Genomic DNA, 115,343 nt, shown 5'->3' with positions numbered 1-115,343 from the left:
CGCGCACGCCCTCGTCGCGCTCGAACAGGACGGGATCGCCCTTCTTCTGGGGGACGAGCACGGGGACCACCTCGGCGGCGAAGCCCCCCGACTCCCAGGCGAGCGTCGCGCGCTCGTGGGAGAGGAGCGCGAACCGATCCTGGTCGTCGCGGCTGATGCCGTGCTTCTTGGCCACGTTCTCGGCCGTCTCCCCCATCGACTGGAGCTCGAACCGCGCGGCCATCCGCGCGTTCGGATAGCGCCAGCCGAGGGTCGTATCGTAGACGGTCGGCGCGCTCCGATCGAAGCGCTCGGCCTGCTTGGGCATCGTGAACGGCGCGCGCGTCATGCTCTCGACGCCCCCCGCGATCGCGCAGTCGGTCTCCCCGGTGGCGATCATCCGCGCGGCGTCGGCCACCGCCTCGAGCCCCGAGCCGCAGAGGCGATTCACCGTGACGCCCGGGACCTCGTAAGGGAGGCCGGCGAGCAGCGCGGCCATGCGCGCGACGTTGCGGTTGTCCTCTCCGGCCTGGTTCGTCGCGCCGAGGACCACGTGATCGAGGCGCGGCGCAAGCGAAGGATTGCGACGCACGAGCGCGTCGAGGACGTGCGCCGCGAGGTCGTCGGGGCGGACCGTCGCCAGGGCGCCGGCGTAACGGGCGATCGGGGTCCGGACAGCGTCGACGACGAAGACAGGGCGCAGGGCAGCAGCCATGACGAGAGCGTAGCGTCGCCTGGTCAGCGCGCAGCGGGAGATCGCGCGCGCCCTGGAATCTCCGCTCGGTTCGACGGCGCCGCGCCGGCGTCGATGTCGCCTGTGCCCGCCCGGTCACGCCAGGGGTGAGCACAACGGTCAATCGAAAGGCCGGCGCGGACGCCGATCGATCGGCCGGATCCGTCCTGCACAGGGTGAAGAGGCGGCGCGCAGCGGCTCAGTAGCTATCGCTGGATCCGCCCCCGCCGGAGCGACCGCCGCCGCCGCCACCGAACCCGGATCCGCCGCCGCCGCGGCCGCCGCCGCCGCCGCCGCCGCCGCCGCCGCCTCGGAAGAGGAGCGCCTGGAGGACGAGCCACAGGAACCAGCGGAAGGAGGGCGAAATCAGCGCGAGCACGAGCGCCGCCACGATGGCGACGACCGTCACGCCGACCTTGATCGGCGAGACCGGAGCGGGCGCCGGCCGGGCGTCGGGCGCCGGGCGCCGTTCCTCCTCGGGTGTCCCGGCGATGAGCGCCCTGGCGATCTCTGCCGTTCCCTGGTCGATGGCGTCGCGGAATCGATCCTGCCTGAGCAGCGGGTTGATGGTCTGCCGGATGATGTCGTTCGACTGGAGATCCGTGAGCGCTCCCCCCACGCCCTTGCCCGTCTCGATCCGGACGCGCCGCTCGTTCGGGGCGATCACGAGGAGAACGCCGTTGTCGGCCCCGCGCTGGCCGAGCTGCCAGGTGTTGAAGGCCTCGTAGGCGACGTCCTCGATCGTCTCGCCTTCGAGGGATCCGGCGACGAAGGCGACGATCTCGAACCCTGTCTCGCGGCGGATGCGATCGAGCTTCGCGTCGAGAGCGCGGAGGTCGGGCGGCTCGATCCGCCCAGCGGTGTCGACGACGTGCCCCGTGAGCGCCGGCGGCGTGAAGTCGGCCAGGGCCGGCCGCGCGACGAGCGCGCAGACCAGCGCGAACGCGGCCGCGACGGCCCTGGCCACGGCCCGCAGCCGCGCCCCGCTCGTGCCGACCCGTCGCATCGCCGCGCACCTCATCAGAACGAGACCTTCGGCGCCGACTGGACCTCGGGAGAGGCGGTGAAATAGACGCGCGGCTTGAACGGCTGGCCCGTCGCCTTGTTCACCACCTGGCCCCGGATCTTCAGGAGCTCCGCGTTGTACTCGCGCGCCGCCTGGTTGTACTCCTGGCGCGCTCGGAGGATCCGGTTCTCGATCCCCTCCAGCTGGACCTGGAGGCTGTGGAAGCCCTGGTTCGCCTTGAGATCAGGGTATTGCTCCTGCACCACGAGGAGCCGCGAGAGCGAGCCGCTGAGCTGCTCCTGCGCCTTCTGGAAGGCCTGCACCTTCTCCGGATCCGTCAGATCGTCGGCCTTGAGCTGGACGCTGGTCGCGCGGGCGCGCGCCTCGGCGACGCTCGCCAGCGTCTCCTCTTCGTGCTTGGCCGACCCCTTCACGACCGCCACCAGGTTCGGCACCAGGTCGTAGCGCCGCTGGAGATCCGCCTCGAGATCGGACCATTTCTGGGCCGCGATCTGATCTTTCTCGACCAGCACGTCGTAGCGCTGGCAGCCGACGACGGACGTCATGACGGCGAGCACCGCCAGGAACAAGAAGGCCACCGCGAGGCGCTTCCGAAATGTCGATTTGTGAACAATCCGCATGACTGGCTCCAGGGTCGCTTGCATTACCCGTCGGGGTTGCGTCGCGAGGCCCCTTGCAAAACCCGGCCCCATGGCGCTCGCGGCGAGCTGGCGTGCTGCGGCGCGCCCGCGACGTGATACCCTTTCCCTGTCGTGCCCTCGGCCGGCGCGCTCCGTGCACCGCGCAGGAGAGCCCCACGGAGGCCACACGCGTGGCACGCCGCCACAGTCGCCCATGACGATGAGCCACCGCCCGCGCATCGCAGCCCATTCGCTCAGCCCCGCAGCTTATGCGCCGTACGGCGACATCCTCATGGCCTCGCCGCACGGCGAGCCCGGCAGGCCTGCCAACCAGGGGACGGCGCGGCGCTTCGATCACCTCGCCGCGATCGAGAACCTCCGCCCCGGGCACGCCTCGCTGAACGTCTCGGTGTTCCGCTGCGCCCCGCGCTCGAGCTTCCCGCTCCCGATCGCCCTGCTCGAGAAGCACCCCGGCTCGACCCAGGCGTTCGTGCCGATGAGCGCGCGGCGCTACCTCGTCGTCGTGGCCCTCGGCGGCGACAGGCCCGAGCTCACGACGCTCGGCGCCTTCATCGCCCACGGCGCCCAGGGCATCACGTATCGCCCCGGCGTGTGGCACCACCCCATGATCGCGCTCGACGCCGAGGCCGACTTCGTCTGCCTGTCCTGGGAGGACGGCTCTCCCGGCGACTGCGCCGTTGTCGAGTACGCAGAGAGCGAGCGGATCGCGGTCGCGATCGACCTGCTATAGAGGCGCCCCTCGCCATGCGCCGCTCGACCCCCAATTGCTCGTTCGTCGCGCAGGAGCAGCGAAGGCTGCTCGCCGCGCTCGACTCCCTCGACGTCGCCGACGTCGCCCGCATCCTCGAGGAGTTCGTGACGAACGAGCGCAGGGCCCGGCTGCGCGGCGTCATCGCGGCGCGGCTCGACGCCGTCACCGTGGCCATGGATGCGCCGCACGATCCGCACAACGGGGCCGCCGTGCTCCGCTCCTGCGACGCGTTCGGCTTGCAGCGGCTGCACATCATCGAGCGGGCCGAGCAGTTCCTCGTCTCGAACACGGTCTCGCGCGGCTCCGAGCGCTGGGTCGACGTGCGCACGCACGCGACCACCGAGGCCGCGATCGCCGCGCTCCGCGCCTCGGGGCACGAGCTCGTTGCGACGCACCCGGAGGGCGAGCTCACCCCGCGCGACCTCTCGAGCATCCCCCGCCTCGCGCTGGTGCTCGGCAACGAGCGCGACGGCATCCGCCCCGACCTGGCCGCCGCCTGCGCCCGCGCCGTGCGCGTCCCCATGCGCGGCTTCGCGGAGAGCCTCAACGTGAGCGTCACCGCGGCGATCCTGCTCGAGCACGCGACGAACGGCCGTCCCGGCGACCTGCCGGAGCCCTACCAGATCACGCTCTACGCGCGCGCGCTCGTGCTCACCGTCCCCCACGCGGCGGAGATCCTGGCCGCGCGGGGCATGCACCTGCCCCTGCCCCTCGGAGGAACGCCGCCCCCTCCCCCGATGCCGCGCGGCCCCAAGCCGCGGAAGCCGCCCGCGCCGCCCGTGCTCGAGGCGCGCAGCGCCGGCGCCCCGCGGGAGCCCGAAGGCGGATAACATGCAGCCCCCCATGCGAAGCCCCGGTCCCCCGCGGCGCTCGCCGCGCGCTCGCCTCGCCGCGCCGCGCCTGCCGGCGTCTCACGGCCTCCGCGCGCGCCTCGCCGGCGCGGCGATCGACGTCACGCGCGCCGCCGCCCTCGCCCTGCTCCTCGCCGGCTGCATCGAGGTGCCGCCGCCCCCACCCAGGCCGCCCCTCCAGCCGAAGGACATCAAGGTCTCCGAGGGCGTCGGGCTCGAGATCGCCTGCACACCGACGGGCGTCGAGCTCTGCTTCGACGCCCGCGACAACAACTGCAACGGCGTGATCGACGAGGGCTGCGGGCTCCACACAGGGATCCTCCAGTTCACGATCGCGTGGGAGGAGCCCGAGGCCGACGTCGATCTCAACGTCTATGACCCGGCGGGAGAGCTCGCGCGCGTCGGAGAGCCCACGGCGAGCGGCCTCATGAAGGACCGCGACTGCCCGCGCGTGAGCGGCGAATGCCAGGAGCAGAACGTGGAGAACGTCTTCCTCACCGAGGGCGAGCCGGCGCGGGGCCGCTACCGCGTCGTCGTGCGGCTCGACAAGCTGAACGACGCGACGGCCCCCATCCGCGTCCGCCTGAGCGCGCGGGTCGGCCAGCGCTCGTACAGCATGGCGCTCGATCTGTCCCCCTCCGCCGCGACCGAAGAGAAGAGCGTCGAGTTCACGCTCTGAGCCGCTCGCGCGGCGCACGCCCGCGCCCGCGCCGCGCGAGGAGCCCCCAGCGCGCACCGACGTATCCGCCCTTGCAAGAATAGAAATCCGGCGAAGAAGCCCCGCGCGTTCCCTCGCCGCCGCGCGGTTGACGTCCGGCAGCCGCCCACCTTAAAAGATATGGCCATTTACCACCTGGAGACGCCCCGCGAATGAATCCCACGTGGATGCTCACATTGCTCGTCGGCCTCTTCGCCGCCTTTGCGTGGAGCGCCAACCGGCGTTGGCAGCTCCTCAAGGTCGGGCGCGGGGAAGACCGGCTCGACCGGATCGCAGAGCGCCTCAAAGGCACCTGGGAGTACGCCTTCCGGCAACGGAAGATGGGTTACTACCCGCTCGCCGGGCTGGCGCATAAGCTCATCTTCTTCGGATTCCTGGTTCTCCTGCTCCGGACGCTGATGCTGTGGGGGCGCGGCATCGACCCGTCGTTCGATCTGTGGATCCTGGGGCACGAGCCGGTGCGGCTTCCGGGCGTCGGCGCGGTGCCGCTCGGCGGAATCTACGAGTTCGTGAAGGACGTCATGGCCACGCTGGTCGTGACCGGCGCGCTCGTGTTCATCTACTACCGGGCGATCAAGCGCGAGCGGCGCATGACCCTGTCCGGCGAGGGGCTCCTCATCCTCGGCATCATCGTCACGATGATGGTGAGCGACATGCTCTATGACGGCGCCGCGCTGGTGCTCCACCACCGCTGGTCCACGGCGGCGTGCGGCCCCGCGGACCCGGCGCTCTGCGAGCGCGTCGCCACCGTGACGGCCCCGTTCGCGGGCGTCCCCGCGGACCCGGCGGCGCTCCGCTGGCACCTGTTCCCGGCCCCGGCGGGCTCGCTGTTCGCCGTCCTCCTGAGCGGCGCCAGCCCGGGGACGCTCGTCGTGCTCGCGCACATCGGGTTCTGGACGCACGTCACGCTGGTGCTCGTGTTCCTGAACCTGCTCCCGCACTCGAAGCACTTCCACATCATCACGTCGATCCCGAACGTCTTCACGCGCAACATCGAGGCGCGCGGCCGGCTGCCGCTCGTCGCGGGCAGCGCCGAGGCGATCGGCGAGATGGTCATGAAGGCGGCCGAGGAGCCGGAGAAGGCCGCCCCGGTCGGCGTCGCGCGCATCGAGGACTTCACCTGGAAGGCGATCCTCGACTTCTACACGTGCACCGAGTGCGGCCGCTGCAGCGACAACTGCCCGGCCCACAAGACGGGCAAGATCCTGAGCCCCAAGCAGCTCACCCTCGACCTGCGCGATCACCTGTACGGCCGAGAGGGGGAGTTCATCAACAGGCCGGGCGGCCCGCGGGGCGACGGCCACGCGGCCCAGGCGAACGGGCAGGCCTCCGACGGGGCGGCGGCGCAGGACGGCCAGGCAGCGGAGGCGGCGGAGACGCAGGAGCACGCGGAGCAGGCGGCCCCGGAGAACCCGGTGCCGGTCCCCGAGGTCGCGTACAAGCCGGTCGACCTCGTGGCGAACGTCGTCCATCCGGACGTGCTCTGGGCCTGCACGACGTGCCGGGCCTGCGAGGAGCAGTGCCCGGTGATGATCAGCTACGTCGACAAGATCGTCTCCATGCGCCGCCACCTGGTCCTCGTGAAGGGCGAGTTCCCGGCGGAGCTCGGGAATCCGTTCAACGCGATGGAGGTCAACGGCAACCCCTGGAACCTCGCGCGCATCGACCGCGGCAACTGGGCCGAGGGGCTCGAGATCCCGACCATGGCCGAGAAGCCGCAGGCCCCGGTGCTCTACTGGGTCGGCTGCGCGGCGAGCTACGACGACCGCGCGAAGAAGATCGCCCGCGCGACCGCCAGGCTCCTGAAGGCCGCCGGCGTCGATTTCGCCATCCTCGGCCAGGAGGAGACCTGCACCGGCGATCCGGCGCGCCGCGCGGGCAACGAGTACCTCTTCGCGATGCTCGCCGAGCAGAACGCGGCGACCCTGAACGGCTACAAGGAGCAGGGCGGCGTCCGGAAGATCGTCACGACCTGCCCCCACTGCTTCAACACGCTCGCGAACGAGTACCCCGACTTCGGCGCGAAGTTCGAGGTCGTGCACCACACCGACTTCCTGCTCGGCCTTGTCGCCGAGAAGAAGCTCGTCCCCAGCAAGCCGGTCGAGGGGAAGGTGGTCTTCCACGACTCCTGCTACCTGGGCCGCTACAACGACGTGTACGAGCAGCCGCGCGACATCCTGAAGCGCATCCCCGGGCTGCAGCTCGTCGAGGCCGAGGGGTGGAACCGGCAGAAGGGGCTCTGCTGCGGCGCCGGCGGCGCGCAGATGTGGATGGAGGAGCAGAACAAGGACCGCGTGAACGTCAAGCGGACACTGCAGCTGCTCCAGACGGAGGCGAAGACCATCGCGACCGCCTGCCCGTTCTGCCAGACGATGATCACCGACGGCCTCAAGGATCAGTCCAAGGAGGAGTCGATCCGCCAGCTCGACGTCGTCGAGCTGCTCGAAGAGAGCTGCGCTCTCGACCGCTCGGCCGGCAGCCGCTCGGCCGCCGCCCAGGACGTCGCCGAGACGGCCGCGTCCGCCAGCGCCTGATCCCGCCAAATTCCGCTGCTATTGCGCACCAAAGCGGCACGTCATGCAGGCCATGACGCGCCGCTCCAGCGTGTTCGCCTACATGCGCGCCCTGGAGCAGGCCTGATGGTGTTCAGGCACAGCCTTCTCGTGCGTCCCGTCTCGGCCTGAGCTAGATTCGGCCCTGCCGCCGGAGGTGGATGTGATTGAAGGCGCTCTGAAGGGGACCGCGAACCTGGACCCCTGCCCTACGCCGGAGGGGACCGCAAATGCGGATTACCGGCTCACAGGGACACTGGCCCATCCGATTTGCGTCTCGGTCGACGCGATCGCCGACCATGCGCTGCGCGCGCGTCAAGCAGCCTCAGGCGCAACCGAGCTCCGCTGCGACGTGTGCAACGTGGCCATCACGGGGGAGCCCCACGGACGCGGCCTCTACGTATGGTCGCGCGGCGACGAGCTCCGCTTCGAGGAGCCTGCCCTCTGCTGCCTCTGCTCGGTCGCCATCGGGATGACCGCGCTGTCCGCCTGGAACGTCGAAGAAGAAGAGGGCTGATCGCCCGCGGCCTGCCCGAAGGCGCGGGCCCTCACCGCCCTCCGGCGCCCGCCGGAGGGATCACCCCACGTCAGAACGCCTCGCCGATCGCCAGGTTCACGGCGATGGGCAGCACATCGAACAGCTTGCCCGGGGGCCGCTCGTCCTCGGGCCAGCCTGCTGCTTTTGTCTCCTTGCAGACGCCGAGCACCTGCAAGCAGGGAATGCGGTAGCCGACGTCGAAGCGCAGCGGTCCGACCGGCGTGACGTAGCGCAGCCCGAAGCCCGCCGAAACGTGCAGGCGCTGCGCTCCCGAGCGGAACAGCCGGTGCTCCCGGGTGACATCGCCGGCGTCGGCGAAGATCACCGTACCGAAGCTCTCGCCGAGCGGTATCCGCAGCTCCAGGCTCGTCTCCCACAGCAGACGGCCTCCGATGGGGACCAGCGGGGCGTTCTCCTCGTGGGCGCTGTCGCCGGCTGTCAGGCTCGGCACGCGGGCGTGCGGGCCGACCTCGTTGTACCCGTATCCGCGGTTGCTGGTCGCGCCGCCGCTGAAGAACCCGCGGAACTGCATCAGCTGAAGGTCGGCCCCCACGTCTCTCCGGCAACGGTCCCTGTCCACGCCCGCGAGGGCGTCGCACTGGGCAAGATCCACGGAGGCGTCGCCGTAGTCGCCCGTGAACAGCCACCCGGTCATCAGGCGGAAACCCAGCGTCCATGTCCTCGAAACAGGGAAGTAGGCGCGAAACTCGGGCTGAAGGCGGATGTCGCGCGCGGAGTGAAACCGCCTGTCCCGCGGGTCCCGCGCCTTCTCGCCGACCAGGGCCTCGGCGATCGCTGTGTCGAACGCCAGGTAGCCGGCCAGCTGCGTGTCCAGCGCGATGTAATAGCCGTGATGGGGGGTGACCCGATCGGGCTTCCCCGCCTCGTTCAGCCGGCGGTCATAGGACACAAGCGCCTGGAGGTAAGGGATGAAGAGGGTCCCGAACCCGGAGGGCAGCGGCGCCGAATTGTAGGTGAACGGGCTGTTCAGCTGGACGTTGTAGAGGAGGGCCGCGTTCAGGTCCGATTTCAGGAAGGGCCGCTCGACTCCGATGGAACCGACGTACTCGCGGTAGCCGACGATCGCGTGCTCCGGAGCCCCCTGGGCAGCATCTGGTGCAGCTCCTGACTCCCCCTCGCCGGCGCCCTGCTTGTCCTGCTTGTCCGGCTTGGTGCAGAACTCACCTGTCTGGGGGCAGTAGAGCTTGAACGAGCCGCGCAGCACCGCGGCCGTGCGCCGCTCGATCGCCCCGGGCTGGCGGAGCTCGGACCGGAGCTGGATCTCGGGCAGGAGGCGGAAGGTGTCCCCGAGCTCCTTGCCGAGCAGGTTCGAGAACTCCACCGGGTAAAAGACGAGCCCCGGCCGGGCCTCGACGCTGAAGCGGCGCAGCCCCCCGAGGAAGTTGCGATCTTCCCAACCGGCGACGAGGTGCGCCTCGACGCGCGAGCCGACCTCGGCGCCTCCGCCGAGCTTCACGGCGCGGAGCGCGGACGGCTGCACGGAGAAGGTCACGGGGACGACCGGGTTCCTGGGCTGTCCGGGCGGCGCGAGCTCGGGCTTCACGGCGACGGAGCCGAACACGCCGAAGTCGGCGAGCGCCTGCTCTGCGTCCGCCAGCTCCGCGGTCGAGAAGCGCTCGCCCTCCTCGATGCCGATCGCCGTCCTGACGGGCCCCTCGGGCAGCTCGCCGAGCCCCTCGAGCTTCACCTTGCCGAACCTGCACTCGGGGCCGAGCTCGATCGTGTAGCGGACCCGCGCCTCGTTCTTCACGAGGTCGACGTCCACGTGCCCCTCCACGTTCGCGTAGGCGAAGCCGCGATCCGTGAGGACCCGGAGCAGGCTCTTCTTGAGCTCCTCGTACCGAGCCTCGTCCAGGCGCTCGCCGACCTTGAGCTCGTCCTTCGCCTCGGTCACCGGCCGGCCGATGTCCCTGCCCTTCTCCAGGGTCCAGTCCCGCCACGCGAGATCCACCGAGGCGATCTTCACCGGCGCGCCCTCGGAGACGACGATGCGCACCCGCACGCGCCCCTCCTTGCCGGGGCCGCCGAAGCGCTGCACCCGCGCCGCCCGCACCCGCGCCCCGTAAAACCCGCGCGCGCGGTAGTACCGCTCGATGCGGGCCAGGTCCCGCTCGAGGACGAACCGGTCGAAGCGCTCGTACTCGACCGTGAGCGCGTCCCAGACGCTCAGGATCGGCACGGGCTCGAACGCGCCGCCGAGGAGGCGCGAGCTCTCGGCCGTCGCGATCCGCGCGGCGAGCTCGTCGCCGCTGATCACGTCGTCGCCATCGAACGAGACGTCCTCGATGGCGCACCCGCTGAGGTCGGGACGCGTACACGCCGGCGGTTGACGCGAAGCGGCACACGCGGAGGCCCCCAGCACGGCGAACATCACGAGCGCTGCGGCGACGGGACGAGGCATCGGGACCCGGACAACTGAAAGAGAACTTTCGGCTGTGCCGGCCGAAGCGCAATCGCCCCGATGTGCGCGATGGCGAGGATTCAACGTTACGCCTGTGTTTTCGATATGCTGCGTCCGCTTCGGCCGCCGGTGGCCCCGCTCCAGTCTGGGCGGCCTTCGGAGAGCGGCGCGAGCGAGGGAGAGCCTACGAGATGGCAGAGCCGACGCAAAAGGAACCTGGTGCCGGTGGGTACCTCGGACATGGATTGCCGCACGAACCTGGGCCTCACGGGGTCCCCGCGAGCGCCGGCGCGCCGTCCGCGGGCCCGGCCCCCGAGGAGCGGCGTGGCGCCCTGAAGGCGCTCGTGGCGATCGGCGGTCTGGCCTGCGCCGGCGCGATCGCCGTACCGGCGGCGAGCTTCATCGCGGCTCCGGCCGCAGGCAGCGCCGGCGCCGCTGGCGGGCGCGAGCGCTGGGTCCGGGTCGGGCGCCTCGCGGACCTCCCGCCGAGCGAGCCGCGGCGGCTCAAGGTGATCGGCGAGGAGCGCGACGCCTTCACGGTCGCGAAGGACCAGATGCTCGGCGCGATCTGGGTCATCCGGGAGGGCGAGAAGATCCGCGCGATGAGCGCCACGTGCCCCCACCTCGGCTGCGGGATCGAGCTCAACGACGACAAGAAGAGCTTCAACTGCCCGTGCCACGCGTCGCGCTTCGGCCTGTCGGGTGCGCCTGAGACGGGGCCGTCCCCTCGCGCCATGGATCCGCTCGCGACGCGGGTCGTCGATGGATGGCTCGAGGTGGACTTCCGGCGCTACCGTGACGGGGTCGCCGAGCTCCAGGAGATCGCAGGATGAGCCTCGGCGACTGGCTGAACGAGCGCATCGGGCACCGCGAGCCGCTGCGCCGGTTCCTCGACGCGCCCATCCCCGGCGGCGCGCGCATCGGTTACGTGTGGGGGGGCGCGCTCGCGCTGCTGCTCCTCGTCGAGGTCGTCACGGGCGCGCTGCTCATGTCGGCGTACGCCCCGAGCGCGACCACGGCGTGGGCGAGCGTCGCGCACATCAATTTCACCCTGCGCGCGGGGTGGCTCATCCGAGGCCTCCACTACTTCGGCGCGCAGGCGCTCGTCATCCTGGTCGCGATCCACGTGGCGCGGATCGCGCTCCACGGGGCGTACCGCGCGCCGCGGGAGATCGGCTGGTTTTTGACCCTCGGCCTGCTCGGCGTGATCCTCGGCTTCACCTTCACGGGCAACCCGCTCCCGTGGGACCAGGACGGCTACTGGGGCGCGCGCGTCGAGACGGGCATCATGGGCTCGGTCCCGGTGGTCGGGTCGTTCACGCAGCAGCTCGTCATCGGCGGGAGCTCGCTCGGCCACCTGACGCTGACGCGGCTCTACAGCCTGCACGTCTTCGTGCTGCCGGCGGTCATGGCCTTGCTGCTCGCCGCGAGCTTCGCGCAGTTCCGCAGGCACGGCTTCGGCACGCCGCACGGCGCCGACCTCGGCAAGGCGGATCGGTTCTACCCGAAGCAGCTCGGCCTGATCCTGCTGGCCGTGGCGCTCGTGCTGGTCGTCGTGTTCGATCTCGCGGCCATGGAGCACGGCGCCCCGCTCGAGGCGCCGGCGGATCCCGTCAGCGACTACAACGCCCGCCCCGCTTGGTACTTCCGCCCGCTCTTCGAGCTGCGCAAGTACTTCCCTGGCTCGCTCGAGCTCATCGCGACCGTCGGCCTGCCGGGGGTGGTCGGGCTGTACCTTGCCCTGCTGCCGTTCATCGACAGGAAGCCCGGCCCGCTCCGGGCGCGGCTGCCGGCGCTCGCGCCGCTGTTCTTGATCGGCCTCGGGGCCGTCGGCCTGCTGGGGAAGTCGTTCGTCAAGGACGCGAAGGACGAGGGCTTCCAGCGCTCGGAGGCGCAGAGCGCCGCGCGGACCGCGCGCGCGATAGCGCTGTTCAAGCAAGGCGTCCCGCCCGAGGGAGCGCTCGCGATGCTCCGGAACGACCCGGAGACGCGCGGCGAGGACCTCTACAAGAAGGAGTGCGCGAGCTGCCACCGGCTCAACGATCTCGGCCCGCCCAAGGACAAGCAGACGGCGCCGGACCTCACCGGGTTCGGGACGAAGGCCTGGGCGCTCGAGGTGCTGAGGGATCCCGACGCCGACCACCTCTTCGGCAAGACGGCGTTCAAGGAGATGATGCCGTCGGCGGTGAAGCCGCCCGCGGATCCCGAGGCGGCGAAGGTGTTCACGCCGATGAGCGCGGCCGACCAGGAGACGATCGCCGCGTTCCTCGAGGGGCAGGCGCGCGGGGAGCCCGGCGCCGGGACGCCCGGAGAGAAGATGGTCCGGCAGCGGTGCACGAGCTGCCACCGGCTCGACGGCAAGACCGACGACGAGGAGTCGGCCGCCCCCGAGCTGCGCGGCTGGGCCTCGATCGCGTGGATCGAGGCGCAGATCACGAACCCCGGCAGCGGCAAGGCCTACCCGCCGGCCGCGATGGCGAAGGACCTGGAAGGCCACATGCCGGCGTTCGAGGAGAAGCTCTCCGCGAACGACCGGAAGGTCCTCGCCGCCTGGGTGTACCGCCGCGGCCGCGGTGAGCCCGGGACGACGGTCGCCGCCAAGGCGCCCGACAAGAAGCCCTGAGCGAGCCGCCCGCCGGCGCTCGCTGCCCCACCCTCTCCTCCTCCCGATCCCCCTCTCGATGAGCGCCGCCGCGGCGCGCGCGGCTCGTGGACGCTCGCGCGGCTCGTGGACGCGCGCCGATCCGTTCGGGTCAAGGCGCGCGCTCTGACAGGCGCTCGCGCGGGCGCTCCGGCGCGACGGGCCGGCACGCGCGGTGCTGCGCGTCCCGAGAGGGAGGTCGGTGGCGACATTGTGCACGGTCGCCTCCACGCCGGCGTGCGCGCGGCGCTCGCCCCGCGCGCGGGCAGCGATCGAGCCCCAGAAAGAGCAGGACCCGTGGACCTGGATGCGGCTGTGAAGCACCACTTCCTGTGGATCGCGGGCACGATGATCGCGTCCGCCGCCTACTTTCAGGCGTCGGGGGTGTCTCACTTGATCGGGAGGACGATCATCCCGGACAGAGCCACGAGGCTCTCTTCCACGCCCCCTGCGTCCCACCGCGCGTTGCGCGACGGCCTCCACGCGACGAGCGCTGAAGTGATCCTCCGGCGCAACCCGTTCGACTCGGCGACGGGGCCGCTCCTCCCGCCCCCGGGCGGCGCTCCCGAGGAGCGCGCGCCCGCGACGCACGGCGATCCGTGGAGCGATCCGACCTGCGACGCCGGACGCGTGGTGCTCATCGCGGCGTCGCAGGACGCCGCGTGGTCGTTCGCGGCCATCGAGGGCCCCGACGGGCAGACGCAGCTCCGCCGGCTCGGCGGCGACGCGGCGGGAGGCACGCTCACGCGCATCGCGTGGGACCGCGTCTGGATCACCGCGGGGGGCGCCCGCTGTCAGATGCAGCTCGGGAAGCTCGGGAAGAGCGCGCGCGAGGAGGCGCCCGCGCCGCAGCCCCGGCCTCAGGCGAGGCCGGTCGGGAGCGACAACAACCTGAACTCGATCCCGCCGGAGATCGCCGCCCGCATCCAGCGGGTGAGCGCCACGGAGTTCAACGTCGACCGCGCGGCGGTCGATCAGATCCTCGAGCAGCAGGCGCTCCTCATGCGCTCCGCCCGGGTGACCCCGGAGCGACGAGGAGACCAGGTCGTCGGGCTGAAGCTCAGGATCAGGCGAGGCTCGCTGCTGGAGACGCTCGGGCTGGAGAGCGGAGACACCCTGAGGTCGATCAACGGCTTCGACGTCACCGATCCCCAGAAGGCGCTGGAGGCCTACGCGCGGCTCCGGACCGCGAACCGCCTGTCCGTCGCGATCGAGCGCGGCGGACAGCTGATGACGGTCGACTTCAACATCCGCTGAGGACCCGGGACGGGCGCGCGCGGAGCTCAGCCGAAGGCGTCGACGGCCGCCCTGGCCGCCTGGCCCGAGAGCGACGGCGGCGCGACCGCCTCCCACCACGCCGCCGCGTGCTGCTCGGTCCAGTCGGCGTCCATGCGGAGCGCGGCGAGCCGCTCGGACAGCTCGCGCGCCGACTGCGGCCGCCGCGCGGGATCCTTCTCGAGGCAGTCGAGCACGAGGCGGTCGAGCGCGGGCGGGATCGCGCGCGCCGCGCGCTTCGAAGGCGCGACGGGCGCCTCCGTCGCGTGGAGCAACATCGTCTTCATCGCCGTCTCGGCGTCGAACACGAGGGCGCCCGTGAGCAGCCAGTAGGCGACGCACCCGAGCGCGTAGATGTCGGTCCGGCCGTCGATCGGGTGGTCGCCCATCACCACCTCCGGAGCCATGAACGCGGGCGTGCCGGTGATCGCGTTGTCCGCCGTCAGCTTGGAGGGATCCGCGTCTTTCCTGCGCTGGGCCACCAGCCCGAAGTCGAGCACCTTCAAGAAGTCGAGATCTGCGCCGTAGCGGCACAGGAAGAGGTTGGCGGGCTTGATGTCGCGGTGCACGAAGAAGGCCTTGTGCGCCTCGTGGAGCGAGTGGCAGGCCTGCCGGAGCAGGTGGACCACGCGCGCGGGCGGCTGCGGGCCGTCCAGCTTGACGAGGGTCTCGAGGTCCATGCCGTCGAGCAGCTCCATCACGTAGTAGAACGAGCCGTCGCGGGCGACGCCGAAGTCGAAGATCCCGATCGTGTGCGGCGATCGGAGCGCGGCGGTCGCCTGCGCCTCGCGCTCGAACCGCGCCTTCGCGTTGCCGTTGCTCGATGGCTCGCCCTGGAACGCCTCGGGCCGGATCAGCTTCACGGCCGCGGGGCGGGCGAGCATCCGGTGCCTCGCCCGCCACACCTCGCCCATGCCGCCGCCGCCGAGCCGCTCGACGAGCCGGTAGCTGCCGAGCTCCCGCGCCGCGTCGAGCTTGCGCCCGAGCCCGAAGACGACGCGCGACACGAGCACGGAGAGCGCGAGCGCGATGACGCTCGGGAAGAAGCGGCGGAGCATCGCCTCGTACGAGGGCGGCTCCATGAAGCCCGAGCGGACGAGCACCCAGAGGCAGGCCGGATCGGTGAGGATCGCCAGCGTCGAGGTGAACAGCGTGCGCACGCTCGGGGCGGGGACGATGATGGGAAACATGAGCACCCAGACGGCCACCGGCGGCCATCCCGGCAACACCGGCCCCTCCGGCCACGGCTGCGCGTTGGAGATGACCGAGAGCAGCGCGGCGCCCAGGATCTTGTAGGCGAACGAGAGATCGACGATCCGCGGCGGCGACAGGAGCCCCTTCCGCGCGATGACGAAGAGCGCGGCCGAGACCAGCATGAACGGCAGGAAGACCGCGACGCGGATCGGGTACGGGCCGAGCTCGAGGCCCGGGAAGATCTCCGACACGAGGAAGCCGAGGGAGCCCGCCACGATCGTGCAGAGCGCCATCCACGCGACGCGCCTCGTCGCCTCCTGCTCGAGGTCCGGGGGGAGGCGCGGCGACAGCCACTCCCAGCGCGGCCTCGCGCAGGTCTTGCTGGCGTCGGGGCCGAGGAAGACGGTCTCGCTCATGGAGTCGCGCGCGCGGCCCACGGCCGCGTCGGTCTGCTCTAGGGGAGGAGGAAGGCGGCGGGAATAGAAGAGTCGCGCGCGAGGCGCGCGCCTCTCGGCACGCGCACGGTCGGGCGTCTTCGCGTGCGGGCGGACTCGGCCAGCCCGCGCGGGGGAGCGATACTCGCGTTACTTGATGAAGACCTGCGCGGCCGCGATCCCCGCGCCCTTCGTCGCCTTGAGGATCACCTTGCCCGGACCGCCGATCGGCAGGGGGTTCTTCCAGCAGCCGGAGGCCTTGCCGCCGAGCGTCGCCGCGGCGCCGGTGGTGCTGTCCTGCGCGAGCACGACGGGCGGCAGCGCGGGCGCGGGCTGCGAGACGAGCTGGATGTCGAGCTCCTGGACCCCGAGGCCGATGCCGACGACCGTGTAGCACTTGCCGGGCGAGATGTTGATCTGCTGCTCGAGCGCCTGGCCCTCCTGGAACTGCCCCGCGAACGGCCCGCCGTCCGGCTTCATCCCCGGGGCCTCCGTCGTGCCCATCCCCTGCAGGATCGGCGTCGCGGCCACCGCGGCGACCGGCGGGATCGGCGTGGCGGCGGAGCCCGCGGGCGCGGCGGTGGTGGTGGGCGTGGGCACCGCCGTCGCCGGCGTGGTCGGCACGGCCGAGGCGCACCACTGGCCCGGAGGGCACGGGTTGTTCGGGTCGATCGTCGGCTCGGGGGTCGACGAGCACGCGAGCGCTCCGAGCGCGGCGAGGGAGAGCGGGAGTACGTGGAAGACACGCATCATGAGAATGCTCCTTCGATGGGCATGAGCTCGCCCGATCGCAGAACGAGTGCCAGCGCTTCTTACACCGGCTGCGGTTCGACGTGTGGGCCGAGCTCACGAAGCAGCGATCTCGACAGCGCGCGGGGTGCAACCCGAGCGCAAACGAGCGCAACCCGAGCGCAAACGAGCGCAAACGAGCGCAAACGAGCGCAACCGGACGCAAGCCGAACGCAAGCCGAACGCAACCGCGCCGCTTTGCGCCCGGCGCGTGGCGTGCTACCGAAGTCGGGCACGCGTGGTCTTGCAATCCCGAGTAGTTAAACTATACACGTGATCCGCGTCATCTGCGTGGGGACGGCAGTGCGCGCCCAGTGGCGGACTCCGCAGCGTGCCTTGCCTCCTGGCCACCTCTGGCCCGGGCGGCGTGCTCACGCCGCACAGGGCCCGAGCCGCTGTATCCTGTGCGCCCGGCGTCGTCGCGCGGACAACGCGCATCGCCGGAGCAGCCATGAGCCAGGATCAAAAGCCCCCTCCCGCCGAAGGCAGCGCCCTCTGGTACAAGGACGCTATCATCTACGAGGTCCATGTCCGCGCGTTCAGCGACTCGAACGCGGACGGCATCGGCGACTTCGAGGGGCTCGTCGACAAGCTCGATTACCTCCAGGATCTCGGCGTCACCGCGATCTGGCTCCTGCCCTTCTACCCCTCGCCGCTGCGCGACGGCGGATACGACATCGCGGACTACGCCAACATCAACCCGTCTTACGGGACCCGGCGCGAGTTCGCCCGCCTCCTGCGCGAGGCGCACCGCCGCGACATCCGCGTCATCACCGAGCTCGTCCTGAACCACACCTCGAACGAGCATGAGTGGTTCCAGCGCGCGCGGACCTCGCCCAAGGGCTCGCGCTGGCGCGATTTCTACGTGTGGAGCGACACGCCGCACCGCTACAAGGACGCCCGGATCATCTTCAAGGACTTCGAGACATCGAACTGGGCCTGGGATCCGGTCGCCAACGCCTATTACTGGCACCGCTTCTACTCCCACCAGCCCGATCTCAACTTCGAGAACCCGGACGTCCACGCCGCCGTCTTCAAGGTGGTCGACTTCTGGCTGGAGATGGGCGTCGACGGGCTCCGGCTCGACGCCGTGCCGTACCTCTACGAGCGCGAGGGGACGAACTGCGAGAACCTGCCGGAGACGCACGAGTTCTTGCGGAAGCTCCGGCGCCACATCGACGCGAATTTCGCCGATCGCATGCTCCTCGCGGAGGCCAATCAGTGGCCCGCCGACGCCGCGGCGTACTTCGGGAGCGGCGACGAGTGCCACATGAACTTCCACTTCCCGCTCATGCCCAGGATGTTCATGGCGGTCGAGCTCGAGGACAGCTTCCCGATCGTCAACATCCTGAAGCAGACGCCCGTGGTCCACGAGACCTGCCAGTGGGCGACGTTCCTCCGGAACCACGACGAGCTGACGCTCGAGATGGTGACCGACGAGGACCGGGACTACATGTACCGCGTCTACGCGCAGGAGCACACGGCGCGGATCAACCTGGGCATCCGCCGGCGGCTCGCCCCGCTCATGAAGACGCGGCGCAGGATCGAGCTGATGAACGCGCTGCTCTTCTCGCTGCCGGGGACCCCCGTCCTCTACTACGGCGACGAGATCGGGATGGGCGACAACATCTATCTCGGCGATCGCGACGGGGTGCGCACGCCGATGCAGTGGAGCGCCGATCGGAACGCCGGATTCTCCAGGGCGAACCCGCAGAAGCTCTATCTGCCGATCATCATCGACCCCGAGTACCACTACGAGGCGATCAACGTCGAGGCGCAGCAGCAGAACCCGGCTTCGCTCCTCTGGTGGATGAAGCGGCTCATCACCCTGCGCAAGCAGAACAAGGTGCTCGGCCGCGGGACGATCGAGTTTTTGCACCCGGACAACAGCAAGGTGCTCGCGTTCATCCGCGCGCACGCGGACGAGCGGCTGCTCATCGTCGCGAACCTCTCTCGGTACGCGCAGCACGTCGAGCTCGATCTCGCGCGCTTCGAGGGCATGGTGCCTGTCGAGCTGTTCGGCAGGAGCCGCTTCCCGGAGATCACGAGCCGCGGTTACTCCCTGTCGCTCGGTCCGCACGACTTCTTCTGGTTCGCGCTCGAGCCGGCGACGCCGGCGATCTCCGCGGGCGACGCCGAGGCGGCGCCCGCGATCGCGACGAAGGGCTCGTGGCGGACGCTCCTCTCCCCCGAGGGGCGCAAGGTGCTCGAGCCCGCGCTCGGCAAGTTCATCGCGGCGCGGCGCTGGTTCCGCGGCAAGGCGCGCACGCGGCGCGCCACGACCCTCGCGGACGTCATCCCGATCCTGCGCGGCGAGCAGACCGCGGCGGAGCACTACCTCCTGCTCGCGCGCGTCGAGTACACGGACGGCTCGCCGGAGACGTATGTCGTGCCGATCGGCTTCGCCACCGGCGACTACGCGCGGACGCTCGCGACGCGCGCGCGCCACGCGGTGATCGCGGACGTCACGATCCGCGATCCCGAGCCGGAGAGCGCGGCGGCGCCGGAGGGCGTCCTCTACGACGCGCTGGCGACCCCGGAGTTCGCCGCGCTCGTCCTCGCCGCGATCCGGGCGCAGGGGGTCGCGACGGGCTCGTTCGGCGAGCTCCACGCGCTGCCGCTCGGGACGACGCTCGAGACGCTCGGCGCCGAGAGAGAGCTCCCGGCGCGCATCTCCGAGAGCGAGCAGAGCAACACGACCATCATCTACGGCGACAAGCTCCTCCTCAAGATCTTCCGGCAGGTCGAGGAGGGCATCAACCCGGAGCTCGAGATCGGCCGGTACCTGACGGAGCACCAGTTCCCTTCCACGGCGCGGCTCGCCGGGGCGATCGAGTACCAGGCCCGCGGTCGCGAGGCGACCACGGTGGCGATGCTCCAGGAGTACGTGCAGAGCCAGAGCGACGCGTGGACGAGCACGCTCGAGGCGCTGAACCGCTTCTTCGAGCGGGTGCTCGCCGACGAGGAGACGGCGAAGGGGGGCGCGCCGCCGATGCCGGCCGGCACGCTGGTCGACGCGTCGCGCGCGACGCCGCCGCCGCTCGTGAACCAGCTCATGGGGACCGAGCTCGTGAGGATGCGGCTGCTCGGCGAGCGCACCGCGCAGCTCCACCTCACGCTCGGCAAGCCCAGCAAGGACCCCGCGTTCGGGCAGCAGTCGTTCTCGACGCTGCACCAGCAGTCGATCTTCCAGTCGGCGCACGGCATGCTCTCGCGCACCTTCGCGCTGCTGAGGAAGCGCGAGCGCTCGCTCCCCGAGAACGTGCGGGAGCAGGTGTCGGCGATGCTGCCGCGTGAGGCCGAGATCAACGCGAAGCTCCAGCAGATCGTGTCGAGGAAGTTCGACATCCCCCGCATCCGGACGCACGGCGACTTCCACCTCGGCCAGGTGCTCTCGACGGGCGACGACTTCATCCTGATCGATTTCGAGGGCGAGCCGGCGAGGCCGCTGAACGAGCGCCGCTACAAGCGCGGCCCGCTCCGGGACGTGGGCGGGATGCTGCGCTCGTTCGACTACGCCGGCGCCTCGGCGCTCCGGGACGCTCGCCTCCGGCCCGAGGACGTCGCCGTCCTCAAGCCGTGGACCGACGCCTGGGTGGCGTGGATCTCCGCGAGCTACCTCGCGGGATACATGGAGACGGTCGCGCGCGCTCAGGCGGCCGCCGAGCCGCGGACCGACGAGACGGCGCCGTACGTGCCCGCGGGCGACGCGGACACGGTGCTCCTGATCGACTTCTACATGCTCGAGAAGTGCATTTACGAGGTCGGCTACGAGCTCAACAACCGGCCTGACTGGCTGGACATCCCGCTGCGCGGGCTGGAGCGTCTGATCACGCCCAGAGCATAGGAGCGCTGGTGGCGCGATGATCCGGCTGGAGCTCGCGGGCATGCATACGCGGTTGCACTCGACGTTGTGCGGCTCGTGCCCGCAGGGCCCGACGGGTTGCTGCGCCAGCCCGCCCGGGGTCGAGTGGTCGGACATCGGGCGGATCGTCTCGCTCGGCGGCGCTGGCTGGCTGCTCGAGCAGATGGCCGCGGGCACCCTGCGCCGGGGCCAGCGCGGCCTGCTCATCCTGCGGGTCGAGCCCCAGGGCAGCGATGGCAGAGCGCTCCCCAAGAGGTGCGCTTTCCACGGTCATGAGGGCTGCACCATCCCCCCCGAGCGGCGCGCGGCGACGTGCAACTACTATGTTTGCGATGACGCCTTCGCGCACGGAGGCGAGCCTCGCGGGGCCCCTGAAGCGCTGGCCGGCCGCAAGGCGCATGACGCGCTCGTGGATCTCTACGGGAGCTGGGATCTCGAGCTCGCCGACCGCATACGCGAGCGCTGGCCCGACGGGCCTCCGTGGAACCTCGATTTCCTCGACTGGCTCGGTCGAGAAGTCCGCCGCCTCGCCGCCAAGGCAGGTTCCTCCATGCGCGTCCTCCGGGCCGGCACCTGAAGTATCCCCTCGAATTTATCGGGGGAATTCACAGGGAGACGGGGAGATCTAATTGGAGGGTATCGTGCTGACGTCCTGACGCCGGAGCGCGACGGTGCGCTCGACGACGTCCGACGCGGAGAGCTGCAGGAAGATCGACACGTCGACCCAACCGGCCCTGGACACAACGACGACCTGCATCCCTTGAGGCAGCTCGACGCTGAGGGGCGTCTTGCCGAGCATGGTCCCGTTCCAGCTCACGTTCGCGTCCGCGGGCTCGCTCTTGATCGTGACCTTGGCCTTCATCAGGCCCGGTTCGAGCGCCGTCGCAGCCGTGGACACCGCAGCAGGCTGCTCCGACGCGACGGGCTCCACCGAGCGGTCGCGGAACATCACGAAGGCCCCCGCGGCGAGCAGCGCGACCACCCCGAGCACAGAGGCGAGATACCCACGCTGCCGCCAGGACGAGGCGCGCCCCACCGTCGCGCCCAGGCTGCCGGGATCCACAGCCGGGGGCTCGTGATGATGGTGGGCGGGGAAGCTGTGGCTTTGATCGCTGAGGAGGGGTAGACCGGCCGCGGTCGCGGAGGGCCACATCGAGCGGTTCATCCCCATGACCATCGAGGCGCGGGGGAACTCTCCGACCATCGAGGCGCGCTGGATGTCGCCCGCGACATCCAGCGAGCTCAGGTACTCGAACTGCGCGGTGACCTGCTGGCGCACGAGCGCTCGGCTCTCCGCGAACATCTCGAGCACGTGCGCGCCGAGCTGCTCCGTGCGGACGTCCTCACCCGAGCCCCGCAGGTAACTCTCCAGCGCGTCGCCCATCTCCTGCGCGGTGGCGAACCGTCGATCGGGATCCCGCTGGAGGGCCCTCGCCACGATCTCATCGAGCGCCGGGTCGATGTCCGGCACGACGGTGGAGAGCCGCGGGATGTCCCGCGTGAGCAGCTGGTGCATCACGGCGACGTGGTCGCCATCGAACAGCCGCCGCATCGCCAGGAGCTCCCAGAGCACGATGCCGATGGCGAAGAGATCGGCCCGCCGATCGACGTCGGCGCTCGCCATCGCCTGCTCGGGCGCGGCGTAGGCCATCTTGCCCTTGAAGGTTCCGCTCTCGGTGTGCGCATCGTTGAGGGCCGCCTTCGCGACGCCGAAATCAACGATCTTCACAGCTCCGTCGTACGTGATGAAGATGTTGTGCGGCGAGACGTCGCGGTGTACGACGCCGAGCAGACCGCCATCGAAGTCCGCGAGCTCATGCGCGTAGTGCAACCCGCGCAGCGCCTCGACGATCGTCCTGACCCACGCCCCCCGCGTGAAGCTCGCGGCGCCAGGACAGCCGCTCACCACCGCCCTCACGACGTCCTTGAGCGGCTGGCCCTCGAGGTACTCCATCACGATGAAGTACCCGCCGCTCTCGCCCCCGATCTCGTAGGTCTGAACGACGTTGGGGTGATTGAGCCGGGCCGAGAGCTTGGCCTCGTCCAGGAACATCAGGACGTAGCGCGGGTCATCCGCCATCCCGACGCGGAGACACTTCACAACAACGAGCTTGTTGAACGACCCGGGCCCCCGGGAGACGGCCAGAAATACATCGGCCATCCCACCACGACCCAATTTTGCAATCAGGCGGTATCGACCAAGCAAGCTGTTGCTCGCTTGCTGGGTCGAAGAGATGGTTTGGCCGCCTGAATTCACGACATCCCCCGCTATAAGAGCTTAATTAGCCCGTTGACCTGGAGTTTGCAAAGACTTTTACGCCTGGAAACAATCCGCGCCCCCTGTAGACGCATGCCGCGTTGCTCCATCGCCTGACCATCCATCGTGATGTCTTGGCGCAGCGCTCCATCGCTGGATTGCTGCGCAAGGACACCCCTCCCGCGCCGCAGATGTCATGGTCCTAACGAAATGGCCCCGCTCGAAGCGGTACGCACGTGACCACACACACCGGGTGCTCCTGTCGGCACACCCGGTGTTCCACCACCGCTCCATTGTACACCAGGTGCTTCAGGAGCGGTGGAACTGGATGCGTGTCGCAGGTCGATCCCTGAGACCCCCCTCGGGGTCGCACGAGACCGGCGGACACAGGCCCCGCTGGCACGAGAAGGGGCCAATCAGTAATGGCGCATACATGATCGGCGTCGAGGGCGACGGCTCCTGAGCGGACCGGACGACCTCGGCTTCCCTGCGGAGCCTGGGGGCTCCGCAGGAAATCGACGTCCGCCCTGCGCGGAGCTCCCTACCAGGCTGTCCTGGTCGTTCTGTGGAGGAGAGCTACCAAGGGTCCTGCGCCCAGAACCTGCGCACCACATCGAGCGTGGCGTCGAGCTGCTCGAAGTGCGGGAGACCCAGCGTCGGCGCGACGCGGGCGGCCTCCACGCGCGGGTTCTGCTGCGTGAGCTCGGCGAGGCGGTCGAAGCGCGAATACGGGTCACGGTCGTGGAGGATCAGCGTGGCGACGGGCAGACGCGCATAGATGCGCTGGAGAGCGTCGTCCGTGAACAGGGCACCGGCGATGAACGCGAGGGGGGCCCGGTGGGCAAAAGGCTCCTTCGACGCGCGGATGGCATAGTCGACGAGCCCTGGATCCGGCGCGCCGACGAAGCTCTTCTGCAGGAACCAGCGAATGCTGGGCGGCGCGGCCAGCACGCGATAGAGCGCCTCCGCGGCGTAGGGGACACGCGAGACAGCCCGGAGGAGGGCGCTCGCGCCGGGAGGCTCACGGCCGAGCCCCGTCGGGGAGATGAGCACGAGGCTGTGAACAATGCTCATCTCCTCGCAGGCGACGGCGGCGGCGAACTCCGAGGAGAGGGAGAGCGCGATGACGTCGGCGCCGCCCGGCGCGCGGACCACGTCCGTGAGGAAGCGGCGCAGCGCGGCGCGGTAGAGCTCGCGATCGTACACGCGGTCCGCCCGCTCCGAGAGGCCGAAGCCGGGAAGATCGAGCGCGTAGACCGGCCGCTCGCCGCGGAGCGCATCGAACAGGGGCGCCATCTCCCTGGACGACGCGGCCGCGTCGACTCCGTGCACGAGCACCACGGGGCGCCCCGCCGCGCGGGCGTCCACGTAATAGGCGAGGCGCCCCGCGCTCCACGTGTCGACGTGCCGCACCTCCGCGTCGAGCGCGGGGGCGAGGGGAGCGCGCTCCGCGGGGCGGAGCGCGCTCGGCACGAGCCGATCGACGAGCCCATCGAGGCTCATCGCGCGTGCGCTCATCACGTCTCCCCCGGCGGCAGCATCCCCTCGTTGTCCGCGCGCTCGAGGTCGGCGATGCTCGGGTTCCTCGGCGCCGGACGCGACTTGACGCCGCCGTCGCCGGGCCTCGCCTCCTGGCCCGCGTCGCTGCGCTGCTCGCGCTCTCGACGCTCTGCTTGACCAGCGATCTCCTGCGCTGCGCGCACCAGTCGGTCCAGACGATCCACCTCCAGCTGATGGCGAGATCCGTGGGGACCACCGTGCCGATCCTCGAAACGGTGGTGCCCAGCGTCAGCGCGGCCATGAGACACCGTGCGATCAGGTCGAACTGTCATGCTCAGCTCCTTCCGCACGAGGTCAAAGCACGGACCGTGCCCCCGCGGGCCGCGGCCCCAGCAGCGCTCGTCGAGCCGACACCGGGCTGAACAGGGGCCAAGACGCCTCGAATGTGACCATTTGCCTCGGTCACGCTCGTCGATCCCGGTGACGGAAGCAGGGAAAGCTGGTGTCGAGCCGTATCACGAACGGATGGAACCGGGTCCTCGACGCCGATCCGGAGGGGACATCGTCGCCAGTCAACCTCGCTGTCGCTCCGCCACCGACGCGGAGTTTGCGCAGGTCCTGGAAGGTCTGGCACGGATGGAGAGGGCGGCCGGCGCCGCCGCGCCGGCGCCGGAGGCAGAGGGGGAGCTGCCCGGCCGCGATTCCCGGGCTCCGGACGTCAGCCGGCGACTTCGAGCTTCCGGCCGGCCGGCTTGTTGATGTCGGCGAAGAAGTCGTTGCCCTTGTCGTCCACCACGATGAAGGCGGGGAAATCCTCGACCTCGATCTTCCAGACCGCTTCCATGCCGAGCTCGGGGTACTCGAGCACCTCGACCTTCTTGATGCAGTCCTTCGCGAGGCGCGCGGCCGGACCGCCGATCGAGCCCAGGTAGAAGCCGCCGTGCTTCTTGCACGCCGCGGTGACGGCGGGCGAGCGGTTGCCCTTCGCGAGCATGACATAGCTGCCGCCGTTCGCCTGGAAGAGGTCGACGTACGCGTCCATCCGGCCAGCCGTGGTGGGGCCGAACGAGCCGGAGGCGTAGCCCGCGGGCGTCTTGGCGGGCCCGGCGTAGTAGACCATGAACTCCTGCAGGTAGCTCGGCATGCCGTCGCCGCGATCGAGGCGCTCCTTGATCTTCGCGTGCGCGATGTCTCGCGCGACGATCATCGGGCCGCTCAGCGAGAGCCGCGTGCGGATGGGGTACTTCGAGAGCTCCGCGCGGATCTCGCTCATGGGACGGCGGAGGTCGAGCTTCACGACCTCGCCCTCGAGATCCGCGTCCGTGGTGTCGGGCAGGTACTTCGCGGGATCGGCCTCGAGCTGCTCGAGGAAGATGCCCTCGCGCGTGATCTTGCCGAGCGCCTGACGATCCGCAGAGCACGAGACGGCGATGCCGACAGGGCACGAGGCGCCGTGGCGCGGCAGGCGGATGACCCGGACGTCGTGGCAGAAGTACTTGCCCCCGAACTGCGCGCCGATCCCCGTCCGCTGCGCGAGCTCGAGCACCTTCTGCTCGAGCTCGCGGTCGCGGAAGCCGCGCCCGCGCGCGTTGCCGTCGGCCGGGAGCGTGTCGAGGTAGCGCGCGGAGGCGAGCTTCGCGACCTTGAGCGTGTACTCGGCCGACGTGCCGCCGACGACGATGGCGAGGTGGTACGGCGGGCACGCCGCGGTGCCGAGCGCGCGGATCTTCGCCTCGACGAAGGAGAGCAGGCTCTCCGGGTTCAGGAGCGCCTTGGTCTCCTGGTAAAGATAGCTCTTGTTCGCGGAGCCGCCGCCCTTCGCCATGAACAGGAGCTTGTAGGCGTCGCCGTCCGTCGCGAAGATCTCGATCTGCGCAGGGAGGTTGTCGTTCGTGTTGACCTCCCGGTACATGTCGAGCGGCGCGAGCTGCGAATAGCGCAGGTTCTGCGCGCGGTAGGTCTCGAAGACGCCGCGCGCGATCGCCGCCTCGTCGCCGCCGCCCGTGAAGACGAGCTGGCCCTTCTTGCCCATGACGACGGCCGTGCCGGTGTCCTGGCACGACGGGAGCACGCCCCCCGCGGCGATGCTCGCGTTCTTGAGGAGCTCGAGGGCGACGAAGCGATCGTTCGAGGAGGCCTCGGGATCGCCGAGGATCCGCGCGAGCTGCGCGAGGTGACCGGGCCGGAGGAGGTGGGCGATGTCGCGCATCGCCTCGCGCGCGAGCAGGGTGAGCCCCTCCGGCTCGACCTTGAGGAACGTCGAGCCGGCGGCCTCGAAGGTCGAGACATGGTCGCGGCTGACGAGGCGGTACGGGGTCTCGTCATGGCCGAGGGGGAGCATGTCCTGGTACTGGAAATCGGTCATCGTTCGGGTCTCCGGGGAAGCAGAGAAGCAGAGAAGCAGAGGAGCAGAGAGGAAGAGGGGCAGAGGGGCTGCGGGTCCCTCCTTCTTTGCATGGCTCCCGCCCCGGGCTCAACACCCACCCAGCGCCGGCCGTCACGCGGGGAGCGCGCGCTCGACGTCGCCGAGGACGGCCGAGATCTGCCGCAGGAGCGGCTCCCGGGCGCTCCGCAGGAAGAAGTGTCCGCCGGGGAACATCTCGACCCGGAAGGCCCCGCGCGTGTGATGGCGCCAGCCTTCGAGATCGGCGCGGTCCGCGCGCTCGTCGTCGAGGCCCCCGAACGCGGAGATCGGACAATCGAGCGGGGTCCCCGGGACGAACGGCTCGGCCTCGTTGACCGCGAAATCTGCGCGCAGGACAGGCAGGAAGAGCGCCAGGAGCTCCGGGTCGCGCAGCACCTCGTCGGGCGTGCCCCCCATGCGGCGGATCCGCTCCAGAAACTCGGGCTCGGGCAGGCCGTGGAGCGGATCCGAGCCGCGAACGTGAGGCGGGCGCCGGCCCGACACGAAGAGGTGGCGCGGCAGCGGTGCTCCCCGGCGGCGGAGCTCGCGCGCGAGCTCGAAGCAGACGAGCGCGCCGAGGCTGTGGCCATACAGCGCGAACGGCTTCGTGAGCCACGGCTCGAGCGCGGTGGCGAGGGCCTGGACGAGCGGCGTGAGGCGCTCGAACGGCGGCTCGCTCATGCGCGCCTCCCGGCCGGGGAGCCTGAGCGCGCAGAGCTCCGTGTGCGCGGGGAGCGCGCGCCACCAGGCGCTGTAGATCGACGAGCCGCCGCCCGCATAGGGCGCACAGAAGAGTCGAAGCCGGGCAGCAGGGTTCGGCCTCGGCACGCCGACCCAGGGGTCGCGGCTCGGGCTGGGGGTCGTCATCACGGAGCGCTCAGCGTAGCTCGCCCCCGCGGCGCTCGCTCCCTACCATTTGCTGCCCAGGGCGACGCGGATGGTGGCGACCTTCCCCTGATCGAGGCCGAAGCCAAGGTCGTCGTCGAGCGCGACGAGCGCGCCGACGCGGGTGAAAGAGCCCTTCACGAGCGGCTCCCAGCCGACGAACGGCTCCGCCGCGAGCTGGGCCGAGTTGCTCGAGGAGAGAGGGAACGCCGCCTGAAGGCGCATGCCGATGCCAAAGTTCCCGAACGGGCGGAACTCGATCTCGTTTCCCTGCTCGATCACGGTCTTCGTCTCCTCCCCGTCGCGGGTCGGAAAGAAGACCTGACTCGCGAGATCGTGGGTGAAGAACAGGACCTTGCCGACGTTGATCTCGGTCCCGACGCGCGCCCGGAAGGCCCAGTGCGCGAGCAGCACGCGCTGCGCATCGAAGTAAGCCCGCGCAGGGAAGTTCGCCACCGACGCGACCTGGAGCTCCGTCCCCGGGTGCGGGTGGAGCGGGATCGTCAAGCTCATGCCGCCGAAGAGCGCGAGGATGGGCAGGGCATTGGCGGCGTAGTGGAGGCCGAACGTGGGATTGCCGATGAAGAACTGGCTGTATCCTGCGTTGCTCGTGAACCGCCTGCCGAACAGGTCTGTCGACTGGGGGCCCGAGACGTCGCCGTAGACGAACGGGATCTCCGCGTCGAGGTGGAGACCCGCGAACAGCTTGTACTGGGTGGCGGCGGTGATGGTGACGCCGAGCCGCGACGACTCCTCGACGGAGGCCTCTTCGCCGGCAGCCGCCGCGATCTCCCGCTGGTAAGACGAGCTGAGGACGTCGATCTCGAAGCCGAACCGGCCTCCCTGGCTCTTCGCCCAACGCTCCTTCGTCTTGTCGGTGACGGGCTGCCGCGGCGCCGCCTCTTGCGCGAGCGCAGGCGCGGCCAGGGAGAGCATGAGGAACAGGGTCCCAAGAGACGCTTTGGTCGTGCTCACCTGGTGTCTCCCATCTCGTTCTCAACTCGCGGGCAGCGCGGGCGATTGACCACCTTGTCGCACCGTCGCCGCGGCGTCGTACGGGAGAGGCCCCCATGACCGCGGCGATCGCCCGGATCAATGCAGCTCCAGCGCGCTGGATGCAAGCGTTTTGACCGTCGCGACCCTGCGACGCTCTGCGTCGGTCCTAGAAAGAGCCCGCGATCTCGAGAGACGCCGGCGCGATCGTGAGCCTCACGGGAGGAGATGACGCGCGCTCTCCGTCGGCGCGCTCCGGGCCTGCGCCAGCGACAGTGAGGTAGATCGAGATGCCGCCGGCGAGCACGGCGGCGCCCGCGAGCAGGTCGGTGGTGAGCGCGAGCGCCTCGCTCCTCGCCCGCGCTCGCTCGACGGCGCGGGCGTCGCCTGGATACCGATCGAGCTCCGCGTCGAGATCCCCGGAAGCGCCGAGCGCCAGGAGCCCGGTGGCGGCCGCGCCCACGGCGAGCGCGCCGGTCGCGAGCCAGGGCAACACGGGCACGCTCCGCTGCTGGCGAGGCGCGCGGTCCATCCGCAGCGCGCCCGGCGGCGCCGGCGGCGGAGCCGGCGCGCCGCCCGCGCCCTCGCCGGGGCCGTGCAGGGCTCGCGCCTCGGGGAGCTGGATCTTGAGCCGAACGTGATCGCCGCCGGCCACGTCGACGACCCTCAACACGGCCGGGCGGCCCGGCGCCTCGGCGACGATGCGGCGGCGCCCGGCGCTCATCAGAAGGGGCTCAGCGAGCGGCGTCTTGCCCGCCGGCACGCCGTCCACGGAGATCTCGACGTCCGGCGCCGAGGTCGAGATCTCCACCGTCGCGACGCGGCTCCGCAGGACGGCGATGTCCCGCTCCACCTCGGCCCGCCGGCCGCCCGGGAGCTGCTCGCCACCGTCGGCGAGGTACCTCTCGAAGGCGCGCAGCGCGCAGGCGTAGTCCTTGAGCTGATAACACGTACCCGCGATGTTGTAGAGCACCTGATATGCGGGCGCGAGGTCGTAGGCGCGGCGAAACTCGGTGAGCGCAGCGCCATAATCCACCTCGTTGTAGAGCTCGACGCCTCGCCGGAAGCGGGCGTCGGCCTCCTCGGTCTTGTTACCGGCAGGCTGAGCGGACGCGCCGAGCGGGGCGCTGAGCGCGATCGCGGCGCAGAGGGCGAGCGCTCTCGGGGTGTTCATCGGGCGTACGGGCTCTCCAGATCGATCCCCCGCTTCGGCTTCTGCTCGGCAGGCGGCGTCGCGGGCGCGCTCGACGGCGGCGCGGCGGACGCAGGCGGCGCCGTGGCGACGCTCGCCGGGGCGCTCCGACCGATGGCGGCGAGCCTCCCCGGCTGCGCTTCCGGTGCGCTCTTCAACGCGAGGCTCAAGAAGAGATCGTTGCTCGCCGTGACCTCCTCTTCCTGCGCGAGGAAACCCGGCGCCTCCGCGCGGATGACGTGCGCGCGGCCATCCCTGGCGAGGCGGCCCTCGTAGGCGCCGGTCGACATCGGCGAGCCGTCGATGGAGACCTTCGCGTCGGCCGGCGAGACGCGGACGACGAGGCGGATGGCCTCTTCCTGCTTCGGAGAGGGCTCCGCCGCAGGCTGCGCGGCGACCTGCGCCTCTTGGTGATCGCTCGCGGCGATCCGCCATGGCTGCGCGCGCAAGACCCCGACGCTCACGGCTCCGCCGATGGCGACGAAGGTGACCGCGATCACGACTATCGTGCGGTTCGGGCGCGCGGGGCGCTCCTTCGCGCCGGTCATGCTGACCGAGGGCAGCATCGAGCTCCCGTCCGAGGAGGCGCTGACCGCCGCGGGCGCGGTCAAGGTCGGCGTCATCGACATCGGACCGGCGCTCAGCTTCGGCAGGTCGGGCGCCGGCGTGACCCTCGGATAGCTCCCGGTCCAGCGCACGCCGCGCAGCTGCTCCTCCACGACTTGCTTAATCCGCGCCCGGTCGTCGGCAAACTGGCCGGCCACGATCTCGCCGACCTCCCGCGCGGACATGCCCCGGTGGCGCTCGCCGAGCCAGCGCTCGAGATCCGCCTGCAGCTCGGCCGCGGAGGCATGACGGTCCTCGAGCGCGGGCGCGAGCGCCTTCTGGCAGATCCGCTCGATCTCGGGGTCGAGCTCGACCCTGGACGCCTCTTCCGCGAGCCGCGGGACCTCGCCGATGGCGAGCCGCCCGAGGATCGCGAGGTTGTTGAAGCCCTTCCACATGCGCCTCCGGGCGATCGCCTCCCAGAGGATCACCCCCACCGAGAAGACGTCGGAGCGCCGGTCGACGCGCTCTCCGCGCGCTTGCTCCGGCGACATGTACGAGACCTTGCCCTTGAGCGTCCCAGTGCGCGTCTCCGTCAGCGAGTCGGCCGCCTTGGCGATACCGAAGTCGACAACCTTGATCACGCCATCATAGGTGACGAAGATGTTCTGGGGGCTCACGTCGCGGTGGACGACGTGGATCGGTGTTCCGTCGAAATCGCGCAGGTTGTGCGCGTAATGGAGCCCGGCCAGCGCGTCGCACAGGACGCGAACCTGGAGCGGGAGCGGCACCTTGTCGTGCCCCATGCGGGAGCGAATGCTGCCGAGCGGCTGGCCGTCGAGGTACTCCATGGCGATGAAGAAGCGCGCTCCCTCGTCGCCGACCTCGTACGTCTGAACGACGTTCGGATGATTCAATCGGGCCGCGAGCCGCGCCTCGTCGAGGAACATGGCAAGGATATCGGCGTCCTCCACGAGCTCGGGCCGCACGCGCTTCAGCACGACGAGCTTGTTGAATCCCACGGGGCCCTGGGCGACCGCGAGGCAGACGTCGGCCATACCTCCCCTGCCGATCTCGGCGATCGGGCGATATTTCCGCCAACCATTGGGATCGCTGGGAGCGCTCATTCGACCTGTGCCGGATCGATCCCCAGAGGGAGGCCAGCCCGGCCCGGAGAATGCCCGCGACCTGTTACCTCGAAGCGGCCGTCATGTGACGTTCTCGCGAATGCGATGGCCTGTCAGCGACGGTGTCGCCACGTCCCGGTCGGCCGGACAGCGCGGTCCTGCCTGACAGAGACGTTTCCCTTGCCATCGGGTGATTGCAATGAACCACGAGCGCAGCCCCGTCGATTCACCACTTGCCGCCGCCCTCGCGCTGGCCATGGGCGCGCTCGCCACGAGCGCCCTCGCGTGCTCGCTCATCATCGAGCAGCGGGATGTGCAATGCACTTCCGACGCGGACTGCGCGCAGTTCGACGGCGCCATCTGCGATCGCACGGACAGCACCTGCGTCCCCTCGTCGAGCGGCTCAGCCGGCGGCGAGGGCGACGACCCGACAGGCGGGTGCGCGGCGGCCGACAAGCCGACCGTCGAGATCACCGGGGATATCACGGAGGATTTCACGCTCAGATGTGACAAGAAGTACATCCTCAAGGGCCAGGTGAACGTCTCGGCCGGGGCGACGCTGACCATCGAGAAGGGCACGACCGTGCTCGGCGAGACGAACCCGCAGGTCCCCGCGACGCTCGTCGTGCACCCCGGATCCAAGCTCATCGCCGTGGGCACCCGGGATGAGCCCATCGTGTTCACGAGCAGCAAGGCCCCGGAGGATCGCAGGGCCGGCGACTGGGGCGGCGTCATCCTCCTCGGCAACGCGCCGACCAACCACGTGGACGCGAACGGCGCACGCACCCCGGGCCAGATCGAGGGGTTGACGAACAACGGGCGATACGGGGGCATCGACGAGAACGACTCGAGCGGCACGCTCAAATACGTGCGCATCGAGTACTCCGGCGTGAAGCTCGCGCCGAACAACGAGATCAACGGGCTCACCCTCGGCGGGGTCGGCAGGGGGACGATCATCGATTTCGTCCAGGTGAGGCACGTGTCCGACGACTGCTTCGAGTTCTTCGGGGGCACGGTGAACGCAAAGCACCTCGCCTGCCAGTACAGCGGCGACGACGCCTTCGACTGGGACCAGGGGTATCGCGGAAAGCTCCAGTTCCTCGTGGCGCAGCAGGACCCGAACGTCGCGGAGGAGACGAACGGGTTCGAGGGGGACAACGACCCGCTCGCGCTCACGCCGGCGCTCGAGCCCCGGAGCGAGCCGACGATCTACAACGCGACGCTCTGCGGGAAAGGCGTGGACGTGGGCAAGGAGCAGTACGGCATCCTGCTCCGCCGGTCGACGAAGGCGAACATCGCCAACACGATCGTCACGGGCTTCGAGTCGGGCCTCGACGTGCGCGACCCGGATCCCGAGCAGAACATAGCGAGCTCGATCTTCTTCAATCTGGTGAATGACCTCGCCTACGCCGAGACGACCGACGGGACAGGCATCCTCCAGGACGACGACGGCGGCTTCGATGAGATCGCGTTCCTGAGCGAGCCCGATCGGAAGAATCGGCAGGAGGACCCGGGTATCCAGGGCTGCTTCGACCCGTCCGCGCCGGTGTTCGGCCCCGCGGCGTCCCTGACCAAAGACGCGGTCGCGCCGCCGGACGGGTTCTTCGACGCGAGCGCCGCGTTCATCGGGGCGTTCAAGGATGCGAGCGACACATGGGCCACCTCGGGGAAGTGGGCCGTGTGGAGCCCGAACTGAAGTACCTCCCCGGATTTTTCGGGGGAATTCTCAGTACGAGCGTCGCAGAGCGGCGGTCACCCGCACAGGAGACGGGTCCAGATCGGCGTTTTCGGCGCGGAAGCGCACTCCAGTGCGCTGAGCACCGAAAACGTCGAGATGGGCCCGTCTCCTGTGCGGGTGACCGCCGCTCTAGCGCGGGCAGCGCTCCAGCCGCCGGGCGAGATTCCCGCGCTCCGCCGACTCCGCGCCTCCCCGCGCGCGCAGCGCGAGCGCGAGCGCGCGCGGGAGATCGAGGGCCGCGCCGCGCGCGCGCATCTCCAGATAGGACCGCTCGTAATCGCGAGGGACCCGCAGCGACCAGTTGTGGTCGCCCACCGTCCCGGGCGTGTTGTAGATCTCCTTCATCCCGAGCAGATCGGCGAAGAAGACCATCACGTTCGACGCCGGGCTGGCGAACAGGTCGGCGAGCTTGGCCAGCGCCAGCGCGCGAGGGTCGGACGCGAGCGCGCGCGCCATCGCGCCCTCCTCGGCCGGCGAGGGCGCGAGGCGCGTCGCCAGGTACGCCGCCTGCCGCCCCAGCGCGGAGGCGCGCTCCCAGGTGTCGAGGAGCCTCCAGAGCGGCGGCGTGTCGTGGGTCCCCACCATGATCCAGTCGGCGGGCGCGGCGTTCTCGCTGCGATAGACGTCCTTCGGGTTGTCGAGATCGGCCTTCTGCGTGACCCGGAAGCGCCCCAGCCCGTGCCGTTCAAGGACGGCCCCGAGCGGGTACGGGAGCGTGCTCAGGACCTCGCACACGACGTCGGAGATGGCGCGCCCGCGGGCCTCCGCGCAGCGCGCGATCGTGTCGAAGATGACGCTGTAGCGCCCGACCTGCTCCGGAGACAGCGAGGTGACCCAGTCGTCGGCATACCGGGGCACGGCGCGGTTCAGCTGCCCGGGAGAGACGATGGCGTACCGCGCGAGCAACGGGTGCTCCGGCAGGTCGGGCGACGAGAAGAGCCGCGCCCCGCCCTGGACGGCGCGGAGCGGATCGGGGGCGTCGGCCGCATAGACCCAGGGGCAGACGAGCCCGTGCGGGTGATCGAGGCGCACCCCGTCGAACTCGTCGAACATCTTGTCCATCCGCGCCCGAACGAGCGCGAGGCCGCCGGACGACGCATCCGCGTACTGCGCGGGATCCAGGACAGGGTAGCTCCACACCTGGCCCTCCGGGTTGGTCCGGCTCGGCGGGGCCCCCATCAGATACCCCCTGAGGAAGACCGATTGATAGGCCCAGGCATCCTGAGGCGAGTAACCTATCTGCAGATCGCCGTAGAGCTTGAGCCCGAGATCGGCCGTCACCGTCCGGAGCGCCGCGTGCTGCTCGTGCGCGAGGAGCTGGCAGAAGGCGTAGAAGCGGAGCTCGTCGCGGTACCTGTCGAGGAGCGCTCTCCTGCGCTCCCCGCACGCGACCACCTCGCCAGGGCCAGGCGCGTAGAGGCGCCGGTCGAGATCGGGCTCGCCACACCAGCCGTGAAACCAGCCGCTCCGGTGCTCGGCGCAGAGCGGGCCGTAGAGCCCGTCCCTCTCGAGCCACACGGCGTTCCGCCGCGTAAAGGCGTCGAGGCGGCGCTCGAGATCGCCGAGATCGCCGCGCCTCCGCCGGCCCTCGAACGACGCGTACGCGTCGCGGAGCGCGGCGCGCTGCGCGCGGTAGGCATGGCCGTGCTGCGCGCGCGCCTCGCTGCCAGGAGGCCGCCCGGCGACGATCTCCCGGAGCGACTCGGGGCGGAGGAGCGCGCCAGAGGGGCCGTCCTCGACCAGCCCGGCGAGCGCGATCGACAGCGTGCTCCGCGAGAAGATGGTGCCGTCATACGGAGACGCGTTGTCGGCAGAGGTCTCCCCCTGCGGCCCCAGCTGGACGCCGTTGAAGCCGAGATCCCGCGCGAACCGGAGGAATCGGCGCCCCCCCTCGGTGTTCGGGGACCCGCGCCCGATGTCCTCCGCGTCGTCCGAGGGAAAGCTCGGATCGTGGATCGCGAGCACGAGGTTGCGGATGCCCAGCAGCCCGAGCGCGGCCTCGACGAGCCCCCGCTCGTCATCGCCCCATCGAGCCTCGGCCGGCGCCGTTTCGCCCCTGTCGTTCCCGACGTCCTTCATCGAGGCAAGGTATAGCGATGAACGGATCGGACCGCCAACGCGCAAGGCGAAGAGACCCTCCTGCCTCGGAGATGTGATTACACCGCTGTACGGCAAACCCCGAATGCGGCTGTCAGGCCCCGAGGCGCGTGCCTGCCGCGACTCCCGAGGTCGCGCTCGTGGCCTCCACCATCGGCAGCGTGAAGAAGAACGTGCTGCCCTCGCCCACCTTGCTCTCGACCCAGATCCGCCCGCCGTGCACCTCGACGAGCGCCTTCGCGATCGAGAGGCCGAGCCCGGTGCCCTTGTGGGCCGTCTCCTTCGCCTGCCAGTAGCGCTCGAAGATCCGCGCCCGCTGGTCCTCCGGGATGCCCGGGCCGGTGTCCCGCACCGAGAGGCGCACCTCCCGGCCCCACGGCTCGGCCCGGATCGCGACCTCGCCGCCGGCCGACGTGAACTTGATCGCATTGCCGACGAGGTTGGCGATCACCTGCAGGATCCGCTCGCGATCGCAGAGCGCCCGATCGACGCCGAGCTCGACGCTCTGCTCGAGGCGCAGCGACTTCTCCGCCGCCTCCTCCCGCAAGAGCTCGATGGCGTCTCCGAGCAGGCCAGCGACGTCGTGGGGCACCGGCTGGATCGAGATGTGGCCGCCGTCGAGCTTCGCCAGGTCGAGCAGATCGCGGATGAGGCGGTTCATGCGATCGGCCGCCTTCTGGATGCGCTCGACAGGGCGCCGCACGTCGACCGCCTCGTCCGCGCCCGGCAGCTTCCGGCGCAGGAGGCTCGTGTTCATGACGATGGTGGCGAGCGGGCTCTTGAGATCGTGCGACACCACCGCGACGAGCTCCTCCCGGGCCCGGATCGCCCGCTGCGCGCTCTCGTACAGCCGCGCGTTGTCGATCGCCAGCGCGGCCCTGCGCCCGAGATCCTCGGCGAGCGCCCGGTCCTCCACGCCGTACATCAGATCGTCGCGGCCGGACGCGATGGTGAGCACGCCGAGCATCGTGCCGCGCGTGACGAGCGGCACGGAGATGTAACGCCGGAGGCCGAGCTCCATGAGGAGCGCCTCGCTCGCCGACACCGGCGGCTCGCTGTCGTACGAGCCGCGCTCGCTCGCCGGGGCGAGGGGCGCGCCGGCGACCTCGCAGAGCGCCGCCTCGCCCGTCTCCAGCACGCTGGCGACGCCGGACGGGAGGACCGAGTCCATCGGCGTCTGGCCCTGCAGGAGGCGCGCGAGCTCGCTCTTCTGCGGATCGGCGTGGACGACGACCGCGCGCCGGAGCATCGCCTCGCGCTCGATGATGTCGACCATGCACCAGTCCGCGACGAACGGGACCGGCAGGCGCGCGACGCGCACCAGCGTCGCCTCGTAATTGAGCGAGCTCGAGAGCAGCCGGCTCGCCTCCGAGAGGAAGGCCGCGCGCCGCTGCGCCGCCTCCGCCGCCGCGCGCCCCGCCTCCGCGGCGGCGAGGTTCCGCGCCCGCTCGCGCTCGTTCTCGATCATGCGGGCGTAGAGCAGGCGGTGCACGAGCGCCGTGCGGAAGGTCGCCGTGAGCCGGCGCATCATGCCCCGGTACCGGGGCGCGAACGGGGGCTCGCTCTCGAAGCAGAGGAGGAGGCTGGACGCGCCGCTGTCGCCCTGCCCCTCCAGCGAGAAGTGCCACGTCACGAGCCCGGGCCGCGCGAGCTCGGGGTACGGCAAGGAGAGGCCCGCGCCCCCGCCGTTGGGCTCGCCCGACGCGGCGGGCGAGCGCGGCGGGATGGGCAGCGCGCGCGAGCTCGCCGACAGGCCGGCGGCGTCGAGGAGCCGCGGGGCCCGCGGGGCCGGCTCGACGAGCACGAGCACGGCGATGCAGCTCAGGCGCTCGGCGAGCCGCTCCAGGAAGACCGCCATCGACTGGTGCGGATCGAAGAGGTCGAGCGCCGCGACCGTGAGCTCCTGGAGGACGCTGAGGAGCGCCAGCCGTTCCTCCTGGATCTCGTGCTCTTCGCCGCTCGCCATGACAGGGCTCCAACCGCTCCCGCGCTCAGGCCCCCAGGGCGAGCACGACAGCGGTCTTGTTGTGAAACTGCGGTACTCCTCGGCCCAGCGTACCGACTTCTCCAAACGTCAGACATCCCATCACCGGGACGCTCTCGCCGAGCTCGCTCTCGAAGGTGGTCAGCTCGTCGCGCACCGTGTCGCCGAGCATCATGCACCGCGAGATGCAGTCGAACACGAACGCGCCGGCGATGGGCCCGGCCACCGCCTCGCGCGCCGTGGTCGCGGCCTCGCGCGCGGCGCCGACGAGGCCGATGGGGTCGCCCTCCATGACGCGGATGAGGCACCCGTCCGGGACCTCGCCGACGCAGTAGAGCCCCCCCGGCGAGACGACGCGCAGCGGATCGCGGATGACGTGCTCGCCGTCGGCCTGCGGGATGCCGAGCGGGTGGGTCATGGCGAACGTGGCGAAGCCGTCGATGTTCACCTGATCCCCCCTCGCCCGCGCGGTGCGCTGGTAGACCGAGAAGGCGCCCTCGTACTCGAGCTCGGCGAGGACCGTGCCCTCGGCGCGGGTGACCATCGTGGGCGGGCCATACGGCCGGAAGCCGTGGCGGATGCCGGTCGCCATGCGCGCCGGCGAGTCGATCGCGACGACGACCACGCTGTCCGAGTAGGCGCTGCCGCCAGCGAACTGCGCGGTGCGCACGAAGCGGAGGTTGTCGCCCGCGCCGCCGCCGGCCCAGACGACGCCCGTCCCGCCGACCTCGACCGCGCCGCGCACTACGTCGGCGGCGTTGCCCGTGACCGCGTCCGGCAGCACGATGAGCGCGCGGCTCCACCCGGGAGCGACGGACGACGGGAACGCCTCGAGGGCGCGCGAGGCGGCGAGCACGCCGGCGCGCCGCCCGTCCTGGCTCACCGGCTGCGCGACCCCGACGCCGACACGCACGGTCTCCGAGGCGACGAGCCCCACCACGAGCCCCTGCCGGAGCAGCCGGCTGCCGGCGAAGACCCCGGCCGTGCAGCACCCCGCCCAGGGGACGCCCGGCAGCTGGCTCGTCACGGCCGCGGCGAGCGCGTCGGCGTCGTACTGGTCCGTCGATAAGACGAGGGCGAATGCCGGTCGCGCCACATGCTCCGTGCGGGAAGCCCCGCGGAGCGCCGTCGCCACGGCCTCTGAAGCAGCCTCTCTCGGATCCGCCGCGGAGCTCGCCCCGACAAATACCTGTGTCGCCATGTTCCCTCCCCCCATCGGAATTTCGGCACTCGCGTTATACTGGAGATTCATCCGATCGTCACGGCGGGTGATTGTCCCGTGATGTCATCCGTACAGGGCGCTCCCGTTCGTCGAGCGACTCACGATTTTCCCGGCGCGACGCTCCTCGCCGAAGAGCCAGGCAGCGCCGTGAGGAGGCCCGCGGAGCGCTGATCTGCGAGGAGAGAGGGAGGCGCCTGACACCAAGGGGGCAGGACCCTCATCCTCCAATAAGACAACGCGCGCTGCAAGCTCGGCAGACACGCCGGACACACTCGAGTCGGCCGTACAGGAGCAATCAGGGTCTTGCGCAAAACCTGGACAACACGGCATCACACGGCAGGATCGTGGCATTGCGAACCGCGCTCGATGGGGCCTTGATGCCCGAGGCGGAATCAAGGCGAGTCCACGGCGCGCTGCCAGGCGAGGCGTGGTCGTTCCGTCCGACGAGAGACGGTGAACCCGGAACCTCGCCGGTCATGGGATGTTTCGGGAACAAGCTCAGGGATTCGCCCGCAAGAGCGAGTACGTCAGGGGGTGCCAGAACCCGCCCTGTTTCGCCCCCGGAGCGGCCCCGACGGCGACAAGCACGAACCCCTGACCGTCCCCGATGTCGGCGGCCGGCACGTCGCTGCTCGCCAGGATCTCGCGCATCGGCACCGACGACGTCACCGTCCCCTCGATGGGATCGCGGGTCTCGATCGCGACCTCGTCGAGCGCGCCGAGGTCGCTCACCGAGAGCCCGGTGGACGGCGGGAACGGCGCGATCGCGCCGTAGGAGAGGTCCTGCGCGAGCGTCACCCCGGTCGCGTCGTCGCGCCCGGGCGTCAGGTCCACATGGACCACCGGCGTCGCCGCGCTCGCGTGCGCGACCTGCAGGCTCAGCTTGCCGAACGTCGTCCGCCGCGACATGGCGACCGCGACGAGGCCGGCGGTCGGCGTGTCGATCGTGTAGGCGTCGCCGCAGCCTTCCTTCTCGCTCTCGTGCGTGTGCCCCTCGCCGCCGAGGCATCCGGTGGCGACCAGGAGGAGGCTCTTCTCCTCGGCGAACACGGGCGCCGGCAGCACGGGGAGCCCCGCGGCCACGATCGGGGCCGCGGGGCTCCCCGTGCCGCCCGCGAGCGCGAGGATCTCCGCGCAGTCGAGCCCCTCCGTCGCGCGGAGGTCGCCGGCGATCACGTGCGCGCGCAGGCTCGTCCCCTCGGGGATCGCCGCGCCGAGCGGCTCGACCTCCTGGGCCCGGGCGAACGCGAGGCCCGCGGCGGCGCCCGGCCAGGGGTCCACGCCGGCGCCCGTCCCGTCGGGGTACGCGAGGAAGCAGAAGCGGACCGCGTCGTGATCGCTGATGCCGTTCACCACCGTGAGCCTCGTCGGCCCCGGCGGCTCGACCGCGCCGCCGCCCGCGCCCGTGGTCGTCGTCGCGCCGCTCGTCGTCGCTCCCGGGCCGCCGCCGGCGCCGGAGGTGGCCGCCCCGCTCGATGGATCCCGGCCGAGGACGCCGTGGTCCTGCGTGCAGGCTGCCGCGACGGCAAGCGAGATCCCCCCGAGGCAGGCCCATCCGGACGAACGAACTCGGTGCAGCACGCTGCGAGCTTACCGTGCTAGGCGGGGTCGATGCGGGTCCATCTCACCGCGCCGGCCGCCGCCGCCGTCCGCCGCGGCCACCCATGGGTCTACCGAGACGGCATCGCGGACGGCGGCGGGCACGGGAGCAAGCGCGGCGAGGGCAAGCGCGGGGAGCGCGCGCACCGCGGCGGCGCCGCGGCGTCGGGCGACGTCGTCGAGCTGTCGGCCGAGGGGGCGCCGTTCCTCGGGCGGGGGCTCTGGGACGCGGACTCGGCGATCGCCGTCCGCGTCTTCCAGCGCACGCAGGCGCCGCAGCTCGACGAGCGGGCCATCGCGGAGCGGCTCGATCGCGCCTTCGCCCTGCGCGACGGCTGGTTCGACGGCCGCGACACGACGGCCTACCGGCTGTGCAACGGCGAGGGGGACCGGGTGCCGTCGCTCGTCATCGATCGGTACGACCGCGCCGCGGTGATCCGCCTCGACGGCGACATGCTGGCGCCCTGGCTCGATCGCCTGCTCCCGCACCTCGCGCGCGCGCTGGGCGCCCGCGGCGTGCGCTCGATCGGCCTGCGCGCGCGCGCGCAGGCCGCGGGCGAGGACGCGGACGGGAAGAAGCTCGCGCACCTGCACGGGCCGCCGCTGCCGGATCGCCTCTTCGTGAGGGAGACGGGGGTCGCGATGGAGGTCGATCTCGCGCGCGGGCAGAAGACGGGGGCGTTCCTCGACCAGCGCGACAACCGCGCCCGCGTGCGCGCGCTCGCGGCCGGGCGCCGGCGCGTGCTGAACCTGTTCAGCTATGCGGGGGGCTTCTCGGTGGCCGCGGCGCTCGGCGGCGCGGGCCGGGTCACCTCCGTCGACGCGGCGTCGGCCGCTCACGCGTCGGCGCAGCGCACGTTCCGCGAGAACGGCGTGGATCCGGCGGCCCACGAGTTCGTGACGGCGGACGCGTTCGACTTCCTCGAGAAGGCCCGCGCGCGCGGCGACCGGTACGATCTCATCATCTGCGACCCGCCGAGCTTCGCGCCGAGCGAGCGCGCCAAGCCGCGCGCGCTCGGCGCCTACCGGCGCCTGCACGCCGCGGTCGCGCGCGTGCTGGATCGAGGTGGCCTGTTGTGCGCGGCGTCGTGCTCGAGCCACATCACGGCGGAAGACTTCCTGGCGACGCTGGACGACGCCACGCTGGAGCGGGACGACCTGCGGATCCGGGCGATCCACGGGCAGCCGGAGGACCACCCGACGCTGCCGGCGTGGTGGGAGGGGCGGTATCTGAAGTTCGTGGTGCTGGAGTGACGCGCTGACGCGCCCGCCGGATTCGCCGCGCGTTCAGGGGTGCGCGCCCGGACGGGCCACGGCGCAGCAGAGGTGGCCGGAGCCGGCCGCCGCGAGACCTCCTCCGGAGATCACCTGCGGGTCGAGGCGATTGACCACCGGACAGCCAGTGACGCAGGCGCTGCCGGCATAGCGGAAACGGCTGTCCGTGGAATTCGCTAATGACCCCTGCGCTGCGGGCCTGGCGGAAACGGCTGTCCGTGGAATTCGCCAATGACCCCTGCGCTGCGGGCCTGGCGGAAACGGCTGTCCGTGGAATTCAATGTCGTTCACAAAGGCATGACCGACACGCGCCGCGGCCGTATCGGCTTCACCGTCCGGCGCTCCGCGGGATCGGCAGCATCACGCCTCGACGTCTCCGAGCGCCTCCAGAGATCGGCCTTCCCGGGCCACGCTACTACACTGGCCCAGTATTGTCCATTGCTCAGCCAACACACGGCTCACGCGCGACGCGTGACGCGTGACGCGCGACGATACCGAGCGATAAAGTCGATTCGAAGCAGGGAATCGATCGAGCGCACCGCCATAGCCCGCGGTATCTTTGGAGAAGAGCCGCGCCGAGCGGTCCATGAGCTCGGACGCGGTAAACAAGGGGGATCTATCATGACGACGCTGAAGATCACCCCGGAGCAGATGCGCTCGCGCATCGCGCGGTTCGGCGAGCTCCGGGCTTACGTGAATCACACCGTTGACACCAGCATCCCACAGGAGGCGTTCGACGCCGTGAACCCTCCTCTGTATCTCCTGATGGCGCACGCGGCGGGGGACGCGCGCGAGGGGACGGCGCCGGCCATCGTCGGCCCCAAAGGCATGAGCGTGGGCATCGTCAGCTGCAGGCCTGGCGACAAGGTCCCTCTGCACGCACACCGTCGCTCGAGGGAGGTATTTCTGTGCCTCGCTGGACGCTTCGCGCTGCGCTGGAACGAGGGCGCCACGGACGAGACGACGCTCGAGCCCTTCGATATGATCGACGTGCCCGTGGGCGTCTACCGGCAGTTCGAGAACGTCGGCCAGGAGCCCGGGCTGCTCCTCGCCATCATCACGGACGAGCGCGAAGACGAGCCGGGCGACATCGTCATCGCGCCCGAGGACAGGGCGCGCTTCGCCGAGCGCTTCGGGCCCGCAGTCCTGGAGAAGCTCACGGCGACGACTGGTATGCTCTTCACCGATCCTCCCACAGAGTAGCGCCTGCCCTCGCGGTCCATCCGCGGACAGCCCCCGCCGAGCCACGGCGGCGCCGGCGGTTCAGGGCCAAGCCCCGTCCCCTGCCGGCGCCGCGCCGCGCCGACAGCGCAGGGCGCGGCACGGATGAACGGATGAACTGGCTCGGGCAGGAGCTCGGACATGATCGAGATGTGCCTTGCGCTCATCGCACGAACGATTTTGATCATTCCGCTTGGCAATATTTCGATAAAGGATCATTATTAATTCTGTCGACCAAGGAAACGTGTCGCCGGGGGAGGCGAAGACGTCGAGTTCTCGCGTGATGGTTCCGTGACAGGCGTACGCCTGATGCGCGCTCGGGGATGAATTGCGCGCTCGGGACGAGGAGCGCCATGTCACCGAGGACATCGCTGAGCCGACAGCCGGCGCGCGAGCGAATGGAGTGCCTGACGACCTGCATGGGTGCCGCCTACACGGCGCGCGTGAGCCCATTGCGAGGGCCTCTCCGAACGCTCGGAGCGGGAGGAGGGAGGTGCTCTCTGACATCAACGGACAGGAGGGCATGCGCCATGGTTGAGCTGACTTACGCGCCACTTTCCTTCGAGCAAGAGACGAAATGGCTCCTCGCTCGAGTCCATGGTCCCGCGCCGTTCATCCATGAAGGCGGCGCGGCCTGGCTCGACGGGGATCTCGATGTACCCAGGCTGCGCCGCGCCATCGAGGCGATATCGGCGCGCCACGAGCCGCTCAGGACCTCCTTTGTCGAGCGCGAGGGAGAGCCGGCGCAGGTCGTCAGGCCCGCGGTGGCGATCGACCTCAGAGAGGTGCACCTGGCCCCGGACCTACAGCCCACCTCGGACGAGGCGGCGCTCGCGGCCGCCCGCGAGGAGGCCGCTCGCCCCTTCGATCTCGAGCGTGCCCCGCTCTGGCGGGTGACGCTCATCCGGGCGCATCCGCGCCGCCACCTGGTCGCGCTGTCCATGCACGGCCTCGTCTGCGACGGCGCCTCCAGCGTGGGGCTGTTCTTCTCGGAGCTCTGCGCCCTCTACCATTCCATGACGCCTCCGGCGCTGCCCATGCGTTATCAGGACCACGTCCGGCGGCAGCTCGACCGCGCCGCCGGCGATCGGCTCGACGCGCGGCTCGACCACTGGACACGGGAGCTCGCCGGCGCGCCGACTGCCCTGGATCTCCCGACGGACCGGCCGCGGCCCGCCGTGCCTGCCTTCGACGGAGGGTCGGTCGAGCGCGCGCTCGATCGATCGCTCCTCCTGCGCCTCGAAGCGGCGGCCCGGGACGAAGGAGCGGGCCTGTTCACCGCGCTGCTCGCGGGGATGCTGGCTGTCCTGCACCGGATCACCGGTGAGGAGGATGTCTTGATCGGCACGCCCCTGCCCGGGCGCGATACGCCGGACGTCCGGGAGCTCATCGGCCTCTTCGGCGGCCCGGTGATCGTGCGGGGCAGGTTCGGCGCACAGCCCTCGTTCCGACAGCTCCTGCGCCAGGTACACCGCTCCATCGAGGAGGGCAGAGCGAACAGCGAGGTCCCCGCCAGGGCGCTGCTGGAGAAGCTCGCCGCGCCGCGCGACCCGGGCCGCACGCCGATCGTCCAGGTCCTCTTCGCGGCGACGCCCCCGAGCCCCCCGCCGTGCAATGGGCCGCTGCTGGCGCTGACCCGAACGGACCTCGCTCTGCCGTACGTCGCTCATGATCTCGTGGTGAGCGTCGAGGACGCCGCCGAACGGGTCGTCGCGAGGCTCGATTACCGCCGCGATCTCTTCGAGCAGGCGACGGCGGTCAGGCTGCTCGAGCACTGGCAGGCGCTGCTCTGCGGCGCTGCCGAGGGCCCTGATCAGCGGATCTCGGATCTGCCTCTCCTGTCGGCCGACGCGCGGCGGCAGCTCCTCGTCGACTGGAGCAGCGGCGCGGCGACGGCCCCGCCGCGCGAGCTGGTCCACGAGCAGGTCGAGGAGCAGGCGCGCCGCGCCCCTTCCGCCGCCGCGGTGGCGTTCGAGGGCGAGCGGCTCACGTATGCCGAGCTGGATCGGCGGAGCAACCAGATCGCCCACCTCCTCAGGAAGAGCGGCGCCGGGCCCGGCGCGCTCGTCGGCATCTGCCTGGAGCGCTCGCCGGACATGATCGTGGCCGCGCTCGGCGTGCTCAAGGCGGGGGGCGCGTACGTCCCGCTCGACCCGGCCTATCCGCCGGCTCGGCTCGCGTTCATGCTGGAGGACGCGAAGGTCTCGGCGCTCCTGACCAGCGACGACCTCGTCAGCCGCGTGCCGAGCCGCGGGCTCAGCGTCGTTCGCCTCGACGCGGATCGGGCGATGCTCGATCGCGAGCCCGTGGACAAGGTGCCTCCGGCCGCTGGCCAGGCGCCGGACGACCTGGCGTATGTCATCTACACGTCGGGCTCGACGGGCCGCCCGAAAGGCGTGCTCGTGGAGCACCGCGGGCTCACCAACCTGGTCGCCTGGCACAGGCGGCGGTTCGCCCTGTCCAGCGCCGATCGAACCACCCTCATCGCCAGCCCGGGCTTCGACGCCTCGGTCTGGGAGATGTGGCCCTCGCTCTGCTCCGGCGCCTGCCTCTACATCCCCTCCGAGCCCCTCCGCCGCTCGCCCCTGGAGCTCCAGCAGTGGCTGCTGGAACAGCACATCTCCGTCTCCTTCGTCCCCACCCCCATCGCCGAGGAGCTGCTGCGCCTCGACTGGCCCGCTCGCTGCTCCCTGCGCGCCCTGCTCACCGGCGGCGACAGGCTACGGCGCTGGCCTCACCGCGCCATCCCCTTCGAGGTCGTCAACAACTACGGCCCCACCGAGGCCACCGTCGTCACCACCTCCTGCGCCCTCCCCAGGGACGCTCACGGCGACCGCGGCCCCTCACGCGAGCCGCCCATCGGCAAACCCATCGACAACGTCCGCGTCTACGTCCTCGATCCCCGACGCCAGCCCGTCCCCATCGGCGTCCCCGGCGAGCTCTACATCGCCGGCGACGGCCTCGCCCGCGGCTACCTCCACGACCCGCAGCTCACAGAGGACCGCTTCGTCCCCGACCCCTTCTCCTCCGACCCCGGCGCGCGCATGTACCGCACCGGCGACCTCGTCCGCTGGCGGCATGACGGCGACATCGAGTTCCTCGGCAGGCTCGACCACCAGGTCAAGATCCGCGGCTTCCGCCTGGAGCTCGGCGAGATCGAGGCCGCGCTCAGGCAGCACCCCGCCCTCGACGACGCCGTCGTCCTCGCGACGGACGACGCCCACGACGACAGGCGCCTCGTCGCCTACGTGGTCCCGACGAGCGGCGGCGGAGCCTCCGCGCGAGGCGTGGAGGGAGTGGAGGCGTCGCCGGCAGCGCTCCGCGCTCACCTCCAGGGGCGGCTGCCCGAGTTCATGGTGCCGTCCACCTTCGTCGCGCTCGACGCGCTGCCGATGACGGCGAACGGCAAGGTCGACCGAGCGGCGCTCCCGGCCCCCGGCCCCGCGCGGACCGCGCTGGCGCACGCCTTCGTCGCGCCTCGCTCTCCCGTCGAGCGGGCGCTCGCCGAAATCTGGCAGGAGGTGCTGCGGCAGGAGCGCGTGGGGGTGCATGACAGCTTCCTCGAGCTGGGCGGCAGCTCCGTCCATGCCGTGCGGCTGCTCTCCCGCGTGCGCAGCGCGCTCGGGGTCGAGCTCGCGTTCCAGGAGCTCTTCCGCCGCCCGACCATCGCCGAGCTCGCGCCCCTCGTGAGGCAGGAGCCCGCGGCGCGCGGGGCCGAGCGCGCGATCTCGCCCGTCCCGCGCCTCGGGCCGCTGCCCCTGTCCTTCGGGCAAGAGCGGCTCTGGTTCCTCCAGCGGCTGGCGCCGGAGAGCCGGGCCTACAACTGCCTGTTCCCGTTCCGCCTGCGCGGGCGCGTCGATGTCGGAGCGCTGGACAGGAGCCTCCGCGAGCTCGCGCAGCGGCACGAGATCCTTCGGACGACCTACGCGGAGCGCGACGGGCGGCCGGTCCAGATCATCGCCCCGCAGAGCTCGGTGCAGCTCAACGTGATGGATCTCCAGCACCTCTCCCCGGAAGAGCGGGAGGTCGCGGCGCACCAGCGCATCAACGCAGAGGCGCAGACCCTCTTCGACCTCGAGCGAGGCCCCCTGCTCCGGGCTTGCCTGCTCAAGCTCGGGCCGGAGGACCACATCCTGTGGCTCCACCTCCATCACATCGCGACCGACGGCTGGTCCATCGAGCTCGCGTTCCGCGAGCTCGCCATCCTCTACGACGGCCACCGCCGGGGCGCCCCCGCGGCGCTGCCCGAGCTCGCGATCCAGTACGCCGACTTCGCCGCGTGGCAACGCGAGCAGATGAGGGACAGCGCCCGCGCAGAGCTGCTCGCCTGGTGGAAAGAGCGGCTGCTCCACGCGCCGCCCCTGCTCGAGCTGCCGAGCGATCATCCGCGGCCGGCGATCCAGAGCCTGCGCGGCGCCACCGTCTCCTTCCGGATCGACGCGCCGCTCGCGGAGCGCCTCGGGGAGCTCAGCGCCCGGCGGGGGATGACGGTGACGATGGTCCTCATGGCCGCCTTCGCCGTCCTGCTGCACCGCTACACGCAGCGCGACGACCTCTTGATCGGAATGCCGAGCGCCAACCGGGCGCGCATGGATCTCGAGGAGATCATGGGCTTCTTCGTGAACATCGTGCCCCTGCGCGTCGATCTGTCCGGCGACCCGAGCTTCGACGAGCTGCTCCAGCGGGTGCGGCAGCTGTGCCTGGAGGCCTACGAGCACGACATGCTGCCCTTCGATGTGCTCGTGCAGGAGCTGAGGCCCGAGCGCAGCCCGGGCTACAACCCGGTCGTGCAGATCGTCTTCGCCCCGCAGAGCCCGGCGGAGCGCGATCTCGCGCTCGCCGGGGTCGAGGTCCGTCCCATCGAGGCCGACGCCAAGAAGACGATCTTCGACCTCTCGCTGTACTCCTGGGAGAGCCCCGACGGCGTGACGGGGATGCTCGAGTACAGCACCGATCTCTTCGACCGAGCGACGATCGAGCGGATGGCGGAGCACCTGCTGACGGTGCTCTCCACCGCGGCCTCGGCGCCGGATCAGCCGGTGTCGTCGCTGCCGCTGCTCACGCGCGTCGAGCAGCGGAGGCTCGTGATCGAGATGAACGACACGGCGGTCGACCCTCCAGGAGACCGGTGCGTCCTCGACCTGTTCGAGGAGCAGGCGGCGCGCGCGCCGCATGCCCTGGCCGCCGTGGCCGAGCGCGGCTCGTTGACGTACGGCGAGCTCGATCGCCGAGCGAACCAGCTCGCCCACCGCCTGCGCGAGGCCGGCGTGGCGCCGGGGACGGCGGTCGCGATCCACGCAGAGCGGTCGCTCGCTCTCCTTGTCGGCATCGTCGGGATCCTCAAGGCTTCCGGGGCGTACGTCCCCTTCGGCCCCGAGAGCTCGAGCGAGCGGCTGGAGCTCATGCTGAACGACTCCAGGGCGCCGGTGCTCATCACCGGGGCGCGCCTCGCCGACCGCATCCCCGCGTTCGACGGCGTGGTGATCCGCCTCGACGCCGACGGGCGGGCGCTCACCGGGCAGCCTGATTCGGCGCCGCCGAGGAGCACAGGCCCCTCCGACCTGGCGTATGTCATCTACACGTCGGGCTCGACGGGCCGCCCGAAAGGCGTGCTCGTGGAGCACCGCGGGCTCACCAACCTGGTCGCCTGGCACAGGCGGCGGTTCGCCCTGTCCAGCACCGATCGAACCACCCTCATCGCCAGCCCGGGCTTCGACGCCTCGGTCTGGGAGATGTGGCCCTCGCTCTGCTCCGGCGCCTGCCTCTACATCCCCTCCGAGCCCCTCCGCCGCTCGCCCCTGGAGCTCCAGCAGTGGCTGCTGGAACAGCACATCTCCGTCTCCTTCGTCCCCACCCCCATCGCCGAGGAGCTGCTGCGCCTCGACTGGCCCGCTCGCTGCTCCCTGCGCGCCCTGCTCACCGGCGGCGACAGGCTACGGCGCTGGCCTCACCGCGCCATCCCCTTCGAGGTCGTCAACAACTACGGCCCTACCGAGGCCACTGTCGTCACCACCTCCTGCTCGCTCCTCCGGGGCGCCCCCTCCGACCGCGACGCCTCACGAAAGCCGCCCATCGGCCGGCCCATCGACAACGTGCGTGTCTACGTCCTCGACCCGCGCCGACAGCCCGTCCCCGTCGGCGTCCCCGGCGAGCTCTACATCGCCGGCCAGGGCCTCGCCCGCGGCTACCTCCACGACCCGCAGCTCACAGAGGACCGCTTCCTCCCCGACCCCTTCTCCGACGCGCCCGGCGCCCGCATGTACCGCACCGGCGACCTCGTCCGCTGGCGGCTCGACGGCGACATCGAGTTCCTCGGCAGGATCGACCACCAGGTCAAGATCCGCGGCTTCCGCCTGGAGCTCGGCGAGATCGAGGCCACGCTCAGGCAGCATCCCGCCCTCGACGACGCCGTCGTCCTCGCGACGGACGACGCCCACGGCGACAGGCGCCTCGTCGCCTACGTGGTGCCGGGCAGCGGCGGGCAGCGCGCGGCGCACGACGCGGGCCTCCAGGCGGGCCACGTCACGGAGTGGCGCGCGCTGTACGACGATACCTACGCGAAGGACATCGCCGCCGCCGATCCGGATCTCGACACGACGGGCTGGAACAGCAGCTACACGGGCGCGCCCATCGAGGCGGCGGAGATGCGCGCGTGGCGCGATTTCACGGTCGAGCGGATCCTGTCCTTCCAGCCGAAGCGGGTCTGGGAGATCGGCTGCGGGACAGGCCTCCTGCTCCTGAAGACGGCGCCCCGCTGCGAAGCCTACCTGGGGACCGACTTCTCCGAGCAGGCCATCTCCCTGCTCCGCCCCAGGCTCGCCGCCAGGGGGTATACCCACGTGACGCTGGCGCGCCGCGAGGCCAACGACTTCAGCGACGTCGAGCCCGGGAGCTTCGACGCGATCGTCCTCAACTCGATCGTGCAGTACTTCCCCGGCGCCGACTACCTGCGATCGGTGATCGAAGGCGCCGTCCGCTCGGTCGCCCCCGGCGGGCTCGTGTTCATCGGCGACGTGCGGAGCCTCCCCCTGCTCGAGGCGTTCCACGCGTCGGTGCAGCTCCACCGGGCGGCGCCGGACACCGCGGCCGAGGAGCTGCGTGGCCGGGTGCGGCGGGCGATCTCGACCGAGGAAGAGCTCGTCGTCGCGCCCGACTACTTCCGCGCCCTGCGCGGCCAGATCCCGGGCGTGAGCCAGGTGGAGATCTGGCTCAAGCGCGGCTACGGCGCCGAGGAGATGACCCGCTACCGGTACGACGTCGTGCTGTTCGTGGGCGAGGCGACGGAGCCGGCCGCGATCGCTCGATCGATCGGCGGGCCGGCGCCGGCGGACATCGACGAGATCGAGCGATCGCTGCGGGAGGACCGCCCCGAGGCGCTGGAGGTGCTGGGCATCCCGAACGCGCGCGTGCACGCGGACGTCGCCCTGGCAGCGGCGCTCTCGACGGCGAGCGGGACCAAGGAGGACCTCTGCGCCGCGGGCCCCGCGCGCGCCGGCGCCGCGATCCAGCCGGAGGCGCTCTGGGAGCTCGGCGGCAGGCTGGGCTACGCGGTCCGCGTCACCTGGTCGCGGACCGGAGGCCCGGAGCGCATGGACGTCCTCTTCGAGCGCGACGGGGATCCGCGGAGGCCGCGCGCCCTCCTCGGCGCGAGCATCGCCGAGGGACAGGCGCGCTCGCCGCTTGTCAACGACCCGCTCCGCGCGAAGCAGGCGCGCGCGCTCCTCCCGGCCCTGCGGGCGTTCCTTGCGGCGAAGCTCCCCGAGTACATGGTCCCGGCGATCTTCGTGAAGCTCGACGCGCTGCCGCTCAACGCGAGCGGGAAGGTCGATCGGCGCGCGCTCCCCGCGCCCGAGCGCCCGACGCCGAGCGCCGAGCCCAGGACCGCCGCGCCGGCCTCGGACATCGAGGCCGTCCTGAGCGAGATCTGGCGCAAGGTGCTCGACCTCGACCGCGTGGGGCTCGATGATCGGTTCTTCGAGATCGGCGGCCACTCGCTCCTGCTCGTGCAGGTCCAGGCCGCGCTCCTGGCGCGCCTCGGCCGGAACGTGCCGATCGTGGAGCTGTTCCAGCACCCGACGATCCGCAGCCTGGCCGCTCACCTCGGGGCGGCCTCGCGGGCCGCGGAGGCAGACGAGACCGCGGCGCCGGCGCCGCCGACGCGCCCCTCGAGCCGCCGGGCCCCCGCGCCGGAGCGCAAGGCGGCGCCCGCGAACGCCGTCGCGATCGTCGGGATGTCCGGGCGCTACCCCAGGGCGCGCGACGTCGACACGCTCTGGTTCAACCTGCGCAACGGCGTCGAGGGCATCCGCTTCTTCACGCCCGAGGAGCTGGAGGCCTCGGGCGTCGATCTGGACCTGATCCGCGCGCCGAACCTCGTGCCGGCGTGCGGCGTGCTGGACGACGCGATGTGCTTCGACGCGCGGTTCTTCGGCTACAGCCCGAACGAGGCGATGCTCATGGACCCGCAGCACCGGATCTTCCTCGAGTGCGCCTGGGAGGCGATGGAGAGGGCCGGCTACGATCCGCTCTCGTGCGAGCAGTCGGTCGGCGTCTTCGCCGGGAGCGAGGCCCCGCTGTACTGGCTGGAACGCATCGGCATGCCCAAGGCGCCGCTGAGCGCCGAGTACTACCGGATCGTCACCGGGAACGTCGCCGACGGCCTGACGACGCGGGTCGCGTACAAGCTGGGCCTCCGCGGGCCCGCCGTGACGGTGCTGACCGCGTGCTCGACGTCGCTCGTCGCGGTGCACCTGGCCTGCCAGAGCCTCGCCACGAAGGAGTGCGACATGGTCCTCGCGGGCGGCGTCGTTGTCCTGCCGCCGACGCGGCTCGGCCACGTCCACGAGGAGGGCTCGCTCGCGTCGCCGGACGGACACTGCCGGCCGTTCGACGTCGACGCGCAGGGGACCGTGGCCGGCAGCGGCGTGTCGGTGGTCGTGCTCAAGCGGCTGGAGGACGCGCTCCGCGACGGCGACCACATCCACGCCGTCATCCTCGGATCCGCGGTCACCAACGACGGCTCGCGCAAGGTCGGCTACGCCGCGCCGGGCACGGACGGACAGGCGCAGGCCATCCTCAGGGCGCACGCCGCCGCGGGGGTGGAGCCGGAGAGCATCACCTTCGTCGAGGGCCACGGGACGGGCACGAGGCTCGGCGATCCGATCGAGGTCGCCGCCCTGTCGCGCGCCTTCAGAAATGGCACTGACAAAGTCGGGTTCTGCGCGCTGGGCTCGCTGAAGAGCAACCTGGGGCACCTGGGGGCGGCCGCCGGGGTCACCGGGCTCATCAAGGCCGCGCTCTCGCTCGAGCACGAGCTGATCCCGCCCACGCTCCACTTCCGGCGCCCGAACCCCGAGCTCCACCTGGAGAGCAGCCCGTTCTTCGTCAACGCCGCGCCGCTCGCCTGGAAGCGCGGAGCGCGCCCGCGCCGCGCCGGGGTGAGCGCCTTCGGGATGGGGGGAACGAACGCCCACGTGGTCCTGGAGGAGGCGCCCGCGATGGAGCCGTCCGGCCCGTCGCGGGCTTGCCAGCTGCTGGTCCTGTCCGCGCAGACGAGCGAAGCGCTCGAGGGCATCACCGATCGGCTGGCCGGGCACCTGCGGCACGCGGCGCGCGTCCCCCTCCCCGACGTCGCCTTCACGCTCCAGCAGGGGCGGGCACGGTTCGCGCATCGCCGCGCCGTCGTCTGCCGCGACCCGGTCTCGGCGGCCGCCCGCCTGCGAGCGCGCGATCCCGCCCACACCTTCAGCGACGTCGCCGAGGGCCGCTCGCCGAAGGTGGTGTTCCTCTTCCCCGGCGGAGGCTCCCAGCGGGTGGACATGGGGCGAGAGCTGTACGCGAGCGAGCGCGTCTTCCGGGAGAGCCTCGATCAGTGCGCCGCGCTGTTCCAGCGCGCGCTCTCCATGGATATCCGGGCGCTGCTCTTCCCGGGCTCCGAGGAGCGGGAGCGCGCGGCCGAGCAGCTGCGCGCCCCCTGCGCGAACATGGCGGCCATCTTCTCGACCGAGGTCGCGACGGCGCGGCTCCTCCTGTCGTGGGGCATCCGCCCGGCGGCGGTCAGCGGACACAGCCTGGGCGAGTACACAGCCGCCTGCGTCGCGGGCGTGCTGTCGCTCGAGGCCGCGGTGACGCTCATCGCGGCGCGCGGGCGCCTGTACGAGCAGCTGCCCAGGGACGTGGCGACGCTCGTCGTGCATCTCTCCGAGGACGCGCTGCTCGATCGGCTCGGCGACGGGCTCTCCCTGGCCGCCGTCAACGGCCCGGAGGTGTGCGTCGTCTCCGGGACGCTGCCGGCGATCGAGCGCCTCGAGCGGGAGTGCGCGCGCGAGGGCCACGAGACACGACGCTTGCCGATCGCCACGGCCGCGCACTCCTCGCTCGTCGGCCCGCTCGCGGACCGCTTGACCCAGGTGGCGGCCTCGCTGGAGCGACGGGCGCCGCGCATCCCGATGCTCTCGAACCTCACCGGCGCGTGGATGACGGACGCCGATGCGGAGGATCCGTCCTACTGGGCTCGGCACCTCCGGGGGACCGTCCGCTTCGAGCGAGGGCTAGCAGCGCTGCTCCGCGACCCGGATCACGCCTTCGTCGAGGTCGGGCCCGGGCGGACGCTGGCCACGCTGGCGAGCCAGCACCCCGACGCCGGCGCGGGGCGGCTCATTGTCACCACGATGGCGAGCTCGGGCTCCGATCGGACGGACCTGGAGGCGCTGCTCGCCGCCGTCGGCCAGCTCTGGTGCGCCGGCGCCGACGTCGACTGGGCGGCGTTCTCCCGGGACGAGCGGCGCCGGCGCGTCCCGCTGCCGACGTACCCGTTCAAGCGCACGCCGTACATGCTCGGCGCCTCGCGCCCGGCGCCCGCGACGATGGCGGCGCCCTCGTCGGCGCTCGACAGCAGCGACGCGGCGTCGCTCCCGGCGCCTGCGACGGAGCGGGTCGCAGCGAGCTCCGAGCCGAGGGCGGGGGCGCCTGCGGATCACGTGGCGCGCGCGATCGCGGACATCTTCAGGGAGGTGCTCGGCGTGGCCAAGGTGCGGCCGCACGACAACTTCTTCGACCTCGGCGGGGACTCCTTGAGCGCGATCGCGGTGCGGACCCTGATCAAGGAGCGGCTGAAGGTCGAGCTCCCGGTGCACGCGCTGCTGGAGCTCCGCACCGTCGCGGCGCTCGCCGAGCACATCCACGAGAGCCAGCCTCCCAGCGCCTCCGCGCCGCCCACCTACAGGAGCGCCAGCGTCGCGTCGGGGCGCGGGCGCGGCCGGCTCATCGTCCCGCTCCACGTCGGGTCGCACCGCAAGGCGCCGCTGTTCCTCGTGCAGCCCATCGGCGGCACGATCTTCATCTACCGCGAGCTGGCGCGGCAGATGGGCGCCGACCTGTCCATCTACGGGATCCGGGCGTCGGGGATGGAGCCCGACGAGCCCGTCTTCACCGACATCCCCGCCATGGCGGCGCGGTACGTTCACGAGCTGCGCGCCGTCCAGCCGGAGGGCCCGTACCTCCTGGGCGGCCACTCGGCCGGCGGCGTGATCGCCTACGAGATGGCGCAGCAGCTCCTGGCGGAAGGGAAGAAGGCGCAGCTCCTCCTGCTGGACACCGGATCCCTGGCGTCCGTGCGGGGCGCGTCGATCGAGAGCGCTGACGACGTGCTCCGGCAGCTGATCGGGCTCAAGGACGCGACCCCCAAGGCGTACCAGGGCTTCGTCGCCGCGCTCCGGGAGGACGCGCCGTTCCGCGCCATCGTGCTGAGCACCTGGCGCGCCATGACGCGCTACGAGCCGGGCCCGACGGAGGCCAGCGTCCTGTTCGTGCGCGCGCGCGATCAGCTCGGCGCGAGCGAGCCCGACGACGTCGACTACTGGAGGGACCTCACCCGCGGGCGGTTCGTCATGCACCAGGTCCCGGGCAACCATTTCACCATGATGGAGCCGCCTCAGGTCGCGTCCGTGGCCCGCGTCGTCCGGGCGCACATCACGGCGCGGAGCCGCGTGCGGGCCAGGATCCCCGAGAGCACCGCGCGTTCGGGGTTGAGCCGGTGGAGCTCCCGGAGAAGCGGCCCGGACAGCAGCCCCGACAGCGGACAGGCGAGGACCTGAGCCGGTCGAGCCGGCGCCGCGCTCAACGCGCGGCGCTCTTCACGAGGCCGTCGGTCCTCCCCGTCCTCTGCAGCGCGTACGCGATGCCGCTCTGGAGCGTCCCCCGCGTCACGATCTCTCGGAACTCGATCTCCAGGCCCGTGAGGGTCGTCGCGACCTCGGGGCGGATGCCGGTGAGCACCGCCTGCGCCCCGAGCATCCGGAGGGCCTTCGCCGTGGATATCAGCGTGCTCGCGACGTCGCTGTCGACGAGCTTCACGCCGGTGATGTCGATGATCACGACCTCGGCGCCGTTCGACTCGACCCCGTGCAGGGCGGTGCTGAGCGCCTGCTGGGCCCGGGCGCTGTCCATCATCCCGATCAGCGGCATGACCATGATCCGGTCGGTGATCGGGATGATGGGGGTGGACAGCTCCGCGAGCCGGTCGTTCTGCACCCGGATGATCTCTTCCTGCAAGGACAGGCGCTCCCGCTCGCTCCGCTCTCGCCCGGCGAACTCGACCCCGAGCCGCTGCTCGGCCTCCTGGAGCGCCGCCGTGCGGTGCTCCAGGTGCTCGTAGAGCAGCGCGTTCTCCACGGCCGTCCCGGCCTGCGTCAGAAGGAGCCTGACGAGCTCCTGCCGCGCCGGCTTGAAGGTGCTCGGGGCGAGCCGGTTCTCCAGGTAGATGATCCCCTTGGTCCGGCCCTGGTGGACCATGGCCAGGCACAGGATCGACCTCGGGGCGCACGCGGCGATGTACGGGTCGCCCGCGAACCGGGGCTCCTGGGTCGCGTCCGCCAGGATCACGGGCTCCTTCGTCCTCGCGACGTACTGCACGATGGAGACCGGCACGTCGGCGCTCCCCTCGAGCGGGGCGGCCAGGCCCGCCCGGAGCGAGCTCGGCTCCGCCGTGACGACCGCCTCGACGAGCAGGTGCTGTTCGCGCTCGAGGATGAGGGCGCCCTTCTGCGCGCCGGAGTTCTTGATGACGATCTCCATCAGCCGGCTCACGACGCTCTCCAGGACGACCTCGCCCGCGAGCGCCTGCGCGGCCTGGATGACCGCTTCCACGTCGAGGATGCTGGTGCTGAGCCGCGTCGTCGACGTGGTCTGCGCCCTGCCGGAGCGCGATGAGGCGACGACGCTGCGCGGCCCGAGGAGCCCTCCGTCGGCAGGCACGAGGTGGGGAGCGACCCGCGCCAGGCTCTCCACCTTGGCCGTCGCCCCCCACACGAGGTACGCGTGGTAGGCGTCCGTCATGAAGGCCCGCGCGGACCGGAGCAGCCCCTCGGCCTCGTACAGCTTCGCCGCGATCTCGTTCGCGATCGCCTCGTCGCGCACGAACCGGCTCGCCTTCGCCCCTTCGATCGCCTTCTCGTAGAGCATCATCGCGTCCCGCGTCCTCCCCGAGAGGCGCGCCACCTCGCCCGCCACGAGGGTGCTCTTGTGGGCGTAGTTGGACGGGCTCAGCTCCGCCCAGTGGTTCAGCTTCGCCTCGAGCCTCGCGAGCGCCTCCATGTGCTCTGCCCGCTCGCCGTCCGGCGCCCCGTCGCACGACGCCGCGAGCGTCAAGCAGCCGAAGAACACGATCTCCGTCGCCCAGGCGTGGGTCGTCCACCCCACGCTCTGCCGCTCGGCCGCGGCCAGGAACGAGCGCGCGGACGCGTGGTCCCCGTGGAGGTAGCTCAGCTGAAGCTTGAAGGCGCTGTACCAGCTGGCCACGTAGCCGAGCTCCGGCCCCTCGATCGACCTCGCGAACGCGGCCTCGTCGAACGAGCCGCCGCTCAGCGAGTGCCCCCCTTCGGTTCGACCCGTGAGGTTCGCGACCACCTGCTTCGCGCAGACCAGGGCGTGGATCGTCGTCAGGTCGCCGATCCGCCGCACGAGCGCGAGGTTCTGCTCGATCTCGTCCGCGAGCGCGTCCAGATCGTCGCCGAGGTTCAGCTTCGCCGCCGCGATGTGCATGCAGCAATACGACGCATAGACCAGGTCGCCGCTCGCCAGCCCGGCCTGGCGGGAACGCCCGAAGCAGTCGATCGTCGCCGAGAGATGCTCGAACAGATGGAGTATCGCCGCGAAGTAGATCAGCAGCTTGCAGGTGAGGCGGACGTTGTTGAACTTCTCGTTGAGCGCGATCCCGAGCTTCGCGAACTCGTACCCTTCCTCGTATCGCTGAGGGTTGTCCCGGAACAGGGGCAGCTCGTTCCCTAGCATGCTGCCGAACGAGACGTACCCCAGGGCGGACATGGCCGAGTTGCCGTGCTTTATCGACAGGTTGATCTGCTTGACCACCGCGAGCAGGCCGAGGGTGGGATCCACGGCGTTCGCCGGCGTCGCCAGCTCGCCGAGGAGGCCCAGGATCATCTGCGTCTCCGCGCCGGACGCCTGCGGCAGGTCGATGAGACTCGCTATTTCGCGCGTCTCCAGGCTCGCCCGCAGGGCGGCGAGCTCCTCGCGCAGCGTCGCCTCGCGCTCGTCGGCGGCCCGCGGGAGCTCGACCCCGAGGAGCCCGAGCGCCTCCAGCGCCTGGTCTATCACCCGGTTGATCTGGCCGAGCATCAGGTAGAAGGTCATGCGCAGCACGCAGACGTTCGCGCGATCCAGCGTCGTCTTCGCGTGGGTCGAGAGGACGTCGAACAGCGGCTCGGCCGCCTCGAAGCCGCCGCTCAGGCACCTGCACTCCGCGAGCTCGGCGTGGAGCCCGAACGCGAGCTCGTACTCGCTCTTCCAGCTCTCGGCGTCGAGCAGCGATGTCCCGATCTCGAGGTAATGGACGGCGGCGTCATAGGCCGCCCCCATCTTCGCCCGCTTGCCGGCGTCGAGGTTCAGCCGCGAGAGCGCCCGCTTCTCGCGCTCGTCCGTGATCAGGGCGACGCCCCTGTTCATGTGGCCCACGATGTCGAACAGCTCGGCCTCGGACTGATCTCGCTTGCTGTCCTCCAGCATCAGCCGCCCGATCTGGAGGTGCGCCGCCTGCTTGTCCGCGTCGTCCATGAGCGCGTAGGCGGCCTGCTGCACGCGATCGTGCAAGAACCTGTAAGAGACGTTGAGCTCCTCGCCGGAGCCGTCCTCGGCGACGGCGAGCTCACCGTCCATGGCGATATCGAAGAACCTGGACTCCGCGTCCACGGGGAGGATGAAGCCCTCGCGGAGCACGCCCCAGAGCTCGCGCGCCGCCTCCAGGCGCGACCGCCTCGTCACGATCGCCAGCGTCGTCAGATCGAACTGGTGGCCGACGCACGCCGCGAGGGAGAGGATGCGCTGGGCGCGCTCGGGCAGCCGGCGCATCTTGCCCACCATGAGCTCGATCACGTTCTCCGAGGCCTTCGCCTCGCGGATGCGATCGAGATCCCATGTCCACGAGAAGCCGCCGGGGTCGAACGAGAGGAGCCTCTCGGCGTGCAGGCTCTTCATGAGCTGGCTCATGAAGAACGGGTTGCCCCGGGTCTTGTCGAAGATGAGCCGCGCGAGGGGCTCCGCGCGGTGAGGATCGCAGCTCAACGTGTCGGCGACGAGCTGGTTCACGTCGGAGAAGACGAGCGGCTTGAGCGTCAGCTCGGTCACCGCCGCCGCCTTCTTGCGGAGCTCCGCGAGGACCACGGAGAACAGGTGGCTCGCGTCGACCTCGTTGTCGCGGTACGCGCCGATCATGAGCATGCAGGCGATCCGCGCCTCGGCCGCGATGCTCTGGAGGAACTTGAGCGACGCCGCGTCCGCCCACTGCAGGTCATCGAAGAAGAGGACCAGGGGGCGCTCCTGGGAGGGGAAGGCGCGGCAGAAGTTCTGGAGCGTCAGCTGGAACCGCGCCTGCGACTCGGTGGGGCCGAGCGCCGGGGCGGCCGGCTGAGGGCCGATGAGGAGCTCGAGCTCCGGTATCAGGTCGATGAGGAGCTGCCCGTTCGAGCCGACCGCCGCCGAGAGCCTGCGCTTCCACTGCCCCAGCGCCTCGGCAGACTCCGCCATGATGTTGCGGATGAGCTCCTGGTAGACGTGCGCGACGGCCGCGTACGGCGTCGTGCGGTTGAGCTGGTCGAACTTGCCGGTCGCGAAATACCCTCTCTCGCGAACGACGCTCTTCTGGAGCTCGTTCACGAGGACCGACTTGCCGATCCCGGAGTAGCCGGAGACCAGGACGAACTCGCTCCCGCCCTGCCTGGTGCGGCTCCACGCGTCGGAGAGGAGCGCGACCTCGGTCTCCCGGCCGTAGAGCTTCTGAGGCGCCCGCAGCTCATCGACGTAGTCGTATCGGCCGGCGGGGAACGGCTCGATCTTCCCCTTGGACGAGAGCTGCGACGAGCACTCTTCCAGGTCGAGCTTGAGCCCGTGGGCGCTCTGGTACCTGTCGTCGGGGCTCTTGGCGAGGAGCTTCATCACGATGTCGGAGACGGCGCTCGGCACCGCGGGCGACACGGCCTGCGGCGCCGGCGGGGTCCGCGCGATGTGGCTGTGCACGAGATCCATGAGGTCCATCGTCCGGAAGGGGAGGACGCCCGTCACCATCTCGTACAGGGTGACGCCCAGGGAGTAGAGGTCCGTGCGACGATCGATGACGACGTTCAGCCGCCCGCTCTGCTCCGGCGACATGTAGGCCAGGGTCCCCTCGAAGGACGCGAAGCGGTTCGCTTTGTGGGCCTCCTGCGACAGGCGCGTCGCGCTGCCGAAATCCGTCAGCTTCGCCTCCAGCGTCTGCGCGTTGACGAGGATGTTGTGCGGCTTGACGTCCATGTGAGTGACGCCTCGTCGATGGATGGACTCCAGGGCGTCCGCGATCGAGATCGCGATACGGAGCGCGTCCTCGAGCTTCAGCTTGCTCGCGCCGATGATCTCGTTGAGCGGGCGCTCGCCCGCGTCCTCCATGACGAGCGCCAGGCCGCTGCCCACCTTCTCGATCCCATAGACCCTCACGACGCCAGGCAGCGCGAGGTCCCGGGCGATGGCGTACTCGTACTTGAGCTTCGCGATCTCGACCGGCAGCGGGCGCTCGCTCTTGAGCCGCTTGATCGCCACCGGGGAGCCGTCGCTCTCCCGAACTCCCCGGTAGACCGTCGTCGCCGAGGATTCGTGGATGACGCCCGTCAATGTGTAAGCAGCCCCACTTGCCATAAATACATTCTCGCGGGTTCGCGTCATCACAGCAAGGGGATCCCTGACAGCGTCGACACGCGGCGCACGCGGCGCACGCGGCGCACGCGGCAGTCGCCCAGGTGATCCACTGGGGTCGCACGTGGCAGGCCGCGGCAGGCGAGCGTCGGAGTCGCGCGCGCCGCCCGTCAGCCCCTCACGCGCGCCGGCCCAGCAGGAACGCCGCCAGCGCCTCCGCCTTGGGGATCAGCGTGCCCACCTCGATGAGCTCGTCCTTCGTGTGGAAGCCGCTCCCCCGCGGCCCCAGGCCGTCGATGGACGGGATCCCGATCTCGGCCGTCGAGCTGGCGTCGGAGCCGCCGCCGAGGAGGGGCGCCTCGGCGTCGCCGAGCCCCGCCGCCCGCGCGCAGGCCGCGTACTCACGGCAGAGCGCCGCGCTCGCGTCGGTCCGCGCGAGCGGCGACCGCGCGATCTCGCCGTCGACCTGCACGGCGGTGCCGGGCACCTCGGCGGCCGCCTCGCGCGCCGCCGCGGCGAGCGCCGCCAGCATCGCCTCGCCGTCCGCGCGGCTCACGAAGCGGAGGTCGACCTGCGCCTCGGCCGCGTCGGGCACCGTGTTCCTGCCCTGCCCTCCGCTCACCTTGCCGACGTTGACGGTCACCCCCCGCCCGTAGTCGGTGAGCTGCTGCGCCCGGTCGACGAAGCGCGCGAGCGCCCAGATGGCGTTCGCGCCCTGCCGGTGCGCGTTGCCGGCGTGCGCCGCCTTGCCCGTGGCCATCACCGTCGCGCCCCCCGTGCCCTTGCGCGCTGTGATGATCCGGTCCCCCTCGCGCCCCGCCTCGAACACGAGCGCGCACGCGGCGCCCGCGAGCTCGCGCTGCAGCAGCGGGCGCCCCTCGGGCGACCCGACCTCCTCGTCCGCCACGATCGCGAACCGCACCGGGATCGCCGGCAGCGCGCCGATCCGCTCGAGCGCCCTGAGCGCCTCGATCACCACAACGAGCCCGCCCTTCATGTCGAGCACGCCGGGCCCGCGCGCGAGCTCCCCGTCCAGGCGGAAGCCCTCGAAGACCCCCGGGGGGAACACCGTGTCGAGGTGCCCGACGAGGGCGACGTGCCCCGCCGGCGACGCCTTGGCCGCCTCGCTCTCCGCGACCCAGTGCGCCGCGTAGCGCGCGCTCGCGAACCGCCGCACGCACAGGCCGGGGATCGTCGAGAGCTCGTTGGCAAGGACCTCGCCCACGGCGTCGCCGCCGCGCGGGTTGTCCGTGAACGAGTTGAGGTTCACCAGCCGCTCGAGGAGCGCGAGCATCGGCTCCGCGCGGCTGGACAGCGCCTGTCGGAGGGCCTGGATCACGGCGCCAGCATGCCACGGAAGCCCCGGAGGGCCGAGCGCCGCCCCGCCCGAGGTCGCCGGCGCCCGCTCGCGCCGCCACCACGCTGCCACCACGCCGCCACCACCTCGCGCGCGCCGGCGACCTCTGCCCTGGCCGCAGCAGAAGTGGTACGTGTGCCCTTCATGAAATGTCCCAGAGCAGCGCGGAGGCACCCGTGACCACGGCGACGGGCCCGCTCGTCATCAAGCTCGGCGGCGAGGTCGTGGGCGGCCCTGCCCTCGCCATCCTCTCCAGCGACCTCGCGGCGCTCACCCGCGCGGGCGCGCGCGCGATCGTCGTCCACGGCGGCGGCGCGCAGGCCACCCGGCTGCAGGAGCGCCTCGGCATCCCCGTCCGGCAGGTCGCGGGTCAGCGCGTCACCGACGCGGACACGCTCGACGTCATGAAGATGGTCGTCGCCGGCAAGCTCAACGTCGATCTCTGCGCCGCGCTCGTCGCCGCGGGCGCGAGGCCGGTGGGGCTCCACGGCGCGAGCGGGCCCGCCCTCTCGGCGGTCAAGCGGCCGCCGCAGGTCTACGCCGGCGCCGGGCCCGAGCCGGTGGACCTCGGCCTCGTCGGCGACATCACGGGCGTCGATCGCGGGCTGCTCGAGCTGCTCGGGAGCGGCGGCTACCTGCCCGTCCTCGCCTGCCTGGGGGCCGGCGCGGACGGGCAGGCGTACAACATCAACGCCGACACGGTCGCGAACCGGGTCGCCATCGAGCTCGGCGCGGCGGGGCTCTTCCTCGTCAGCGACGTGCCGGGCGTGCTGCGCGACGTCGCCGATCCCGCCTCGCGCATCCCGAGCCTCACGGTCGCCGAGGGGCGCGCCCTCATCGCGAGCGGCGCCGTCACCCGCGGGATGATCCCGAAGCTCGAGGAGTCGTTCGCCGCGCTCGCCGAAGGGGTCCGCCGCATCCACATCCTGGGGCGGCTCAAGCCGGGCGATCTCGCGCGTGAAGCGAGCGAGCCCGGCTCGATCGGCACCGTGCTCGTCCCCTGAGCCGCCCGGCCCGGACTCGCCCGAGCCGGCCGCGCGCCGTATGCTCCCTGCCTCACCGCCGTATGCTCCCCGCCTCATCGATGACGGATGCCGCCCGAGCAGCGCGCGCGTTCGTCGACGCGCACCGCGAGCAGCTCGCCATCGGCGTGGGCGTGTGCATCGCCAGCTTCATCGCGGGCATGGCGCTCGTCACTGTCGTGCTCGTCCGGTTGCCCGAGGACTACCTGGAGAGGCAGGAGGAGGCGCCCTTCCTGGAAGGGCACCCGGCCTGGGTGCGCATGGCGGCGCGCGTCGGAAAGAACCTGCTCGGCGTCATGGCCGTCGCGCTCGGGATCTTGCTGTCGCTGCCCGGCATCCCCGGTCCGGGCGCGCTGGTGATCCTGATCGGTGTGATGCTCCTCGACGTCCCCGGCAAGCGGCGCCTGGAGCGGCGGCTCCTCGGGGCGCCGCGGGTGCGCGCCGTCGCCGACCGCGTGCGCGCCCGCTTCGGCCGCCCTCCGCTGCGCGTTCAGGCGGGCGCCCGGGGCTCTTCACCCGGCTCACCCGGCTCACCCGGCGCGCCCTGAGCGCCCTGCGCGAGCGCCGCCGGCCCTCCCTTCGGGGCCGCGGCGCGCCGCCGGAGGTGCCACCCGAAGAGCGCCGCAGCGAGCGCGAGCGAGAGCCCCGCCGAGATCCACTCGCGCGGCGCGAGCAGGATGCAGCCGGCCACGAAGGCGCAGCTCGCGAGCGCGAGGCGCTCTTCAGCGTCGGGCGCGTCGGGCGCGTCGGGCGCGTTGGGCATGGGGCGCACGTCGCCCTCCTCGTTACCGTCCCGCGCCGCGCGTATCAAGCGCGCCGTGCGGTCGCGATCCTGCCCACAGGGCGTGACGCGGCGCGCTCGCCCGTCGCGCCCCTGGTCGCCTCGTGCGGCGCCAGCGCGGTTGCGGTAGGTAGGGGATGGTAACGGCGAGCGCTCCGCTCGCGCAGCATCGATCTCGACGCCTTATGAACGCAAAAGACGATCGCGACGAGGGTGGGCCCGAGGGCGCGCCCCGGAACGAGGACCCCGGCGAGAGCCACGAAGCAGGCCCGGAGGCCGCCGCCGCGAGAGGCTCCGGCGACGGCGCGCGCGCGGGCGACGGCGCAGCGCGCGCGGCGCTGCGCGACGGGGCCGCCGGGGACGATGGCGCCGCGGAGGGCGAGCACGACGAGGAAGACGGCGCGGAGCCGGAGCCGCCTCCGCGGCCGCGCGGGCCCTCGATGTGGGACATCCTCCGGGACAGCTTCTTCACGTTCGACCGGCGGACGCTCGGCTTCACGCGCATCCTGCTCGGCTTCTTCCTGATCGGCGACCTGTTCCGCCGCAGCTGGGCGTGGTCCGACATGTTCGCGGACATCGGCGTCCTGCCGAACCACGTGAACCTCTGGCGCCCGCAGGGCGGCGGGAACTTCTCGCTCGTCAACGCCTTCTCCACGCCGGGCGAGCTCTGGGTCCTCTGGGCCGTGATCTTCGCCACCTACGTCTGCCTGCTCATCGGCTGGAAGACGAAGCTCATGCAGGTGCTCTCGCTCGTGTTCGTCACGAGCATGAACGGGCGCGTCCTGCTCATCGAGAACGGCGGCTACGTCGTCCACAACCTGCTGCTGCTCTGGACGTGCTTCCTGCCGCTGGGTGATCGCTTCTCCCTGGACGCGCTCCTCGCGTCGATGAAGCGGAGCCGCGAGCGGACCGCGGACGATCTGAACGACCGCTCCACGCTCGACGACCCCCGGAAGCCGGACGCCTACGTGACCGTCCTCGGGCCCGTCCTGCTGATCCAGCTCTCGGCGATCTACTTCTTCAACGTGGTGCACAAGACCGGCCCCGCCTGGAAGAACGGGACCGCTGTCCACTTCGTTCTCTACGTCGACCGGATGGTGACGCCGATCGTGGCGGACATCCGCGACTACGCGCCGAAGTTCCTCATCCTGTTCATGACGAGGATGGTGATCTCGTTCGAGGCGGCCATCCCGGTGTGCCTGCTGTCGCCCCTCGGCCGGGTGTGGGCGCGGCGGCTCACGCTCGTGATGATGAACCTGCTCCACGTCGGGTTCGGCACGACGTTCGTGCTGGGCCCGTTCGCGTGGGCGCTCTGCGTGTTCTCCACGCTCCTCATCAGCCGCGAGGACTGGGAGATCGCCGCGCGCACGATGCGGCGCGTGCACCGGGCCCGCGTTGTGCTGTTCGACCCGCGCTCGCCGGGCGCCGTGCTCGCCTGCCGCGTGCTGAAGCGGATGGACCGGTTCGGCCTGCTCACCTTCGAGGCGTCGAGCTCCGCGCCCCACGGGCTCGCGGCGCGGCGTCCTGGCGGCGAGGCGGCCGAGGGGGCGGCGGCGCTCGCCGACATCATCGCGGCGATCCCGCTCGGCCCCGCCGTGGCGTGGGCGCTCCGCCTGCCGCTCGTGCGCGACGCGGCGACCGCGGCGATGGCGGCGGCGCACCGCCGCAGCCTGGGCCGGGCGCTCGGCGCGCGGATCCCGGAGCGCTCGGAGATCGCGCCCCCGCCGGCGCCGCTCCGGCTGGCGGGCCGGAAGGTGCTCGCGACGTTCCGCGAGCTCGCCGTGCTCGTGATGTTCGTCGGCGCGGTCAACCAGGCGGCGGTCGAGCTCTGGGTCATCAAGAACCGCTGGAAGGTGCCTCACCCCGAGCCGACGCGTGTCCTCTCGCAGAAGCTCCGGTTCCTCCAGGGCTGGTTCATGTTCTCGCCGAACCCCGTGATGGACGACGGGACGATCGTCGTCGACGCCATCACGGTCGACGGCCGCCACATCAACCCCTTCACCGGCGAGCCGCCGAACTTCGACCTCCTGCACACGAAGAGCTTCGCGTACACCCAGATCTGGTGCGACTACTTCGCCCGCATCAAGCTGCCGGCGAACACCTCGTACCGGGACGCGATGAAGGAGTACATCTACCGCTACCCGGAGCGCACGGGCCGGCCCGAGGACGCGATCGTCTCCGGAGAGGTGTACTGGGTGAAGGACTGGAACCCGAAGTGGGGCAGCACGGAGAGCTACGGGGAGGAGCGCGAGAAGCTCTTCATCTTCCAGAACCCGAAGGCCCAGGCGCGCGCGCAGGCGGAGCCTCCGCCGGCGCCCGGCGCGCCCGGCGCGCCCGCAGCCCCGCCGAGCCCTGCCAACTGATCAGCGCTTCATGCCCGGGCTCTCCCCCGACGCCGCGCCCGCGGCAGGCGCCCGGGGAAGGGAAATCCCTTGCGCCGTCGCGCCCCGAATTACCGCGTTGCCCTGCTTCCTCGCCGCGGAGGTGTGGCGCCGAGCGCGGGGACACCGCTCAGGGGCAGCTCGACGCGGTGTAGAGCCCGTCGGCATCGAAGGGTCCGGCGTCGAGCTGGGTATGGGACCCGTACACCCTGCACGAGACCCCGCTCGCGTCGATGCTCAGGATCTCGATCGTGCCGCCGTCGAACACGCCGCTGACGAGCTCGGTCGCCGAGCAGTCCGTGCTCCACGAGTGGACGAAGGACGCGGCGATGGCCGGATCCGTGAGATCGAGGATGCCGGGCTTCTGGTAGGCCGGCGGGAGGCTCAACGTCACGCGCGTGGCGCCGGTGCACGCGATGGCCGACCAGGGATCCGCGCAGCTCTCGGCCCCGCTCCCGAGAAACAGATGGAGCGCGTCGGGATCCGGGCTCGGCCCGCCCGGCGGCGCGGCCAGCGCGGCGCCAGGGATCGCGCGCCCCGGTGAGGGCGGGATCGACGGCGGCGGAGCGCCGCAATAGGTGGCCGTGTAGTCGCCGCCGAGGTCCAGATCGGGCTTGTACGGTACGCCGTTGAGCTCGATCCGCCACGGCGGCGTCCGCCACTCGAGCTTCACCGAGACGGAGCTCGCGTCGCTGCTCACGATCTCGAGCGTCTTGTCCGCCTCCCCTCCCAGGGCCCCCCACGCCCCGTCGCCGAGGGCGGACCCTCCGCCGTACGAGGGGTGCCAGACGGCCAGGTACGTCGTGATGCGAAGGTCTCTGAGGTCGATGAGCCCGGGCCGATTGAGCTCTGGCGGGATGAAGAGCGCGATCTGCCAGAAGGCGTCCGTGGCCGAAATGGGGTCCAGCGGGCTCGGCCCCCGCCCGATCAGCGGCAGGCCGCAGCCCTGCACGGAATCACTGAAAAAGAGCGCGAGCGTGTCGGGGTGCGGCGGGTGAGTGAGCTGCATCCCGTTCATCAGCACCTCCCTGTTGAACGGGTCCGACAACAGGTCACCGAACCGCACGGCGATGGCGCTGCGCGAGGGAGGCCCCTCCTCCGGCTCCTCCTCCGCCGAGGTGAGCACCATGGGGACGCACCCGCCGTTCACGATCGTCACCGCGGCCGCGAGGGCCGTCATCCATCGCTTCATTCGATCACCTCCAAGGTGAGCTCCTCGAGTGAAGACCACAGGGGTGTCGGCCACGGCTCATCGAAACCAACGGAGATCGACGCCGGCCGAGGGGAGCACGATCGGCCTGCGCCAGGTCCCGGCCTCGCAGGCGGCGCGCACGGGCGACCACGGCGGCCCGAGGCGGCGGGTTGCCCCCGTCGCGGGCTCTCCACGCCGCCCGTGCGCGCCGCCGGTTGGCCCCCGAACAACGGACGGGCGGCGGAGAGAAAACCGCGATCCATGCTTGACAGCGGCGCCCCCGCGAGTAGAGTCCGCGCTCTCGAAAGCGAGGGCCTGTAGCTCAGTTGGGAGAGCGCTAGAATCGCACTCTAGAGGTCGCAGGTTCGATCCCTGTCAGGTCCACCCTCGAAGCAGTTTCATTCTCTTTCTTAGCCGTTCTTCTTCATCCTCCACGCCATCGCTGCTCCCTCGCGAGCGCATGGCCCCGCGAGACGCGGGCGTACGCTGAGCGTGCGAGCTCATGCGGTTGCGCAGTGACGCACACCGCTCGGGCGTCCGCAGAGGAGGGTCCCATCAGCACGGGGGCAGATCGCGGCGCGCTGCGCGCCCGCCGCGCGGCACTCTCGACGTCGCCTGTGCCTCGCTGCGGTGAGCGCCCGCGCCGCTGCGGCTGGCGCTCACCGTTCCGCGTGCGTCAGGCCGATCCGCGGTGGATGGGGTGGAGAGCCCACGGAGACCGCGCGCGGCGCGATCCGAGGAGCACATCGGTGCGCGGAGACCTCGCAGCCGATGTGCTCACGCCGCCGGCGCCTCCGCGCTGTCCGCGGCGCTCGGCTCGCCGAGACGGCGCGGAGGCTCGGATCGCTCACTCGTCGATCGGCTCGAAATCGGCCTTGGTCGCGCCGCACTCCGGGCACATCCAGTCGTCAGCCAGGTCCTCGAACTTGGTCCCCGGCGCGACCCCGGTGTCGGGGTCACCGACCGCCGGGTCATAGATGAATCCGCAGACCAGACACCGATATTTCTTCATCCGTGGTTCTCCTCAGGAGCTCGACGAGAGGCGCCTGACGCTACCACGAGGGCGGACACGGTCGCAGATGAACCTTCTGGTCCGCAGCGCTCGCCGCGGCGCCCAGGTCCTGCGCCCCGGCGCGCCGCCCCTGCGACCGTGGCCGCCAGGACGCGCGCCTCAGGGCGGCGCCGGAGCGCCGCGCACCGCGAGCTGCTTCTTCCGCAGCACGCGCGCGATCGGCCAGTAGGCGAGCCGGAGCAGCCACCGCGGGCAGAGGACGCCGAGATGGATGACGAGCCACGCCACCGCGCCGGGCACCACGAGCGCGCGGTCGCGGTCCACCGCGCGGACCAGCGCGCACGCGCAGCGCTCCGGGGAGATCGACAGGAGCGCGGGAGGCTCGAGGCCCGTGAAGTTGCCGGCCACCTCGTTGAACTCGGTCCGCACGGGCCCCGGACAGACCTGCGTCACCCGCACGCCGGTGCCGGCGAGGTCGAGGCGGAGCGCTTCGGTAAAGCTCGTGACGAAGTGCTTCGTGCCGACGTACGAGGCCATCCCGGGCCCGAACGTCAGCCCGAAGCCGGAGCTCACGTTCGCGATCGCGCCGCGCCCGCGCGACACCATCGGGCCGACGAGCCGGTGCGTGAGGTACGCGAGGCTCGTCACGTTCAACGCGATCATCTGCTCGGTGCGCGACCACGCGGAGAGATCGAACACGCCGATGTCGCCGAAGCCCGCGTTGTTGACGAGGACGTCGACCCCCCCGACCTCGGCCTCGACGGCGAGCAGCATCGCGTCGACCGCCGCCCGATCGGTGACATCGCAGCCGAAGGCGAGCACGGCGAGCGCCGGGCGCGCCGCGGCGAGCTCGGCGCGCAGCGCCTCCAGGCGGTCCTTGCGGCGCGCGACCAGCACGAGCGCCCGGGCGCGCTGGGCGATCTCGTGCGCCAGCGCGCGGCCGATGCCCGACGACGCGCCGGTGATGAGCACGACCCCGCTGTCGATCGGCGATTGCACGGCCGAAAGGGTTGCCCGGCGCCCCCCGGGCGCGCAAGGGCCCCCTCGCCGGTCGGCCTCGCATCGTCCACGCTCCCGCGCTCCCGCGCTTCCACCCTCCGGCGTTTCCGCGCTTCCACGCTTCCGCCCTCCGGCGTTTCCGCGCCTCCACGCTTCCGCTCTACCGCAGCTCGCCCGCTACACCCCGCGGGCCGCGCGAGCGCGCTGCGCAACACCTCGGAGAAATCGGGCGAAACGGAGGAGCGCACCTCGGAGGAGATAGGCGCGCAGGAGGCACCTCGACATCCATCGCGCTACCTTCGAGACCACGAGTCGCAACCGGCCGGTAACACGCATCACCCGGGGGCGCCCCCGCGACCGCCGCCAGCACCGCGCCTTGGCCGGCGAGCGCGGCGACGGTGCGGCCGCGGCGCGCGTTGACGTCCGCGGCGGCTCTCTCATACCGTGGACGGCGTCCTCACGAGCCAGGAGACCTCATGCGTTGGCCCTCATCTCTCATCAGTGTGCTCTTCATCGCCGCCGGGCTGGGCGCCTGCGAACGATCCGCGGAGTACGAGCACAAGGCCCCCCCGGCCTCGAACACGGCGAAGCCCGCCGCGACCGCCGCGGCGACGAGCGACGTGAAGCCGCTCGTCTTCGATCCGAAGGACGTCAAGTCCTTCAAGGTCCTGCCCGCAAAATTCGAGACTGACAAGAACACGATCACCGATGACAAGGTGACCCTTGGAAGGATGCTGTGGTACGAGACGCGCCTCTCGAAGAACCACGATATCTCCTGTAACTCGTGTCATGGCCTCTCGAGCTACGGCGTAGACAACAAGCAGTTCTCCTCCGGGCACAAGGGCCAGCTCGGCGGCCGCAACTCGCCCTCTGCGTACAACGCGGGCCCCCACGTCGCCCAGTTCTGGGACGGCCGCGCGGCCACGCTCGAGGACCAGGCCAAAGGGCCTATCCTGAACCCCGTCGAGATGGCCATGCCGGACGAGAAGCGGGTCATCACGACGCTCAAGTCGATCCCCGAGTACGTGAAGCTCTTCAAGACGGCCTTCCCCGACGACAAGGAGCCGATCACCTACGACAACATGGCCAAGGCGATCGGCGCGTTCGAGCGCGGCCTGGTCACGCCGTCGCGCTTCGACAAGTTCCTGGGCGGCGACGACAAGGCCCTCAGCGCCGAGGAGAAGGCCGGGTTCCACAAGTTCATCTCGCTCGGGTGCCCCACCTGCCACACGGGCGTCGCCGTCGGCGGCTCGACGTTCCAGAAGCTCGGCCTCGTGAAGGAGTTCCCCGGCCTCAAGGACAACGGGCGCTTCGACCACACGAAGGACGAGAAGGACAAGTTCTTCTTCCGCGTCCCGAGCCTCAGGAACGTCGAGAAGACCTTCCCGTACTTCCACGACGGCTCGATCGCGACGCTCGACGAGACGGTGACCAAGATGGCGTGGCACCAGCTCGGCGTGGAGGCCAAGCCCGAAGAGGTGAAGGCGATCGTCGCGTTCCTCAAGTCGCTCACCGGCGATCTCCCGACCGACTACATCAAGCAGCCCGAGCTGCCCCCGAGCGGACCGACCACGCCCAAGGCCGACCCGACGTGAGCGGATCACGGTGATCACGCGGATCACCAGATTGCGCCGGGAGGGCGGATCGGCTCTGCTCCGCCCTCTCGGATGAGCACGAGCTCCAGCGACGACGGGCGATCCGCGCCCGCTCCAGAGGACGGAGCGGGCGCGTCCGCGGAAGGGGCTCGCGACGCGAGCGACGGGCGCACCGCGAGGGCGCTCGTCTTCGTGCGCGAGCGCTTCGACGGCGCGTGCCTCGCCTTCCCCGTCGCGGCGCCGGGCGTCGCGAGCTTCGGCCGCGACGAGGACGTCCTCGTCGAGCAGCAGCTCTTCCTGCGCGAGCACGCCGCGCGCGCCCGGCCCGAGGCGGTCTCCCGGCTCTCGTTCCCGCAAGGGACAGGGCTCCTCTCCGTGAGCGTCCCCGTCCCGCGCGACGACCTGCCGCGCAAGCTGCGGAACGAGGTGCCGGTGAGCTTCCCCTGCGTCGTCGTGCCGGCCGGCGAGCTGGACGCGCGCGGGCAGACGGAGGCGGCGGGGCGCGGCGAGAGCGACGCGTGGGTGCTCGTGCCGAGCCTCGGGCACGCGTTCTACGTGGAGGCGGGCGAGCCGATCGAGGCGGCGATCCGGCACGAGGTGCGCCGGCTGCTCGCGTCGCAGGTCCTGTCGACCTGGGAGCACCTGGGGCTCCTGCCCGGGAGCGCGCACCGCCTCGAGGTGCTCCACACGCCGCTGCCCGAGCCCGAGCGCGCGGGCGGGCACGGGCCGCGCGGCGCCTCGATCGTGGAGCGCGCGCGGCGGAAGAAGGCCGTGGAGACGCTCGTCGCGGTGGCGACGCCGCTCCACGTGGCGGCGCAGCGGAGCCCGCTCGCGACGCCGCCGCTCGCCTGCCGCGACGCGGAGCTCGCGCGCCTCGCCGCGCTGCTCGACGGCGAGGAGCGCCTCGGCGTGCTGCTCGTGGGCCCGGAGCACGCCGGGAAGACCGCGCTCGCGCTGGCGTATGTCGCCCGCCAGACGCGGCTCGTCTACGCGACGTCGGGCGCGCAGCTCATCGCGGGCATGAGCGGGCTCGGGCAGTGGCAGGAGCGCATCCACGGCGTGATGGAGGCCGCCGCCGCGCTCGACGCGGTGCTCTACTTCGAGAACCTCGACGATCTCCTGGCCGAGCGCGTCGACGGGGGACACGTGGACCTGGCCGGCGCGATGCGGCCCTACCTCGACGAGGGGCGGGTGCGCGTCCTGTGCGAGCTCCGGGACGACCGGCTCGACGCGCTCGAGGGGCGGCACTGGGCGTTCTTCGCGGGCCTGAGCCGCATCCGGATCGATCCGCTCTCGGCCGCCGATACCCGGAAGGCGCTCGCCGCGCGCGCCGAGCGCGACGGCCGCGTCGAGCCGCATCGCCCCGCGGTCGCGGGCGACGCGCTGACGGCGCTCGTCGATCTCGCGGAGCGCTACCTTCCCTACAGCGCCTTCCCGGGCAAGGCGGTCCGCCTCTACGAGGACCTGCGCGCCGTGCACGAGCGGGAGCGGACCGCGCAGGGCGAGCCGGTCACGCTCGGGCGGAGCGATCTCCACGAGCTGTTCTCGATGCGCACGGGGATGCCGGCGTTCCTGCTGCGCGACGATCTCCCGCTCCGCGTCGACCGCGTGGCGCGCGACCTCGGCGCGAGCGTCGTCGGGCAGGAGCGCGCGGTGCGCGCGCTCGCCGAGACGATCGCCGTTGTGAAGGCGGGGCTCTCGCCGCCGGACAAGCCGCTCGCGGCGTTCCTCTTCGTGGGGCCGACGGGCGTCGGCAAGACCGAGCTCGCCCGCGCGCTCGCCGGGCTGCTCTTCGGCTCGCCCGATCGGCTCTCGCGGTTCGACATGAGCGAGTTCTCGAGCGAGGGCGCGGCCGATCGCCTGATCCGCGGGACCGACGGCGCGGGCGGGCTGCTCACGCAGCGCGTGCGAGAGCAGCCGTTCTGCGTGCTCCTGCTCGACGAGATCGAGAAGGCCCACCGGGCCGTGTTCGACCTCCTGCTGCAGGTGCTCGGCGAGGGGCGCCTGTCGGACGCGCGCGGCAGGACGGCGTACTTCCACAACGCGATCGTGATCATGACGTCGAACCTCGGCGCGGCGGAGCGGCGCGCGCGGGCGGGGTTCGCCGGCGAGCGAGGCGCCGAGGCCCCGGAGGAGCAGGCCGCGCTGGACGAGGCGCACTACCAGCGCGTCGTCGCGGGCGCGTTCCGGCAGGAGTTCGTGAACCGCATCGATCGCGTGGTGCCGTTCCGGGCGCTGACCCGGGCGGAGCTCGCCGAGGTCGCGCGCCTCACGGCGCAGCGCCTCGCCCAGCGCCGCGGGCTGTCCGAGGCGGGCGTCGCGCTCGAGGTGTCGGAGCGGGCGCTCGCGCGGCTCGCCGAGGACGGCCACGCGCCGGCGTACGGGGCGCGGGCGCTGCGCCGCCACGTCGAGGAGCACCTCGCGGCGCCGCTCGCGCGGCTGCTGGCGAGGCTCGGTGGCGAGGCGCGGGATCTCACGGTGTGGGTGACCGAGGCGGGCGAGCCTGAAGCGGCGGCGCCCGCCGACGGCGCCGTCGTCGCCCGCGCCGAGACGCCCGCGCTCCGCCTCGCGGCGCGGCGGCGGCGCGCGGCGAGGGCCGCGCAGCAGGCGTTCGGCGTCGAGCAGGTCGGCGAGCTGCGGCGCGAGGTGGACCGGTGGATGAACCTCGGGCCGCTCGAGCAGCTCAAGGAGCAGCTCGACTTCCTGCTGACCCAGCTGAGCCTCGCGAGCGGGCCGTCGCGCGATCGGCGCAAGGAGATCGACGCCGCGGCGCTGCAGGCCGAGCACCACCGGCTGAGCGAGCTCTGGGGGCAGCTCGAGCGCGCGCAGGAGGAGATGCACGGCGTCGAGGAGCTCGCCCTGATGGCGCTGCTCGAAAGCGAGGAGGTGCGCGGGCTCGCGGGCGAGGCGCGCGCGGCGTGGGAGGGCGTGCGCAAGGTGCTGCCCCGCGCGCTCGTCGCGACCGAGTCGCGGCGCGACGCGATCACGCTGATCCTGGAGGAGCTCGACGCGGGGGCGTTCGAGCGGTGGCTCGCGCCGCTCCTCAAGGAGCTCCCGCGGCGCGGGTGGGGCGCGACGCTGCACATCGACGGCGACCGGGCCGGGCCGGGCGACGGCGCGTGGCCCGCGAGCCGGCGGTGGGGCCCGCCGCGCGCTGCGGGCGACGTGCTGGACGCGCTCGACAAGCCGAAGCGCGGGTTCCGGAGCGTGCTCCTCCGCTGCACCGGCGCGTACGCGGGGGCGTTCCTCTCGCTGGAGCGGGGGCTCCACCGGGTGGTCGCGCGCAAGCGGGACGCGGGCGAGGCGCCTGGCGATGATCGGCTGCACGTGTTCGTGCACTTCGTCGCGCACGCGGCCGACATCGCCGAGGACCAGTGGGAGCACAGGTCGCTCGCCCCGCCGCCCGCGGGCTCGGCCGCGGCGCGGCGGCGCGGGGCGGCCGCGCGCGAGCTCGACGAGGTCGAGGGCGCGGCGCTGATCGCGGGGCGCAGGGCGCGGATCGCGATGGATCCGGCCTGGTACTGGGAGCGGCTCGACGAGGTCGCGCTGACGCACCTGCTCCTGTTCGAGGACGAGGGGAGCGGGCTGGATCGGAGCGAGTACTTCAGCGCCGAGCCACAGGCGGATTAGCGCGGATACAGCACGGACCGATGTTCCTGGTATACCCTCGGCCTTGACATTGCCGGTCGGGCACCATTGCCATGACGCATCCTCCTCACAACCCCTATATCGCCGGCAACCCCGTCCGGCCGGGTGCGCTTCGTCTTCGTCATCGGCCGGAACATCGACGACCTAGCGAACATCGCCCAGTCACTTTTCAAAGGCCTACCCGCTGAGCGCGTGAGCCTGCTCGCCCCCGCGTTAGGCCGGCGGGCGTCGCTCGATCGCAGCCCGCGAGCGGCCAGCGCCGACAGCAAGGCCCGCTGACGCCCGGGCGGTGCCCCCGCATGCCGCACCCATGGCCCGCAGGCGACGGGTGCTTCCGCCACGGGCCGGGCCAGCGTCCGCACCCGTGGTAGCATCAGGCTCCTCATGAAACCCAGGCTGTACATCGAAACCACGATCGTCAGCTACTTGACCGCGCGGCCGTCACGCGATCTGGTTCAGGCTGCGCATCAGCAGGTCACTCGTGAGTGGTGGGCTGCGCGCGACGATTTTACGCTTTTCATCTCGCAGTTCGTGCTTGACGAGGCTGGGGCCGGCGATGGGGATGCTGCGGCCCGACGCCTCGACGCGCTTCGCGGTGCCACGCTCCTGGACATCACCGAGGAAGCCATTCTGCTCGCTAGCAACCTGGTCGTGGGGGGCGGATTGCCCGCGAAGGCCCGCGTGGACGCGCTTCACGTTGCGATGGCCGCGGTGCACGGGATGGACTTCTTGCTCACGTGGAACTGCAAGCACATTGCAAACGCAGCGACGCGTGAGAGGATTGAAGAGCTGTGCCGTGTCGACGGCTTCGAGCCCCCCGTCATCTGCACGCCGCTCGAGCTGCCAAAGGAGTAACCGCGATGCCGACTGATCCGATCGTCGAAGAGGTCCACGCAATCCGCGAAGCTCTGTCGCGAGCGGCCGGGGATGATATCCGGAAGATCGCCGAAGCCGCGAAGGCTCGGCAGGCACAGAGTGCCCGGAAAGCTGAAAGGCTTCCTCCGCGAAAAGTTCGCCCTACGAAGAAAGCTTCATGAGGCGGGGAACTCCCCCGGCGGCTTCGCTCGACGTCGGCGGGGCATGGCGGCGCGCCCAGGTAGGCGAGCTGGCGTAGCAACACTCTCGGCAGCCTCCTTCGAGGCCCCTGGCAGAGTTGAAACTCTCCCGGCGGCCTCCTTCGACACCGGCGGAGCGTCGCGGGCGAGCCGCGACGACGCCGACCAGGCAGGTCCGCACGTACAGCTTCGCGGCTCCGCAGAGCCGTGCGACGGGCGGCGGCCACCGCTCGCGCGTTCTCTTGGAGCTCTTGGACAGCCCGCCTGGCCCAGTACACTCGCCGCCGTGCACTTCACGATCCCGCTCTTCGAACGGCGGACCACGAACGTCGAGTGCGTGACGCTCGGCCTCGGCCCGAGCACGCGCTCGCGGGAGGGGCGGCACGCGGAGCGCGTCCGGCGCCTGCTCACCGAGGAGCTCAGGGCCGTCTTCGAGAAGGCGCGCGCGGCCGAGCTCGCGCGCTTCGAGTTCCCCCGCGGCATCCGGATCGAGAAGGTGCGCCTCGAGCTCACGCTCTCCGGCGCCGCCGAGCGGCGCAAGGTGAGCGGGCTCTGCCCCGTCGTGATCGAGCCGCGCTGGGCCTCGGAGCACGAGCGCGTCGTCTTCGCCTACCACCCCGCCCGCCAGGGCGAGGCCGCGCCGATCCGCGAGGATCTCCCGCTGGACGAGCAGCTCCGCGCGCTGTTCCAGGTCGCGTGGGCCGCGCTCGACGACGACGAGATCGCGCGGCTCTGGAGCCGGGGCAAGGAGCGCATCACGGCGCTGTCGTTCTCGTGCGCCCCGCGCTCGGCGCTCGCGGACCTGCCGGAGCGACCGGGCGACGACGACACCGGCGCCGATCCGGCGTTCCGCTGGAAGAAGCGCCGGGGCCTCAAGGTCCTGCCGAGCCTCGGCGTGAGCCTCACGCAGCGCGCGGCCCAGGGCAACCTCGACGCGGGCGTGCCGCGATCGCCGCAGCGCGAGCAGCTCGCCTTGCTGCTCGGCGCGGGCAGGGCGCAGCCTGTCGTCGTCGTCGGCCCGCCGGGGTGCGGCAAGACGACCTTGATCCACCGGGCGGTGCTCGACCTCCTCGCGGCCGACGGGTACGGCGCGCACAAGAACCTCGACCGCGTCCGCGACGTCTTCGCCGTGAGCGGCCGCAGGCTCATCGCCGGGATGAGCCACCTCGGCGACTGGGAGAAGCGGTGCGTCGAGCTCGTGGAGGACGCGCGCAGCCGCGGCGCGATCCTCGTGATCGACGACCTCCACCACTTCGGCCGGATCGGCAGATCGCGCGAGAGCGAGCGCTCGCTCGCCGACTTCTTCCGCGGCCCGCTCTCCCGCCGCGAGATCGTGATGGTCGGCGAGTGCTCCCCCGAGGCGTTCCGCCTCCTCGAGCAGGAGTCCCCGTCGTTCGCGGCCCTGTTCACGCCGCTCTTCCTCCCCGAGGCGACGCCCTCCGAGACGTTCCGCCTCATGGTGCGGGAGGTCCGCGCGCTCGAGCAGCGCCACGCCGCCCGCGTGAGCCCGTACGTGCTGCGGACGATCCTCGACCTCGGCGGATCGCTCCTCTCGGCGCAGGCGCTGCCGGGCAAGGCCATCGACCTCCTGCGCGAGGTCGTCCGCGCGGGCGTGACGCCATCGCCCTCCGGCGAGCCGTGGCCGGCGCGCGGCCACGCTCCGCGCCCGATCGGCTCGCAGGACGTGCTGCGGCTCCTGTCGCAGAAGACCGGCGTACCGCGGCTGCTCCTCGGTGGCGACGAGCCGCTCGACGCCGGCGCGCTGGAGGAAGAGCTCGGCCGTCGGGTGATCGGCCAGCCGGAGGCCGTGCGCGCGGCGGCGGACCTCGTTTCGCGCATCAAGGCAGGCCTCGTGGACCCGCGGCGCCCGTACGGCGTGTACCTCTTCACCGGGCCGACGGGGACGGGCAAGACCGAGCTCGCCAGGTGCATGGCGGAGCTCATCTACGGCAGCGCGTCGCGCCTGCTCCGCTTCGACATGAGCGAGCAGAGCGGCCCGGACGCGCCGGCGCGGCTCGTCGGCGATCGCTACGCGCCCGACGGGCTCCTGACGCAGCGGGTGCGGGAGCAGCCGTTCTCGCTGGTGCTGCTCGACGAGATCGAGAAGGCGCACCCGTCGGTGCACGGCCTCTTGCTCCAGCTCTTCGAGGACGGGCGGCTCACGGACGCGGCGGCGAGGCCCGCGCACTTCCACCACGCGGTCGTGGTGATGACGTCCAACCTGGGCGCGCGGTCGCGGGCGCTCGTCGGCTTCGGCGGCGCGGGGCTCTCGGAGGCGCGGGCGCTCGCGATCGCCGAGGAGTCGGCCCAGGAGGTCGCGCGGGCGGTGCGCGACTTCTTCCCGCCCGAGCTGTTCAACCGGATCGATCGCGTCGTGCCGTTCCGCCCGCTGACGCCCGAGGTGGCGGTGCGGGTGGCCGAGAAGGAGCTCGACCGGTTGCTCGGCCGGCGCGGTCTCGCCGAGCGGAGCGTCTTCGTGCGCCGGGGCGCCGGCGTGGCCGAGCGGATCGCGCGCGAGGCGTTCGTGGCCGAGGACGGCGCTCGCTCGGTGAAGCGGTTCATCGAGGACGAGATCGGATCGCTGCTGAGCGACGCGCTCACCCGCGGCGCGCCCGCCGCGATGCAGGTGATCCGCATCTTCACGACCGCGCGCGGCGACGGCACCGCCGCTGCGGGCGAGGGCGCCGCGTCCCGCGGGTCGCCCGAGTCGCCCGCGTCACCCGCGTCACCCGCGTTTGCGCTGCACCGCGAGGCGCTCGCGGAGGCCGAGCCCGCGGCCGCGGCGTGGGCCCTCGCGCCGCTCATGGCGAGGCCGCTCGGCGCGCTCACGGCGGAGCTCTCGCCGCTGCTCGAGTTCGTCGACGCGCTCGAGCGGAGCGACGGCCTCGCGCGCCTCTCCGAGCGGATCCGCTACCACCTCACGGAGCACGGCCGGACCGCCGCCGAGGGGCCCGAGGCGCACGAGCACGCGGAGGCGGTCTACAACCTCGACGCCATGCGCGGCGCGATCCGGGCGTTCCGCGAGCGGATCGACCTCGTCCGGCGGCGGAGCGGCGACGACGACGAGCAGCAGCACCTCGACCTGGAGGTGCGGCGGTTCGGCTACGTGACGGTCGAGGACGAGTGGAGCCGCTCCCGGGTGCGCCTGTTCCACCGGCGCCAGCTGCCGGGCCCGCTGCGCCGGCCGGCGAAGCAGGAGGTCCTGGAGTGCATCGCGGAGGGCCACGCGCTCCGGCGCGCGCTCCGCAAGGTGGACGAGCCGGGCCAGCACGCGGTCCTCATCGAGCTGCTCCGCGCGGCGCGCTTCGACGAGAGGCCGGCCGGCGGGCGCGACGAGCCCGAGGAGGGGCTCTTCGAGGCGCTCGCGCGCGCCTACGGCGAGGCGGGGGGCGAGGTGGAGGGGTGGGCGTGCGCGCCGCTCGGCAGCGCGTCCGACGGCGACGGGCGCGCGCGCGTGGTCGAGCAGGGCCGCGGGGCGGCGGGGCTTGACGCGATGCTCGCCGCCCCGGGGCGCGGGGCGGAGCTCCTCGTCCTGAGCGTCGTGGGCCTGTGCGTGATGGACTTCTTCGAGCTCGAGACGGGCGCGCACGTCTGGACGTCGCTCTCGCGCGGCCCCGAGGTGGTGCGGGTGCGCGTCCTGCCGGCCCGGCCGGGCCTCTCGCCGGCGGGCGCGGTCCGGGAGCACCTCGACCAGCAGGCGGCGTTCGACGAGGCCGCGCGGCGCGGGCGCGCGCTCCCGCCGAACCCGGCCGAGCTCCTCCCGGTGGTGCGGCGGGTCCGGTTCGACCCGCCGCGCCGCCCGGGCGCGACGTCGCCGATCGAGATCGAGGACTACGTGATGGGGTACGCCGAGTCGTCGCTGGTGCGCAGCCTGTCGCAGGCGCTGGCCCCGCTGTGGCTGCTCCGGATGAGCCGGGAGGACGTGGCGTGAGCCTGCGCCCCGGGCTGCTGCTCGGGGAATGCGCAGGCGACGATGGGCGGCCTCTCAGGGCAGCCGGAAGAGCGGCCGACCGTAGACCATGGAAGGCCAGGGGATGGCCGCGAGGATCACGAGCAGCGTGATGACGACGCCGATCGCCAGGCGCCGGTGCTGCGCGGTGGGGTCCGGGGCTCGCTTCGCTCGGGCCCAGGCGACATGGGCGACCACCACCGCCACGATCATGGCGAAGATGTGCTCGACGGCGAAGAAGCGCAGCGCCGCGATGGGCATGGCGGCCTTCAGCGCGGCCAGCGACGTGGGCCTGAGCGGGCTGAGCGCGGTGTAGAGCAGGATGCCGAGGAGGAACTGGGCGTCGAGCGAGCCCACGAACGCCGCGCCGACCTTGCGATCCGCCGCCGTCCACGGCCCCCGCTGGGCCCAGCCGCGGACCGACCGCGCGAGCGCCAGGAGCCCGAGCAGCAGGACGACCCAGCGCAGCCACGAGTGCGCGACGAGGACGAACGAATAGATCATGGACCTTGCTTTCCGGCCGCGGTGCCGGCCTCGATGATGTACTGCGCGATGTCGGCGAGATCCGACTCCCGGACGCCGCGGAAGCTGGGCATCGGGGGGACGTCGGCGCGCTTTCGCCCCGGGGTCACGGCCCAGCGGACGATGCCCGCGGGATCGTCCCTGTAGAGCCCTGCGAGCTCGCTGAGCGGAGGGCCGACCAGCTTGGCGCTGGGGGCGTGGCACGCCGCGCAGAGGGTGGAGAACATGGCCTTGCCCTTCGCGGCCTGCGGCGAGAGCGCGACCGCCTCCTCGGCGGGGTCGGGCCTCTTGCACGCGGCCGCGAGCAGGAGCAGGGCAGCGAGGATCGGCGACCACTTCATACGGGCGGGCCGGAACATAGCGCGCGGCGGCCCGCGTGGGGCCGGCGTCTCGCCGCGAGGATCACCAGGGCGCCGCGCGCCCGGCCAGCCCGAGCTGGAGGCCGCGGCGTGTGGCGCCGGGGAAGCGCGGTCGCGTCGCGACGATCACTGCGTCTTGAAGAGGTCCAGGATCCCCTGCCCGATCGCGGCCGGGTCCGGCACCGCGACGCCGGTCGGCTCGGTGCCCTCGAGGAACACCTCTTCCACGGCGCCCTCCTGGCCCGGGAACGCCCCGATCCCGCTCGCCGGATCGATCGGGAGGCGCACGATCCCGAGCGGCTCCGGGAAGTCGGTCGCCGGCCGCCCCGCGTGCGCCTTCTCCATGAACGCGATGAAGGCCGGCAGGGCGGCGCTGCTGCCCACCTCGCGCGCGCCGAGCGTCGTGGCGTCGTCGAAGCCGGTCCACACGGCGCACGCGATGTCGGTCGAGTAGCCGACGAACCACGCGTCCCTCGCGTCGTTCGTCGTCCCTGTCTTTCCGGCGATCGGCCGGCGCAGCGAGAGCGCCTGCTTCGCCGTGCCGACCTTCACGACCGAGGTGAGCAGGTCCGTCGTGATGTACGCCTCCGCCGCGGTCATTACAGGGCGCGGCGGGGGCCGCGCCGGCAGGGGCAGCGCCTCGCCGCGCGGGCCCGTGATCTTCGTCACGAGGACGGGCTCCTGGTACACGCCGCCCGCGGCGAACGTCGCGTAGGCGGCCGCCATCTCGCGCGGGGTCACCTCGTAGGAGCCGAGCGCGAGGGACAGGTCGGCGCCGAGCTTCGACGTGATCCCGAGCTCGCGCGCCCACGCGACGACGGCCTCGGGGCCGACGTCCCGGAGCGCCGACACAGCGGCCACGTTCACGCTGTGGGCGAGCGCCTCGCGCAGGCGCTTCGGGCTCTGCCCCTCGCTCTCGTCGTAGTTGCCGGGCCGATAGCCATCGAGCGCCGCCGGGTCGGTCTCGAGCATCGAGGCCGCCGTGAGCTTGCGCGAATGGATGCCGTAGCCATAGACGATCGCCTTGAAGGTCGATCCTGGCTGGCGGAGCGCGCGGCTCGCCCGATCGAGGCCGCCGCGCGCGCCCTCGTAGCCGCCCGCGAGCGCGACGATCTCGCGCGTGCGCGCGTCGATCGCGATGAGCGCGCCCTGCGGGCCGAGGTCGAGCCGGAGCTTGCCGGCCTCGGGGTCGCCCTCGAAGCGCACGCGCAGCACCTTGCCGACCTCGGCGAAGCGGCTCGGCGGGAGCCCGCGCGGGTTGTACCGGCGCTCCTTGCGCAGATCGACGCTGCCCTGCGCCGCGCCGACGCGGACGGCCAGGGTGCCGCGCGCGTCGTCGGCGCCGGTCACCGCGCCCAGGTAGACGCGGCCCGCGTCCTTGGGCGCGCCCTGGAAGGGCGCCGGATCCCCCTTGGCGCGCGTGAACGGCGCGACGAGCCCGTGCCGCGCGGCGTAGGCGTCGAGGTTCTGGCGCACCGCCGCGCGCGCCGCCGCCTGCATCTTCGGGTCGATCGAGGTCACGACCGTGTAGCCGCCGTACCTGGCGTCGGGCCCGACGGCCTTCCGCAGCGCGCGCTCGGCCTCGGCGAGGACCTCGGGCGCGAGCTCGTCCAGGTGCTCCGGCTCGGGCGCGAGGCGGATCGGCTCCGCGAGCGCGGCGTCGATCTGCGCCGCGGGCAGGAAGCGCTTCTCGCGCATCTGGCCGAGCACGAAGGCGCGGCGCTTCTCTGCGCGCTCCTTGTTGACGCGCGGCGAGTAAATGGAGGGCCCCTTCACGATGCCCGCGAGGAGCGCCGCCTCGGCCAGCGTGACCTGCCGGACGCTCTTGCCGAAGTAGAACCGCGCCGCCTCCTCGACCCCGTAGCGCCCGTGCCCGAAGTAGATGTGGTTCAGGTAGAGCTCGAGGATCTGGTCCTTCGTGAGCTCCTGCTCGATGCGGCGCGCGAGGAGGAGCTCGCGCATCTTCCGGTCGATCGTGCGCTCGTGCGTGAGCAGCACGTTCTTCACGACCTGCTGGGTGATCGTGCTGCCGCCCTGGCGCGCCTCCGCCGAGCGCAGATTGACGATCAGCGCGCGGAGCATGCCCAGGTAATTGAGGCCGTCGTGTTTGTAGAACCTGGCGTCCTCGGCCGCGAGCGCCGCGAGGCTCATCACCGGCGGGATCTCGGTGACCGGCACGAGCGTGCGGCGCTCGACGAAGAGCTCGCCGATCACCGTGCCGTCGCGCGCGAGGAACCGCGTCACCTGCGGCGGGCTGTAATTCTTCAGCTCCGCCGTGGTCGGCAGGTCGCGCTCGTAGTGGCGGACGACGAGGAAGAACGCGATCACGGCGGCGGCGAGGAGGCACGCGAGGGCGATCGCGAGCCCCTTGCCCCAGCGGGCGAGCTGGGCGCGGAGCGGCGGCCTGGGCCCGGCGCCCCGGGGCTGCCGCTGGAAGGCCGCGCGGAGCGCCGCGCCCGCGCGCTTCCACAGCGGGTGCTGCCATAGCGGGTGATCGAGCGCCGCCCTGACGAGGGCGCGCGCTCTTCCCGGCGTGCCCTCCTGCGCGCGGCGGCCCGGTGGCGCCGGCGGGTGCGGCCCGGGCGACCACGGGACGGTCGCGCCCGGCCCGTCGGGCGGAGGCCCCGGGGGCGGCGCCTGCGCCGGGCCTCGAGGCGACCAGAGCCGCGTCGGCGCGCGATCGCTCGGCGGCGGGTCGGAGCCCGCCGCGCCCGCGTCGTGCGGGTAACTGGGCTCCGCCGGCGCGGCTCGTGGGCCGGGTCCTTCAGGTGGCGCGGCGGGTTTTCGTGGGAGATCCGAGGCCATGCATCCGCGCGCTGGAGCCAGCGGCGCCACCGCGGCGCCCGGATGGGGTGTTCCAGCCGCGCCACGGTATCACGAGGACGGGCGCCGCGGAGGGCGCCGGCCAGCCGCCGATCCATCGATGTTCCGCGCCAGCTCATCCGCTTTTCCTCGAAGGAATTGCCTGCGAGCAGCCGCGGAGATGGTGGGGCGTGATAGCGTCGGTGGCGCCCTCCATGACCGACCAGGAAATCGACGCCTTCATCGCCGAGAACCAGTTCCATCCGAACGTCGTGTGGCGCCGCATCCCCGGGAAGGGCCGGGGCGTCTTCGCCCGCCGGTTCCTGCCGAAGGGCGCCGTCGTCGAGTGGGCCGCTGTCAGCTGTTTCCCGGCCTCGGATCTGAAGACCGAGGAGCACCGCGGCTGCCAGGCGCTCCATCACGTGTTCACGTGGGGGAAGGAGCCCGGGCGGGAGAAGGCGTATGCGTGGGGGTTGCTCGCGCTCTACAACCACTCGACGACACCCAACGTCGAGATGGATGACGGTCCGGTGCCGGACTCGATGGCTGCCATCGCGCTCCGCGACATCCAGGCGGGCGAGGAGCTCTGCTTCGACTACGGCTACACCTGGTTCGATCCTCGCTGAGGCGAGGGCGCCAGCGCCGCGGCGACGGCCGTATCGCTCCGGCTCACGTCGACGATACAGGCGCGCTGGCGACCGCCAGGCACCCGCACCGGCGCTCCGCGCTCGCCTCTTGCGGCAGCGGCATCCAGGTCAACGCCTGGGCATCACACAGGCCGGACTGTCGTCGTTGCGGAGGTGAGGACGGGATTCGAACCCGCGTATAACGGTTTTGCAAACCGTTGCCTAACCACTTGGCTACCTCACCGACTGTTCGAAGCGGCGGGAGGTCATGCCTCATCTCTGCCCGGCTGTCAACGCCTTTGATACCGCCGTCTACATTCACGCGGCCGAGCCGTCCCTTCAGCCGGGCGCTCCGCCGCGCTCGTTCTGTCGTCGTTCTGGCGTCGTTCTGGCGTCGTTCTGGCGTCGTTCCGGCTTCCAGCTCCCTCCGCCCCGATCTCGGAGCCGGCGGAGGGGGGCTCCGGCGCGTTCCCGCCGCAGCCCTCCAGGACACCCGCGCTGCTTACTGTTCGCGCCCGCCGCGCCGTGCCCCTCCCGCGCGCGGCACCCTCTCCCGCCCCCCCAGGGCTCGCCCGATGTAGCTGGCCGTGTAGACCGCCCGCCGCGTCGCCTGGATCAACCCGCGCGGCACGATCCCCTTCCCCGTCTGGAACGGGTTGAAGCGGAGGGCGCGCTGGTCGATGTCCACCGGCTCGTACAGCTCCATATCGGCCACTGCCATCCACCGCGCGCGCGAGCCCCCTCGCCTCACCTCGAGGCGCAGCAGCGCGAGCCCCGCCGCAGCGGCGCGCTCCAGCTTCTCCAGGCGGTTGCCTTTCACCACCGCCGCGCGCAGCGGCACCAGGCGGAACTCCGCGCGACCGAAGCCGGCCACGTCGAACCGCGCCAGCGCGTAGTAGTCGTTGTCCAGGAAGTCGTGCCTCTTCGTCGTGAACAGGGCGAACGGGAGCAGCAAGAGTCGGCGCGCGCTCACGAAGAGGAGGTCCTGATCGCCGGCGCTCGCGGCCGGCGTCACCTCTTCGCTGGTCCGGAAGCGCACCGCGACCCCCAGCACATCCGGACGGCGCTCGCCCTTGCCGCCCCGCCACCGCCACATCCCGCCCGAGAGCCGCACGAGCGCCGGCCCCGCCAGCCGCTGGGCCAGCGCGCCGACCTCGCCCTCCACCGCGAGCGCCTTCACCCCCGCGCAGTAGACCACGCCGTCGGGATGGAACAGCCTCGCTCTCCGGATGAAGCTGCCCCCCCCGGCGATAGGAGACAGCGCTCCCCCGATCACACGCCCAACCGCTTCGAAGAACCGCATGGTGACCCCTCCCTCGAACCTGGAGCGCCGGGGGCCAATCGCAAGTTGGGCGCGCCCCGACAGCGCACCTCCCGCGGCGCTCACCCGCGTCGGAGCGTCGAGATCTGCTGGTCTCCGCGCGCCATCCGTTCTCCCGCGCAACGGCGATTCCAGGGAAGCGCCGAGTCTCCGGCGCTCCCTCTCGTACCGCTCGCGCCGAGTCCTCCGGCGGCCCTCGCTTCATCGCGCGCTCCGTCCCGCGCGCGCGCTCTATCGCGAGCGCGTCACCCCGCGCCGGCCTTCGCCGCCGGGTCGATCTCCGGAGCGGCGTCTCGCTGCGCCCGGCCTTCGATAAGGCGCTTCGCCACGAGCGTCAGGAGCGCGAGCAGGACGAGCAACGAGGCGACCGCGAACGCCGCCGAGAAGTGGAACTCGTTGTAGAGCACCTCGACGTGCAGCGGCATGGTGTTGGTCTGCCCCCGGATATGCCCCGAGACGACCGACACCGCGCCGAACTCGCCCATCGCCCGCGCGTTGCAGAGCACCACGCCATAGAGCAGGCCCCACTTGGCGTTGGGGAGGGTAATGCGGAAGAACATGCTCCACCCGCTCGCGCCGAGCGACAGCGCCGCGTGCTCCTCGTCGGCCCCCTGGCTCTCCAGGAACGGGATGAGCTCGCGCGCGACGAACGGGAACGTCACGAACGTCGTCGCGAGGATGATCCCCGGACGATCGAAGATGACCCGGAGGTCGTGCTCGATGAGCCAGGGGCCGACCACCCCTTGCGCCCCGAAGAGCAGGACGAAGATCATGCCGGAGATCACCGGCGAGACCGCGAACGGCAGATCGATGAGCGTGACGAGCAGGCTCTTTCCCGTGAACTCGAAGCGCGCGATCGCCCAGGCCGCGGCCACGCCGAAGACGAGGTTGAGCGGCACGGCGATGACCGCGGTCGTGAGCGTCAGCTCGATGGCGGCGATGGCGTCCGGCGCGGTGATCGCCCGCCAGTACCCCGAGAGGCCGTCCTTCAACGCCTCGATGAACACCGCCACGACCGGCAGGAAGAGGAAGAACCCGAGGAACGCGAGCGCCGCCGCCGTCAGCGCCCAGCGCACCAGCGGGGGCTCGGACGTCGCGCCGCGCACCGCCCCGCGCGACCTGACCCGCAGCTTGCCCGCCGCGCCAGCCACTACGACGCGACCCCGGGCGTGGCCCCCGCGGGCCGATCGGACGCAGGCTTGGGCGCTTCGACAGCGCTCCGCGACGACCCGCGCGCGCCGCTCCAGGACTGGAGTCGGTTGATCAGGAAGAGGAGCACGAAGGAGCAGAGAAGCATCACCATCGCGAGCGCCGTCGCGCCCGCGTAGTCGTACTGCTCGAGCTTGGTCATGATGACGAGCGGCGCGATCTCCGTCTTGAGGGGCATGTTCCCGGAGATGAACACGACCGACCCGTACTCGCCGAACGCCCTCGCGAACGACATCGCGAACCCGGTGAGGATCGATGGCCAGAGCGCGGGCAGGAGGATGCGACGGAAGATCTCGAAGCGGCCCGCGCCGAGCGACGCCGCCGCCTCTTCCTGGTCGACCTCGAGCTCCTCCATCACCGGCTGGACGGTCCGCACGACGAACGGGAGCCCCACGAAGGTGAGCGCAATGACGACGCCCAGGCGGCTGAAGGCGCTCTGGATCCCGAGCGGGTACAGGAACCGACCGACCCACCCCTGCTGCGCATAGATGGCCGTGAGCGCGATGCCGCCGACCGCCGTCGGGAGCGCGAAGGGCAGGTCGACGAGCGCGTCGACGATCGACTTGCCCGGAAAGCTGTAGCGGACGAGCACCCACGCCACGAGGACGCCGAAGACCGCGTTGATGCCCGCCGCGATGAGCGACGCGGCAAAGCTCATCTTCAGCGAGGCGACGGCGCGCGGCGAGGTCACCACCGCCCAGATCTCGGCGGGCTGGAGCGTCGCCGTCTTGAGGAAGATCATCGACAGCGGGACGAGCACCAGCAGCGACAGGTACGTTACCGTAATCCCCATCGCCAGCCCGAAGCCGGGCAAAACGCTCTGTCGCCGCCAGAGGAGAGCCACGAAGTCTACTTACCGGCCTGGTAGATCTGGTCGAAGACGCCGCCGTCGGAGAAGTGCGCCTTCTGGGCTTTTTGCCACCCCCCGAAGACCTCGTCAATCGAGAAGAGCGCGACCTTCTGGAAGACACCCTCCGACTCGGCCGCCGCGAGGATCGCCGGGTTGCGCGGGCGGTAGAAGTGCTTCACCGCGATGCGCTGGCCGTCCTCCGTGGAGAGGAAGGCGAGGTACGCCTCCGCCGCCGCCCTCGTCCCGCGCCTGTCGACCACCTTGTCGACCACCGCGACAGGCGGCTCGGCGAGGATGCTGATCGACGGCACGATCACCTCGAATTTGTCCTTACCGCTCTGCTTCACCGCGAGCAGCGCCTCGTTCTCCCAGGCGATCAGCACGTCGCCGAGGCCACGCTCGACGAACGTCGTGGTCGAGCCGCGCGCGCCCGTGTCGAGGACGGGCACGTTCTTGAAGAGGCGGCCGACGAAATCCTTCGCCTTCGCCTCGTCGCCGCCCGCCCGCTTCAGCTCGTAGCCCCACGCAGCGAGGTAGTTCCACCGCGCCCCGCCGGAGGTCTTCGGGTTCGGGGTGATGACCGCCACGCCCTCCTTCACGAGATCGTCCCAGTCCTTGATGCCCTTGGGGTTGCCCTTGCGCACAAGGAAGACAATGGTCGACGTGTAAGGAGCGCTGTTGTCCTTGAGGCGCGCCTGCCATCCCTCCTTGATCAGCCCGGCGGACGCGACCGCATCGACGTCGTAGGCGAGCGCGAGCGTGACCACGTCCGCCTCGAGCCCGTCGATCACCGACCGGGCCTGCTTGCCCGAGCCGCCGTGCGATTGCTTGATGGTGACGTCCTGTCCGCTCTGCTCCTTCCAGCGCTTCGCGAAGGCGGCGTTCACCTCTTCATAGAGCTCGCGCGTGGGGTCGTAGGAGACGTTCAGTATCTGCACCGACCCCGACTTCGAGGCGCCGGCCGCGTCGCCCTTCGAGCACGCCGGGAGCGCCAGCGCCAGCACACACCAAAGCATCGTCATCAAGCATCGCATCGATCGTCCCTACTCCCTTAGCCAGCCGCGAGATAACGCGATTCCCGCTGCGCGAGCGCGTCGAGCAGCTGCTGGAAGCGCGAGGCGCCGATGCGCCGGGCCATGAACGCCGCGCGGCCGAGCTTCTGGCAGAGCTTCTTGGCGAGGAGCACGCCGCCGTGGCTGTTCACGTCGGTCAGCACGATCACGAGATCGGCCCGCTCGATGGCCGCCCGCAGCTCGGCCGCCCCGCGGCCGCCCGTGTTGCCCGTGTGAAACTCCAGATGGTGCCCCGCCTGCAGCGCCATCCGCTCCAGCTGAGCCTGGTTGCGATCCAACCCACCAATCCAGGTGATCCGCATCGCTCCGCCTCCTTGCTCCTCGCAGCGGGTGACCGCCGCTATAACGGACATATCTCACGCTAAAGCAGAGGACGCAAGGGAGATCTGCCAAAATAACGGATGACACGTCTTGGATACCGGAGGGTCACGAGGCCGGCGGGGTCCGGAAATGGGGCGGGGGCTACCCGCGCGAGCCGTAGGTCATGACGAGGTACATGACGGCCTCGGCGCTGCCCGGGTTGCGGTAGCTGTGCGGGCTGTCGGCCTCGAACAGGATGGCGTCGCCGGTCTCGAGCAGGCGCCGCTCGCCGGACACGGTGATCTCCACCGAGCCCTCGGTGACGATCAGGTTCTCCGCGGTGCCCGGGGCGTGCGCGTCGGCGTGCTCGACCGAGCGCGGCGCGAGGCGGAGCTCGTAGAACTCCACGTTGCGCGGCCGGTCCATCGGGAAGAGCGCCCGGGAAGAGAAGTCACCGTTGCGCGAGCGCAGGATGCGCGCGTGCGAGGCCTGCATGACGGTCGTGACGGGCGAGGTCGCCTGGCTCATCAGCGCCGAGAAGGGGACCCCGAGGGCGCGCGCGATCTTCCAGAGGACGTTGATGGTCGGCGTGCTCTGGCCCAGCTCGATCTGCCCCAGCATCGCCCGGCTCACCCCGGACGCCTTCGCCAGGCGCTCGAGCGACAGGCCCCGCTCGGCCCGGAACCGCTTCAGGTTGGAGGCGACGACCGGCGTGAGGTCCGACGCGTCGTCCAACGCCGGGTCGTCCCCGCCAGGCTCGCTCGCCGGGGGCGGGGGTGGGGACGGCGGCTCGGCGGCCGCCGATCGCGCGGGGGTCTGGGCTCTGCGTGCCTTCACTGGACGCGTATCCGCCATGGTGGAGGGCGCGCGTCAAGCGAGCGGGGGGAAGGGCGCGCTCAGGGGCCGCCGGAGACCGCCTCCGCGACCGGGCTCGCGGGCGACGGACGACGCACCGAAGGCGCGGGCGCGGCCAGGAGCACCGGCGAGGTATGGCCGGTGATGAGGCGGGCGCCGCGCTTGAAGGTGATGTACTGCCACATCCACGCGAACATGACGGTGAAGCGGTTCCTGAAGCCGATAAGGAACAGCACGTGGACGGCCAGCCAGGCGAGCCACGCGAGCGTGCCCGACATCTGCAGGCGCCCGACCTTCGCGATGGCGCGCGAGCGGCCGATGGTCGCCATCGTCCCCTTGTCGCGGTAGGCGAACTGCCCGCGCGGGCGGCGCTCGAGATCGTCGAGGATGCAGCGCGCGACGAAGCGCCCCTCCTGGATCGCGGCCGGGCTGAGGCCGGGCACGTCGACGCCGTTCCGGTCGCGGAGCGTGGCCATGTCGCCGATCGCGAAGACGCTCGGGTGCCCGGGGAGGGAGCAGTCTGGCCCGACCTTCACGCGGCCGACGCGATCGAGCTCGACGCCGAGCGCGCGCGCGAGCGGGGTGCCGCGGACCCCCGCGGCCCAGATGACGGTCGCGGCGGGGAGGCGCTCGCCGTCCTCGAACTGCACGCCGTACTCGTCGATGCTTCGGAAGCGGCGCCCCTTGATGACCTCGACCCCGAGGGACGTGAGCTGCTCCTCGGCGCTCGCCGAGAGGCTCTCCGGGAAGGCCTGGAGGATGCGGGCGCCGATCTCGACGAGCAGCACCCGCGAGAGCGAAGGGTCGAGGGAGCGGAAGTCGCGCGCGAGGATGTAGCGCGCGAGCTCGGCGAAGGCGCCGGCCATCTCGACGCCCGTGGCGCCGCCGCCGATGACGACGAACGTGAGCAGCCGCCGCCGCGCCGCGGGGTCCTCCTCGCGCTCGGCGGCCTCGAAGGCGAGCAGCATGCGCTCGCGGATGGTGAGCGCCTCGTCGAGGTTCTTGAGCGCCGGCGCGAACCGGGCCCACTCCTCGTGGCCAAAGTAGTTGTTCGTCGCGCCGACCGCGAGGATCAGGAAGTCGTAGTCCAGCGGGTCGCCGTCGACGGTGACCCGCCGGCCGGCGAGGTCCACGCCCGTCACCTCGCCGAGCAGGACCCGGACGTTGCGCTGGCGCGACAGGACCGATCGGATCGGGACCGCGATGTCGGCCGGCGAGAGGCTGGCCGTCGCCACCTGATAGAGCAGCGGCTGGAACAGGTGGTGATTGGTCCTGTCGACGAGGGTGACCCGGACGGGCGCGTCGCGGAGCGCCTTTGCCGCGTTCAGGCCGCCGAACCCTCCGCCGACGATCACGACGTGAGGCTCTCTCGCGGTCGTTGCCATGGTGCCTCCTGGCGAGGAACGCTTCCTCGGTGGCACGACGATGGTAGGGGGCGCGGATCACCGCGGCAAGCAGGCGCAGCGCGCGGGCGCGGCGCCGCGATCGCTCATGCTGCCGCGGCCTTCACGTCGCTCCTCGCCTCGGTCTTGCTGTCCGGCGCCTCGCCCCGCAGCACCTCGGCGAGCAGCTTCCGGCCGCGGTGCAGGCGGCTCATGACGGTGCCGACCGGGACGCCCAGCCGCGTCGCTGCGTCCTTGTAAGACATCTCCTCGAGGTCCACGAGCACCAGGGTGTCACGGAAGGTCGGCGGGAGCGTCGCGAGCGCGCGCCGCACGCCGGGCGAGAGCGCGTGCATGTCGGCGCAGCGCTCCGGCGCCGTCCACGCGCACGGGTCGGTCGCGAGCACGTCGAGGGCGTTACGCTCGCGGCGGCTGCGCCGGCAGCGGGTGATGAAGACGCTGAAGAGGATCTGGTGCACCCACGCCCGCAGGTTGGTCCCGGGCTCGTAGCTCCCCGCGAACCGGATCGCGCGCTCCACCGTGTCCTGCACGAGGTCCTCGGCCGTCGCGGGCGTCCGGGAGAGCCGCAGCGCGCGGCCGAACAGCTCCGGTGTCATTTCGACAAGGCCCCGGAGCAGCTCGTCGACCGCTCCCCGCGAGCCCTCTCCCGGCGCCGTCCGCGCCGCGCGCGCCACGCCGAAGGACGGCCCGCGCCCGAGCGCGCGCGTCGCGCCGGGCGGCGGCGCTAGTTTCGAGGACCGGGCGGGGGCATGAGCGGCGTGGACGAGCATGACGGGACCTCCTGCGTAACCGGCACTGGCAAGGCAGGTGCCACCGCGCGGACCTCGCGAAGGCCGCGGATCACGCCGAACGGCGCGGGCGGAGACACGCGGGCGCGTGTCAAATCGACAGCAGGGAGAACGGGCGCGCCAGGGTGGCGAGCCGCCCCGCGGCGCGCCAGGCCCGGCGGCCCCACCCGCGCCGGGCGAAGCGGCCCCACCCGCGCCGGGCGAAGCGGCCCCACCCGCGCGAGCGCCGGGCGAGGCGTCCAGCAGAGCGAGCGCCGGGCGGGGGCGTCCGGCGGAGCAGGCGCTCGCGTCACGTCGAGAGCGGGTCGCTCCCGGCGGCCAGCGCGGCGATCAGGCCCGGGACCAGCTCGGCGATCTCGCCCGCGAGCAGCCCCCGATCGCTGCCCGTCTGCGCGCGCCACACGTCGCCGGCGAGCGCGTGGATCAGCACCCCGGCGCTCGCCGCGGCGGTGGGATCCATCGAGCACAGGAGGGCCGCGATCATCCCGGTCAGGACGTCGCCCGAGCCGGCGGTGGCGAGCGCAGGGTTGCCCGCCATGCAGATGAACATGCGGCCGTCCGGGAGCGCGATGATCGTGCGCGCCCCCTTGAGCACGACGATCGCCCGGGTGAGCGCCACGGCCTCGCGCACGGCGCCGAAGCGGTCCTCCTCGACGGCCCGGGCGCTCCGGCCCAGGAGCCGCCCGAGCTCGCCCGAGTGCGGCGTCATGATGAGGCTCCCGCGCGCGGTCGCGAGCGCCTCCGGGCGGCCCACGAAGTGCGTCAGGGCGTCCGCGTCGACGACCTTCAGGCCGTCCCAGCCGAGCACGACGTGATCCACCGCGGCCCGCGCCCGCTCGTCGAGGCCGAGGCCCGGGCCGATGGCGACCGCCCGCCGCCCGGCGAGCGCGTCGTCGAGCGACGCCGCGATGCGGGCCGGATCGATCGAGGTCGTCATCAGCTCCACGACGCGCGACTCCATCGCGCGCGCGGTGTCGGCCCAGGTGCAGATCGTCACGAGGCCCGCGCCCGTCCGCATCGCCGCGCGCGCGGTCAGCAGCGCGGCGCCGAGCTTGCCCGACGAGCCGGCGATGACGAGCACGTTGCCCGCCTGGTGCTTGTAGACGCTCGCCTCGCGCGGGCGCAGCGACGAGCCGATCGTCTCCTTGCGGAGGACCTCGGCGACGTGGCCCACGTGGGCGAGGATCGGCCGGTCCGGGACCCCGAGATCGACGACGTGCACGTTGCCCGCGAGCCGCGCGCCCTCGGGCGTGAGCAGGCCGATCTTGAGGTGGCCGAAGGTGACGGTCTCGTCGGCCTGCACCGCGGCGCCGAGCGGCGCGCCGCTGTCGGCGTCGAGGCCCGAGGGCACGTCGAGCGCGATGCACAGGCAGGTCGCCGTGTTGAGGACGCCGATGACGTCGGCGAGGTGGCCCTCGATGGGGCGGTCGAGGCCCGTGCCGAAGATCGCGTCGACGAGGAGGTCGGCCCCCGTGAGCGCGACCTCGAGCGGGGCGAGGGGCGCGCCCGGGGGGAGCTCGGTCAGCGCGCCGCCGAGATCCACGTACGCGTCGTGGTTGATGCGGCTATCGCCAGTGACCTTCTCGGACCGGGCGGCCAGGAAGACCTGGACCTCCGCGCCGCGGGCGAGGAGGTGGCGCGCCACGACGAAGCCGTCGCCGCCGTTGTTGCCGGCCCCGCAGACGACGACGACGCGGGCGTGGAGGGGGTACGTCGCGGGCTGCCCCGGGCTCGGGACGTGCCGCACCGGGAACGATCGGATGCGCGCGGCGCGGGCCTCCTCGGCGTCGCGGCGGCCGTTCGGCGGCGGCGGGACGCTCCCGGGGCGGCCCCGGAGACCCGCCCCGGAGGGCAACGTCGCCGGCCAGAACGCCCGCGCGGGCGAAAGGCCCGACGCGAGCGGGTGCGGCGCGCTGTGCGCGGCGTCGCCGGGCTGCCCGGCGCTGCGCCCCTCGATGATCACCGAGATCACGTCGGCGGCGCCGCGGCCGGCGTTCTCCATGAGGACGACGCCGGGGACGTGGCACTGGTGGATCGCGTGTTTGTCGAAGGCGCGCATCTGCGCGCGCGATAGGACCGGAATCACGAGCGCTCTTTCCCTTCGTCCAGGCTGGATCGGCTCTCGCCGTCCTCGTCCGCTTCGGTCGGGGATCGGCTCTCGCCGTCCTCGTCCGCTTCGGTCGGGGATCGGCTCTCGCCGTCCTCGTCCGCTTCGGTCGGGGATCGGCTCTCGCCGTCCCCTTCCAGGATAGCCACCGCCGCCGCCACGCCTGCATCATGCGTGATCGACAGGTGGACCCGCTGGACGCCCATGCGCTCGGCGAGCGCGCGCGCCGGGCCGTGGAGCGCCATCGTCGGCGGCATGCGCGGCGCGCCGCGCACCTCCAGGTGGTGCCAGCTGACGCCCGGCGCGCCGGCCATCGCCTTCACCACGGCCTCCTTCGCGGCGAAGCGGCCCGCGAGCGCCGTCGCCCGGTCCACGCGGTGCGCGAGCGAGCGGCGCTCCGGCTCGGACAGCACCCGCTCCCAGAACCGCTCCCCCCACCGCGCGAGCGCCTCCTCCATGCGTCCGATGCCGCAGACGTCGATGCCGATGCCGAGGATCACGCGCCCCCCTCGCTCGACCGAGCGTCCGGGCCGGCGGCCGGCGGTTGCACGGCGCCTCCGCGGGCGACGCTCGCCGCGATGCGATTGGCGGGACGGACAGACACAGGGAAGGCCATGTGGCGACTCTACCCCATTCGATGGCGACGCCTCCTGAAACGCGATCCGCGCCTCGCCCCGAGCGCGGAAGCAGACGCAGACGCAGACGCAGACGCAGAAGCGCGCCTCGACGGCGGCACGCGAGCGGGGAAGAGGCCCGGCGCGAGGCGGCCGGCCGCGGCCTCGGGCGCCGCGAGCGCGCGGCGAGCGCGGCCGTGGAGCGTCGCCCGCGCGCGCCGATCGCGGCTACCATGCTCGCGGCGCCAATGCAGACAGCCCTCGATCTGACGGTCATGCTCCCGCAGAGCGCCTACGATTACGGCGAGCGCTCGTCGGGCGAGGCCCACGGCGTGGTGCTGACCAAACCCCACGTCGTGAATCTCATCCTCGATCTCGCGGGCTACACCGCGGACCGGGATCTCGCGTCGCTGTCGCTGCTCGAGCCCGCCTGCGGCCATGGCGCGTTCCTGGTCCCCGCCGCCGAGCGGCTGATCCAGTCGGCGCGCCGCCACGATCGCGACCTCCTCGAGATCGAGCCGGCGATCCGCTCGTACGACGTCGAGCGAGCTCACGTCGACCGCGCGCGCCTCGCGGTCGCCGGCGCCCTCGCGCGGCTCGGGCTGCCGCAGGGCGACGCGACGCGCCTCTCCGAGGCCTGGATCGCCCACGGCGACTTCCTGCTCACCAGCCAGGGACGTCTGTTCGACGCGGTGGTCGGCAACCCGCCCTATGTCAGGATCGAACAGCTCTCGCCCGAGCTCCAGGAGGAGTATCGACACCGGTACAGGTCGCTCTACGACCGCGCCGATCTCTACGTCGCGTTCATCGAGCGCGGCCTCGAGCTCCTCGCGCCCGGCGGGGTCCTCTCCTTCATCTGCGCCGACCGGTGGACCCTCAACCGGTACGGCGCGCCGCTCCGCCGGATGCTGTCGAGGTGGTTCCGGGTGCGGTGCTACGTCGATCTACGCGGCGCGTCTCCCTTCGAGTCCGAGGTCGTCGCCTACCCGTCGATATTCGCCGTGTCGCCCGGCAAGACGAGGAGCGTCCCTGTCGCGACGCTGCGCACCGCCTCGCCGGAGGAGTGCGAGGCCGCCTCCGCCGCTCTTCAACGCGCGGAGGGCCGCGCGGAGGCGGGCGCGGCGGAGCGCGGCTCCGGCGTCGCCGTGTCGGAGTACGCTTCCTGGTTCGAGGGCGACGACCCGTGGGTGCTCGGCTCGCCAGAGCACCTCGAGGCCCTGCGCGCGCTCGAGGCGCGGTTCGCGCCGATCGAGGAGGTCGGCGGGACGCGCGTCGGCATCGGCGTCGCCACCGGGAACGACAGGATCTACATCGTCGGTGAAGAGGTGGATATCGAGCGCGATCGCCTCGTGCCGCTCGTCATGCGAGGCGATATCGAGGACGGCCGCATCCGCGACGCCAGGCGGTTCGTCATCAATCCCTTCGGATCCGACGGCAAGGTGGTCAATCTCGAGGAGTACCCCAGGCTCTCCGGGTACCTGCACGCGCACGAGGCCGAGATCAGGAGGCGCTACATCGCCCGGCGGGGCGGCGCCGGCTGGTTCCGCACCATCGATCGCGTGGTTCCGGGGCTGACCAGCGCCCCGAAGCTGCTCGTCCCCGACATCGCGGGCTCCAACGAGGTGGTCTATGACGAGGGCAGGTTCTATCCGCACCACAATCTCTATTTCATCACCTCGGAGGGCTGGGACATGGAGGCACTCGGCGGGCTGCTCGGCTCCAGGGTCGCCCTCTTCTTCGTGTGGTCCTATGCGGTCAAGATGCGCGGAGGCTACCTGCGCTTCCAGGCCCAGTACCTGCGGCGGATCCGCCTGCCCCCGCCGGAGAGCGTCGCGGAGGAGCTGATGAGCGATCTCCGCAGCTCCTTCCGGCAGCGCGACTTCGGCAGGCTCGACGAGCTCGCGCTGCGCGCCTACGGCATCGACGCGCTGCCCGGGTTCGGCTTCCTCGACACGAGGAGATAGCCCGCTATCCGGGCCCACGCGCGGCGTGGTACCGTCGCGCTCTCACGGGGCGTTCGCGGGCGAGGGGACGAGCGATGACGGCCGAGAAGATCGAGTGCGCTAGCCGTATCGAGGGGGTCGTCGTGTACGCGCGCGGGGCCATCGTCACCCGCCGCGTCGAGCTCGCGGCGCCGCTCCCCCGGGAGGCGGTCGAGATCTCGGTGCCGGGGATCACGCCGCTCGCCGAGCCGGGGAGCTTCCGCGCGCTCATCGACGCCGCCGCAGGCGCCTCGGCGGGCGCGGCGGCGGCCTCCGGGCCCGCGCGCGACGTGCGCGACGTGATCGGCGTGCGCGCGCGGCTCGTCGTGCCCCCGGCGCCCGTCTCGAGGACGGCGCTCTCCGCCGAGCTCCGCGAGCTCGAGCTCGCGATCGCGCGCCTGTCGGCGGAGCGCGACCACCTCCGCCTCTGGCGCGACCAGCTCGGCGCCGTCGCGCTCGATCCGGAGCTCGCGCGGCGCTTCCGGCCGGGCGACCCGGCGGCCCGCATCCGCGACGCGCTCGCGGTGAGCCGCCTGCTCTCGGACGAGCTCGCCGCGCTCGACGCCCGCGCCGCCGCGCTCGACGCGGAGCTCGAGCGCGCCCGGAAGGAGCTCCTGGCCGCCCAGATCGACGCCGCCCAGGCCACGAGCGGCGAGGTCGAGGAGCGCGATCCGGCGCGCCTCGACGTCGTCGTGCGGCTCGCGCCGGAGCGCGGCGGCGCGGCCGGGGAGCCCGCGCTCCGGCTCGAGTACGCCGTGTCCGCCGCGCGCTGGTGGCCCGCCTACGCGGCGCGGTTCTCGCGCGGCGCGACCGAGGTCGCCTTGCAGCTCGACGCCCTCGTCGCGCAGGCCTCCGGCGAGGACTGGAAGGACGTGCGCCTCGCGCTCGCCACCGCCGATCTCGTGCAGGACACGCGGCTGCCGGAGCTCGCCTCGCTGCGGCTCAGCCGCGCGCAGCGCCCACCGCGCCGCGGCTACCGCCCCGCGCCGGAGGGGCTCGACGCCATGTTCGAGGGGTTCGACAGCTTCGTCGCCGCCCTCCCCGAGCCGGCCGCGCGGACCACCGCCGCGCCTGGAAAGCTCCCGCGCACGCGTGGGGGCGACGAGGCCGCGCGGAACCGGGCCAGCCCGGAGCCCCTCGCGGCGATGAAGAGGCTAGCGCCGCCTGCGCCGTCCGTCGCGGGCGCGCTGCCGCCCCCGGTGCAGGCCGCCGCGCCGATGGCGTTCGCCCCGCCGCCCCCGATGCCGGCGGCCGCGTCGATGCCGCTCGCCGCGCCGGCGCGCAAGTCGCGCGGGCTGTCGCTCCCGTCGTTCGGCGGCTCCGGGGCGCCGCCCCCGCCGGCTCCCCAGGCGAGCGCGCCCGCGGCCCCCCGGAGCGCCCTGGGCTCCGTGGCGAGCGTCGAGGCGGCGGCCAGCCTCGAGGAGGAATGGCTCGCTCCCGAGCAGGCGCAGGAGGGCGCCGGGGCCGCCCCGGCGCCGCTCGAGCCCGCGCAGGTCGAGGAGTGGCTCGACTTCGACGCGCTGCACCTCCCTGGCGCGGGCAAACAGCGAGGCCGGCTCGCGCGCGACGAGCCCGGGCCCTCGCGGCGCGACGCGCGTCGGGCGGAGCAGGACATCGCGGACCTCGACGCCCCGCCCCGGGCCGTGGATCCGCGCGACTCGCGCGGGCAGTTCGACCACCTCTACGTCGGCGAGAGCGCCGCCGACGTGCCGTCGAACGGCAGGCTCCACCGCGTCGCGCTGGGCGCCGCGCGCGCCCCCGCCGCGCCCCGGTTCGTGACCGCGCCCCGCGAGGCCGCCGAGGTCTACCGCGAGGCGCGCGTCGAGAACCCGTTCGACGCCCCGCTGCTCGCGGGGCCTGTCGACATCTTCGTCGACGGCGCCCTCGCGGCGCAGTCCGCGCTCGGCCGCGTGGACCGGGGCGGCCTCCTCCGCGCCGGCCTCGGCGTCGAGGAGCGGATCCGGGTCGCCAGGAACGCGCGCGTGGACGAGTCGAGCGCCGGCCTGCTCGGCGGCTCGCTCGCCGTCGAGCACGCGGTCGTCATCGACCTCTCCTCGTCGCTCGGGATGGGCGTCGAGGTCGAGGTCCTCGACCGCATCCCGGTGACGGACGACAAGGACGTCGAGATCAAGCTCCTCTCGTCGCAGCCGAAGGCCGAGCCGTACACGCAGGAAGAGCTCGGCGAGCCGGTGCGCGGCGGGCTGCGCTGGCGCGTCCCGATCGCGCCGGGCGGCAAGGCCTCCGTCGCCTTCACCTACCGCGTGGTGCTCTCGTCCAAGAACGAGATCGTCGGCGGTAACCGTCGGGAATAGCAAAGGAAACGAGCGCACCATGGCAACGGATGCGAGCGGTTCGGACCGGGCTGGGCGGAGCGCCAGCGGAGGCGGAGGGAGCGACGGGAGCGGCGGCCACGAAGGCGCCCGCGCGCCGCACCCGAGCGTGGCGCGCGCGGTGACGCTGTTCGAGGATCGCGCCGAGGTCGTGCGCGCGGCGCGCGTCGAGGTCCAGGCCGGGGCGCAGTGGATCGCGATCGGCGGCGTCTCGGTGTTCGTCGACGAGCGCACCGTGCAGGCGCGCATCGCGGGCGCTGGCGCGGACGCGGCGCGCGTGACGGCGGCGCGCGTACGCTGGAGGGCGCACAGGGAGGCGGCGCTCGGCCGCGAGGCGATCGACGCGCTGGAGCGCGAGGAGCGCGAGGCGTCGCTGCGGGCCGGCGCCGCGGAGCGCGCGCGGGACCGGGCGTCGCGCCGCGAGGCCCACCTCGACCAGCTCCTCGCGAAGTGGGCGCGGGCGATGAGCGAGGTCCCGAAGGACGCCGGCGAGCCCGCGCGCCTCGCCTCGTGGCGCGGCGGCGCCGAGGCGCTGCACGCCGCGCTCGCCGAGGCGCTCGGCGCGTCGGCGGACGCGCGCGCGGCGCGGGCGCGCGCCGAGGAGGACGCCCGGCGCGCCGCGGCGCGGCTGCGCGAGGGGTCGGTCGAGCAGCCGCGCTATGAAGCGGTGATCGAGGTCGAGGTGCACGCCCCCTCGCCGCAGCCCGTCGACATCGAGCTGACGTACCGCGTCGCGTGCGCGATCTGGCGCCCCGAGCACCTGGCGCGGCTCGCCGCCGGCGCCGCGGGCGCGAGCGCGGGCGGCGCGGCGGCGCAGGGGCCAGGCGGCTCGATCGAGCTCACCACCTGGGCGGCGGCGTGGCAGGCGACGGGCGAGGTCTGGGAGAACGTCACCGCGCGCTTCTCGACAGCGCGGCCGTCGAGGAGCGCCGAGGCGCCGCTGCTCGAGGACGACGTGCTCCGGGCGCGGCGCAAGACGGAGATCGAGCGCCGCCGCGTGATCGTCGAGGCGCGCGATCAGGCGATCGCGGCGGCCGGGCTCGACCGCGGGGCGCGGGCCGTCGACGAGATGCCCGGGGTGGACGACGGCGGCGAGCCGCTGATCTTCGAGGCGGCGGAGCCGGTGACCCTCCCCTCCGACGGCCGCCCGACGCGCATCGAGATCGCGCGGCGCTCGCTCCCCACCGAGCTCGCGCTTGTGCTGTACCCCGAGGTCCACCCCGCGGCCCACCTGCGCGCCACGGTGACGCTGGACGGCGGCGGCGCCGGCGGACGGCCGCGCCCGCTGCTGGCGGGCCCGGTGCGCGTCGCGCGGGGCGGCAGCCTCATCGGCCGCGCCCGGCTCGATTTCGTGGGCGCCGGCGAGCCGTTCGAGCTCGGCTTCGGCGTGGACGACGCCGTGCGCGTGCGGCGCACCGTCGACGAGGAGCAGGACACCGCCGCGATCACGGGGAGCCGCAAGATCCGCCGGCGTGTGAAGCTCTCCGTGTCCAACCTCTCCAGCAACGTGAAGCGGGTGCTGGTCACCGAGCGGATCCCTGTCAGCGAGGTGGCCGAGGTCGAGGTCGCGCTCGGCGAGGCCCCCGGCTGGACGCTTGACGAAAAGGATGGATTTCTCCGTGGCCACGTCGAGCTCCCTCCGAAAGGGTTGAAGACGCTGTCGTTCAGCTACGAGCTCCGCGCCGCAGCGAGCGTGGTGTTGCCTTTTTGAAGCCAGGAAACGCAGAGAGCGGGAACGTGGAAGGAGAGAGGGAGAGAAGCACGGAAGCCGAGACGCCGACGGCCGCCGTCGCACGGTTCGCGCGGAGCGCCGTTGACAGGACGCAGTGCGCTTCGGTAACGGATCGATCTCCCAGCGGCTTCACTCGTGAAGGAGGAGGATCGCCATGAGGCAGCAGATCGACGGGGCCGTGGTGCTGACCGCAGCCGACGAAGACGTGATGGAGTATTTGCCCAACCGAGGCGTCTTCATGGCGCAGCTGCTGGGAAGAGGCCGCGGGAACGCCTTCGGCTTCTACAGGGGCACGATGGGCCCCGGCTGTGAGATCTCGCGCGAGCTCCACACGGAGACCACCGAGACCATCTACATCCTGGCCGGGCAGGCGCTCGGCATCGTCGGCGATCGCGAGGTGCCCCTCGGCCCCGGCCAGATGATGCACGTCGAGACGAACGTACACCATGGGCTGCGCAACGCGGGCACTGGGCCGCTCGAGTTCCTCGTCATCGGCCACCCCGATTTCTGATCGCGCGGTCCGCTCCTTGAGGTGCGCCGCGCCCCTCTGGTTCGCCTCCAGCGCGCTCGCCGTGACGACGCTGCTCGGCGCTGCAGCGGCGCGAGCCGAGCCGCCTGCTGCGGCGCGAGCCGAGCCGCTCGCGGCGCCGTCCGGCGCGGCGACACGGGGAGCCGGCGACACCACCGCCCTCCGCTCCGGGGCGGCGCTGCCGAGCGCGCCGCGCCGTGCCGCGCCGGAGGCTCGCTCTCGCGCGCGGCCCGAGGTCGCGTGGGATCCGGCCTGGCCGCGCTTCCGCGTGAGCGAGTATGTGGCCACGGGGCTCCTGGCCGCGACCGCGTTCGGCACGCTCGCCATCCCGCCGTCGGAGGGCCGTTGGACGACGGTGAACGGCTTCGACGGCTCGGCGCGCGGCGCCCTGCGCATCCGCAGCGATCGCCAGCGCGAGATGGCGCGGGACGCGAGCGATCTCCTGCTCACGCTGATGACCAACCACCTCGCGGTGGACGCCCTGCTCGTGACCTGGTGGGGGCACGGCCGCGGCAGCGTCGCCTGGGAGATCGCGATGATCGACGTCGAGGCGCTCGCGCTGAACGCGGCCCTGAACGGCGTCGTCGCGGGGCTCACGAGCCGCGAGCGCCCCTACCGCGCCGGGTGCGCCGGGCCGGAGGAGCAGCAGGACCGCGACTGCCGGGGGAGCAAGCGGTACAGGAGCTTCTTCAGCGGCCACAGCTCGACCGCCTTCACGGCGGCGGGGCTCGTGTGCTCGCACCACGCGCGCCTGCCCCTGTACGGCGGCGGCGCCCCCGACGCGCTCGCGTGCGCCGCGTCGCTCGGGACGGCGGCGGCCGTGGCGACGCTCCGGGTCGTCTCCGACCAGCACTTCGCGACCGACGCGCTCACGGGCGCGGCGGTCGGCGCCCTGACCGGCCTCGGGCTCCCGTGGCTCCTGCACTACCGCGGCGGCGCCCCCGCCTCGGACGCGCCGCGCGGGGACGGCATCACGCTCAGCTTCGCGCCCGCGCCGCTCGGCGGGTATTTGGTGGGCAGGTTCTAGCGATGGCGCTCCGCCACGCGCTGGCCGCCGCCGCGGCGCTCGCCGCGCTCACCCTGCTGCCCGCCGGGGCCGGCGCCCAGGATCCGGCCGACCTGCCGTCGCCCGCCGGCGAGCCGCCGCCGGTGCCCTCGGGCATCGACCTCCTGCAGAAGCGCTCTTACTGGGCGCGGAGCGCCGCCGCGCGCCCGTTCGTCTCCGCGCTGATGGATCTCGGCGTGATCTATTTCAGGCCGAGCCTGGCGCTCGGCGTGGGCAAGCCGCACTGGTCCTGGCTCGGGATCGAGGCCTACACGAGCGTATCTCCGAACGGCGGCGCCGAGTACCTGGGCCTCCGCGCCGCGCTGCCCGGCGTGGAGATCCGCGGAGGCGCGCGGTACGCCTTCTCGACGACCCAGTACTTCCTCGAGCCTCGGGCGTCGTACACGCGCAGGGACACCGAGCTCATGCAGGGCCCCCCGTCGCGGTACGTCGCGGCGGAGATCGAGGTGTCGGGCTCGACACCCTTGCTCGGAGGCAGCCTGTTCGGCGTCGCGACCGGCTATGCGGTGCTGGGGACGCCGGAGGGGTTCTACCTTTACGAGGAGGCGCTCCACGCGGTGATGAAGCCGCCGTACCTCTACCGGGCCCGGCTCGGCTACATGGCGGAGATGGACCGGTTCGGCGAGCTCCGCCTGGGCGCCGCCGCCGAGGTGCTCGGCAACCCTGGCCGCGACAGCCTCGTCGTGCGCATTGGCCCCGTGCTGGCCGTATCGTTGACGCACCACCTGGACGCGGTGGGGACGGTGATGGTGGTGGCCGCGACGCCCGATCAGCTCGGCCTGCTGGGCGCGGATCTCGGCCAGCTCGGCCTTCGGTACCGGTGGGCGACCGGCGATCACTGGCCGGAGTTCCCGTGACGCATGCGCCTGCCGCGACGCGTGGTAAGCGTCCCCGTATGAACAAGCTCATTTCCCTGACGTTCCTCGCCGCGGCCCTCGCGGCGTGCACGCAGCCCGGCGAGGCGAGCGCGCCCGCGGCCACCGGCGCCGCCGCGCCGCAGCCCGAAAAGGCCGACGCCCCGAAGGCGAAGGCCGCGGACGCGCCGGCGGCTCAGGCGAAGGCGGCCCAGGCCAAGATCGGCCAGCCCGCGCCCGATTTCACGCTGCCGGACCTCGACGGCAAGCCCGTCAAGCTGGCCGATCACAAGGGCAAGACGGTCGTCCTCGAGTGGTTCAACCCCGGTTGCCCGTTCGTGCAGCTCGCGCACCGCCAGGGCGGCCTGAAGGACGTGCCGGCGCAGCAGACCCAGAAGGGGGTCGTGTGGCTCGCCATCAACTCGGGCGCTCCAGGCAAGCAGGGCACCGCCAAGGAAGAGAACGTGAAGGCAAAGGGCGAGTTCGGGATGAGCTACCCGGTCCTCATCGACGAGAAGGGCGATGTGGGGCGCGCGTACGGCGCCAAGCGCACACCGCACATGGTCGTCATCGATCCGCAGGGTACGGTCGTCTACGCCGGCGCCATCGACAGCACGAAGGGCGGTGAGCCCGAGCCGGGCGAGCAGGTCACCAACTACGTCGATGCCGCGCTGACCGAGCTCGCCGCCGGCAAGGCGATCTCCACGAAAGAGACCGAGGCGTTCGGCTGCACCGTCAAGTACTGACCAGCCCGCCGGCGGGCCCATGAGCAGCGGAGCAGCTGAACCCACCTCGGCATCATGTCGCGCGCCCCACAAATAGCGTCGCGGACGGCGTCCGCTCCTCGCTGCTCTCTCGTTGGATCGTCATTGGCGCTGTCGTCGGCGCGGCGCTGAACGTCGCAGAACGTCGCAAAACGCCGCTGAACGCCGCGCCCGCCGCCTGTTCCCGCCCCACGCCCATCGCCGCGTCGAGCGCATCGCACCCTGGCCCCCTCGCGGCGACAGGCCCAGTCCGGGGTGTTGACATGGACGTAAACTCAGGTTTACCGTTGGGCGACAGTTTTGTCATATCGCTCGTAGCTCACGCCTGAAGCGAGGCGCTCACTGGCACGCGGCCGGGCGGTCCGGGATGATGGCGATTCGAGGCCATGCGCTGGGGGGCTCCACCTTCGCTGTTGAAAAGGGTCCGAGTCATGAGCCGAATGGGAGGAGCGGGCCCGGAGAGTGCGAACGCCGCGTGGCCGGCGAGCGAGGAGCCCACGTCCCGCCCCGTCTCGATCGCGCCCCAGAGCAGGCCGCCCCGCTCCGCCCCGCCGGGGAGCTCGGGCGCCGGGCAGGAGACGGTGTTCCAGTGCGTCGAGCCGCCCTCGTCGCGCGTGCCGAGCAGGTTTCCCATCCGCAACTGGGATCGGTATGAGTGCGAGTCGCTCATCGGGAAAGGGGGAATGGGCACGGTCTACAAGGCCAGAGACCCGCGACTCCACAGGTACGTGGCGCTCAAGCTGATACGGGGCAACGATCCCGAGCTCGCCCAGCGCTTCATCTGGGAAGCGCGGGCCCAGGCCCGGGTCGAGCACCCGAACATCTGCAAGGTGTACGAGGTGGGCGAGGCGCAGGGCCAGCCGTTCATCGCCATGCAGTACATCGACGGCCAGCCGCTCCACCGGGTGGCGCAGCAGCTGTCCCTCGAGCAGCGGGTGAAGATCGTGGCCGACGTCGCGGACGGCCTGCACGCCGCCCACCGGCTCGGGTTGATCCACCGCGACATCAAGCCGGCGAACATCCTGGTGGAGCGGACCGCCGAGGGCGCCTTCCGCCCCTACCTCCTCGATTTCGGGCTCGCGAGGGACACCGCGGCGGACGCCCGAGCGACGGCGAGCGGCGAGGGCACGCCGGCGTACATGGCGCCCGAGCAGGTGTCCGGGGGCCAGCGCCAGCTCGACCGCCGCACGGACGTCTACTGCCTCGGCTCCACGCTCTACGAGGTCCTCGCCGGGCGCCCGCCGTTCGTCGACCCCTCGGTGACGAGCCTCATCGCCCGCGTGGCGCGCGAGCTGCCGGCGCCGGTGCGAAAGATCGACAAGCGGATCCCGGTCGATCTCGAGACCATCGTGATGAAGTGCCTCGAGAAGGAGCCCCAGCGGCGGTACGACTCCGCGAAGATGCTCGCGCTCGATCTCGAGCGCTACCTCGAGGGGGAGCCGATCGACGCGCGGCCGATGGGCATCGGCTACCGCGCCCTGAAGCGCGCCAGGAAGCACAGGCTCGCGGTCGCGGCGGCCGCCGTGGCGCTCGTCGTGCTCGCGCTCTCGGGCGCCGTCGCCCTCCGCGCGAAGCTCGCCGCCGCGCGGCAGGCCGAGCTCGCCGCGCGCGTGGCGTCCCTGGCCGAGGGCTTCGGTCAGGACGTCAAGGAGATGGAGCTGTTCATGCGCTACGCCTACGCGCTCCCCCTCCACGAGGTGTCGCGGGAGAAGGAGGTCATCCGGGCGCGCCTGGGCGAGATCGACCGGAAGATGCAGGGCATGCGCGAGACGACGGGCGATCTCGTCGAGGGCCCTGGCCGCTACGCGCTCGGGCGCGGGCACCTCGCGCTGCACGAGCCCGAGGAGGCGCTCGCGCACCTCGAGGCGGCGCTCGCGAGCGGGTATGCCACGCGCGAGGCGAAGTTCGCGGCGGGCCTCGTGCACGGCGTGCTCTACCTGAAGGGGCTCGATCGGGCGCGGCGCCTCGCCGACAAGGGGGAGCGGTCCGCGCATCAGCTCGAGCTCGAGGAGCGGCACAAGCAGCCGGCGCTCAGGTACCTGAGGGACAGCGTGAGATCGGCCGCGGAGCCGCCGTCGTACGCCGTGGCGCTCATCGCGCTCTACGAGGGGCGGTTCGACGAGGCGCTCGCCGACGCGCGGCTGGCGTTCGCGCGGTCGCCCTGGGAATACGAGGCGAAGAAGCTCGAGGGCGACGTCCTGCTCGCGAAGGGCACGGCGGCGCGCGACCTCGGGGAGCACGCGGCGGCGCTCGTCGAGTTCTGGGGCGCCGTCGCCTCGTACGAGGCCGCGGCGGAGATGGCCGAGAGCGATCCCGACGTCCACGAGGCGGCCGCGCGCGCCCTGAGCGAGATCATGCTGATCGAGGCGCAGCGCGGCGGAGACGCGGAGGAGGTCGTCGCGCAGATCATCGCCCGGTGCGACAGGGCGCTCGGGGCCAACCCGCGGGCGAGCGGCGCGCTCGCCAAGAAGGCCTGGGCGCTCGTGCACCGCGGAAGGCGCGACCTGTCGCGCGGCTCGGACCCGAGGTCGGACCTCGTCGAGGCGGTCGCGGCCAGCGAGCAAGCGGTCCAGGGCGACCCGTCGGACGCGACCGCGTACGGCGCGATGGGGGCGAGCTTCTTCCTCCTCGCGTCGCACGAGAGCGCCGTGGGGCTCGACGCGTGGCCCTCGCTCGGCCGCGCCGTCGACAGCGCGCAGCGGTCGCTCGCGCTCGACCCGAACTCCTTCTGGGCGTGGAACGACGCCGCCATCGCCTACGGCATGATGGCCGAGTACGCCGCGTCCCGCGGCGCCGATCCCCTCCCCCTCTTCGAGATCGGCGCGTCGTACGCCGAGCGGGCGATCGAGATCGCGCCGAACGACATGCCGCCGCTCCTCAACCAGGGCTGGCTCTACGCGCGGCGCGCGCAGTACGAGCTCGACCACGGAGCGTCACCCGAAGAGTCGCTCGACGTGGCCAAGGACAGCCTCGAGGCGGCCCTGCGGCGGCGCCCGGACAGCTACCGCGCCTACAACAACCTGGCCCTGACGTACCTGATCCAGGGCCGGCACGAGCGGCTCACCGGCGGGAGCCCGGAGGTCTCGCTCGCGCGGTCGATCGAGGCGTACGGCGCGGCGGCGCACCTCAACCCGGACGATCTCGAGGCGAAGCAGGGGGCGGGCCTCGCGCGCATCGAGGCGGCGCACGGGGCGCTCCTCCGGGGAGGCGATCCGACGGCCGCGCTCCGCGCGGCGAGGGGCGCGATCGAGCCCATCGTGGCCGCGAGGCCGCAGCACGCGGGGGCGCTCCTCGCGCTCGGGCACATCGAGCTGCTCTCGGCGCGGTGGGCCGCCTCGCGCGGCGGGAGCCCTGCGGCGGCGCTCGACGCCGCGGAGCGCTCGCTGCTCCGCGCCCACGAGGCGAACGGGGGCAATCCGAGGATCTTCGGCGCCCTGGCCGAGGTCCACCGGCAGCGCGCCGCCCTGACCGGGCCGGGGCTCCTCGACGTGCGCTCGGAGGTCGAGGCGGGGCTCGCGCTGATCGAGCGCACGCTGGCCATCGACCCGGGCTTCCCGCTGGCGAGCGCCAGGAAGGGCGCGCTGCTCCTCCTGCGGGCGAAGGTGGAGCGCGAGCGCGCGGCGCGCCTGGATCTGGCCCAGCGCGCCGCGGCCTTGCTCGACGAGGCGCTCCGCGGCAACCCGCTGCTCGCGCGCGAGTACGCGCCGCTCCTCGACGAGGCGCGGAAGGTCGCCGCGGCGAGCCACCCTTAGCCCTCGATCCTCGTGGCGGCGCTACCTACGTCTGGGCCGAGACAGCCTGGCCATCGCCTCGTCGTGGGCCCACTTGACGCGCATGAACTCGCGGGCGTCGCCGCCGCGATCGGGGTGCGTGAGGAGCGCGAGCCGGCGGAACGCCTGGCGGATCTCGTCCGCGCTCGCGGCCTCCGCCAGGCCGAGCACCGCGAACGGCGACGCGCCGCGCGCGGACGCCGGCCGCGACGGCGCGCGGCTCGACGGCCCAGGGGGCGGCGGCGGGGGCGCCTCCCGCCGCGCGCGCGGCTTGGGCCACGGGGGCTCGCCGCGCAGGACGCGCGTCCAGGCCGTCGCCCACGCCGGCTCGATCTCGACGAGCGGGCGCCCGGCCGCGCGCTCGGCCTGCGCCCGCGCCTCCTCGACGGTCCGCGCGCCGCCCTGGCTCGCGTCCGGAGGGCGGAACGGCTCGCGCGCGGGCTCGGCCGTCCACCAGGCGGCCCACAGGAAGCGGCGGCGGCGGGTCGGGGTCACCGCGTAGACGCCGCGGAGCGGGAGCGTCATCGGGGCCTGGCCTTCAGAAGATCTCGGGGCACCACGGGACGCGCGCGGCGCGGAACAGGCTGTCCGCGCGCTCGATGGCGCCTCCGGAGAGCGCCTCGACCTGGCCCGCGTCGGCCATGCAACGGAACGAGACGCCGCCGAGGTACGCCGAGCCGAGCGCCGTGATGTCGAGGCGGAGGTCCGGCGCCGCCGTGGTCCGCGTCGCGCGCCGCTCGCCCCCGTCGAGCTGGAACCGGCCCGCGTTCCAGGGGCAATCGCGGTCGGTGATCTCGAGCGTGAGCGCCTCGCGGCTGCCGTAGGCGCGCGCCGCGAGCGCGGCCTCGACGTCCACGATGCGCACCCACAGCCCGTCGCTCGCCGTGAGGCGCAGCCGCCGCGGCTCGACGAGGAGCATGCCGAGGGGATGATCGGGCGGCAGGAGGCTCGCCTCGATCCGCTGCGCCAGATCGATGTCGAAGAGGTACCGCCAGACGAGCCTCGTCCCGAGCGGCGAGGCGCCGATCGCCTCGATGACGCGGACCGAGCCGATCGGGATCGAGGACGCGTCAAACCGGTGGTGCACGCAGTACAGCGCGTAGGCCTCGGCGCGCCCGTCGACCTCGATCACGACGCGCTGGAGCGGGCCGCCCCCGTGGCGGATGAAGTCGTTGTCGGAGAGCCGCCGGCCCTGCCACCAGGGCTCCGAGCGCGCCAGCATCCCGGGGACGAGCGGGCGGGCGCGCTCCCAGACCGGCGCGAACGCCTCGAGCGCCTCGGCTTCCCCGAGCAGCCGCGCCCGGCCCTCCGCGCTCGCCTCCCCACGGAACGCGCTGCGATCGCGCTCGATCGAGATGGAGCACGCCTGCGACGCGAGGCCGTAGCCGAAGCGGCCGTAGATGGAGCCCTCCGTGGCCCAGAGAGCGGAGATCGGCTGCCCCGCGGCGCGCGCCTCGTCGAGGTGCCGCTGGATCAGGCGCGTGAGGATGCCGCGGCGGCGGTGCGTCGGCATGACCGCGACCATCGTGAGTCCGGCGACCGGGACGGCGCCGCCCGGCGTGGTCAGCGTGAGCGAGAACGTGCCGGCGGCCCCGACGAGCGACCCGCCGTCGTACGCGCCGAGGCCATACGTGAGCTCCGGGAGCCGCTTCGTCGCCTCCAGGCGCTCGGTGTTCACGAGCGCGCCGAAGGCGGTGAGGATGGGATGGACGAACTCGCCGTGCTGCTCGGGGGCCAGCTGCCGCAGCTCGATGGTCATCCGCCCACGATAGCAGCCGCGCCGGCGCCCTCGCGCGGCGTCCTACGCGCTCAGCTGTTCGCGCTCCCTCGCCGCCGCCCGCCGGATGCGCGTCTTCAGCCAGGCCTCGATGAGCGGCCACACCGTGAGCGGCGCGTCCCGGCCGACGACGATGTCGAGGTGGCCGCGCGGGAACTCGCGGTACGTCTTGTCCGAGGAGCGGCTGAAATCGTACGCAGGCTTCACCGACGCCGGCGGCGCGAGGTCGTCGTGCGTGCCCGCGATGACCAGGAGCGGCAGGTCGAGCTGCTCGAAGCGCTCGGCGTAGCCGAAGAGGCTCCCCATGTGGTGGCCGCTCTTCCGCGACGCCGCCGCGTCCAGGAACATGTTCCGGAGCACCGTGATGCTGCCGCTGTCCATCGCCAGCGACATGTGCTGCGTGAGCACCCGCGTCTCCATCGAGCCGGGCACGAACCCCCGGATCGGCAGCGGAAAGATCGGGCTCTCGACGAACGCCCGCACGAACCGGAACGGCTCGCCCCAGGCCGACAGCGGGAGCGCCCCCTGCCCGAGCGGGACGCGCCGGTCGACCGTCAGCATCAGCCGGCCGAGCAGCGCGAGCGACCGTGACCCGTGCGTGAACAGGTACGGGCTCCCGAGCGTGACGATCCCGCCGACCGCGTCCCCCATCGTCGGCGCCGTCGCGTAGCCGACGAGCCCCCCGAGCGAGTGGCCGATCAGGTACACGGGCCGCGGGCCCGAGATGCGCCGGATCTCCTCGATCGCCGCCGGCACGTCCTCGCGGACGAAATCGGTCACGTGGGCCGGCCGCCGCGCCCCGAGGTGCCGCGACCGACCGTGCCCCCGCAGGTCCAGGTTGAAGACGTCGAAGCCCGCGCGCGCCAGGTAGTTCGAGAAGCTCCGCGACGGCAGGTGCCAGATGTACCGGTTCTGGCCGTACCCGTGGACCAGCAGCACGCTCGCCACCGTGCTCCGGAGCCGCGCGCTCCGCTTGCGGATCATCGCCAGCGGCACGTCCCGCTCCACCGACTCCGCGTCCTCCACCCCCGGCGCGCGCGCCCCCTCAATGCCACGGCTCGCGCTCGCCGGCGGCGACTCGTGCGCGGTGCTGCGGACCCGCACCACCACGAGCTCCTTGATGAACCTGTCCCGCTCGTCGCGGTCGATCGTCTGCTCGACCTGGGCCTGATGCAGGATCATCCTTTCCGTCTATTGCGGATTATTTTGCTGTGTGCAACCTCGTTTGGTCCGCCAGCAATGCCACCGCCGTGGGGCCCTGCCGCGCCGATATCGCACGGCCGCCGACGGCGATCACGAGCAGCCGCGCTCTGGCGCGCCGTCATGGAAAAAGCTCCGCCGTGGGCGGTCCGCGGGCGTCACACGGCGCTGCGTCTCGTGTACCCTCCCCTCCGCTGGTGCCCGGTCCACCGGGGCGCGCGGAGAACCCGATGCTGGCCTCGGCGCGCCCGTTCCGTGGGCGCGGAGCCCGGCCCTGAACTTACGCATCGCTAGGTGACCTACAATGGACCACGTGAAGATGGGTCGGCAGCTCGCGGTCGGGGTGCACGCAAGGGCCGCCGCGCTCGCCGCATTGCTCGGCGCCGTGAGCTTCTCATCGAGCGCCGGCGCGCAGCCCAAGGACGACGCCGAAGGCAACCTGGACGACTCCGCCGCTGCCGAGAAGCAGGCCGCGGACGAGAAGGCGCAGGACGACAAGGCGCCTGGCGAGAAGGACAAGCCGCAGGAAGCGCCGCCCGAGGCGGCGGATGAGAACGCCCCGTTCGAGCGCGAGGGCAAGACCTATCGGTTCGCCGGGCTCCGGTTCCGGAACCTCATCGTGCCGAAGGCGATGATCAACCTCTTCGCGGACGGCGGGTCGAGCGTGAACGTGTTCACCTTCGGCCCGGAGCTCTCGACGCGCAGGGACGGGCTCGAGATCGATCTGGCGATCTCCTACGCGGACTACTCGATGGATCCCTTCCTCTTCAAGGGGAAGAACGACGGCAACGACGCCTGGGAGATGGTGTCGAGCACCATGAAGCTCGTCTACTTCACGACCGATCTCCTCTACGAGATCCCGCTCGACAAGGAGAAGGGCCGCTTCTCCCTGCTGATCGGCGGCGGCGTCGGGCTCGGCGTCGTCTTCGGCAACCTCTACCGCGCGCAGGCGTACCCGAACAACCCGTCGCGCCTCGACCCCGACGACGTGGGCTCGTGGAGCAAGTGCGCCGGCCCGACCGGCGGCTTCTGCGACGGCTCCAACGAGCATTTCGGCGACTACGACGAGCCGAGCTGGATCAACGGAGGCTCCAAGCCGTCGGTGTTCCCGTGGATCTCGTTCCCGCAGCTCAGCTTCCGGTACAAGCCGATCAAGCAGCTTCAGACGCGGCTCGACGCCGGCTTCTCCATCACAGGGTTGTTCTTCGGGCTGTCCGCGGGGTATGGCCTCTGATCGAGGGATGAGGTGACGTCGCGTCCGCTGTTTCCGCCGCGTTATGAGCCGATCGGGGCCCTCGGAAAGGGCGGTGGTGGCGAGGTGTGGGCGGTGCGCGACCGCCTCACCGGCAAGACGGTCGCGCTGAAGACGCTCGGCGAGGAGGCGGATGAGCCGGAGGTGCTCGCGCTCGTCCGCGAGGCGGCGGCGCTGTCGGGCGTCGAGGGCCTCGGCGTGCCGCGCGTGCTGCGCTTCGGCCGGCTGCCCGCGTCAGGGCGGCCCTTCATGGTGCGCGAGCTCGTCGAGGGGACGAGCCTCGCCGATCTGCTCGCGCGCAAGGGCGACCTGGCCAGGAACCTCGCGGCCATCGCCGACGCGGCCGATCAGCTGACGCGCCTGCACCGCGCTCTCCTGCTGCACGGCGACGTGAAGCCCGCGAACATCATCGTCGGCGAGGGCGGCCGCGCCACGCTCGTCGACCTCGGCCTCGCCGCGCCGTTCCGGGACGACGGCTCGCGGCCCGTGGGCCTCACGCCCCGCTACGCCGCGCCGGAGCTCTTCAAGGGCGACCCGCTCACCGTCCGCGCCGAGGTGTTCGCGCTCGGCGCGACGCTCGCCGAGGCCCTCCGCGACAGCGGGGGCGAGCGTGATCCGAAGGTCGTCGAGGCGCTCCAGGGGGTCGTCGACCGGGCGACCGCCAAGGACCCGAACGCGCGCTACCCGAGCGCGGACGAGCTCGCGAACGCGCTCCGGCGCGCGGCGCGGCTCCCCTCCGGGCCGGGAGAGGAGGCCGCGAGGCCGGGCGAGGCGGGCGCGCGGCCCGACGCGGACGCGGGCGCCGTGGTCTGGCCCATCGTCGGGCTGGACGCGCCCTCCACGCGGCTGCTCGCGCAGATCATGGCGCTGCCCGCGGGCGGCGGGCTCTCGATCGAAGGCCCGCGCGCCTCCGGGCGGAGCGCGCTGCTCCGGCGCATCGCGTGGTCGCTCGAGGTCGGCGGGTACGCCGTCGCGTGGGTCGAGGCGGCCGGCGTGGCAGACCCGCGCGAGGCGCTCTCGATCGAGCTGTCGGAGCACGATCTCGGCCGGGTGACGGCGCTCGTCGACGACGCCGATCGGCTCGGCGACGCGGCGATCGAGCGGCTCGACGAGGTGCGGAAGGCCGGCGGCAAGCTCGTGCTCGTGCTCGGGGATCCATCGGACAGCGGCGCGAACCGGGCGCCAGGCGCGCGGCGCGGCGCGCGCGGCGCGCGCGGTACGCTCACGGACGGCGCGCCTCCACCCGCGCGCCTGGGCCGCGGGTTCGAGCGCTTCGAGATGGCGCCGCTCGACGAGCAGGTCGCCCGCGAGCTCGTGCAGCGCACCATCCCGTCGCTGAGCGACGCGGTGGCGGCGCACGTCGTCTCCCGCGCGGGGCGGTGGCCCGGGCGCATCCGCGAGATCGTCGCGTGCATCGCGCGCGCGCCCGTCGCGTCGACCGAGGACGTCGATCGGCTGCTCGACGCGCCCCCGACGAGCGCGGTGGCGTCCGGGCCGGGCGGCGCGGGCGCCGAGGGGGCGGCGCTGCCGCCGGCGGAGATCCACCGGCTGCTCGACCGCGGCCACTTCGACGCGGCCGCGGAGGCGCTCGGGCGGCACGAGGGCGACGGCTCGGCCGCCGCGGTGCCCACCTTGACGCTCGCGCGCGCGCGGCTCGCCATGAACCGCGGCGACACGGCGCGGGCGCTCGCCGAGCTCGGGCGCGTGAAGGACCAGGTCGAGGCCTCGGACGATCACGCGCTGGCGGCGTTCTGGTCGCTGCAGATGGCCCGCGCGCTCGTGCGCGCCGGCGACTACGGCGAGGCGGAGCGCCGCGCGGGCGAGGCCGTGGAGCGGGTGGGCCCGCTCAAGATCGAGGCGGGGCTGACCGGCGCGTCGCGCCCCGAGCTCACGACGGCCGCCGCGTTCGGCGCCTCGCCCGAGGCGATCGTCGCCGAGGCGGTGGCGACGCGCGGGCTCGCGCAGAGCTTCGCCTCGCGGCACGAGGACGCGAAGCGCACGCTGGAGCACGCGGTCCGGCTCGCGCGGCTCACCGGAGAGCCGCGGATCCTGTCGGTCGCGCTCGTGTCGCTCGCCTTCGCGCTCCAGCGGGACGACCGCCTCAGCGAGGCGAAGGCGGTCTACGAGGAGGCGCTCACGGCCGCGGAGCAGGCCGGCGACGCGGGCACGCTCGCGACGACCCGCCTGAACCTCGCCGCGCTCACGAAGCTCCAGGGCGACCTCGGCGCGGCCATCCGCCACCTCGAGGCCGCCGTCGATCTGGGCCGGCGCTCCGGCCGCGTGGCGACGATCCGCCAGGCGCTCCTCAACCTCGCCAACCTCGACCTCTACCTCGGGCGGCTCGCGCGGGCCCGGGTGTCGCTCGACGCGCTCGCCGCCCAGCGCGCGGATCTCGCGCCGCAGCAGCAGGCGCAGCTGCTCGCGCTCGAGGCGGAGCACGCGGCGCGCTCGGGCGATCTCGAGCAGGCCGAGCGGCTCTGCCTCGAGTGCGCCGAGGCGTACGAGGCGATGGGCCGGCGCATCGACGGGGTCGAGGCGCGGCTCGAGCGCGTGCTCTTCGCGGTGGCGCGCGCCGGCGCGGATCCGCGCGCCCTCGGCGAGGAGATCGACGTGGCGTCGGAGCGCCTGGGGACGACCGGCGCCCACCGCGCCCTGCTCGCGCTCGCGCGCGGCCGCGTCGCGGCGGTCGCGCGCGACGAGTGGCGGGCCCGGGCGGCGTACGACGAGGCGCTCGACGCGGCGCGCGCCGCGGGCCAGCGCGACTGGATCTGGCGCGCGCTGGAGGCGCGGGCGCAGCTCGAGACGGAGCGGGGGCACCTCATCCGGGCGCGCCACGACCGCGAAGAGGCGCTGATCACGCTGGAGGAGATCGCCTCGAAGCTGCCGCGCGACCTCCGGGAGGTGTTCTGGAACGACGCGCGGCGCAAGGAGATCCGGGCGGCCGCAATGCTCGAGCTGATGAGCAGCCGCACGGTGCCGTTCACCCAGCAGAGCGCGGCGGCTCAGGCAGGCGCTGCGGCCCCGCAGGGCGAGGACCGGCTGGCGCGGGTCCTCGAGATCAACCGCGAGATCGCCGGCGAGCACGACCTCACGCGCCTGCTCGCGAAGGTGACCGATCATGCGATCGCGCTCCTCCAGGCGGAGCGCGGGTTCATCATCCTGCAGCGCCCGCCGCGCGACGAGCTGCAGCAGGTCGCGGGCGAAGGCGCGGTCGATCTCTCGATCCACGCCTCGCGCGATCAGGCGGGGGACGACCCGCACGCGCGCTTCTCCAGCTCGATCGCCGAGCGGGTGATCTCCACGGGCGAGCCGGTCGTGACCGCGAGCGCGCGGGACGACGCGCGCATGAGCGATTACGTCTCGGTGCACCAGCTCATGCTGCAGTCGGTCGCGTGCGTTCCGATCCGGCAGCGGAGCGGGCAGGTGATCGGCGCGCTGTACCTGGAGACCCGGCTGAGCGCGGCGGCGAAGTTCGAGGTGGAGCTCCCGACGCTGACGGCGCTGGCCGATCAGGTCGCGATCGCGATCGAGACGGCGCGCCTCGTGAGCGAGAACGAGCGCCGCGCCCGCGAGCTCGAGCGCGCGAACGAGGAGCTGCGCGCGGCGCGCGCCAAGCTGGAGGAGCTCCTCGGCCACCGCACCGCGCAGCTGGCCGCGACGCGGCGGGATCTGCGCTCGGCGCGCGCGGTGATCCGCGGCCATTTCGGCTACGAGGGTCTGGTCGGCACGAGCGAGGCGATGCGCCGCGTCTACGCGCTCATCGACCGGGTGAAGGACACGGACATCCCGATCCTGATCACGGGCGAGAGCGGGACGGGCAAGGAGGTCGTCGCGCGGACGATCCACAACGCGAGCCCGCGGGCGAAGAAGCCGTTCGTCGGCGTCAACTGCGGCGCGATCCCGGAGCACCTGCTGGAGAGCGAGCTCTTCGGGCACGTCCGCGGCGCGTTCACGGGCGCCGATCGCGACCGGAAGGGGCTCTTCCGGGAGGTGACCGGCGGCACCATCCTGCTCGACGAGATCGGGGAGATGCCGCAGAAGATGCAGGCGGGGCTGCTGCGCGTGCTGCAGGAGAAGGTCGTCCGTCCGGTCGGCGGCGCGCGTGAGGAGCCGGTGGACGCGCGGGTCATCGCGGCGACGCACCGGGATCTCGCCGACATGGTCTCGCGCGGCACGTTCCGCGAGGATCTCTACTACCGGCTGCACGTCGTCGAGGTGCGGGTGCCGTCGCTGCGCCAGCGGATCGAGGACATCCCGCTGCTCATCGACTACTTCCTCGGGATCTTCGCCGCGCGCTACGGCCGCGATCGCCGCAGCGTGTCCCGCGCCGCGCTGAAGCGGCTGTCGGCGTACACCTGGCCCGGGAACGTGCGGCAGCTCGAGAACGTGCTGCTCAACGCGTGGGTCCTGTCGGATCGCCCCGAGCTGGAGAGCGAGGACTTCGAGCTCCCCGACGCGGCGCCTCGGTCGCTGCGGGGGTCGCTCGACAGCGGCGCCACGCCCCCGCCGCGGGCGCCCGCTGGCGGCGGGGCGCCCGCGAGCGCGGGCCGGGCTCCGCCGTCGAGCGACCCACACCGCGTCGAGACGTCGCTGGACGCGCACAAGGCGAGCGAGCGGGAGCGGATCCTCGTCGCGCTCTCGA

The 115,343-nt window shown here is 72.2% G+C and carries 72 protein-coding genes and 2 tRNA genes (2 of these 74 running past the window's edge); 33 read left to right on the top strand and 41 right to left on the bottom strand.

What is annotated here, in order from left to right; translation table 11 throughout:
* The 3 genes from WMF11_RS02155 to WMF11_RS02145 all read right to left on the bottom strand — a co-directional run.
* Positions 1 to 694, bottom strand: partial view of a thiolase family protein gene (locus WMF11_RS02155; RefSeq protein WP_437976257.1) — the 5' portion only. It extends 518 nt beyond the left edge of the window; only the first 694 of its 1,212 coding nucleotides appear in the window; its start codon is at positions 692 to 694; the stop codon falls past the left edge of the window.
* Between the two features lie 217 nt (positions 695 to 911).
* Positions 912 to 1,718: a TPM domain-containing protein gene (locus WMF11_RS02150; RefSeq protein WP_437976256.1), complete on the bottom strand. Its 807-nt coding sequence runs from the start codon at positions 1,716 to 1,718 to the stop codon at positions 912 to 914.
* Between the two features lie 14 nt (positions 1,719 to 1,732).
* Positions 1,733 to 2,359, bottom strand: a complete 627-nt coding sequence (locus tag WMF11_RS02145; protein WP_437906778.1) for a LemA family protein — start codon at positions 2,357 to 2,359, stop codon at positions 1,733 to 1,735.
* A gap of 220 nt (positions 2,360 to 2,579) precedes the next feature.
* On the opposite strand from WMF11_RS02145, the gene WMF11_RS02140 reads away from it, so the two are divergent.
* From WMF11_RS02140 to WMF11_RS02120, 5 genes are all read left to right on the top strand, one after another.
* A complete protein-coding gene (locus tag WMF11_RS02140; protein WP_437976255.1) occupies positions 2,580 to 3,110 on the top strand; it encodes an ureidoglycolate lyase in 531 nt (176 codons plus the stop codon).
* Between the two features lie 14 nt (positions 3,111 to 3,124).
* A complete protein-coding gene (locus WMF11_RS02135) occupies positions 3,125 to 3,961 on the top strand; it encodes a TrmH family RNA methyltransferase (RefSeq protein ID WP_437906776.1) in 837 nt (278 codons plus the stop codon).
* Positions 3,962 to 3,974: 13 nt separating this feature from the next.
* Entirely contained in the window at positions 3,975 to 4,661 is a 687-nt protein-coding gene (locus WMF11_RS02130; RefSeq protein ID WP_437906775.1) for a hypothetical protein, read from the top strand.
* Between the two features lie 206 nt (positions 4,662 to 4,867).
* Positions 4,868 to 7,234: a (Fe-S)-binding protein gene (locus WMF11_RS02125; protein WP_437976254.1), complete on the top strand. Its 2,367-nt coding sequence runs from the start codon at positions 4,868 to 4,870 to the stop codon at positions 7,232 to 7,234.
* A 379-nt stretch (positions 7,235 to 7,613) separates the two neighbouring features.
* Positions 7,614 to 7,769, top strand: a complete 156-nt coding sequence (locus WMF11_RS02120; protein WP_437531283.1) for a hypothetical protein — start codon at positions 7,614 to 7,616, stop codon at positions 7,767 to 7,769.
* Between the two features lie 70 nt (positions 7,770 to 7,839).
* Here WMF11_RS02120 and WMF11_RS02115 read toward each other — a convergent pair whose 3' ends face one another.
* The gene (locus tag WMF11_RS02115; protein WP_437976253.1) at positions 7,840 to 10,212 is read right to left on the bottom strand and encodes an autotransporter assembly complex protein TamA; all 2,373 of its coding nucleotides are present in this window, start codon (positions 10,210 to 10,212) and stop codon (positions 7,840 to 7,842) included.
* A 245-nt stretch (positions 10,213 to 10,457) separates the two neighbouring features.
* Here WMF11_RS02115 and WMF11_RS02110 point away from each other — a divergent pair, with 245 nt between their 5' ends.
* From WMF11_RS02110 to gspC, 3 genes are all read left to right on the top strand, one after another.
* Positions 10,458 to 11,045 (top strand): ubiquinol-cytochrome c reductase iron-sulfur subunit, encoded by a 588-nt coding sequence (locus WMF11_RS02110; RefSeq protein WP_437906772.1) that lies wholly within the window; start codon positions 10,458 to 10,460, stop codon positions 11,043 to 11,045.
* Positions 11,042 to 12,835 (top strand): cytochrome b N-terminal domain-containing protein, encoded by a 1,794-nt coding sequence (locus tag WMF11_RS02105; RefSeq protein ID WP_437906771.1) that lies wholly within the window; start codon positions 11,042 to 11,044, stop codon positions 12,833 to 12,835. The genes WMF11_RS02110 and WMF11_RS02105 overlap by 4 nt, the downstream gene beginning before the upstream one ends.
* 315 nt (positions 12,836 to 13,150) lie before the next feature.
* Positions 13,151 to 14,110 (top strand): type II secretion system protein GspC, encoded by a 960-nt coding sequence (gspC, locus tag WMF11_RS02100; RefSeq protein ID WP_437906770.1) that lies wholly within the window; start codon positions 13,151 to 13,153, stop codon positions 14,108 to 14,110.
* 26 nt (positions 14,111 to 14,136) lie between these two features.
* On the opposite strand, the gene WMF11_RS02095 is transcribed toward gspC, so the two are convergent.
* Together WMF11_RS02095 and WMF11_RS02090 are read right to left on the bottom strand one after the other, a co-directional pair.
* Complete coding sequence (locus WMF11_RS02095) at positions 14,137 to 15,738, bottom strand: serine/threonine-protein kinase (protein WP_437976252.1); 1,602 nt, start codon at positions 15,736 to 15,738, stop codon at positions 14,137 to 14,139.
* A gap of 168 nt (positions 15,739 to 15,906) precedes the next feature.
* A complete protein-coding gene (locus WMF11_RS02090) occupies positions 15,907 to 16,509 on the bottom strand; it encodes a hypothetical protein (protein WP_012232997.1) in 603 nt (200 codons plus the stop codon).
* Between the two features lie 487 nt (positions 16,510 to 16,996).
* Between WMF11_RS02090 and treS the strand changes: the two genes are divergently transcribed.
* Positions 16,997 to 20,392, top strand: a complete 3,396-nt coding sequence (gene treS, locus WMF11_RS02085) for a maltose alpha-D-glucosyltransferase (protein WP_437906768.1) — start codon at positions 16,997 to 16,999, stop codon at positions 20,390 to 20,392.
* Positions 20,393 to 20,408: 16 nt separating this feature from the next.
* The gene (locus WMF11_RS02080) at positions 20,409 to 20,987 is read left to right on the top strand and encodes a hypothetical protein (protein WP_437976251.1); all 579 of its coding nucleotides are present in this window, start codon (positions 20,409 to 20,411) and stop codon (positions 20,985 to 20,987) included.
* A 48-nt stretch (positions 20,988 to 21,035) separates the two neighbouring features.
* Here the strand turns inward: WMF11_RS02080 and WMF11_RS02075 are convergent, their stop codons facing one another.
* From WMF11_RS02075 to WMF11_RS02040, 8 genes are all read right to left on the bottom strand, one after another.
* Positions 21,036 to 22,667, bottom strand: coding sequence for a protein kinase domain-containing protein (locus WMF11_RS02075; RefSeq protein WP_437906767.1), 1,632 nt, complete (start codon positions 22,665 to 22,667; stop codon positions 21,036 to 21,038).
* A gap of 576 nt (positions 22,668 to 23,243) precedes the next feature.
* On the bottom strand, positions 23,244 to 24,185 hold the full coding sequence (locus tag WMF11_RS02070; protein WP_437976250.1) for an alpha/beta fold hydrolase: 942 nt from the start codon (positions 24,183 to 24,185) through the stop codon (positions 23,244 to 23,246).
* A complete protein-coding gene (locus tag WMF11_RS02065; protein ID WP_437906765.1) occupies positions 24,185 to 24,391 on the bottom strand; it encodes a hypothetical protein in 207 nt (68 codons plus the stop codon). The genes WMF11_RS02070 and WMF11_RS02065 overlap by 1 nt, the downstream gene beginning before the upstream one ends.
* A gap of 494 nt (positions 24,392 to 24,885) precedes the next feature.
* A complete protein-coding gene (locus tag WMF11_RS02060) occupies positions 24,886 to 26,532 on the bottom strand; it encodes a fumarate hydratase (protein WP_012232992.1) in 1,647 nt (548 codons plus the stop codon).
* Between the two features lie 132 nt (positions 26,533 to 26,664).
* Positions 26,665 to 27,438: a thioesterase II family protein gene (locus WMF11_RS02055; RefSeq protein WP_437906764.1), complete on the bottom strand. Its 774-nt coding sequence runs from the start codon at positions 27,436 to 27,438 to the stop codon at positions 26,665 to 26,667.
* A 42-nt stretch (positions 27,439 to 27,480) separates the two neighbouring features.
* Complete coding sequence (locus WMF11_RS02050; protein ID WP_437906763.1) at positions 27,481 to 28,431, bottom strand: hypothetical protein; 951 nt, start codon at positions 28,429 to 28,431, stop codon at positions 27,481 to 27,483.
* Between the two features lie 187 nt (positions 28,432 to 28,618).
* Positions 28,619 to 29,623 (bottom strand): PEGA domain-containing protein, encoded by a 1,005-nt coding sequence (locus WMF11_RS02045; protein ID WP_437976249.1) that lies wholly within the window; start codon positions 29,621 to 29,623, stop codon positions 28,619 to 28,621.
* A complete protein-coding gene (locus WMF11_RS02040; protein WP_437976248.1) occupies positions 29,620 to 31,314 on the bottom strand; it encodes a serine/threonine protein kinase in 1,695 nt (564 codons plus the stop codon). The genes WMF11_RS02045 and WMF11_RS02040 overlap by 4 nt, the downstream gene beginning before the upstream one ends.
* Positions 31,315 to 31,513: 199 nt before the next feature.
* Here WMF11_RS02040 and WMF11_RS02035 point away from each other — a divergent pair, with 199 nt between their 5' ends.
* The gene (locus WMF11_RS02035; RefSeq protein WP_437976247.1) at positions 31,514 to 33,010 is read left to right on the top strand and encodes a hypothetical protein; all 1,497 of its coding nucleotides are present in this window, start codon (positions 31,514 to 31,516) and stop codon (positions 33,008 to 33,010) included.
* A gap of 171 nt (positions 33,011 to 33,181) precedes the next feature.
* Here WMF11_RS02035 and WMF11_RS02030 read toward each other — a convergent pair whose 3' ends face one another.
* The 4 genes from WMF11_RS02030 to WMF11_RS02015 form a co-directional block, all read right to left on the bottom strand.
* Positions 33,182 to 35,131 carry a 4-alpha-glucanotransferase gene (locus tag WMF11_RS02030; RefSeq protein ID WP_437976246.1) on the bottom strand — a complete coding sequence of 650 codons (1,950 nt, stop codon included), beginning with the start codon at positions 35,129 to 35,131 and terminating at the stop codon, positions 33,182 to 33,184.
* 112 nt (positions 35,132 to 35,243) lie between these two features.
* Positions 35,244 to 37,115, bottom strand: a complete 1,872-nt coding sequence (locus WMF11_RS02025; protein WP_437976245.1) for a GAF domain-containing sensor histidine kinase — start codon at positions 37,113 to 37,115, stop codon at positions 35,244 to 35,246.
* Between the two features lie 25 nt (positions 37,116 to 37,140).
* Complete coding sequence (locus WMF11_RS02020) at positions 37,141 to 38,229, bottom strand: FIST signal transduction protein (protein WP_437549013.1); 1,089 nt, start codon at positions 38,227 to 38,229, stop codon at positions 37,141 to 37,143.
* A 624-nt stretch (positions 38,230 to 38,853) separates the two neighbouring features.
* Positions 38,854 to 39,936, bottom strand: coding sequence for a hypothetical protein (locus tag WMF11_RS02015; RefSeq protein WP_437976244.1), 1,083 nt, complete (start codon positions 39,934 to 39,936; stop codon positions 38,854 to 38,856).
* Positions 39,937 to 39,966: 30 nt separating this feature from the next.
* On the opposite strand from WMF11_RS02015, the gene WMF11_RS02010 reads away from it, so the two are divergent.
* From WMF11_RS02010 to WMF11_RS02000, 3 genes are all read left to right on the top strand, one after another.
* A complete protein-coding gene (locus tag WMF11_RS02010; protein ID WP_437976243.1) occupies positions 39,967 to 41,208 on the top strand; it encodes a class I SAM-dependent rRNA methyltransferase in 1,242 nt (413 codons plus the stop codon).
* A 642-nt stretch (positions 41,209 to 41,850) separates the two neighbouring features.
* Entirely contained in the window at positions 41,851 to 42,432 is a 582-nt protein-coding gene (locus WMF11_RS02005) for a cupin domain-containing protein (RefSeq protein WP_437549007.1), read from the top strand.
* Between the two features lie 548 nt (positions 42,433 to 42,980).
* Positions 42,981 to 54,545 (top strand): amino acid adenylation domain-containing protein, encoded by an 11,565-nt coding sequence (locus WMF11_RS02000; RefSeq protein ID WP_437976242.1) that lies wholly within the window; start codon positions 42,981 to 42,983, stop codon positions 54,543 to 54,545.
* A 22-nt stretch (positions 54,546 to 54,567) separates the two neighbouring features.
* On the opposite strand, the gene WMF11_RS01995 is transcribed toward WMF11_RS02000, so the two are convergent.
* Both WMF11_RS01995 and WMF11_RS01990 read right to left on the bottom strand, forming a co-directional pair.
* Positions 54,568 to 59,628 carry a protein kinase domain-containing protein gene (locus WMF11_RS01995; protein ID WP_437976241.1) on the bottom strand — a complete coding sequence of 1,687 codons (5,061 nt, stop codon included), beginning with the start codon at positions 59,626 to 59,628 and terminating at the stop codon, positions 54,568 to 54,570.
* A 175-nt stretch (positions 59,629 to 59,803) separates the two neighbouring features.
* The gene (locus WMF11_RS01990) at positions 59,804 to 60,964 is read right to left on the bottom strand and encodes a M20 family metallopeptidase (protein WP_437976240.1); all 1,161 of its coding nucleotides are present in this window, start codon (positions 60,962 to 60,964) and stop codon (positions 59,804 to 59,806) included.
* Between the two features lie 167 nt (positions 60,965 to 61,131).
* Between WMF11_RS01990 and argB the strand changes: the two genes are divergently transcribed.
* Positions 61,132 to 61,986, top strand: a complete 855-nt coding sequence (argB, locus tag WMF11_RS01985) for an acetylglutamate kinase (protein WP_012232977.1) — start codon at positions 61,132 to 61,134, stop codon at positions 61,984 to 61,986.
* An 80-nt stretch (positions 61,987 to 62,066) separates the two neighbouring features.
* Entirely contained in the window at positions 62,067 to 62,552 is a 486-nt protein-coding gene (locus WMF11_RS01980) for a hypothetical protein (RefSeq protein ID WP_437976239.1), read from the top strand.
* On the opposite strand, the gene WMF11_RS01975 is transcribed toward WMF11_RS01980, so the two are convergent.
* Positions 62,495 to 62,776 (bottom strand): hypothetical protein, encoded by a 282-nt coding sequence (locus tag WMF11_RS01975; protein WP_437976238.1) that lies wholly within the window; start codon positions 62,774 to 62,776, stop codon positions 62,495 to 62,497. The two genes, WMF11_RS01980 and WMF11_RS01975, sit on opposite strands and share 58 nt — an antisense overlap.
* A gap of 194 nt (positions 62,777 to 62,970) precedes the next feature.
* Between WMF11_RS01975 and WMF11_RS01970 the strand changes: the two genes are divergently transcribed.
* Positions 62,971 to 65,148 carry a hypothetical protein gene (locus WMF11_RS01970; protein WP_437976237.1) on the top strand — a complete coding sequence of 726 codons (2,178 nt, stop codon included), beginning with the start codon at positions 62,971 to 62,973 and terminating at the stop codon, positions 65,146 to 65,148.
* Between the two features lie 148 nt (positions 65,149 to 65,296).
* Here WMF11_RS01970 and WMF11_RS01965 read toward each other — a convergent pair whose 3' ends face one another.
* Positions 65,297 to 66,358: a hypothetical protein gene (locus WMF11_RS01965; RefSeq protein WP_437976236.1), complete on the bottom strand. Its 1,062-nt coding sequence runs from the start codon at positions 66,356 to 66,358 to the stop codon at positions 65,297 to 65,299.
* Between the two features lie 311 nt (positions 66,359 to 66,669).
* On the opposite strand from WMF11_RS01965, the gene WMF11_RS01960 reads away from it, so the two are divergent.
* Positions 66,670 to 66,742, top strand: a tRNA-Ala gene (locus tag WMF11_RS01960).
* Between the two features lie 463 nt (positions 66,743 to 67,205).
* On the opposite strand, the gene rd is transcribed toward WMF11_RS01960, so the two are convergent.
* Both rd and WMF11_RS01950 read right to left on the bottom strand, forming a co-directional pair.
* On the bottom strand, positions 67,206 to 67,370 hold the full coding sequence (gene rd / locus WMF11_RS01955) for a rubredoxin (RefSeq protein ID WP_437976235.1): 165 nt from the start codon (positions 67,368 to 67,370) through the stop codon (positions 67,206 to 67,208).
* A 159-nt stretch (positions 67,371 to 67,529) separates the two neighbouring features.
* A complete protein-coding gene (locus tag WMF11_RS01950; RefSeq protein WP_437976234.1) occupies positions 67,530 to 68,369 on the bottom strand; it encodes an SDR family NAD(P)-dependent oxidoreductase in 840 nt (279 codons plus the stop codon).
* 476 nt (positions 68,370 to 68,845) lie between these two features.
* Here WMF11_RS01950 and WMF11_RS01945 point away from each other — a divergent pair, with 476 nt between their 5' ends.
* From WMF11_RS01945 to WMF11_RS01930, 4 genes are all read left to right on the top strand, one after another.
* Positions 68,846 to 69,964, top strand: a complete 1,119-nt coding sequence (locus WMF11_RS01945) for a cytochrome-c peroxidase (RefSeq protein WP_437548989.1) — start codon at positions 68,846 to 68,848, stop codon at positions 69,962 to 69,964.
* A gap of 72 nt (positions 69,965 to 70,036) precedes the next feature.
* Entirely contained in the window at positions 70,037 to 73,594 is a 3,558-nt protein-coding gene (locus WMF11_RS01940) for an AAA family ATPase (RefSeq protein ID WP_437976233.1), read from the top strand.
* Between the two features lie 402 nt (positions 73,595 to 73,996).
* Entirely contained in the window at positions 73,997 to 74,467 is a 471-nt protein-coding gene (locus WMF11_RS01935; protein WP_437976232.1) for a type II toxin-antitoxin system VapC family toxin, read from the top strand.
* Between the two features lie 486 nt (positions 74,468 to 74,953).
* The gene (locus tag WMF11_RS01930; RefSeq protein WP_437976231.1) at positions 74,954 to 78,598 is read left to right on the top strand and encodes an AAA family ATPase; all 3,645 of its coding nucleotides are present in this window, start codon (positions 74,954 to 74,956) and stop codon (positions 78,596 to 78,598) included.
* A 54-nt stretch (positions 78,599 to 78,652) separates the two neighbouring features.
* On the opposite strand, the gene WMF11_RS01925 is transcribed toward WMF11_RS01930, so the two are convergent.
* From WMF11_RS01925 to WMF11_RS01915, 3 genes are all read right to left on the bottom strand, one after another.
* Positions 78,653 to 79,120 carry a hypothetical protein gene (locus WMF11_RS01925; protein ID WP_437906744.1) on the bottom strand — a complete coding sequence of 156 codons (468 nt, stop codon included), beginning with the start codon at positions 79,118 to 79,120 and terminating at the stop codon, positions 78,653 to 78,655.
* Entirely contained in the window at positions 79,117 to 79,479 is a 363-nt protein-coding gene (locus tag WMF11_RS01920) for a c-type cytochrome (RefSeq protein WP_437548983.1), read from the bottom strand. Before WMF11_RS01920 ends, WMF11_RS01925 begins: the two co-directional genes overlap by 4 nt.
* A gap of 144 nt (positions 79,480 to 79,623) precedes the next feature.
* A complete protein-coding gene (locus WMF11_RS01915; RefSeq protein WP_437976230.1) occupies positions 79,624 to 82,302 on the bottom strand; it encodes a penicillin-binding protein 1A in 2,679 nt (892 codons plus the stop codon).
* A gap of 212 nt (positions 82,303 to 82,514) precedes the next feature.
* Between WMF11_RS01915 and WMF11_RS01910 the strand changes: the two genes are divergently transcribed.
* Positions 82,515 to 82,925 (top strand): SET domain-containing protein, encoded by a 411-nt coding sequence (locus tag WMF11_RS01910; RefSeq protein WP_437548980.1) that lies wholly within the window; start codon positions 82,515 to 82,517, stop codon positions 82,923 to 82,925.
* A gap of 172 nt (positions 82,926 to 83,097) precedes the next feature.
* Here the strand turns inward: WMF11_RS01910 and WMF11_RS01905 are convergent.
* From WMF11_RS01905 to acpS, 11 genes are all read right to left on the bottom strand, one after another.
* Positions 83,098 to 83,169, bottom strand: a tRNA-Cys gene (locus WMF11_RS01905).
* Between the two features lie 258 nt (positions 83,170 to 83,427).
* Positions 83,428 to 84,228, bottom strand: coding sequence for a hypothetical protein (locus WMF11_RS01900; RefSeq protein WP_437976229.1), 801 nt, complete (start codon positions 84,226 to 84,228; stop codon positions 83,428 to 83,430).
* 263 nt (positions 84,229 to 84,491) lie between these two features.
* Positions 84,492 to 85,397, bottom strand: coding sequence for a sulfate ABC transporter permease subunit CysW (cysW, locus tag WMF11_RS01895; protein WP_437906740.1), 906 nt, complete (start codon positions 85,395 to 85,397; stop codon positions 84,492 to 84,494).
* Positions 85,397 to 86,299, bottom strand: a complete 903-nt coding sequence (gene cysT, locus WMF11_RS01890; RefSeq protein ID WP_437548975.1) for a sulfate ABC transporter permease subunit CysT — start codon at positions 86,297 to 86,299, stop codon at positions 85,397 to 85,399. Before cysT ends, cysW begins: the two co-directional genes overlap by 1 nt.
* Before the next feature lie 5 nt (positions 86,300 to 86,304).
* On the bottom strand, positions 86,305 to 87,339 hold the full coding sequence (locus WMF11_RS01885; protein ID WP_437976228.1) for a sulfate ABC transporter substrate-binding protein: 1,035 nt from the start codon (positions 87,337 to 87,339) through the stop codon (positions 86,305 to 86,307).
* Positions 87,340 to 87,356: 17 nt separating this feature from the next.
* Complete coding sequence (locus tag WMF11_RS01880; RefSeq protein WP_437976227.1) at positions 87,357 to 87,680, bottom strand: DUF2325 domain-containing protein; 324 nt, start codon at positions 87,678 to 87,680, stop codon at positions 87,357 to 87,359.
* Positions 87,681 to 87,840: 160 nt separating this feature from the next.
* On the bottom strand, positions 87,841 to 88,515 hold the full coding sequence (locus WMF11_RS01875; protein ID WP_437976226.1) for a helix-turn-helix domain-containing protein: 675 nt from the start codon (positions 88,513 to 88,515) through the stop codon (positions 87,841 to 87,843).
* A gap of 59 nt (positions 88,516 to 88,574) precedes the next feature.
* Positions 88,575 to 89,918 carry an NAD(P)/FAD-dependent oxidoreductase gene (locus tag WMF11_RS01870; RefSeq protein WP_437976225.1) on the bottom strand — a complete coding sequence of 448 codons (1,344 nt, stop codon included), beginning with the start codon at positions 89,916 to 89,918 and terminating at the stop codon, positions 88,575 to 88,577.
* Positions 89,919 to 90,022: 104 nt separating this feature from the next.
* The gene (locus WMF11_RS01865) at positions 90,023 to 90,706 is read right to left on the bottom strand and encodes an RNA polymerase sigma factor (protein WP_437906734.1); all 684 of its coding nucleotides are present in this window, start codon (positions 90,704 to 90,706) and stop codon (positions 90,023 to 90,025) included.
* Between the two features lie 307 nt (positions 90,707 to 91,013).
* Complete coding sequence (locus WMF11_RS01860; RefSeq protein WP_437976224.1) at positions 91,014 to 92,810, bottom strand: NAD(P)H-hydrate dehydratase; 1,797 nt, start codon at positions 92,808 to 92,810, stop codon at positions 91,014 to 91,016.
* Positions 92,807 to 93,331, bottom strand: coding sequence for a holo-ACP synthase (gene acpS, locus WMF11_RS01855; RefSeq protein WP_437976223.1), 525 nt, complete (start codon positions 93,329 to 93,331; stop codon positions 92,807 to 92,809). The genes WMF11_RS01860 and acpS overlap by 4 nt, the downstream gene beginning before the upstream one ends.
* Positions 93,332 to 93,693: 362 nt before the next feature.
* Here acpS and WMF11_RS01850 point away from each other — a divergent pair, with 362 nt between their 5' ends.
* The 8 genes from WMF11_RS01850 (at position 93,694) to WMF11_RS01815 (ending at position 106,454) form a co-directional block, all read left to right on the top strand.
* Positions 93,694 to 95,409 (top strand): Eco57I restriction-modification methylase domain-containing protein, encoded by a 1,716-nt coding sequence (locus tag WMF11_RS01850; RefSeq protein ID WP_437976222.1) that lies wholly within the window; start codon positions 93,694 to 93,696, stop codon positions 95,407 to 95,409.
* Positions 95,410 to 95,483: 74 nt separating this feature from the next.
* Complete coding sequence (locus WMF11_RS01845) at positions 95,484 to 97,739, top strand: DUF4139 domain-containing protein (RefSeq protein ID WP_437976221.1); 2,256 nt, start codon at positions 95,484 to 95,486, stop codon at positions 97,737 to 97,739.
* A 19-nt stretch (positions 97,740 to 97,758) separates the two neighbouring features.
* Complete coding sequence (locus WMF11_RS01840; RefSeq protein WP_437976220.1) at positions 97,759 to 99,468, top strand: DUF4139 domain-containing protein; 1,710 nt, start codon at positions 97,759 to 97,761, stop codon at positions 99,466 to 99,468.
* A gap of 175 nt (positions 99,469 to 99,643) precedes the next feature.
* Positions 99,644 to 100,000, top strand: a complete 357-nt coding sequence (locus WMF11_RS01835) for a cupin domain-containing protein (protein WP_437906730.1) — start codon at positions 99,644 to 99,646, stop codon at positions 99,998 to 100,000.
* Between the two features lie 16 nt (positions 100,001 to 100,016).
* Positions 100,017 to 101,045 (top strand): phosphatase PAP2 family protein, encoded by a 1,029-nt coding sequence (locus WMF11_RS01830; RefSeq protein ID WP_437976219.1) that lies wholly within the window; start codon positions 100,017 to 100,019, stop codon positions 101,043 to 101,045.
* Between the two features lie 2 nt (positions 101,046 to 101,047).
* Positions 101,048 to 101,941 carry a hypothetical protein gene (locus tag WMF11_RS01825; protein WP_437976218.1) on the top strand — a complete coding sequence of 298 codons (894 nt, stop codon included), beginning with the start codon at positions 101,048 to 101,050 and terminating at the stop codon, positions 101,939 to 101,941.
* 38 nt (positions 101,942 to 101,979) lie between these two features.
* Positions 101,980 to 102,684 carry a thioredoxin family protein gene (locus WMF11_RS01820; protein ID WP_437976217.1) on the top strand — a complete coding sequence of 235 codons (705 nt, stop codon included), beginning with the start codon at positions 101,980 to 101,982 and terminating at the stop codon, positions 102,682 to 102,684.
* A 449-nt stretch (positions 102,685 to 103,133) separates the two neighbouring features.
* A complete protein-coding gene (locus tag WMF11_RS01815; protein WP_437976216.1) occupies positions 103,134 to 106,454 on the top strand; it encodes a protein kinase domain-containing protein in 3,321 nt (1,106 codons plus the stop codon).
* 21 nt (positions 106,455 to 106,475) lie between these two features.
* Here the strand turns inward: WMF11_RS01815 and WMF11_RS01810 are convergent, their stop codons facing one another.
* From WMF11_RS01810 to WMF11_RS01800, 3 genes are read right to left on the bottom strand one after another with little or no spacing between them, the layout of a single operon-like run.
* Positions 106,476 to 106,997, bottom strand: a complete 522-nt coding sequence (locus tag WMF11_RS01810; protein WP_437906720.1) for a J domain-containing protein — start codon at positions 106,995 to 106,997, stop codon at positions 106,476 to 106,478.
* Positions 106,998 to 107,010: 13 nt separating this feature from the next.
* The gene (locus WMF11_RS01805; protein ID WP_437976215.1) at positions 107,011 to 108,231 is read right to left on the bottom strand and encodes a GNAT family N-acetyltransferase; all 1,221 of its coding nucleotides are present in this window, start codon (positions 108,229 to 108,231) and stop codon (positions 107,011 to 107,013) included.
* 42 nt (positions 108,232 to 108,273) lie between these two features.
* Complete coding sequence (locus WMF11_RS01800; protein ID WP_437715245.1) at positions 108,274 to 109,431, bottom strand: alpha/beta fold hydrolase; 1,158 nt, start codon at positions 109,429 to 109,431, stop codon at positions 108,274 to 108,276.
* A 322-nt stretch (positions 109,432 to 109,753) separates the two neighbouring features.
* On the opposite strand from WMF11_RS01800, the gene WMF11_RS01795 reads away from it, so the two are divergent.
* Positions 109,754 to 110,683, top strand: coding sequence for a hypothetical protein (locus WMF11_RS01795; protein ID WP_437548939.1), 930 nt, complete (start codon positions 109,754 to 109,756; stop codon positions 110,681 to 110,683).
* 12 nt (positions 110,684 to 110,695) lie between these two features.
* Positions 110,696 to 115,343, top strand: the 5' portion of a protein-coding gene (locus WMF11_RS01790) for a sigma 54-interacting transcriptional regulator (protein WP_437976214.1). It continues 92 nt past the right edge of the window; only the first 4,648 of its 4,740 coding nucleotides appear in the window; it begins with the start codon at positions 110,696 to 110,698; the stop codon falls past the right edge of the window.

The sequence above is a fragment of the Sorangium sp. So ce295 genome, from assembly GCF_051527405.1.
GTDB lineage: Bacteria > Myxococcota_A > Polyangia > Polyangiales > Polyangiaceae > Sorangium > Sorangium cellulosum_B.
This window is presented reverse-complemented; position numbering and strand designations above follow the sequence as displayed.

Excerpts from the sequence above, each read along its gene's own strand:
- WMF11_RS02145 (WP_437906778.1), bottom strand. The coding sequence starts at position 2,359 with ATGCGGATTGTTCACAAATCGACATTTCGGAAGCGCCTCGCGGTGGCC.
- WMF11_RS01935 (WP_437976232.1), top strand. The coding sequence starts at position 73,997 with ATGAAACCCAGGCTGTACATCGAAACCACGATCGTCAGCTACTTGACC.
- WMF11_RS02010 (WP_437976243.1), top strand. The coding sequence starts at position 39,967 with ATGCGGGTCCATCTCACCGCGCCGGCCGCCGCCGCCGTCCGCCGCGGC.
- WMF11_RS02040 (WP_437976248.1), bottom strand. The coding sequence starts at position 31,314 with ATGAGCGCTCCCAGCGATCCCAATGGTTGGCGGAAATATCGCCCGATC.
- WMF11_RS01910 (WP_437548980.1), top strand. The coding sequence starts at position 82,515 with ATGACCGACCAGGAAATCGACGCCTTCATCGCCGAGAACCAGTTCCAT.
- WMF11_RS02005 (WP_437549007.1), top strand. The coding sequence starts at position 41,851 with ATGACGACGCTGAAGATCACCCCGGAGCAGATGCGCTCGCGCATCGCG.
- treS (WP_437906768.1), top strand. The coding sequence starts at position 16,997 with ATGAGCCAGGATCAAAAGCCCCCTCCCGCCGAAGGCAGCGCCCTCTGG.
- WMF11_RS01825 (WP_437976218.1), top strand. The coding sequence starts at position 101,048 with ATGGCGCTCCGCCACGCGCTGGCCGCCGCCGCGGCGCTCGCCGCGCTC.
- rd (WP_437976235.1), bottom strand. The coding sequence starts at position 67,370 with ATGAAGAAATATCGGTGTCTGGTCTGCGGATTCATCTATGACCCGGCG.
- WMF11_RS02070 (WP_437976250.1), bottom strand. The coding sequence starts at position 24,185 with ATGAGCGCACGCGCGATGAGCCTCGATGGGCTCGTCGATCGGCTCGTG.
- WMF11_RS02090 (WP_012232997.1), bottom strand. The coding sequence starts at position 16,509 with ATGATGCGTGTCTTCCACGTACTCCCGCTCTCCCTCGCCGCGCTCGGA.
- WMF11_RS02150 (WP_437976256.1), bottom strand. The coding sequence starts at position 1,718 with ATGCGACGGGTCGGCACGAGCGGGGCGCGGCTGCGGGCCGTGGCCAGG.
- WMF11_RS01970 (WP_437976237.1), top strand. The coding sequence starts at position 62,971 with ATGAACGCAAAAGACGATCGCGACGAGGGTGGGCCCGAGGGCGCGCCC.
- WMF11_RS01995 (WP_437976241.1), bottom strand. The coding sequence starts at position 59,628 with ATGGCAAGTGGGGCTGCTTACACATTGACGGGCGTCATCCACGAATCC.
- WMF11_RS02105 (WP_437906771.1), top strand. The coding sequence starts at position 11,042 with ATGAGCCTCGGCGACTGGCTGAACGAGCGCATCGGGCACCGCGAGCCG.
- WMF11_RS02060 (WP_012232992.1), bottom strand. The coding sequence starts at position 26,532 with ATGACCGATTTCCAGTACCAGGACATGCTCCCCCTCGGCCATGACGAG.
- WMF11_RS01880 (WP_437976227.1), bottom strand. The coding sequence starts at position 87,680 with ATGCGGATCACCTGGATTGGTGGGTTGGATCGCAACCAGGCTCAGCTG.
- WMF11_RS02140 (WP_437976255.1), top strand. The coding sequence starts at position 2,580 with ATGAGCCACCGCCCGCGCATCGCAGCCCATTCGCTCAGCCCCGCAGCT.
- WMF11_RS01980 (WP_437976239.1), top strand. The coding sequence starts at position 62,067 with ATGACGGATGCCGCCCGAGCAGCGCGCGCGTTCGTCGACGCGCACCGC.
- WMF11_RS02095 (WP_437976252.1), bottom strand. The coding sequence starts at position 15,738 with ATGAGCGAGACCGTCTTCCTCGGCCCCGACGCCAGCAAGACCTGCGCG.
- WMF11_RS02055 (WP_437906764.1), bottom strand. The coding sequence starts at position 27,438 with ATGACGACCCCCAGCCCGAGCCGCGACCCCTGGGTCGGCGTGCCGAGG.
- WMF11_RS02030 (WP_437976246.1), bottom strand. The coding sequence starts at position 35,131 with ATGAAGGACGTCGGGAACGACAGGGGCGAAACGGCGCCGGCCGAGGCT.
- WMF11_RS01920 (WP_437548983.1), bottom strand. The coding sequence starts at position 79,479 with ATGAAGTGGTCGCCGATCCTCGCTGCCCTGCTCCTGCTCGCGGCCGCG.
- WMF11_RS01835 (WP_437906730.1), top strand. The coding sequence starts at position 99,644 with ATGAGGCAGCAGATCGACGGGGCCGTGGTGCTGACCGCAGCCGACGAA.
- WMF11_RS02025 (WP_437976245.1), bottom strand. The coding sequence starts at position 37,115 with ATGGCGAGCGGCGAAGAGCACGAGATCCAGGAGGAACGGCTGGCGCTC.
- WMF11_RS01795 (WP_437548939.1), top strand. The coding sequence starts at position 109,754 with ATGGACCACGTGAAGATGGGTCGGCAGCTCGCGGTCGGGGTGCACGCA.
- WMF11_RS02080 (WP_437976251.1), top strand. The coding sequence starts at position 20,409 with ATGATCCGGCTGGAGCTCGCGGGCATGCATACGCGGTTGCACTCGACG.
- WMF11_RS01815 (WP_437976216.1), top strand. The coding sequence starts at position 103,134 with ATGAGCCGAATGGGAGGAGCGGGCCCGGAGAGTGCGAACGCCGCGTGG.
- WMF11_RS01810 (WP_437906720.1), bottom strand. The coding sequence starts at position 106,997 with ATGACGCTCCCGCTCCGCGGCGTCTACGCGGTGACCCCGACCCGCCGC.
- WMF11_RS01845 (WP_437976221.1), top strand. The coding sequence starts at position 95,484 with ATGACGGCCGAGAAGATCGAGTGCGCTAGCCGTATCGAGGGGGTCGTC.
- WMF11_RS01945 (WP_437548989.1), top strand. The coding sequence starts at position 68,846 with ATGCGTTGGCCCTCATCTCTCATCAGTGTGCTCTTCATCGCCGCCGGG.
- WMF11_RS02115 (WP_437976253.1), bottom strand. The coding sequence starts at position 10,212 with ATGCCTCGTCCCGTCGCCGCAGCGCTCGTGATGTTCGCCGTGCTGGGG.
- WMF11_RS01850 (WP_437976222.1), top strand. The coding sequence starts at position 93,694 with ATGCAGACAGCCCTCGATCTGACGGTCATGCTCCCGCAGAGCGCCTAC.
- WMF11_RS02000 (WP_437976242.1), top strand. The coding sequence starts at position 42,981 with ATGGTTGAGCTGACTTACGCGCCACTTTCCTTCGAGCAAGAGACGAAA.
- WMF11_RS02125 (WP_437976254.1), top strand. The coding sequence starts at position 4,868 with ATGCTCACATTGCTCGTCGGCCTCTTCGCCGCCTTTGCGTGGAGCGCC.
- WMF11_RS01925 (WP_437906744.1), bottom strand. The coding sequence starts at position 79,120 with ATGATCTATTCGTTCGTCCTCGTCGCGCACTCGTGGCTGCGCTGGGTC.
- WMF11_RS01805 (WP_437976215.1), bottom strand. The coding sequence starts at position 108,231 with ATGACCATCGAGCTGCGGCAGCTGGCCCCCGAGCAGCACGGCGAGTTC.
- WMF11_RS01915 (WP_437976230.1), bottom strand. The coding sequence starts at position 82,302 with ATGGCCTCGGATCTCCCACGAAAACCCGCCGCGCCACCTGAAGGACCC.
- WMF11_RS01840 (WP_437976220.1), top strand. The coding sequence starts at position 97,759 with ATGGCAACGGATGCGAGCGGTTCGGACCGGGCTGGGCGGAGCGCCAGC.
- WMF11_RS01870 (WP_437976225.1), bottom strand. The coding sequence starts at position 89,918 with ATGGCAACGACCGCGAGAGAGCCTCACGTCGTGATCGTCGGCGGAGGG.
- WMF11_RS01900 (WP_437976229.1), bottom strand. The coding sequence starts at position 84,228 with ATGCGGTTCTTCGAAGCGGTTGGGCGTGTGATCGGGGGAGCGCTGTCT.
- WMF11_RS02130 (WP_437906775.1), top strand. The coding sequence starts at position 3,975 with ATGCGAAGCCCCGGTCCCCCGCGGCGCTCGCCGCGCGCTCGCCTCGCC.
- WMF11_RS02035 (WP_437976247.1), top strand. The coding sequence starts at position 31,514 with ATGAACCACGAGCGCAGCCCCGTCGATTCACCACTTGCCGCCGCCCTC.
- WMF11_RS01940 (WP_437976233.1), top strand. The coding sequence starts at position 70,037 with ATGAGCACGAGCTCCAGCGACGACGGGCGATCCGCGCCCGCTCCAGAG.
- WMF11_RS01820 (WP_437976217.1), top strand. The coding sequence starts at position 101,980 with ATGAACAAGCTCATTTCCCTGACGTTCCTCGCCGCGGCCCTCGCGGCG.
- WMF11_RS01800 (WP_437715245.1), bottom strand. The coding sequence starts at position 109,431 with ATGATCCTGCATCAGGCCCAGGTCGAGCAGACGATCGACCGCGACGAG.
- WMF11_RS02135 (WP_437906776.1), top strand. The coding sequence starts at position 3,125 with ATGCGCCGCTCGACCCCCAATTGCTCGTTCGTCGCGCAGGAGCAGCGA.
- argB (WP_012232977.1), top strand. The coding sequence starts at position 61,132 with ATGTCCCAGAGCAGCGCGGAGGCACCCGTGACCACGGCGACGGGCCCG.
- WMF11_RS02045 (WP_437976249.1), bottom strand. The coding sequence starts at position 29,623 with ATGAACACCCCGAGAGCGCTCGCCCTCTGCGCCGCGATCGCGCTCAGC.
- WMF11_RS01885 (WP_437976228.1), bottom strand. The coding sequence starts at position 87,339 with ATGCGATGCTTGATGACGATGCTTTGGTGTGTGCTGGCGCTGGCGCTC.
- WMF11_RS01965 (WP_437976236.1), bottom strand. The coding sequence starts at position 66,358 with ATGAAGCGATGGATGACGGCCCTCGCGGCCGCGGTGACGATCGTGAAC.
- WMF11_RS01865 (WP_437906734.1), bottom strand. The coding sequence starts at position 90,706 with ATGCTCGTCCACGCCGCTCATGCCCCCGCCCGGTCCTCGAAACTAGCG.